Consider the following 108657-nt stretch of genomic DNA (forward strand, 5'->3'; position numbering starts at 1 on the left):
CTAGATTGTCATAGACACTTTCAGGGACAAAGTTGGCAGCGAGAGCTGCATGACGAGCACTCTTATAGTTACGAACTCTGGCACGGTAGTTTTGAACCTTAACATTTGTCTGCAAAGTCTTAGCATAAGTGTGTTGGTATTGTTCATAAGTAGCGTAGAGGGCTTCATAAGCTCCACGACGTACCTCACGGTTCTTAGATTCTACCAAACGCATATAAACGCCATGTGACAATTGAACTTCGTTGCCATCTTCATCTTTAACAAATGGAAAAACAATATCCGCATTGTCTAAGATAGCGAAAGTTTCACTAGCAGCTCCAAAGATTTCACCAGCACCTGCTAATAACTCTTCTTCACGTTGTGAAAGAACATGGTCTTTCTTTTGCAAGAGCTTGTCAAAAAAGTGTTTGTATACTTGGAGCTTCGGTTGAGCTTCTAGGAAGGCTGCATACTGCTCTTGACTAATCTCCATAAACTCAGGTTCGTAGAATGAAAAGGCCTGTTCTAACTGACTGTAGAGGGTCATAGCCTTGGCATAGTACTCCTGATACTTGGCTTCACGTGTGTCTTGGTCATTTTTCATATGAGCGTAGACATAGAGTTTTTCAAGACGACGGCTCAAATCCAAATAACGCTCTGTAATGGTAAGAAGACTTTCTGCACTATCCAAAAGATGGCCCTCAAGAGAAGCTGCTTGTTTTGTCTCTTCGGTCAAAAGAGCTAGTTCTTCTTCCCATTTTTGGTCTGTTTTAAAGACTGTTGATAGATCCCATGTATCTTTTTCATTGATTTCATTTCGTTGTAATACCATAAATTTCCTCCATCCTTTCTATTTTACCATATTTTTCGAGAAATAATGCTGATAAAAGGCAGGTGGATAGAGCTTTTGTTGCTGTTTTTTAGGATACCGTTCATAATAGGCCCGAAAGTTACGATAATAATCATTTAGATTTTGACTTATTTGACAAAAATGACCATTTTCTATCGGCCTTACTTGGGGATACCAGTCCTGAGGCTTCGAATTTAATAAGTTCTTTCCTCTTAAGTAAGCTTGGGCTTGCTTCTTCATCCAATAGGGATTTTGATAATAGAGTTGTTTTTGAATGTAATGACAAATCTTCCTGTCCTGCTCAACTGAAAAAGTGATAAGGGCTTGTTGCTGATAAGGACTCCGTAAAATTTCAAGTAGATTTCCTTTGCCATAAGAAAATTCCTTGAGCTGATAATGGAGTTTTCCTTTCAAATCTTGGTGAAGGAGGTACTTGAGCCTCAAAACTTGTCTTTTATGGTCTAACTCCCAAAGATAAAATCCCATATTATGACTAAAATAAAGAAAATCTCTTTGAAGTTTAGTTAGTCGCTCTTTTAGCCAGAGCTTTTCACCGAGCAACCATAATACTTGAATTCCTGAATTTCTATAACCATTACTTCTCTCCTGCAACAGTTTTGAAGACAAGGGGCTGCATTGAACCTCAATGGCTAATTGCTTATTGATAAGGATATCTGCAATTTGCTTCAGTTCCTGTATCGGATATTCCATTTCTACCAAGGCATCATTCTGAGCCCAATTAAAAAGCGCTACCTTATTTTCTAGATGCTCTAGACTCTCATTTTCATAATAGTAGTCACACTGTTTGATGGATGTATGCGCAAAATGAGTACGGACATTTTTCCCTTTTCTCAAGCGAACACTTGTTCCGCAAGCTGGACAATAATAGTCTTGCTTTTTTGGCTCTTTCTCTAGAGCATTAATGTGCTTACCCTTCTCATCACTGGCTATAAACATATATACCCCTCTTTTCTATTTCATTCGAAAAGGATAAGAAAAAGGCCGATAAAATTAGCCTTTCTTCACTATAAAATCTGGTATCACTTCCGTTTGTTCTTCAAATATTTCTGTAACATGGGAATGAGATTTGATATCTGATCCTGTTTAATGATGGAAACACCATATTCTTGACAACGATTGCTAAAAACAGGGCTAATCCTACCAGAACATACAATCAATTTTAAACAATTATCTCCTGCAAAATGATTGGCATAAACCTCCAGTTCGTTAATAGCTTCAACTGCTAGATCCGTCATTTTACAAGAAATAAAAACTACAGAGTGATCTTTACGAAGAACTACATCAATTTCATTTTGGACATTGTCAGCCTCAGGGAAAATCCCATTCCAGTCAATTTCAGTACCAATCATACATTCATCAAAATACTCCGACTCGAGGGCTAGTAAATAGATATACAATTCTAAAATATGCCCTTTAGTTCGACATAACAGATGTGCTTCTGGTGTTGGGAATGTATAAGAAACAGTATCTGTTGTTTCCTCTTCTACTTTCAATAAATTAGCTTTTGTGAACAAAGGAATCAAGCTACTGGGGTAAGAATATATTTTTCCATTACTCTCCAAAACTTTTGCTGTTTCAGCATGAAAATCATTTGTTTTTGCCAGTGCAAAGAATTGGGTAATCTGATACCATTTTTCAGGATTTTCGATAGCATATTTGGCCAATTTTTTAATAGCTAGCACTTGCTTATTAGAATGCTGAGATCTTCTTGATTTAAGGACTTTTCCACCACGTAAGGCAATCAACTGCTCAATGGATAAACTGGGAATAGTTAAATTATTGGCCTTCCATTTTTTCTTGCCCCATGTATACTGCTTCCCTTTTTCAACATCCATAGAGACTATCTGGAATTGTTTCTCTAAACCATATTGAAACAAAATAATAGCTAATAGGGAATCTCCTCCAAAAACATCAATCGTAACTGAACTGAATTTATCAATGAATAGGTCTAGTTCTTTCCAAACATGATCAAGGTTAAACTGTCTAAAATGCACCCGTTTTATGTTGGGAACTTGGTCCATTATAAACTGTTTCAAGGACAGTCTTTCTTCTTCAGAAATTTTTTTCAAAGACAGAAACAAAATCTCGTCACAATTACTGACAAAAGCCTGATAGACATTTTTCTCAATGGTATGACGGTCGTATAGTTCAATTAAAAGACTAGTCATCTTAAGACCTCCTAGACAAAAAAGTCTGAAAGAATAGTGGTCGATCAGAATCGTTTTAAAGCTATCACAATTCTGTTTAATTTCATCGACTTCTCCTACTTCTAGTATAGCATAAATTGAGATTTCCCTTTCTTATGAGGATAACAAATAAGGAATAGAAAACGGCCGCTCTCTATTCCTTTTATTCATTTATTTTACTTTTTTAGCCAACATGGTCGCAAATCGTAGTTGAATGCGATTGCCATTTTCATCACGACGGTGCAGATGTCCTGGATTTTCATTGTACTTGACCAACTCCCACTCCTTGTAGTAGTCAGCCAATTCCCCTTCTTTAAAGGTGAATGGGAAGTTAACCGAGCAAGGATAATCCTCCGTGTTCATGGCACAGACGATAAGGTTGTAGCCCCCAACACTAGTTTGCTCCTGCATATTTTGGATGATAGCTGGAATACGGTCCGCTTGAAGAAACATGAGAACAACTGTTGAAACGATGAAATCATAGACTTGGCTAATGCTGGCTGAATTGATATCATAAAGTCCAACAGGCATGTCTAGATCCTCTTGCTCTACGATGTTTTGCAAGATTTCAAGAGATAGTTCATTTTGATCGACAGCTGTCACATCAAAACCTTGCTGGGCTAAGAAGAGAGAGTTACGGCCTTGACCACAACCCAAATCCAAGGCTCTTCCTGGTTTTACCGTCTGCAAAGCTTCTAAAACTTCCGAATGAACTGGATTAGTATTGTATTTCTTAGAGAAATAATCCTCCGGTTTACAATAGAATTCCAAGTACCATTCCACATCGTCTGTGGCAGCTTCTACTCTGTGCCAAGCTTGAGGTTGCGCCATAGGATTCTCAGCACCAGCTTTAAAGAGATGTTCAGCTATAACTTCTCCCTCTTCGGTCAACTCAATAAACTTAAGAATCCCTTTTAATACAGTAATCTTGCCCCATGTTCCAACCTTTGTATTGTGTTTCTTTTGAACAGCTTCTGGCATGGTGTCTTTATTCCAGACTGGCATGCGTTTGTATGCAACTAATTTTTCCATTTTATAACCCTTCTATCGATGGTTGACAGCTTTCATGACACGCGCAATATCACGATCTTGCTCACGACGTTTAATTGACTCCCGTTTGTCATAATCGTGTTTCCCTTTTGCAACTCCTAAGAGTAACTTGGCGTAGCCATCTTTTATGTAGACTTTAAGGGGAACCAGGGTCATTCCTGTACCTTTTGTTTCTTGCTCTAATTTTTGGATCTGCTTTTTATGAAGGAGGAGTTTACGACGACGTTCGGGTTCTTGGTTCCAGATATTGCCCTCCTCATAAGGAGCAATATGCACATTACTCAGCCAAACCTCCCCATTTTTCACTTGGGCAAATCCATCCTTGAGGTTGATACGAGCAGCTCGAACACTCTTGATTTCTGTACCAGTTAGAACCATACCAGCTTCAATGGTGTCAACAATTGTATAATCGTGTCTTGCTTTCTTATTTTGCGCGACGACCTTTCCCTCGCCCTTTGCCATGCTTAACTCCTTTCTTTGCTACTTCCTTATAAAAAGGTTTCTTGCTCTTTTTCTTCTTGTCCTTTGAAGAATGCTTGCGCTTATCACCTAAGCGACCAGATTTTCTCTTATTTTCTTTCTTTTCTGAACGACGACTTCTATCCTTTCGACCAGACTGTTTCAAACCTTTGTCAATAACATCAAATTCACTTGGAATAAAGGAGAAATCAATCTCACCAGTCATCTTATCCGCTCTTTCGACACGAATACGGATCTGCTGTCCTACACGGAAAGTAATTCCTGATTTTTCCCCACGAAGCGTCAAATCTCTCTCATTGAAATGATAAAATTCAGGCAAATTAGTGATGTGGATTAAACCTTCAACTGTATTTGGCAATTCGACAAAGAGACCGAATTTGACAATACTTGATACGACAGCATCATACTCTTCACCGACATACTCTTCCATGTACTCAGCCTTTTTCATGGCCTCGACTTCACGCTCTGCCTCGATAGCACGGCGCTCACGGTTGGAAGACTGGGTTGCAATCTCAGGAATGACCTGTTCAAAATGCTCCGCTACTTCTTTAGAACGTCCATAGTCTCGAATCATCCGGTGAACAAGAAGATCAGGATAACGACGAATTGGGCTGGTAAAGTGAGTGTAGTAGTCTGCAGCTAATCCATAGTGACCGTGATTATGCTCAGAATATCGAGCCTGCTGCATGGAACGCAGAAGCATCATGGATAATACATCTGCATATGGCTCACCTTCAACGGCACGCATGATGTCTTGAAGTGCTTCTTGACGAATCTCACTGGCGGTTCCATAGATACGCAATCCAAAACTTGAAGCGTAATCAATAAATTTCTGAACTTTTTCAGCTTTAGGTTCCTCATGGATACGATAGATAAAAGGTAGATCCAGCTTGCTAAAGTGTTCTGCAACTGTTTCATTGGCAATCAACATAAAGGACTCAATCATCCGTTCTGCTGTCCCACGATGACGAAGGACAATATCAACTGGTTTGCCTTTTTTATCTACTAAAATTTTAGCTTCATTGGTATCAAAATTTAAAGCACCACGCTTAATTCGCATACTTTCCAAAGTCTCATGGAGCTTGGCCATAAGTTCGATACTAGGAACGATTTTCTTATAGTCTTGTCTCTTCTCCTCATCACCTGCTAGGATATCATTTACATCACTATAGGTCATACGGAAACTTGTCTTGATAACAGTCTGAGTAATCGTGTAATTACGAACACGACCTTGTTTGTCAATCTCCATAATAGCTGACTGAGTCAAGCGGTCTACTTGAGGATTGAGGGAACAGATGCCATTTGACAGTCGTTCTGGCAACATTGGCACCACTCGGTCTGTCACATAGACAGACGTCGCGCGGTTAAGGGCTTCCTTGTCAAGGGCAGAACCCTCAGTGACGTAGTAAGAAACATCTGCGATGTGAACACCTAGTTCGATATTGCCATTCTTCAGGGGTTTGATGTGAACAGCATCGTCCAAATCTTTTGCGTCAGCTCCATCAATCGTAAAGGTAATTTCATCTCTTAAGTCCAGACGGCCTTCCATATCCTTCTCAGATGGTGCATCAGGAACCTTTTCTGCTTCTTTAAGAACAGCCTCTGGAAACTCGGAAACAATGTCCATTGACTCCAATACCTCAAGAACATCAATCCCTGCATCTGTTGAATGTCCAACCACATCTAGGACACTGGCGACAAAAAAATCGTGTTTCTTACTTGGGTATTTGTCGATAACGACCTTGAGAACCTCTGTCCCTTCCAACTTGATAGCTGGTTTCTTCACATAGATGGGTTGGCTGATTTTCTGATTTTTTGAACGGATGTAGCCCGCATACTTGGGCTTTTCCTGATCCAGAACGATTTGACCAACAACTGTCGTCAAACTGTGGTCTAAAATATCAATTATCTTAGCTTCAGCTGCTGTTCCTTTTTGACGATCTGCAACCTTTTTGATCACAATCTCAACAGTATCGCCATCAATAGCATAGTTAACATCATTTTTTCCTACAAAAAGGTCATCTTCTTCCCCCTCTAGGCTAACGAAACCAAATCCATTTTTATGGGCATGAAACGTTCCTTTAAGAGTAATCTCATGCTTTTTCTTCTGGCCTAAGGTTAGACTACCATCATCTTCAAAACGGATCTGGTGTTTTCTTTCCATCAGGGACAAGTTTTTTATCAACTCACGAAAATCCTTAGAACCATCCTTTCCGAGAGCCTGAGCCAATTCATTTACAGTGACTCGTCCCTTTTCTTGTAAATAATCTTTTATTCTATCTTTCATATTTTCTTTCTAGATTTTTTAATTTTCTTTTACTGTAAGACCTTCTCAAACATCATTTAATACTCAATAAAAATCAAAGAGCAAACTATAAAGCTAGGCGCAGGTTGCTCAAAGCACTGCTTTGAGGTTGTAGATAAGACTGATGAAGTCAGTCACATATATAGTACAAGCCGACGCTGACGTGGTTTGAAGAGATTTTTGAAGAGTATAAAAATAAAAATAGGCAAAGACCTAGTCCCGCCCATTATTTTCTTATCTACTTGATAATACCGTCAATGCTAAGGCAATGGCTAGCCAGAAAAAGACTAAGATTCCTGTCAAACGTTGCATTACGGCTTCAAAACCACGCGCTTTGCTGCGTTCAAACAAATCACCTGAGCTGGCATCAAATACATTGCTCGATTGATTTTTAGTTGGTTGCATAAAAATTGCAATCACAATCACAACAGATAATACTAATAAAATGGTTAATAATAGGTTATACATATCAAACTCCTTAAAATCCCTATTATTTTACCATAAATTCTACTTAGATTCAAGATGTAGAGTCACTTTTCTTTCTTTCGGACAATACTTTAAGACTTCAATCTTATCTGGATGGGTTTTAGAGTTCTTGCTGGTTAAATAATTCATGCTACCACAAGAGGAGCATTTGAGATTGATTTTTACACGCACTAGATTTTTGTATTTGATACTATTTTAATCTAAGATGACTTGAATAAACAATACCAAAATTCTCCTTCCTAACAAAGTTATTCAAAGACGCATTTCTTCAAGTAAATGAACTACTTGAGTTATCAGTTGCTTCTGATTTCCATTATTATCTAGACTATGACCCGCTAGAACCATTTTTCTTTCTAGAGGCCATTGGGAGTTTAACCGGGATTCGGCTGCTTCTTTTGAAATTTGGTCCCGTTTCATCAATCGATCCAATTGAACATCGCGATTTACATAGACTAACCAAGTTTCGTTAAACCATGAAGCATAGTTTTGTTCAAAAAGCAAGGGAATATCCATAAAAAAGAGTGCTTCTGTCTGATCCAACTGATTTCGTAATGCCGCCAACTCCTCTCGAATAATCTCTCCTTGGGTTCTCTCAGACCATTCTTGCTCTTTGGGATTTGAAAAAATAAGGCTAGCAAGTAAGGGACGATTCAATTCACCACTTTCAAGAAGAACCTTGTCCCCAAAATGCTCCACTATGATTTGATAAAGTCGTCCACCGGGTTTTTGCAGTTGGTGAACCACTGCATCCGCATCCACTACTTCAAATCCATTTTGCCTTAGAAATTCTGTAACGGTTGACTTCCCAGAAGCAATGCCACCAGTAATTCCAATTATTTTAGCCATTACTTTCTCCTTTGACACTTTGGACAAAAGTGAGTTCCACGACCACCAAGCTGAATCTTTTCGATGATGGTTCCACAACGCGAACAAGATTGACCTGCCTTGTCATATACTTGATGCGATTCCTGCATGGTCCCATCTTCTCCAAATGCATTGGTATAAGTGCGAATGGTTGAACCACCTTTTTCAATAGCCTGCCCTAAAACATTGATCGTTTCATCATGGACTTTTCTGGCCTCTTGCGCTGTTAAACTATTAGAGGTTCTAGAAGGATAAACTTTTGCTCTCCAAAGAACTTCATCAACATAGATATTTCCCAATCCTGCAACGAGAGTCTGGTCCAGCAAATGAGATTTGATGGGCTTTTTTGATTTTTTCAAGGCTAGTTTAAAACTTCCTAAATCAAAATCCTTCTCAGTGGGTTCCGGACCAAGTTTCTTGGACAAAAAGTAAGCTTCTAAAAGTTCAGGAGTAAGCAACTCCATCGTCCCAAATTTACGGACATCCTCATAAACTAAAGTCCCACCATCTTCAAAATGAATCAACACATGAGCATGTTTCCGTTCTGGCACTTGATCTGGGTAATAAAAATACTTCCCTTCCATTCTCAAATGAGAGATTAGAACTTTGTCGGATAAATAGAAAAGCAGATACTTGCCACGACGTCCCATTGTTTGAATAACCTGACCAGGCAATTCCCTCCGAAATTCATCCAAATCAGTTTTAATCATCTTGGGGTAAAGAATGTCAATGGTTGTAATCGTCTTCCCCAGAATTAATTTTTCCAGACCACGCCGAACTGTTTCAACCTCAGGTAACTCAGGCATAGCTCCTCCTTCTCTAAAAACAAGAAGCAGGCTACAGCCCACCTCTTCTTAATATTCTTTTTTGTTATAGCCAAAGTCAGCCAAATCCAGCTTTTTATCTCGCCAGTTTTTCTTGACCTTGACCCATGTTTCTAGGAAGACCTTGTCTCCTAGCATAAGTTCGATATCTTTACGAGCCATAGTTCCAATTTTTTTGAGCATAGCACCACCTTTGCCGATGATGATTCCCTTTTGGCTGTCACGTTCAACCATGATGGTTGCTCGGATATGAACCTTGTCTGTCTCCTCATCACGTTTCATAGAGTCTACCACTACCGCAACTGAGTGGGGAATTTCTTCACGAATTAAGTGTAAAACTTTCTCACGAATCATCTCTGAGACCAAGAAACGCTCTGGGTGATCTGTGATTTGATCGGCTGGGAAGTATTGGAAACCTTCTTCTAAGTTTTCGCTCAAAATATCAATCAAACGCGAAACATTATTTCCTTGCAGGGCTGAAATCGGTACAATTTCTTTGAAGTCCATTTGACTACGGAAGTCATCGATTTGGGCCAAGAGTTGGTCTGGATGAACCTTATCAATCTTATTTACGACGAGAATGACAGGGACCTTTGCAGCTTTCAGGCGTTCGATAATCATATCATCCCCCTTCCCACGCGGTTCATCTGCTGGCACCATAAAGAGAACCGTATCGACTTCTCGAAGGGTACTGTAGGCAGACTCTACCATGAAGTCCCCAAGGGCTGTCTTTGGCTTGTGAATCCCTGGTGTATCGATAAAGACGATTTGTTCCTTATCGGTCGTGTAGATTCCCATAATCTTGTTGCGCGTTGTCTGCGCCTTGTCACTCATGATAGCAATTTTTTGCCCCATGACGTGATTCAAAAATGTTGACTTCCCAACATTGGGACGCCCTAAAATAGCTACAAAGCCTGATTTAAATGTCATAGTTACCTCTATTAAAGTTTAAAATAGCAAATCCCAAATCCTAGGGATGAAAATGATAAGTCCAGTCACTGTAGCAAATAAAGACACAACAAGAACTGCACCAGCAGCCATGTCTTTAGCTTTCTTTGCCAACATAGAGAAATGATAATGGCTAGCTAAATCAACTACGTTTTCAATAGCAGAATTCAAAATCTCAAAAGCAATGACTAGGAAAATGCTTAATAAGAGAAAGAGCCATTCAATTCTGGAAACTTGAAAAACAAAGCCTGCAAGAACAACCAAGAGAGAGGTCACTGCATGCTTTCTCATATTACGCTCTTCTTTTATGGCAGTAAAAATACCTGTCAGGGCAAAATCTAAACTTGAAAGCAAGTCACGATTTTTCCATTTTCGTTTATTGTCTTGTGAGTCCATAGGCTATTAAAATTTCTTCTTGTAAACCGAACATCTCCGCTTCTTCTTCCGGAGTGTAGTGATCATAACCGTTGATATGTAAAAAACCGTGAACTGCTAAGAAGCCCATTTCACGTTCAAAACTATGACCGTAGTCTTCAGCTTGCTCATGGGCCTTATCAATTGAAATGAATAGCTCACCGATATAAGAATCAAATTCTGACATCATTTCTGCTAAGTCAGGATCTTCTGCCAAATCTTCTTCATCAAAGGTAATCTCTAATTCAGGCTTATACTCAAGGCTGATAACATCTGTTGGACGGTCAGTATCACGAAACTCTAGATTGAGTTCATGACTCCGTTCATTGGTCACAAAAGTGACTGCCATCTCCTTGTCTTCTTTTCCAATCTTTTTCGCAGCAAATTCCAAAATTTCTTGTGTTTGCTTTAAAATTTCTTTAGAAACCTGATTAGTTTCATCTACCATTTCAATATACATGCGTTTCTCGATTCTCTTTACTTGCCTTTATTATACCATATTTCTATGATTTTATTCTACCTTTTTGATATAATACTATGGAATACATTCAAGAGGAGAAAACAATGTCATTTGATGGATTTTTTTTACACCACATGGTTGAGGAATTACGGACAGAACTGCTAAATGGCCGTATCCAAAAGATTAATCAACCTTTTGACCAAGAATTGGTCCTACAAATCCGTAGCAACCGTCAAAGTCATCGCTTGCTCCTTTCTGCGCATCCTGTTTTTGGGCGCATCCAGTTGACAGACACGACCTTTGAAAATCCCGCTCAACCTTCTACCTTTATCATGGTCTTGAGGAAATATTTACAGGGTGCGGTCATCGAATCTATTGAGCAGATTGAAAATGATAGAATCGTTGAAATCACTGTTTCTAACAAGAACGAGATTGGTGATGATATTCAGGCAACACTTATCATTGAGATTATGGGAAAACATAGTAATATTCTTCTCGTAGACAAATCTAGCAACAAAATTCTTGAGGTGATTAAACATATTGGTTTCTCTCAAAATAGTTACCGAACCCTTTTGCCTGGTGCTGCTTACATCGCCCCACCAAAAACAGAGGCTCTCAATCCTTTTACCATTAAGGATGAAAAATTGTTTGAAATCCTACAAACACAAGAGTTAACTGCTAAAAACCTCCAAAGCCTCTTTCAAGGTTTAGGTCGAGACACGGCAACCGAGTTAGAAAGACAACTACTCAGTGATAAACTAGCCAATTTCCGAAGCTTTTTTAAGCAAGAAACCGACCCTTGCTTAACGGATAAATTATTTTCTTGTGTGCCATTTTCGAATAAATTAGACGTAGATTTTTCAAGTCTTTCTCAACTACTCGATGTCTATTACAAAGACAAAGCTGAACGTGATCGGGTGAAGCAACAGGCTAGCGAACTCATTCGCCGAGTTGAAAATGAACTGCAAAAAAATCGTCAAAAGCTTAAGAAGCAAGAAAAAGAACTGCTTGCGACTGAAAATGCTGAGGAATTCCGACAAAAAGGTGAATTACTGACGACTTTTCTTCATCAAGTTCCAAATGACCAAGACCAAGTCGTCTTAGACAATTATTACACCAATCAGCCAATTACAATCGCACTTGATAAAGCCTTAACACCTAGCCAAAATGCACAAAAATACTTTAAACGATATCAGAAGTTAAAAGAGGCCGTTAAATATCTGACAGAATTAATCGAAGAAACAAAATCTACTATTCTGTATCTGGAAAGCGTGGAGACAGTTCTTAAGCAAGCAGGACTCGATGAAATTGCTGAAATACGTGAAGAATTAATTCAAACTGGCTTCATTAGAAGACGGCAGCGAGAGAAAATTCAAAAACGTAAAAAGCCAGAGAAATATCTGGCTAGTGATGGTAAAACCATTATTCTCGTTGGACGAAACAATCTTCAAAACGAAGAATTGACTTTTAAGATTGCACGGAAAGATGAACTTTGGTTCCACGCTAAGGACATCCCAGGAAGCCACGTTGTCATCTCAGGGAATCTGAATCCTTCTGATGAAGTCAAGACGGATGCAGCGGAACTTGCTGCCTACTTTTCGAAAGGGCGCCTATCGAATCTCGTTCAAGTAGATATGATTGAGGTGAAAAAACTCAACAAACCAACTGGTGGAAAACCTGGTTTTGTCACCTATACAGGACAAAAAACCTTACGTGTCACACCAGATTCCGAGAAAATTCAATCTATGAAAATCTGATTTTAGCACTATTCTAAAACTCTTACTAGTTCACTTTTATACAAAAATAGGAGGGGGAGCTCAATGCTACGGCATATTAAATCAACTATCACTATTATATTCGGAGCTGCTATCTTTGCCTTTGGACTTACTTATTTTGTTGTTCCACATCACTTGTTTGAGGGTGGAGCAACGGGGATAACCTTGATTACTTACTATCTCTTTAATATCCCTATCTCACTGATGAATATCTTGATAAATATCCCACTCTTCCTGCTAGCTTGGAGGATATTTGGTCTAAAATCACTATACTCCAGTCTACTTGGAACTATTTCCCTATCTGTCTGGTTAGCTATCTTTGAGAAAATTCCTCTTCAGTTTAACCTTGAGGGAGATCTCGTAGTGGTGTCTTTAGTATCTGGTGTCCTCCTAGGAGTTGGACTCGGTATTATTTTCAACGCAGGGGGAACAACTGGTGGAACTGATATTGTCGCTCGTATCCTTAATAAATACACCAATATTTCAGTCGGCAAATTGCTTTTTGGACTTGATTTTCTCATTCTGATGCTGATTTTAATCATCTTCCAAGACCTTCGCCTCGTAACCTATACTCTCTTATTTGACTTTATCGTTTCAAGAGTCATTGACCTAATCGGTGAGGGTGGATATGCCGGTAAAGGATTTATGATTATCACTCAAAAACCGATGGAATTAGCCGATAAAATTAACGAAGAACTTGGTCGCGGCGTTACCTTTATCTCAGGACAAGGCTACTACAGTCAAAGAGATTTAAAAATTGTCTACTGCATTGTCGCAAGAAATGAAATTGTGAAGATGAAAGAGATGATTCATACAATTGATCCGATGGCTTTTATCACTATAACGGAAGCTCACGAAATCCTTGGTGAAGGTTTTACCTACCCAGCAAAAGACTAAGTCTCTTAAATTTAAAACAAAAAAGTAACTTCAATCATTGAAGTTACTTTTTTTATTGTCATATCATCAATTATTTTTCTGCTGTAAGTGCAGCCATTGTGATGTAGTTGTATGGTTTATTGAAGTGTGGCAAGAAGAATAGGTCTGTCAATGCCAATTTATCAATTGTAACGTGTTCTTGAATAGCAAGTGAGAACATGTGAATTCCCATGCTAATTGCTGAATCACGAGATACCATTTGTGCACCAAGGATTTCACGGCTGTCTTTATCGAAGACAATCTTGATAGCTACTTCATAGTTGTCATGCTTCATAAATTCTGGTTTTTGAAGATCATTGAAGCCAGTTTCAGTTGCATTGTAACCTGCAGCTTTTGCTTTTTCGAGTGTCAAACCAGTTGAAACCATGTGAAGACCATAGATAGAAATACCATTTGATCCTTGAACACCGATTCCTTCAAGTTCATGTCCACAAGCGTTGAAAGCACCTACGATACCTGTACGTACAGCGTTTGAAGCAAGTGCGATATAGCTAGTGTCTTTACGTGCATTGTCATAAACAGTCGCACAGTCACCCACAGCGTATACACCTGGAATTGAAGTTTCTTGTTTCTTATCAACAAGGAAGGCACCATTACGGAAGAGTTCGACCTTACCGTCAGCAAGAGCAGTATTTGGACGGAAACCAACTGCAAGAACAACCATATCCACATCAAATGTTTCTTTGTCAGTTACCAAGCGTTCAACTTTACCGTTACCTTCGATAGCTTTTACTGTTTGACCAAGTGCCAAACGGATGTTGTTGTCTTCCAAGTTTTTAGCCATCATTTGAGTGAAGTCTTTATCGTAGTATCCGTTCAATACTGTGTCAACGATATCAACAAGCACAACTTCTTTTCCAAGACGTTCGAAAGCTTCAGCAAGTTCAACACCGATGTATCCACCACCGACAACAGCGATACGTTCAAGGTGTTTGCTCTTATCAGCAAGTTTGTTGATAACTTCTTCAGCATTTTGATACAATTTAACGAATTGTACGTTTTCAAGAGTTGCTTTAAACTCGCGGTTACCTTTGACAATTTCAACACCTTCGATTGGTGGCAAGATTGGAGTTGAACCAGTAGCGAAAATCAATTTGTCATATGATTCTTTGTGTTCTTTACCGTCAACTTCAGCAGTAACAACTTTATTGTCATAGTCAATTGAAAGAACTGGTGAGTTCATGTAAACTTTAGCACCTTTTGCTTCCAATTTTTCTTTATCAGAGTAGAACAATCCTTCAGGACCGTCGATTTGCTCACCAATCCAAAGAGCCATTCCACATCCAAGGAATGAAATGTTTGAGTTTTGGTCAAATACAACAATTTCGTTTTCGTTTCCAAAGTTGTCCAACATAGTGTTGATACATGCAGTTCCAGCGTGGTTAGCACCCACGACTACGATTTTACTCATAAGATAAATCCTACCTTTATTTTTTTATTTACCTTTCAAGTATACCATTATCTGTGAACGTTTTCAAGATTTTTGACCTGTTTGATGTTATTTAAGAAACTTTTTGAAATATATGTTAATTCGTTTTCAAAGCCTTATCATAGCTTTTTGGACTTTTTAAAATTCTTGCAAGCATATTTCTTGACTTTTTGTAAAAAATAATTTGTGAAAACGCTGACTTTATGATATTCTATTTATATGGAAATGAAATATAAATTCTTAAATTGTGATACATTCAAGATTTGTAGCTATTTCCGAGTGATTTGAAGGGAGTTGATTCTTTGTCTCTCAGTTCATCATCTGAGCGATTAATGGGAACTACGATTACTATTTCTTTAGTCCATGAACAAGCGGACAATCTTCTCCGTCAAGCTTTTGATTTGCTAAAGGAACTTGAATTTCGCTTCAGCGCTAACAGTTCTGAATCCGAATTAATGGAAATTAACTATCAGGCAAGTATTGCCCCAGTTAAAGTCCATCCTGATTTGTTTGAACTCATTTCATTAGGTCTGGAACACACTCTAGCACCTGGAAGTCATCTCAATATCAGTATCGGCCCCTTGGTTCAAACCTGGCGTATCGGATTTTCCGATGCAAAGGTGGCAAGCCCTGAAGAAATTGCTTCAGTCTTACCACTAATCAACCCCCATATGATTAAACTCGATTCAGTTGATTCAACTGTCTACCTTGAAAAAAAGGGAATGAAAATCGACTTGGGTTGTTTAGCAAAGGGTTATAGCGCGGATAAGGTTGCCACTTTCTTGAAAGAGAATGGCGTTACTTCTGCTCTTATCAATCTTGGAGGAAACATCCTCACAATTGGTAATAACCAGGCAAAAAGCGGTCAACCTTGGCAAATCGGTATTCAAGATCCAACTCACCCACGTGGTAATCACCTGATGACCTTATCCATTACTGGAAAATCAGTTGTTACTTCTGGAATTTATGAACGGCATCTTGAAATCAATGGCAAAGATTATCATCACATTTTCGATAGTGAAACGGGCTATCCAATCGAAACGGATTTAGCGAGTTTAACGATCATATCTGACCGCTCAGTTGACGGAGAGATATGGACCACACGATTATTTGGCGAACGTAGCGCTTCTATTATGTGGCAAGTCGAAAATATTGAAGGTATCGAAGCCATCATCATTGACAAAGATGGACACGTTTTTTGTTCATCTGGTATCCAACGGTAATTAATTAATAACGCAAAAGAGAAAGGAAAGCTCATGCTAAAACTTATTGCTATTGTAGGAACTAACTCTAAACGTTCCACAAACCGTCAACTGCTTCAATATATGCAGAAACACTTTGCTGATAAAGCAGAAATCGAATTGGTAGAAATTAAAGATCTACCTGTATTTAACAAACCAGCTGACAAACAAATCCCAGCTGAAGCTACGGAAATCGCTGCTAAAATCGAAGCTGCTGATGGAGTTATTATCGGTACTCCAGAATACGACCACTCAATCCCAGCTGTTCTTATGAGCGCTCTTGCTTGGATTTCATATGGTGTATTCCCGCTTTTGAACAAACCTGTCATGATTACAGGTGCTTCATATGGTACACTCGGTTCATCACGTGCTCAATTGCAACTTCGTCAAATTCTTAATGCTCCTGAAATCAAAGCAAATGTTCTCCCAGATGAATTCTTGCTTTCACATTCTCTTCAAGCATTTGATCAAAATGGTGACTTGGTAGATATTGATGTCATCAAGAAATTGGATGCCATCTTTGATGACTTCCGTATCTTTGTTAAAGTTACTGAGAAATTGCGTAACGCACAAGAACTTCTTCGCAAAGATGCTGAAGATTTTGATTGGGAAAATTTGTAAGATAGGAGATCGAAAGAATGAAATTTGTTGGACTTGTTGGATCAAACTACGATCAATCATATAACCGCAAACTCTTGGAGTTCATCCGCCGTCAGTTTAAAATTAAATTTGAACTAGAAGTTTTGGAAATCGATGAAGTTCCAATGTTTAACCAAGACGAAAAATGGGACGAGAGCTTCCAGTTGCGCCTTCTTTACAATAAAATTACTCGTGCTGATGGTGTCATTATTGCTACTCCTGAGCATAACCACACTATTTCTGCTTCACTCAAGTCTGTTCTTGAATGGCTTTCATACGAAGTTCATCCATTTGAAAACAAACCTGTCATGATTGTGGGTGCTTCATACTATGATCAAGGAACTTCACGTGCTCAAGTTCACCTTCGTAAAATTCTTGATGCACCAGGAGTAAATGCCTACACATTACCAGGTAATGAGTTCCTTCTTGGAAAAGCCAAAGAAGCTTTTGATGCAAAAGGAAATATTATTAACGAAGGAACTGTTAAATTCCTTGAAACTTGCTTAGATAACTTTGTCAAATACGTAGGAGTCGTATCTAATTTGAAAAAACCAAAACCAATTGAACCAGAAGACTTGGATTGTGGAAAACCAATTGCCACAACTATTACAGAAGTTGACCCTGATGATCCAGAATGGGTAGAAAAAGTTGCAGAAATCACAGGAGCTGTATCTGGTGATACATACGTTAAACTTGACCATGGTATCCTTACAGTTAACCAAATTGACATGTTCTTAAAAGCGATGCCTTTTGAATTGACATATGCTGATGACAACAACCAATTCCTCTACTACAACAACGCTCACCAAGATCCAGAAACAATGTTTGCGAAACGTGTACCACCTCAATCTGGTAGCCGTATGTCAACAGTTCACGGATCACTTCCACCTGCACGTATGAAAAACGTTGAGTGGGTTATTGGTACGCTTCGAAATGGCAACCAAGAGTACGTACGTACAATTGTTCCAGGTTCTCCTGCTGGTGTTATCAACACTCACAACTACCAAGCTATGTACTATCCTGATGGATCATATGCTGGTATCAATGAAATTGTCTTTAACTTCCAACCATGGCTTGACTGGTACTTGAAAGAAACTGGTCAACGTTTGGTAGGCGGTAGCGGACCTTTTGCTCCTGCTGCTGGAGGTCATGGTGATGCAGATGCTACTTCTGGTGCTTCTGACTCAGCCGATGGAGGCCACGGTGATGCAGACGCTACTTCTGGTGCAAGTAACTAATACGTAACAAAAAGGAACCAATCATGGTTCCTTTTTAATAAAACGAAACCTCGATTAGCATTCACTAACCGAGGTTTTGTTTTATTTATGAATTTGGATCATCTAGACTACGACCATGCAAGCCTTTTTCACGTTGTACTTGGCGAAGTTTTTCAGGAGTTACGTCATTTCCTTCCTCATCTACGATTTTAATACCTTCAACATGGTGACGAACTGAACGACGATAGCCTTCGATATACTCTTCACGAAGCTTGGCTTGTTCTACTTTTTCTTCTGCAGTCAAACCTTCTGTTTTTTTCTTTTTCGCAAGCTCATTAATACGAGCGATTTTTTCTGGTGTCATGTTTGAACCTCCAATTTAATTTCTATTTTGTATTAAGAAGATTAAAAGCAGCGATTGTTTTTGCTTTATTCACAAGTTCGACAAGAATAGCCAAACGATTATTCTTAACATCAACATCCTCTGCCATAACCATGGTATTGTCAAAGAATGCATCAATAACTGGACTAAGAGCAAATAATTGTGCTAATTTATCGCTAGCTGAACCTTTCAATTCAAGATTTTCTATCGCTTGAGCTAGTTCTTTTTCTTGTTCATTTTCAAAGAGACTGGCATCAACTTTAACGGAACCTTCTGCCTTTTCTGCTAGGTTGAAGGCACGAGATAGAGACTCAACTGATGATTTGTAATCTTCACTTTTCGTGGCTTCCGTTAGAGATTCTGCAACTTCAATCATATCAGAAACAACAAAGTTTGAACTTGCCAGAACAGCTTCTTTAATATCTTTTGCAGTAGAGCCCATCATCTTATCAACACGAGCTTTGATGAAGTTCAGTACTTCTTCTTGGTTATCGTAGGTTAAACTATCAAAAGATAAAGCATAAAGGCTCGCAATCAACTCGTCCATTGGAATATTCCAACCAAATTCTTCTAAAATACGAACAATCCCTTGTGTTGCACGACGGAGGGCATAAGGGTCGTTTGAACCAGATGGAATCAATCCAACAGAGAAGAAAGATAAGAGAGTATCTAATTTATCAGCTAGTGCAAGAATAGCACCCACTTTAGATTCAGGAAGAGCTCCTTCAGCTGAATCTGGAAGATAGTGCTCACGAATAGCTTGCGCCACTGTAGCATTTTCGCCTGCAAGAAGAGCGTACTTCTCACCCATGATTCCTTGAAGCTCATCAAACTCACCAACCATACCAGTTAAGAGGTCAAATTTATAGATGGCTGCAGCACGAGCAAGGTCAATTGTTTCATCAACTGATAAACCAGCTTTTTCTGCTAGCAGGATAGCAATCTGCCCTGTACGAATCATGTGTTCACGAAGAGAACCAATCTTTTCATGGAAGGTAACGTTTGAAAGTTTAGCAACTAAATCTTCAATCTTGAGTTTTTGGTCTTCACGCCAGAAGAATTCTCCATCTTCCAAACGAGCAACCAAGACTTTCTCATTTCCTCGAATGACATTTTCCAAGTGTTCAGCATTTCCGTTACGAACTGAAATGAAGTTTGGTCTTAGGTTTCCATCAAGATCACGGACAACAAAATAACGTTGATGAGTTTCCATTGAAGTAACCAAAACTTCTTCTGGAACTTCAAGGTATTTAGGATCAAAATTACCAATAAAGGCTGTTGGGTATTCAACCAGATTTAAAACTTCATTCAGAAGACCTTCATCAATCTGTACTTGAACGCCTTGTTCCACTCCGATAGCCTTGATTTGTTCACGAATCATATTTTCGCGTTCAATGCTATCAGCAATGACATAGACTTTTCGTAAGTCTTCTTCATAACTATCAGCATGACGGATTTCAATTTCATGTCCAAGGAAGCGATGTCCACGACTGACTCTGCCTGAATGGATATCAAGGAAATCCATATCAAGTGCTTTATCATCCAAAAGGATAGTCAAAGTATGGACTGGACGGATGTATTCAAAGGTATTATTTGCCCAGTGCATGCTGACAGGAAAACTTAAACCAGCTAAAACTTCTGGAATTCCAGCTAAAACTTCCTCGGCCGGTTTTCCAGCTTCATGTTTGGTTACGTAGACATATTCTTCACCTTTAATTTCACGGAATTCAATATCATCAACCGTCAAGCCTTTTCCACGGACAAATCCTTGGGCAGCTTTAGAGAAATTTCCTTCTGCATCCAAGGCAATTTTCTTAGAAGGTCCTTTAAAATCTTCAGTCAAGTCTGTTTGTTGGTCTGCTAGACCAAGAACGCGAACAGCCAAACGACGTGGAGTCGAGAAGGTTTGAATTCCTTCGTATGAAAGGCGGTTCTCATTCAAGAAGGCTGCCATTTTTTCACCTAGTTGTTTTTCACTTGGTGTGACAACGTAGGCTGGTAACTCTTCAAGTCCTAGTTCTACTAATAAGTTTTTTGTCATGTTTTTTCCTTTACAAAATTAATTTTCTTCAACAAGACCTTTAGTAGTGGGGGACGCAAGCAAACCTTCGGTTTCATTGCTAACTGCCAAGCCTTAAGTCTCGTCAGTTCCCCAGTCGGATAAGAAACTTCTTATCCGACTTTCACTACAGCGGTCTTGTTTTATTTAGCGACCTACGGTCGACTTTCAGTCATTTATTCCTGTAATTCTGTCTATTCTTCCTCTTCTGCTAGGAGTTGAGCACGGGTTGCTTCGTCTAGCAGTGGGTATCCGAGTTTTTTGCGTTCTGCAACGAAAGTTTTAGCTACTACACGGGCCAAGTTACGGATGCGAGCAATGTAACCGGCACGTTCTGTAACGGATACAGCTCCACGAGCGTCGAGTAAGTTAAAGGTGTGTGAACATTTTAGTACATAGTCATAGGCAGGGTGAACAAGGCCTAACTCTAACGCACGTTCTGCCTCTTTTTCGAATTTTTCGAAGTTAGAAAGAAGCATATCTTGGTCTGAAACTTCAAAGCTGTATTTTGAGTGCTCGTATTCTGGTTGAAGGAAGATTTCTCCGTATTTAACTCCTGGAGCCCATTCGATATCATAAACTGAGTCTACTTCTTGGATATAAGAAGCTAAGCGTTCCAATCCGTAGGTAACCTCAGCAGTAACAGGACCTGTTGCTAAACCACCGACTTGTTGGAAATATGTGAACTGCGTGATCTCCATACCGTCAAGCCAAACTTCCCAACCAAGACCTGCAGATCCAGTTGATGGGTTTTCCCAGTTATCTTCAACGAAGCGAATATCGTGTTCCAATGGGTTAATGCCCAATTTTTCCAATGACTCAAGGTAGAGTTCTTGGATATTTGAAGGTGATGGTTTCATAACCACTTGGAATTGGTGGTGTTGGTAGAGACGATTTGGATTTTCTCCGTAACGACCGTCAGCTGGACGACGTGATGGCTCTACATAAGCCGCATTCCATGGCTCCGGACCAATGGCACGAAGGAAGGTGTAAGGACTCATCGTACCCGCACCTTTTTCATTATCATAAGCCTGCATGAGCATACAACCCTGGTCATTCCAGTATTGTTGCAAAGTCAAAATAATTTCTTGGAAGGTTAGTTTATTGGACATATTTTACTCCTTTATTTTATATTATCTTTTTAGGTTTATTTATCAAGCAACCAAGAAAAAGCTGGATCCTGAAAAATATGACGTTTGGGAATAGTTTGTAAATTCTGATCGCATTCATCTATTGTACCTAATTTCAAAGCACAGACTTCTGGTATATTTTCTTGAACAGTGAAAATTTGACTATGACAGTTCTGGCAGTAATAACGCTGTTTTCCTGGAGAAGAACTATACGTAAGAAGCTTTTCTTTTCCATGCAATACTAGATTTTTACTGCTAACTTTAGCATTAACTGTATAAGCAGACGCAGTTGCTTTCCGACAGAATGAACAGTGGCAAAAAACTAATTCAGATAATTCCTCATCTAGAGTGTAAGTCACTGCTTTACATAAACAAGATCCTTTAAGCATTGTACTCCTTTCTACTTAGGCATTAGACGAATTCAAAAAGAACCGAATTTCAACACCCAAGCCTTGCGACTAGGGGCGTCAAAAACGCGGTTCCACCCTAATTTATTACTTCATTATCTTTATTAAAATACCAAAAGCGCCACACTTATCACTCAATCACCTGACTCTCACTATCTCAGGCTCGCTTAGGATTTACCTATAAGATATTCTTTCTTGGGTCTATTATAACAAAATGAAATTCAAAAGTAAATTATTTTCATAAGGAATCTTTTCTAAATCATCTAAACTAGACATACCAATTTAACATCGTTGTCCCTTTTTTGCCCCTTTTTGAACAAAAAGAAAAACCGCTACTCCTAAGAATAGCGGTTTAATCATGTTTTTAAGCTACAAATGTAGTCGCTCTATTATTTAAGAGTAACTGAAGCTCCAGCTTCTTCCAATTTAGCTTTGATTTCTTCAGCTTCTGCAGTTGCAACGCCTTCTTTAACAAGTGCTGGTGCACCGTCAACAAGTTCTTTAGCTTCTTTAAGTCCAAGACCAGTGATTTCACGTACAACTTTGATAACGCCAACTTTTTTGTCACCAGCAGCTGTCAATTCAACGTCAAATGAGTCTTTAGCAGCACCTGCGTCAGCAGCACCTGCTGCAGCAACAGCTACAGGAGCAGCTGCAGTTACACCAAATTCTTCTTCGATAGCTTTTACAAGGTCGTTCAATTCAAGGATTGAAGCTTCTTTAATTTCAGCAATAATGTTTTCAATGTTCAATGCCATTGTTATTTCCTCCAAATAAGTTTAAATTTAATTTTGTTATTTTTTTGTAGCTAGGCTACGCTGCGTAGCTTATAATTAAGCTGCGTCTTCTTTGTTGTCTGCAACCGCTTTGACTGCAAGAGCAACGTTGCGCACTGGCGCTTGAAGTACAGAAAGGAGCATAGAAAGAAGTCCTTCGCGGTTTGGAAGAGTTGCAAGAGCAACGATTTCTTCTTTTGATGCGACAGCGCCTTCGATTGCACCACCCTTGATTTCAAGTGCTTCAGCGTTTTTAGCAAAGTCGTTCAAGATTTTCGCTGGTGCGATAACATCTTCGTTAGAAAATGCTACTGCAGATGGTCCAACAAAAACAGATGCAAGATCTTCAAGACCAGCTTTTTCAGCTGCACGACGTAAGATTGAGTTTTTAATAACTTTATACTCAACTTCGCTTCCACGAAGCTCACGACGAAGAACTGTATCTTGTTCAACTGTCAAACCACGAGCGTCAACAACGACGATTGATGCAGCAGCTTTCATTTTCTCAGCTACTACGTCAACTAGTTCCGCTTTCTTAGCAATAATTGCTTCACTCATTAGTGTGTTCACCTCCGTAATTATTTTGCTTGGGGAATTTTTCCAAAAGAAAAACGCGCCCAAACCTAGACACGAAAGTACAATACGCTTCTTTTTACATGATACGTTTTGTCCTCGGTAGGATATTTATGAGTCTTGCTCCCCTACTGTCTTAGGCAGTTTTTTCAAACCGTTTATTAGTTTAACATACTTGAGAATATAAAGCAAGAGTTTTCTCCTCCTTTTTTTTAAAAAATTTCTTTTTTATTTTAGATTGTAATGTACATGTGACAAGAGTTTTTATACTTGACATGTCTGTTTATTTATTGTACTATACAACTGTATATACAGATAAAAAGGAGTTATTATGAATACACAAAAGAAAACCCAATTCATGACTTTAACCGCATTGCTAACCGCTATCGCTATTTTGATTCCCTTGGTGATGCCCTTCAAGATTGTTATTCCACCCGCTTCTTACACTCTAGGAAGTCACGTAGCCATTTTTATTGCTATGTTCCTTTCTCCTTGGATGGCAATCTTTGTCATTATAGCTTCCAGCCTAGGATTCCTCATGGCTGGTTATCCAATTGTCATTGTACTTCGAGCTTTCTCCCATATCTTTTTCGGCACTTTGGGAGCCTTCTATCTTCAAAAACATCCTCAAACCTTAGATAATCCTAAATCCTCTTTGATTTTTAACTTTATCCTAGGTTTGGTTCATGCCATCGCAGAAGTTTTTGCTTGTATTATCTTTTATGCGGGAACTGGAACAAATGTAGAAAATATGTTCTATGTCTTATTTGTCCTGGTTGGTATTGGTACAATTATCCATAGTATGGTAGACTATTACTTAGCATTAGCTGTTTATAAAGCACTAAAAAAACGCCATTAAGAAAGAGACTATGACAAAAAATAGAAAAGAAGCCCTCTTACAACTTTTAAAGGAATCACAAAAACCTCTAAACGGCCAAAGTTTAGCAGAACATTTTCATGTCACTCGCCAGATTATTGTTCAGGACATTGCTGTTCTTCGTGCAGATGGCGCTCCTATATTATCAACCAATCGTGGATATATCTATAAGGAAAGTAAATCAAATCCTTATGTACATAAACTTTTTAAAGTTAAACACGGAGAAGAAGATATAGAACAAGAACTCCTTGCCATTGTTGATAATGGTGGACGAGTTCAAAATATCCAGATAGATCATCCTGTTTACGGAGAAATCGAAACCCTCCTCAAACTAAGTTGCCGTAGGGATGTCGAGCATTTCTTAAATCAAGTCAAGACTTCAGATTTTCGACCTTTATCTGAATTAACAGATGGCGTCCATTATCATTTGATTGAAGCAGAAAATAAACAAGACCTTCTCTATATCGAGCAGGCCTTAGACAAGTTAGGTTATTTAGTAAAGGATTAGAATATTTTCTTTTCCCATCCATCTTCTGTACGATGACGATAGAAAAATTCTGACTTATCTGGAGCTTCCATCATCTCCATCAAAGGTAACATATCATAGGCCAGATCCAAATTTGGAATCTGGTCTTTTTGTACCCAGGAAACTTCTCCTTCATCTGAGGAACGAAGGGTACCAGAGAACTCAGTAGCCTTGTAACAAAAGACAATATAACGCTCACCTGTATCTAACGGCCAATTTTTAATGCCGACAAGTTGAGGATTTTGGATTGTCAGACCTGTTTCTTCATAGATTTCACGAATAACAGACTCTGCAAAGGCCTCTCCATCTTCAATATGACCTCCTGGAAAAGCATAACCAGACCAGTGGTTGGTTTCGGGCGAACGATACTGCATAACCACGCGCTTCTTTTCAAGATCTTCAATCAGACAAATATTTGTTAAAATCGTTAATTGTGCTCGAGACATAGGATTCACTTTCTAGGATTTAATTTTCTATCTTGTACTTAACATTAGACTTCATAATCAAAGGATTAACCAAGTCGTGATATTCATGAGTTTCATGGAGCAAGGATCCTCGGATAATTCTAATTTCATTTTTTTCCTTATTCACATAGTAGTCTAAATTAATAGGCATGGATGAGTCTGGAACCATAGATAAAATAAAGAAAATTACAAACCAGATTAGGAGAGCAAAGAATCCACTGAGAGCTTGAAAAATCAGATGATGCCATTGAAAGATTCTCGTTTTATAGAAGACAGTCCATGGCTGAATAAATAAAGTTAAGCAAAGACCAAAGAACCAGATATTCCACAAGACTGGGGTAAAAGCTAAGCCAAACAATCCTAAGATAAAATGAATCGGGGCGAATACCAGGAACAGAAGGTAAATTACCCTAAATACAGTCAGATGTTTCAGCATGATTAACTCCTTTTCTTTTCAATATATTTCATTACTAGAGTTATAATAGATGCCAAACTGAAAATGATCAGATAAGTTGCAATAGGAAACCAGATGTAGCGGTGGTCTAGAGTTAGCAAGGTAGGAATAGTCTTTCTATTTCGACCCATTATTCCAAAAAATAAGTGAAACAACAAACCTAATCCATTTAGGTACAAGAATGGGTCTGCAAAATCTTGTACTGTCAGCATTCCATCAAAATTATCTCTAAAAACACTTTGATAAAGCATGTTCACTAAGAATATAAGATTCAGAAAGAGCGGGAAGAGATAATTGAAGTTTTGATAGGATTTTGGAATAAGAGTTGTTCCAAACAACAAATAGATTATCCCAAAAGCTGAGAAGAAAAATATACTACTATCTATTAGAAAAGCTATTTTTGAATGTTGTAGCAACCACAATTTTACTTTATCTAGTCAGCTCATTTTTAGATTTGGCTTTTGGTACTTTTTTGATTTTTTCTGACTCTTATTTTCTTGTTTCATGATAGTTTTTTAACTTCTTCTGCTACTTTTTGGAGATGCTCTTCACGCATACTTGCTGTATTCACATCCCGGCCGACTTCTCCCAAAATACAGACACGTTTGGTTTTGATCCCACAATGGTTTAAGACGGCATTTTTTAAGACAGAAATGCCGTAACTATCAGGAATGTTGATAGGACCCGAAAAGATTTTGTACCACCAAGTGGGCGCCATGGAGGTTGCGTAAATACTGGCTGTTTTCCCTTTTAATAACTTTTTAAACTGCTTGCCTCTAAGATAATTCCAGATAAAGCCGCCCTGATTATTGGCCGAGTAGGCAATCCCCGGTGTAAAAACCCGATCAATCCAGCCTTTCAGAAGACTAGGCATACTACTCCACCAGATGGGATAAACAAAGATGAAATGATCTGCCCATTGGATTAACTCCTGAGAGCGAAGGATAAACGAATCTTCCTCCATACGTTTTCGATAGCCGTAGCGAAGGACAGGATCAAAGTCCTCTTCATTGAGATTGATCACTTCAAACTCATGATGCGTTGAGTCAATATTGTTTACAATGGTTTGAAAAATAGCTTGGCAGTAACTTTCCTTATCTGGATGTCCATTGATAACTAGAATTTTCATAAGTTCTCTCCTTCATCTCTTTGCTTCATTCTATCTCTTTCACTCTTTATACTCGATTAATTGATAATAGTTCAAATATTGATAGATACGTCTTTAGGAATCTTTATTTGAAGAACACACCATCCGCAATTCCTTAACAGGTTTTCCAAGTTCAAGTATTTTTTCTTGGCCATCAACAGTAAAACCCATTTTTTGATAGAAAGCAATGGCTCGCTTATTATCTTTCAATACCCATAAATAAATTTCAGAAAAATGATCAAGAGTCCTCAAAGCTTCCTTCATTAACTTCTGAGCAATACCTTTTCCATAATAGTCTTTTAAAACATATAAGGCAATAATTTCGCCAGCCTGAATAGTCTCATCACGAAAGTTTCCATAACTGATAAAACCAACTACCTTCATGCCATCCATCGCGATCAATGTATTTTCTGGATATTTTTGACTAAAGAATCGACATCTTTCTAATGTCATCGTCTCCTGAAACTCTGCAGGTAAAAGGTCATCATAAGCCTCTCTCCACGTTTGCCAGTGAACGAGAGATTTTCCTTCTATCTCTTCAGTAGTTTCCATTGTTTTAATGATAATCTTCATTCGCTTTATCCTATCTAATCCAAAGCCTTGACTTCCAACATCATATCACGAATCTGGGCAGCCAGTTCAAAGTCAAGCACTTCGACAGCCTCTTGCATTTGCTTTTCCAGTTTCTTAACAAGCTCCTTGCGTTCTTGTTTGTTAAGGCTATTGATATCGACTTCCTTGTCTTCTTCCTTAGCCACAGCTTTTGTGACAGAAATCAGGTCACGGATTTCTTTCTTAATCGTTTGTGGGACAATGCCGTGTTCTTCATTATAGGCCATCTGGATTTTCCGACGACGAGCTGTTTCATCGATGGCTTTTTGCATAGATTGAGTCATAGTATCAGCATACATGATGACATGCCCTTCGCTATTACGGGCAGCACGACCAATGGTCTGAATAAGTCCACGCTCATTACGAAGGAAACCTTCCTTGTCGGCATCGAGAATAGCAACTAGACTCACCTCTGGAACGTCAATCCCTTCACGAAGGAGGTTAATCCCAACTAAGACATCAAAGACTCCTAAACGCAGGTCACGGATAATCTCCGTTCGCTCCAAGGTTTTGATATCCGAGTGCATGTACTTGACTTTGATGCCCATTTCTTTGAAGTAGTCGGTCAAGTCCTCTGCCATTTTCTTGGTCAAGGTTGTAATAAAGGTACGTTCGTTCTTTTCAACACGGGCATTGATTTCACCTAAGAGATCATCAATCTGTCCCATAGTTGGACGGACTTCAACTTCTGGATCCAAAAGACCTGTTGGACGAATGATCTGCTCAATCACAGTATCCGTTTGTTCCATTTCATAATCACCAGGTGTCGCTGAAACGTAGATAATCTGATGGACATGACTTTCAAACTCTTCACGACGAAGGGGACGATTGTCTAGGGCAGACGGCAGACGGAAACCATAATTCACCAACATTTCCTTACGAGAACGGTCACCATTATACATCCCCTTGATCTGTCCCATGGTCATGTGGCTCTCATCAATCATAATCAGGAAATCATCTGGGAAGAAGTCTAGAAGAGTATAAGGAGGCTCTCCTTCACTTCGACCATCCATATGACGTGAGTAGTTTTCAACGCCGTTTGTATAGCCCATCTCACGGAGCATCTCAATATCGTATTCTGTTCGTTGTTTCAAGCGTTGAGCCTCCAGCAGTTTGCCTTCCTTCTCAAAGATAGCTAGCTGCTCCTCCAACTCAGCTTCAATCTTGGCAATAGCTACTTCCATGTGGTCATCATTGGTCACAAAGTGAGTCGCTGGGAAAATCGCCAAATGATCCACTTCTCCGAGAACCTGACCTGTTAGAGCTTCAACTTCTCGGATACGGTCAATTTCATCTCCGAAGAACTCAACACGAAAGGCATGCTCATCACGAGAGGCTGGAAAAATCTCCACTACATCCCCACGTACACGGAATCTTCCCCGTTGGAAATCAATATCATTGCGTTCGAACTGAATGTCCACCAAGTCATTGAGCAGTTTATCACGAGAAATCTCAAGACCCGGACGCAAACTTACCACGCTATCAGCATATTCCTTCGGAGAACCCAATCCATAAATACAAGAAACAGACGCAACGATTATAACATCATTACGCTCCAACAAAGCTGATGTCGCTGAGTGGCGAAGCTTGTCAATCTCATCATTGACCGAACTATCTTTTTCGATATAGGTATCGCTTGATGGAACATAGGCTTCAGGTTGGTAGTAATCATAGTAAGACACAAAGTACTCAACCGCATTTTCTGGGAAAAATTCTTTGAACTCCCCATAGAGCTGGCCTGCCAGAGTCTTATTGTGGGCGATGACTAGGGTCGGCTTATTGACCTGGGCAATGACCTGGCTCATGGTATAGGTCTTCCCCGTACCAGTCGCCCCCATCAGGATTTGTGCCTTTTCTCCACCCTCGATATTATCCACCAACTGCTCAATGGCCTGCGGTTGGTCACCAGAGGGCTGGTATTTGGATACCAGTTTAAATTTGTTGTCTGTTATTCGATTAATCATAAAAGCCTCATACACATTTTCTATCCTTCTATTTTACCATAAAAAGAAGATACTTTCTGATTCTCAATTTTAGCAATTTATTCAGTTGATGTTATATCTTCTAACATAAAAATATAAAATATTTGCCGAATTTAATTTTTTCTGCTATAATTTGAAAATAACCTGAAAGGAGACATCACATGAAGAAAAAAATCCTAGCATGTTTGCTAATTTTATTTCCCATTTTCTCGTTAGGGCTCGTAAAAGCTGATACTGAGAAAACCAAGTATGTTATCGCCAGCGACTCATCTTTTGCACCTTTTGTTTTCCAGGACTCAAGCAACCAGTACACTGGTATCGATATGGATCTCATCAAGGCTATTGCCAAGGACCAAGGTTTCGAGATTGAAATTACCAATCCTGGGTTTGATGCAGCTATTAACGCTGTTCAAGCTGGACAGGCTGATGGTATCATCGCTGGAATGTCTGTTACGGATGCTCGTAAAGCAACGTTTGACTTTTCAGATTCCTACTACACTGCCAATACCATTCTAGGTGTAAAAGAATCCAGTACTATCGCTTCTTATGAAGACCTCAAGGATAAGACAATTGGTGTAAAAAACGGAACGGCTTCACAAACCTTCCTAACAGAGAACCAAAGCAAATATGGCTACAAGATTAAAACATTTTCTGATGGAGCATCTATGTATGACAGCCTCAATACTGGGGCTATCGATGCCGTGATGGATGATGAGCCTGTTCTCAAATACTCTATCAGCCAAGGTCAAAAATTAAAAACGCCGATCGCTGGAACTCCAATCGGCGAAACAGCCTTTGCCGTCAAAAAAGGAAGCAATCCAGAATTGCTAGAGAAGTTCAATAAGGGACTAGCAAACCTTAAGGCGAATGGAGAATTCCAAAAGATTCTGGATAAATACCTAGCAAGCGACTCTACTACCGCAACCTCAACTGCTGATGAAACGACTATTTGGGGCTTGTTGAAAAACAACTATAAACAACTCCTCAGCGGACTTGGAATTACTCTCTCATTAGCACTTATCTCATTTGCAATTGCGATTGTGATTGGAATTATCTTTGGGATGTTTAGTGTCAGCCCATACAAATCTCTCCGTCTTATCTCTGAGATTTTTGTTGATGTGATTCGTGGTATTCCATTGATGATTCTTGCTGCTTTCATTTTCTGGGGTATTCCAAACTTCATCGAATCAATTACAGGCCAACAAAGCCCAATTAACGACTTCGTAGCTGGTACTATTGCCCTCTCACTCAATGCAGCGGCTTATATCGCTGAAATCGTTCGTGGTGGGATTCAAGCTGTTCCAGTTGGGCAAATGGAAGCCAGTCGCAGTCTTGGTATCTCTTATGGAAAAACCATGCGGAAGATTATCTTGCCACAAGCAACTAAATTGATGTTGCCAAACTTTGTCAACCAATTCGTTATCGCTCTTAAAGATACAACTATCGTATCTGCTATCGGTTTGGTTGAACTATTCCAAACTGGTAAGATTATCATCGCCCGTAACTACCAAAGTTTCAAGATGTATGCTATCCTTGCTATCTTCTATCTTGTAATTATCACGCTTTTGACTAGACTAGCGAAACGCTTAGAAAAGAGGATTCGTTAATGGCAAAACTAAAAATTGATGTAAATGATTTGCATAAGTATTATGGAAAAAATGAGGTTTTAAAAGGAATTACAACTAAATTCTATGAAGGAGATGTTGTTTGTATCATTGGTCCTTCTGGTTCTGGTAAATCCACTTTCCTCCGTAGCCTTAACCTTCTTGAGGAGGTAACGAGCGGTCACATCACTGTGAATGGTTATGATTTGACGGATAAAGCAACGAACGTGGATCATGTTCGTGAAAATATCGGAATGGTGTTTCAACACTTTAATCTCTTCCCACATATGACTGTTTTGGAAAATATCACTTTTGCTCCTATTGAACACAAACGGATGACCAAAGAAGAAGCTGAGAAATTAGGGATGGAGTTGCTAGAAAAAGTTGGACTTGCTGATAAAGCTAATGCAAATCCTGAAAGCTTATCCGGTGGTCAAAAACAACGTGTGGCTATCGCTCGCGGTTTAGCCATGAATCCTGATATTATGCTCTTTGACGAACCAACTTCTGCCCTTGACCCTGAGATGGTCGGTGATGTTCTCAACGTTATGAAAGAGTTGGCTGAACAAGGCATGACCATGATCATCGTAACTCATGAGATGGGATTTGCACGTCAGGTAGCCAATCGTGTTATCTTCACAGCGGATGGAGAATTTCTAGAAGATGGTACACCTGATCAAATCTTTGATAACCCACAACACCCTCGTCTAAAAGAATTTTTAGACAAGGTTCTAAACGCCTAGAAAAGCTGCAAGGTTACACTTGCAGCTTTTTTGTTGCTTATATTGGATTTTTGGATTTTTTAGAAAATTATGATAAAATAGAGGGTATGAAAATGAGGGATTCCTCATGCCTAGTTTGACTAGGAAACAAAATAGAAATTAGGTAGCTGGATGTCATCAAAAGTTATTATTACAATTTTCGGTGCTAGTGGAGATTTAGCTAAACGCAAGCTCTACCCTTCACTTTTTAGACTTTACAAATCAGGTAATTTGTCTGATCATTTTGCTGTTATTGGAACTGCACGTAGACCTTGGAGTAAGGAATATTTTGAGTCTGTTGTAGTCGAATCCATTTTAGACTTGGCAGATAGCGCTGAAGAGGCTCAAGCGTTTGCTAGTCATTTTTACTATCAAAGTCACGACGTTAATGATACCGAACACTATATCGAATTACGCAAGCTTCAAGCTGAGTTAAATGAAAAATATCAAGCTGACCACAACAAGCTCTTCTTCCTCTCAATGGCACCACAATTTTTTGGTACCATCGCTAAACACCTCAAGTCAGAGCAAATCGTTGATGGTAAAGGCTTTGAACGTTTGATTGTTGAAAAACCTTTCGGTACAGACTATGCTACTGCAAGCAAACTAAACGAAGAACTCCTAGCAACATTTGACGAAGAACAAATTTTCCGTATCGACCATTATCTTGGCAAGGAAATGATTCAAAGCATCTTTGCTATTCGCTTTGCCAATATGATTTTTGAAAATGTTTGGAATCGTGAGCATATCGATAATGTTCAGATCACCTTTGCAGAACGTCTAGGTGTTGAAGAGCGTGGTGGCTACTATGATGAATCAGGTGCTCTTCGTGACATGGTTCAAAACCATACCCTCCAACTTCTGTCGCTCCTTGCTATGGACAAGCCAGCAAGCTTTACAAAGGATGACATTCGTGCGGAGAAAATCAAGGTCTTCAAGAACCTTTACCATCCTTCAGATGAAGAACTTAAAGAGCAGTTTATCCGTGGTCAATATCGTTCTGGTAAAGTTGATGGTATGAAATACATTTCTTACCGCAGCGAACCAAATGTAAACCCTGAATCTATGACAGAAACCTTTGCTTCAGGTGCCTTCTTTGTAGATACTGACCGCTTCCGTGATGTACCTTTCTTCTTCCGTACAGGTAAACGTCTAACTGAAAAAGGTACTCACGTGAACATTGTCTTCAAACAAATGGATTCCATTTTTGGAGAACCCCTAGCACCGAATATCTTGACAATCTACATCCAACCAACAGAAGGTTTTTCACTTAGTCTTAATGGGAAAGAAGTTGGAGAAGAGTTCAAACTTGCACCTAATTCACTTGATTACAGAACAGATGCAACTGCAACAGGTGCTTCACCAGATCCATATGAAAAGCTCATCTACGACGTTTTAAATAACAACTCAACTAACTTTAGCCATTGGGAAGAAGTTAGCGCTTCTTGGGAGTTGATTGACCGCATTGAAAAACTTTGGGCTGAAAATGGTGCTCCCCTTCATGACTACAAGGCAGGTAGCATGGGACCACAAGCTAGCTTTGATTTACTTGAAAAATACGGTGCTAAATGGACATGGCAACCTGATCTACCGCTAGCTGACCGACAGTGAAAACCATTATTACCAATACGATATAGAAAACTAACTCGTCCGAGCCGAGATCAAAAAGCCCGCCTGCAACACCGAGATTTGGACCTACGCCTACGACCCGTTCGGACGAAGACTGAGTAAGGAAAGAAAAGACAAACTTGCCTGGAGGAGTTGACGAACATTTATATTCTAATCAAGGGCATAGAGGTCGCTGGACCAATTTGGGGCGCGGTAGGTTAATTGATAGGCGATCAATGTTGCAACAACTTAAAAAATGCACAAGATAGGAGTATATTATTATGTTTAGTTTGAAAACAGCAGTTAAAAATTTTTCTAATATTTATGGTCAACTTTCTCGTAAGGAGATCGATTTTGGGGAAATTATAATTGACGAAAAAATATTACAAGATAATGCGTCTATCATTAACTATTTTTTCAATTTGATAACATTAAATCCTCAAATTCATATAGGTCAGCCATTTAATTTAATTTTTGCATCATCTGAAAATCAAGAAGGCTTAGTAGGATGGCAAGAAGCCATAAACATAGAGAATTATCTCTATATAGCTAATCAAAATGACGAACCTATATTAATTTCAAAGGAAACCCTTGAAATCTTTTCTTTACGATTAGGATCAAAAGAACCTAAAAAAATAGCTTCTTCTTTAGGAGATTTTATACAAACATTGTCTGAAATAATGGCATTGTCGGAAAAATTCTTTTCGAAAAATATTAATAATGATGATTATTTTATTCTAGAGGACGATGAATTTATTGCTGAACTTAATGTTTTTTTTCAGTCAACTAAACTAAGTATTGAAGTAAAAAACTTCTATAATTTTTTCTTTGAATAATTGGGAATAACAAGCAAACCGTAGCCTGCATAAATTTTCAAATTTATAGGTAGCAAGCTTTAGCCCGCATGAAACCTCCAATCCCGAAGCTGTGTGGGCAATTGCTGCCGATATTGCCAAATCTAATGGAGGAACAACATTAGAAATGTTAATTGAAGCTAGAAAAATTATCATGCCTACGTGGGATCAAAATAACCAGGCAAGCATTAAAGCATGGGAAGATATTTCATCAGAGTATACAACATGCGCTTCTGGTACTGTAACAGGTGTTATTGGCAAAGATCTGCGACCAGGAAATATATGGGAAAATAGAGGATTACCCGCTTTGAAGAACAATCCTAATATAACAAAAACAGTAATAATAGATCCTAAAACAAAGATTTCAACTGTTATATTTCAAAGGTGATTACTATGGATGATTTCGTAATTGAAAAAATTTCAAGAGGTATGTTAATTGTTTCTTTAAATGGACATGAAATTTCATTTGAAGGAGAAATGTTCTTTCCAAATAATGAGTTTCATTTTTCCCTATATGCGAAAACAGCAAAATTTACTAAGACCAACCAAATTTTAAGCAAGGAAGAGTTAGATAATATTTTAGAACATTTAAAAAAAGAATTTATTTTAAAAAATAGAGTATTAGACATAATTTTCTAAATTTAATTATCAACTGTAAAGTAGCCCAAGCAAGCAGTAGACCACATGAAACTTCCAATCCCGACGTAAGGTGTGAGGTATGCACACACACGGGTTCTGCCTTTCAGACGCCCCCACCCCCAACAGCAAGCAAGCCGTAGCCCGCATGAAACCTCCAATCCTGACGTAGGGCATTACAGTACACACGAACCCTTGGCACAAGTCCGCGACTTGACAACCGCAGAAGGCGAAAGCCAACAACAAATCCACTACTTCCACTGCGACCAAATCGTCATCCCGCGCGAGATGACCGATAAGAACTGCAACCTCTTATGGTACGGCGAATACACTGCCTGGGGTCGTCTGAAAAAGGGTGAGCGTGTTTATCAGAACGCACATCAGCCGTTCAGATTGCAAAATCAGTATTATGATGAAGAGACCGGGCTGCATTACAACCTGATGCGGTATTACGAGCCTGAGGCCGGGCGGTTTGTGAATCAGGACCCGATTGGGTTGCTGGGCGGGGAGAATCTTTATTGGTTTGCTCCTAATGTACAGGCTTGGGTTGATCCATTAGGATTAAAATGTAGTAAAAGTCATTGGAGTGGTAATAGAGGAAGGGCAAAAGCAGAGCATGATTTGAAAAATAATGGTTTCGAGATCATCGTAGAAGAAGTAACAATGGTTGTTAATAAGAAACGTACTCGAGCTGATTTTGTAGCGAGGGATGGGCATGGTAACATTCACATATTTGAAGTGAAACACGGAAATAGTAGATTAACTAAAAATCAGGCGGCGTCTGGTGTATTTAATCCATCTAGCCCATCGAATACAGTTCATGGTATTGGTGGTGGTGTTATTCGGACATCTCAGGGGACTGCTGGCTCACTTAGAGTTGCTACTGGTTCAGCAAGAGGGGCTCCTTTAGGAGGTAAAGGAGCAACACATAATGCCACTTTTCACTTGTTAAAATATTAATTAATGAAGGATAAATTATGGATTTTGAAGAATTAAGATATCATTTTGAAATTGTGTTAACTGAAAAATTAAAATTTCTGGCAAAGGAATATGGGTTTCGTTCTGGGAAATTAGCTCTGAAAAAGAAAAGTTTGGATAAAAGCGTAGAACTATCTTTAATTTACTCTAAAAAAGGATTAGGATATTACATATCCTCAACAGCTTTTGATAATGAATTAAATACATTTCTTATTGAAAGTGAAATCCCGTACAAATCTAATAATGTGGCAGATACATATCAACTTTTTATCACGACATTATCAGAGAAAAAACCTTCATATCCAATTTCAAGTCAGGGTAATTTGATTAAATTGCCACAGCTATCACAAATGGAGGATGTAATAAATGGTACTGTTAAATTATTACAGCAAGAGTATTTTCCTTTGTTAATAAATTTTTTTGAAATGAAGAAAGAATTGATTGGAGACATTATTTCTAGACCGTCTATATTTAATTATCCTCTTCCTACTTTAATTTTTTGTTGTATTAAGAATAATGTTAATAAATTGGATAAAAATCTGATTTTAAATAAAAATTTAATTAAAAATAAAGAATTTGATTTAGGTTTGCTTGAGAAGGCTGGAATTGTACTTGAATAATGTGAATTACTAACCAACTTGTAATTCTGAAATGTTTTTGAATTTATGATCTGAGTATCTGAGCAAGCTGCAGCCAGCATGAAACTTCTAATCTCAAAGCAAGCCGTAGCTAGCAGTAGCCCGCATTAAACCTCCAATCCTGACGTAGTGTGCGTGCGGTACGCACGCATGCGGTTTCTGTTTTTCAGACGACCTTCATCTTATTTCGTCAAAAATGTGCGCACGAAAGGGTTTTCATATCATACTGCTGCCTTTGAAATAGAATAAAAGGCGTATATAAAATCATGTAGGAAGGATGATTTCGGAAACCAAACGGCAGAAATTTATTTCTAGGAAACAGGCAACAATATTTCGTATAATTATTGGTAAATGTTCCTAATTTTATTAATGTAAATATATTGGAAAGGGTTAATATGAACTACTTGATTAAGCCATATGAATCAATTGGTGATTTTGTATTTGGTACTTCTCTTGAGGAAGTACAAGAAAAATATGGAAAACCAGCAAGAATGGTTGAAGATAATATTATGAATAATAAGGTGGAATATAGAAATGCTTGTGAGTTAGTTTATGAAAACGATAAACTGGTTTATGGATATTGCTTAAAAGATTCTAGTCCCATATTAGGAGATATTGATATATTCAAAAATTCAATCGAAGATCTTAAAGCCATCGATTCAGAATTTATCGAAGGAAAAAAATATATCCTTTTTAAGAATCTCGGAATTTGTATAGGAGGTATGACAGGGAAAAAAATTCCTGAAGGCAAGTTATTAATTGCATTCGATAAAAATCACTTTGATTTTTTTGAATGTTTTATCGAGGTGTAATCGAATTGTAGCCAATGAAACTTCCAATTCCGATGTAGAGTAAGCCGCAGCCTACACAAAACCTTCAGTCCTGACGCAGGGAATGTGCGGTACGTACGCGGTTTCGCCTATCAAAACTACATCAACGAAGACGGATAAAACCGCCAAGAAACCCACTACTTCCACTGCGACCAAATCGGTATCCCAAGAGAGATGACCGACATCCATGGCAATCTGTTTTGGTACGGCGAATACACCGCCTGTGATCGTCTGAAATAAGAAGAAAATCGGAAAAACATGTCCATAACCTTTAACTGGAGTAAACATTATGAGCACAAGAATGCAAACTTTAATAGAAAAAATGGGTGGAGTTGTAAGGGTCGGAGCAAAGCCTTTCGCTCCTTTATCACGAGAAATAATGTCAAAATTTCTAGATATTGATAGAAAAGAATTTTCTGATTATTTAGATTATTTGACGTGTTTTGGAGGAGAGACATATCTAAATGAAGTATTTTATAAATTAACCATGTATGACAATGGGCTACCAAGCTATTGTTATCCCCCTGATTCACCGATAGAAAATGTTGTAATAAAGAAAGGGGAATTTGGTTGTTTCTATGGAGAAGGAGAATCGTATCAAACTGACTATTCATTGAGTGATGCTATAAAAAAAATGGAGAATAGGATTCCTACAAATTTTTTACCTATTGCTGAGAATAACTGCGGAGATAGGATATGTCTTTGTATAAAAGGGGGAAAAATAGGACAAATTTTTTATTGGTATCATGAAAACGAATGGGATGAAGAAGATTATTTTGATGATTTTGGAAAAACTATGCCTGAAGAAGTAAAGATGCAAAATATGTATTTAGTCGGAGAAGATTTGTATGACTGTTTTAATCGTATGGTCTTAGAAGAAGAATAATTGTTTGAAATATTATGTACCTAAAGATATATGTAATTTGTAAACTGAATTATATATTTCTAGCTTTGATTAGCAAATCGTAGACCGGAGAAAACCTTCAGTCCTGACGTAGGATATGTGCGGTACGTACGCGGTTTCGCCTATCAAAACCACATCAACGAAGACGGCGAAAACCGCCAACAAACCCACTACTTCCACTGCGACCAAATCGACATACCGCATGAGATGACTGACATCTACTGCAATCTCTTATGGTACGGCGAATACATCGTCTGGGGTTATCTGAAAAAGGATGAGTGGGTATACAAGAACGTGCACCAGCCGTTCAGACTGCAAAACCAATATGTCGACCGTGAGACTTGGCTGCATTACAACTTCCTCAGGTATTACGATCCTGAGGCCGAGAGGTTTGTGAATCAGGATCCGATTGGGTTGTGGGGTGGGGAGAATCTGTATCAGTTTGCGTTGAATGCCCAAAGATGGGTTGACACTTTAGGATTATCTCCAAGTCGTATTTTAGATAGAGCCCTTGGAGGGAAAAAGGGAGATAGGCTTTCTGCACACAATCTAATTCCTGTAGAAATTTGGGCAGAAAAGAAAGATTTCTTAGATAGAATTGGGCTTCAGGGGCATCGGGATCGGGCTAGTAATGGTTTATTAATACCTGGCAGCAGAGCTGCTTATTTGGATGGAGTAGGAAAAGGTATGAGAGTCTATCATAGTTCTAGTCATCCAAATTATAGCGATATGGTAAGACAGCGGTTAGATGCCATAGAGCAATCACAGATGTCTGATAAAGAGAAGAAAAAAGCTGTTCGCAAGCTTCAAATTGAATTAAGAAGGCGGATTTGGGCAGGAAATGTCCCGCAGGTTACTACATGCAATAGTCAGAAAAATAGAATGAATTAATTTTGGTTATTATGTAATAAAGATTTAAAGATTTAAAGGAGTCATTTCTTATGGATAATTTTTATGCAATGCTAGTAGATTATGAAAGTAAAAGTTGCCCAGGAAAGATGCTTGGTTTATTTTCTACTGACATGATGAATCCTAAAAGTGAATCATTTCATTCAGTAGATATGAGCAAAGAGATTTTTCAAATTAATCAAGAAAAAATATATCTGAACTTATGGAAAAAACGAAAATTAAATTTTGATTATTACTTTGAATCGGCTCATCTTTTTTCACAAGAATGTTGGAGTCTACTTAATAAATACAGAATTGCTCCTCATATTTCCATTCCTGTAATTGTTGCAATTTCTAGTCAAAGCGTAGCTGAAGAAAAAGCTTATAAGCTTGTTGCATTCGAAAACAAGCAATTTTTTGATAACCGAACTTCTGTTTTCCAAATAGGAGAGATGGGAACCATTTTACCTTCTAAAATAAATTTCACTGATATGGAATATGATTTATTTCAGTTAAATGACACTATATTGCATAATATATTAATAGTAAGTGCCAATCTCATGAATGTTTTAAAAAATGCTAACCTCGATGGTTACAAATTCGTCCCTTTGGATGATTTATTAGATACATTCATGAATGACCATAATTTAAGTATAAATGACTTTATTAAGCCCAAACGAGGGAAGCTACCATAGCAAAGCTTATTTCACAGGTGGGATGTTTATCTTCGGGTATGCACAAGATGGTATTCGCCATACAGGTCCAGCCAGTGTGATACGCAATAAACGATCTAATAAGAAATGTTGATTGTTTGACGAAGTTATAACAGAAAGGAATAATGAAAATGAAAATTAAGAGTTTGGTTGAAAAAATGGGTGGAGTTCAAAGGTTTACATTTGAACCACTGATTCCTACATCTAGAAAATCGATGTCTAAATTTTTAGATATTACTAAAGAAGAATTTTCTGATTATTTGGATTATCTTGAATTATTTGGTGGAGAGACAGGATTTATAAAAGAATTTAAGTTAACACCATATAGTAATTTTCCTGAATATTGTTATCCGGATGATGATGTTCCTGTGGGTGGTAATATTGAATGGAGTGGAGGCGATTTAGGTTTCTTTTATGGTGAAAATATAAACTACCAAAAAAACTCCCTAATTAGTGAGAGGCTTGAAAAATATAAAAATAGAATACCAGATAATTTTCTACCGATATCAAGTAATGAATTTGGTGATTTGATTTGTCTATGTACTCAAGGAAAAAGAATTGGGCAAATTTTCTATTGGGATCATGAAAATGAATGGGATGAAGAAGATTATTTTGATGAATTTGGTGTGCCAATGCCTGAAAAAGTGAAATTTCAAAATATCTATTTAATTGGTAAAAATCTATATGATTGCTTTAGCAGAATGATTCCAGTTTAATAATTGAAGCAAGCCGTAGCCTACACAAAACCTTTAGTTCTGACATAGAGTGTGTGGCACAAATGTAAGCGATTACTCCTATCAAAGCCACATCAACGAAGACAGCGAAAACCGCCAACAAACCCACTACTTCCACTGCGACCAAATCGGCATCCCAAGAGAGATAACCGATAAGGACGACAATCTGGTTTGATTCGTGTAATTCCCATAGTTGTTGGGGTTGTTTCTAAAGTAATATCAAAAGTTGCTTCAAAGCTAAAATGTGGCAAATGTGTAAAAAATACTTCTCATGTACATCCATTACGCCAAGCATATATTAAAGAAGTGAATGGTTTGAAGGCGTTAGGAGAAAAAATGGCTCGTAAGGGTATCGATAAGGAAATTATTGTACGAACGTTGCATTCGAAAAGACGTGAGCTAGGAGTAAAGTATAAAAACTTAACCCCACCTGATAAATTAAAAGAAATATATGCTAGAAATGTGGAAAAATATGGTGATAAACAAGGTCCATCTATAGATTGGTTGCGTAAAAAAGGAAAATCTTGGGATGATATTATTGAGTCTGCATCACGAACAGGCGGGAAGGATTTAGGATTATGATCAATGAGTCTATTGTTATTGGCAATGAATATGATGAAAAACTTATTAAATCATTATTTTTAACTTTGCAAGAGATAGGTGCGGTTAAAAAGGATGAATCTTCAGCATTAGTAGGTTCTCAGGATTACTATTTGGCAAGATACGAAGTAAATAATTTAATTTTAACTGTCGAAATTGAAACATACATAGGAGTAACATTAAGTGGTCCTTCTAATGTAGTAAGAGAGATTAGTAATAAATTAAAAAGGAAATAAAGTGTGATAAGCAAGCCGTAGCCCGAACAAAACCTTCAAATTCTGATGTTAGTTTCTGTTCCGTTTCCGCTTTTCAGACGGCCTCGAATGAGAAACAGGGTTGCATTACTACTTCTTCAGGTATTATAAGCCTGAAGCGGGTCGGTTTGTAAACCAGGACTCGATCGGGTTGGATGGTGGAGATAATCTTTATTGGTTTGCTCCGAGTGTACAGGCTTGGGTTGACCCGTTAGGATTAGCTACTCGACCTAATAATGGGAAATACCATATTTTCTTTGACCATAAGTTAGATTCAGGAATTAGATATTCAAGTGATGCTGTGCAATTTAATGATGCAAATAAGGCATTTATTAAAAAAATGGAATCTAACCCATCATTTAAACGGGATATGCTTAATCGTTATCCTGAATTAAAAGAATGGATGAAATCTGGAGATATGAGTTCAAGTCCCAATTGGGGAAAAGGTAAAAATAAACAGGGACTAACATGGCATCATCATGAGGATACAAAAAGGTTGGTACTGGTTGATTATAATGACCATAGAAGAAATCATGGTCTATATCACCCACAAAGAAAAGGCGGAAGAAGTATATGGGGAGGTGGTAGACCAGGTCGGCGAGGAAAATTAAACGGTCGCACTGGTAAACCATTAGGTAAATGTTAATTTAACCACAGAAGGAACAAAAAATGAATTTAGATAATTTTTTTAGAAGAAAAATTAGCATATCAGAAATTATTGATTGTGCTAGATTATTTAATGATGAAGATACTGATAAATTTGCAAAATTTCCATACATATATATTTCCTCTGATGAAGATGAGAGTATCCTTGATTTAGAGACGGTTTGTTATTTGGATAACGGTCCAAAAATAGTGGATGGAAAAGAAGTTTTTCCTGATTTTGTAAATGAGAATGGATTGGATATTTTATGTAGTGGGGATGTATTTATGGATATTTACGATGACTTAGATGAACGGTATCCAAATTTTACAAAAGATCAATTTATTGATGCTCTAAATTATTACATGGATAATGATGATTACATTGAATTTTAAATCTATAATTCAGCTAGCAGTAGCCCGCATGAAACCTCCAATCCCGACGTAGGGTGTGTGCAGAACGCACGCACGCGGTTTCTGTTTTTCAGACGGCCTCACTATCTTCTTTGAGGTCGTCTGAACTATTTGTTCTTTAACAAACTCATCTAAAACTAGCTATGAATTGGCGAAAGTTGATGGAAATGGCAAGCATCCATATTTTGCAGAAGATAGAAAAGCATTTGGTAAAGATAGAAGGCAATATCGGAAAGATAGAGCAAAAGCAGAAAAAAGGCAAAGAAGGAAAGTTGGGGGATGTTAATGTTAATTTACCCATATTTACAAAAGAGAGGTTTGTTATGTTAGATGATGATTTTAAGGAGTATCTTAATGATGAATTTGGTAGAATATTCCCAGAAAGTCAGGAGGAATATCGTAAATTATTCAAAGGGTTAGGTTTTGGGGAGGTAAATCATGACTTCATTGAATTTTGGGCAACATATAGTGATGAAATTTATGGGAAAATTGGATATTTAGTTGATTTAGCAATGGATTTAGAGGATTTTTCAAGTAGCCAAACAGAAATTTTGAGAAAAAATATTGGCTTACCTGATAATTATTTTTCCCTGTTGAATAATGAGTTGGATGATTATATCCTGTATGATAAAAATACCGATGAAGTTTTTTTTGTAGAGGCTCCCACTATTCAAAAATTTATAGAAAATAAACAATTTAGCAAACATTGGGATAACTTTGAATATTTTATTAAAGATTATCTAAATTATAATACTTAAGATGTTTGAGCAGCCGTAGCCCGCACAAAACCTTTAGTCCTGACATAGAGTGTGCGGCACAAATGTAAGCGATTACTCCTATCAAAGCCACATCAACGAAGACAGCGAAAACCGCCAACAAACCCACTACTCCCACTGTGACCAAATTGGCATCCCAAGAGAGATAACCAGTGACGAAGATAACCTGGTTTGGTTTGGGAATTATTATGGTTGCGGTAAACCGAAGAGTGAAACCAACATATCCGGAACTGCTCACCCACCCTTCCACCTGCAAAACCAGTACGCTGATCGTGAAACAGGGTTGCACTACTACTTCTTCAGGTATTACGAGCCTGAGTCGGGGCAGTTTGTGAATCAGGACCCGATTGGGTTTCCTGGTGGACAAATACAAAAATATATTAATGACTTAGAAAGTTTAATAAGACAATGAATCATGAGCAATTTATAAAAAAGATTAATATAGTTTTAGTCGAAATTGATAAAATGATTAATAATTGTGATGAATATAGTTATACAAATAAACAGCAGTTAGTTTCTATAAAAAATGAACTATCTGACATGATTAATTATCTAAATTCAGAAACTATTTTTCAACAAAAAAAAGGAAAAGAATTTTTATTGTCTCGGATAGTAATTGATTCTTGGCCATTTAATAATGAGGTTGGTAAACTCCTTGTAGAATTAGAAGAAGATTTCAATTCTTTGACTATAAAAATGCCTAAGTTAAAAATTTTGAATGAAACTCCTTTAGACTTTCAAGAAAATTTTTTGTTTGACGAATGGGAAGTCAGTTATCTTGATTTGATGGAAGTAAATCAAGGTTCTCCCTTAGTTGGAAGTCTATCCATTAACGGTCAAGTTATTATTAAAGAACAGGGGTTTGGAGGGCCTTTGTTGTATTCCAATAGAAAAATATATATTCCTATTTTCATTAGACGATTTTGTCTAGTTGGATTTAGGCTTGCAATATTAAATTTAGATGATTTATCCATTGAGTATATTGGTGGTATCGAAGACTTGGTTTATCTGAAAGAGATAAAAGATAATAGAATTTATTTCTATACAGATATATATAAAAGCACAGAAAAGAATTTAACTTTATATGAACAAATATAACTCAAGAAAATGCTGTAAACATCATAGCCAAAGGACTTCTATGTTAATTAAATTTAAAGAATTTATTCAAAAGTATTGGATAAGTATTTTAATTTCTTGGTTTTTCATTTGGTTATGGATGGCCTATTATGGAGATAACACGATAGTTAAGTTGGTCGTGTTTCCGATCATCTCTTTCTTTCTAGTTATTTTATTTCATTTAGAATTAGAAAGAAAAAATATTAAATATCTATCCATAATTCAAATGTTAATTGGGATGTTGCTGGGATTAGCTATACAAATCAAAAGTGAGAGTTTTATGCTCTTTGAAGGATTGATATTCGGAGGAATTTGGGGATTAACAACACCCTTTTGGGTAAAAATATTTTTATTTTTAAGAAAAAAGATAGGAAATTATGTATAACAAGGCATAAGTTAGGGTAGTTACCAACAAACAACCTAAAGGTCGTCTGAAAAACGAAGAAGTTTCATACGGCCTCGAAGATGCCACCAGATTCGTTTGGGATGGCAAGTATACCTATATCTACACCCACGGATTCCTACGAGTCTTTAGCACAAATTCGATACTGGAGCAACGATTAGAAAGATTGGCTACCATTGCTAAAAATAAAAAATGGAATAAAAAGAAAATCTCAGAAAAAATATTAAAAATGCAAAACGAATTAGGAGAAGCTTTTAGAACTGGCAAATATATTTGTGCTGCACCAATTTCTAAAAGTAATAGTAAGAAAGGAAAAAATGATGACTCTTTATCAAATATACTCTGCTATTGATAATGAAGAAGCGTATGTGGACTTAAAACAGGATGATAGAAAAATTGTAGAATTTATTAATTACAATAAAGGTAATTATACAGATGAAGCAGTTTTTATAGCTCAGAGTGGATATACCTCCAAAAATATTTCTAATACAGATTATATTCAAACAATTCCTAAGATGTTATTGTTCTCTGAAACTTTCATTAATAAATTGGCTGATAAATTAAAAGATGAATTAGATTTTTTTCCGGCTAAACTTAGAATCAAGAATGATGAATTTAAATTTTTCCTTGGAAAGATTAAATTAACTGCTAGATTAGTAGATATGGAAAAATCAAATTTTTATGAAATAGATGGAGAGAAGTTTATTGATTATCCACCTGTATTTTTAGGAAATATATCTGGTTTTGAGTTTTGTGCAAAAGATATAAATGATGATTTAATTTGGGCTTTTTCTGATAAATTCAAAGAATTAGTTATTAGTAATAATTTGAAGATGGAATTTCTTCCTCTAACATGAAATACTCTGTAAGTAAGTTATAGCAAGCCGTAACCTGCATGAAACCTCCAATCCCGACGTAGGGTACGTGCGGTACGCACGTACGCGGTTTTGCCTGTCTAAACCACATCAACGATGACGGAGAAGTCGACAACAATCCCACTACTTCCACTGCGACCAAATCGGTATACCTCGCTAGAAGACCGACATCCACGGCAATCTCTTGTGGTACGGCGAATATACCGCCTGGGGTCGTTTGAAAAAGGATAATCGAGTTTATAATGATGCGGCACTAAATCTAGATGGAACTATTCACGATAAACATCGAGGAATCCCCCCATTCTCCAAAGATGATAGAGATTTCTTATTTTGCCAAGGATGGAAAACATAATGGAATACTTAAAACTATTAACAAAGTTAGCAAAAACTGAAAAATCATATCAGTATGATGAAATTATTAAATTACTTAAGCATCCTGTTGAATTTGAGGAAATTCCTTTGATTACTAGAACTGGAAGAGAAAAACCATTTTTGAAAATGCTATCCCCAAAACAGTTGAATTTGTTCTTTTTAAATACTGCAATATTTTACATTAATAATATAAATTTAATGGCAAAAGATATTTTGATAGATAACGATTTATCAATATGTATAACATACCCGGATATAAGTTCTGAATTACATAATCTATATAGTTTTTATATACCCAACATATGTATTTATAGGTCGAAATATGAAAATACATTTAAAAATTATCCAGTCTTAAATTTAGAAAATTTCTCATGGTTACATGAATATTCATCTGATTTTAATTATAAAGACATTTTTAACATTGTTTACTCTAAATTTGATGACGGTTTTGGCCATGAAATTTTTAGGGTATTTATATTAAAAAAGGAGGATATTTAAAACAAGCGTAAATAGAATTAGCCCCCTCCTAACGCATACATTAAGGTTGTCTGAAACCCTAAACCCTCACTCACCCAGCTTTCAGACGACCCATCCCCAACAGGAGAAAGCCACCAACAAACCCACTACTTCCACTACGACCAAATCGGGATGCCGCGCACCCACCCTTCCGATTGCAAAATATCCTTGTCCACACTTGCATGTAGCTACTGCCAGGATGGATGGAAATCTTGGTCAAAAAAGAAATAATGGGAATGGTACATTTTCTTGGAAGTACTACAAAGATAATGTAACCGAACAACATAGGAAATGGTATCATGACAACTTTAGAAAATAAGATCTTTACTTTAAAACAGAATCATTTAATGAAAAGAATGAAAGAAATTCATTTTTTAAATAATTTAATTTCAGATTCTGAAAAAATTATTCCATATCCACTCTCATGTGACATAATAAATCGTACTTTTACCCCCTATAGAAATATAGAATTATCAAAAGAAAATTTTAGTTTATCGATAAAAAATGAATTATTAAATTTTTTTGCACCAGTGGAAAATGATATTGCTTATGTATACTTTTATGGAGGAATAAATGATTCGGCTGAAATACCAATAGAATTATTCCCCTTGTTTATTATCAAAATAAAAAATATTAGCAATTGGCTAGAATTAATAAACAAACCTAATTTTTATTGTTTAAAATTATTTAGTCATAAAATAGATAAAGTTATCGATATATCTCTACTCGACAATGAGGAAGATGTGTTATCTATTTCTATTGGACTGAACGCTTAACTTTAAAAATAAATAAACTATTCCAGAAGAAGCAGGCTTTGTATAACTGAAAGGTATTTAGCATGAAAGAATTATTAAAAAAACTTGAAAATAATAGTTTTATTTATAAGGTCAGAATGGATCTTGAATTCGATGTAAAGGATTACCAAGAATTATAAAAATTTTATATGAATACTATTTTTAAACTAAATGAAAAATTGGAAAACTCACCCTCTATTTTAAGTATTGAGGATGAATTATTTTTTATTGATAGATTGCAAACATTACCTATTGATGAAATTAGGGAAAATAAAGAAATATTTAAGAGAATTATCTCAGCTATCCAAGAATCTCACCAAGACAACGGGATATTTGAAATAACAGATGAAAATATTAAGATTTTCTTTGAATTTGTTATCTGGATTAGAAATTTAAAAAAACTATATCACCTTGATTTTGAGAAATATATAGATGGGTTAGATACAAATTTTGATGGTTCACAACAAATTTGATCCTCAAATGAAAAAATTATACAGCAAGCCGTAGTCTGCATACATATAGTGTGCATATCTCAAGGCACACACGGCCTCTTGTTCCAATGACTTATCAAGTCGTCTGAAAGAGGAAACCAAGGTAACGAATAGCTCTTACCAAACCTTCCGCCTGCAAAACCAGTATTGCGACCTTGAGACGGGGCTGCATTACAACTTCTTCAGGTATTACGACCTGATGCAGGACGGTTTGTGAATCAGGATCCGATTGGGTTGTTTGGTGGAGATAATCTATATCAGTTTGCGCCGAATTCCATTGGGTGGATTGATACTTTAGATTTAGCACGTTGAGGAACTTACAGAGGAGAGAGAGGGAGCCATAAAGGATGAGAAACTAATCACTCTCCAGCTTGGGGAACATATAAAGATTTACCAAATAGACCATCTTATGGTTCTGCACCTGCGTATCATATGGATAAATCAGATCATAGAGGCATGTCAAGTACAGGGAGTTCAACTACTGCTCGTCGTTGGAGAGCGCAACAAAGACAATTTATCCTTCAAGGTCGATGGGATTTGGCTATGGATATGGATATTGTTGAGACTAAGAGGAAATTTATAGATAAATATGATAAGAGATTGAGAAGGATGGTGCGAGAAGCTGTTAGACAGAAATTAATCACTAAATATCAAGCATCTAAACTAAGAAAGGTCATTGGAAAATGCAAGTGAATGAAGTTAAAATTATTCCTTTTAAAGGCATAGATTTAGGTAATCGTTTTTTTCAGCTTGGAAATACGATGGAGCAAATTATTGCTAAATATGGAGAGGCAGCAAAGGTTATAGAAGATAGCATTCTTAAAATTACTTCTGAATATAGAGATGCCTGCACATTAGAATATAAAAATAATAAATTAGTTAGCATTATTTGTAGTAAACATCTGAATCCAATATTTGATAATTTAAATCTTTTTGAGCCTGAAAATATTAAAAAATTAAAAGAAGAATATGATTGCATTGATGGAAAAGCATATATTACATTTCCCACTTTAGGTATTTCCATAGGTGGCATGTCCAAAAAAAGGATACCTGAAGGTAAAGTTGTTATAGTCTTCGTAAAAGAGGAGATAGATACTTATGAATTTTTTGCTAATGAGGATTGAGAAGCTGTTGCTCGCGTAAATCCAAGCCGTAGCCTGCATAAACTCTTAAGTCCTGACGTAGAGGGTGTGCGGTATGCACGCACACGGTTTTGCCTATCTACACCACATCATCGAAGACGGAGAAAGCGGCCAACAAGCCCACTACTTCCACTGCGACCAAATCGGCATCCCAAGAGAGATGACCGATAAGGACGGCAATTTGTTGTGGTTCGGCAACTACACCGGCTGGGGTCGTCTAAAAGAGGAAATCAAGGTAACAGATAGCGCATACCGTCCTTCTGCTTGCAAAACCAATATGCCGATGCTGACTACAACTTCTTCAGGTATTACGAGCCGGAGGCGGGTCGGTTTGTGAACCAGGACCCGATCGGGTTGGATAGCTGTGATAACCTTTATTGGTTTGCACCGAATGTGGCTATGTGGCTTGAACCTTGGGGATTAGCAAAACTTGGTTCTGGAAAGTGTTAAGAAACAATATGATAAGGAATTATTTATGGAAATTATTTCAAAAAACACGTATTACAAGATAGAAGATGGTATTCTTACCATTGCTTTTGCAGATAGTAAAAAACCTAATCCTAATAATTACTTAATCTTGCAAAGAGAAGTTGACAACTTAGAATACTATTATTATGAAATAAACAGTCAGCAATATTCAGGAATAGGTGGCTTCAAAAAGGTAGAGATTTATTCTGATAAATTAGTTATTTATTTTCAAGAAAAACAAAAAATTTATCAAAATAGTATTGAAAATCTAATTATTACTTATCAACCTGATAAAAGATTAAATGAATATATTGAGTATATTTTTGGAGAATCCGATTGTGAGGTTATAGTTTGCTAATTAAAAATAAATCTATGTGGAACCCAGTAGAAATTTCATTTGATGAGTCCGATGATGAAGGTTTGTCATATATCTACTTTGATTTGGGAAATTTTCATTATTTCACCCTAACCTTCAATCAAGATGAAGATGATCAAATATATCTTGAATTCAATGAACAAACGTTTTCAATTGAAAATAATAACGTTACTTATGATTTAAAAGGTAATATCTTATCATTCGATTTTGGCGAAGATATTCAGAAATCTTTGAAAATCGAGAAACATATTGATATTGAAATAAATATAGACACTAATATGGTTTCATTTAGGAAAACACTAGAAAATATTTTTTTAGCAAAAAACAGAATATAACTTGTATAGGTAAGCAAGCTGTAGCCTGAACAAAAACTTTCAGTCCTAAGGAGTATTTTATGAAAATCAAAGAATTAATTGAAAAATTAGAACAAAAAAGTAGCCATCAATTTTTGAAAGCAGTATCAAAACCAGAATTTGCTTTTCCTTTGCCAAAAGATTTAGAATTCTTTTATGAAAATTATGAATATGCTATTCTCAATATTGATACTTCTTGTGAGATAAGAATCAGTTCACTTTCAGAATTGCAACCAACAAACCAAATTCTATATCCAGTTGATGATGTTATTTGGGAGGAGTTGACAGATGATATCAGTAATGATTGGTTCATGATTGCATCTTCTCAAGAGCTTTGTCAATTTATCAGTATAGACTTAAACAAAAAAAGATTTGGTTTTTGTTATGATAGTTTTATAGAAACTCATGCTACACCTGATGAGTCTCCCATTATTGCTAAGTCATTTACAGAACTACTGGAGAAATTGGTTTCCAATGAAAAAGAATGGTTTTGGTTAGATTCCTCTTTTCAAAGCTATGGTGATGCTTATGAAAATGAATGAGTAGGTTGTAGCCGGTATGAAACCTCCAATCCCGACGTAAGTGTGCGCGGTACGCACGCGGTTTCTGTTTTCAGACGGCCTCTGTAATGAAATAAATTTAAAATTAAATTTTCAATAATTGAGAAAGGACGATTAAAATGCTTGATTCAGATACAAAAAATATGATTTCTGTATGGATAGGAACATCAAATAAGACATTAGATGAATTTAATAAATACACTGAAGGAATGGAAGATTCAGATTCTCAATGTCCAGCATTTGCAGATTTTGGGGTTTCATTTATTGATTCAGACTTTTTTGTAGCTTTTCGTACCAAAAACGGAGAGATTGTTCCAATTGAAATTTTAGCTGAAGAAATTGGTACGCATTCGAAAAAAGCCACAGAAGAAATTATAAGAGCTTCTAAAGAAAAAGGTGTGAATGAAGGGAATTCTTTGTATTATTATGCAAACGCTACTTTTAAACCCGATAATCCAGAAAAACTTTATAATGACTTAAAATTTATAGGAACGTTTAAAGATCCTAGAAAAAAGTTTCGTTAAATTGGTTGCCTAGCAAGCCGTAGCCTGCATCAAATTTTTAAGTAGAAAGGATTTAAATAATGGGCCTGCCAAAACAAGCAATTGATTCAATTGTTAAATTATCAGCTAAAGAAAGATTGGATTATTCTATTAAAACTATATCCGGTACTGAAACTTTATACCTACTTGATGGAAAGGATGACTGGATATGTTTGCAAGATGATGAAGGAAAAGAATATCTAATGATCTTTCCAGAATCTGAGTTTGCGGAGTTAGCTCTCCAATGGAACCCTCAAGCATTGAGAATAGATGAAATGGAACTAAAGAACTTCTTAGAAGATACCGTTCCTTTAATGTCTGAAAGTAATATTAGATTAGCTATTTTTCCTATAGATGAAAAAACAGAAACTATTATTTTTGATCCAATTGAATTTGCTAAGATGATCAATGATTATTTTTATGAGTGGTATGGGGAAGAATTTGATTTACCTTATTTATTAGGAGGTTAACAATGGGTTTACATAAAAAAGCAATAAATGCAATTCTTAATTTGTCCAGTCAAGAACGTTATGAGCATACTTTAAAAAGGATAACTGACTCTGGAGTTTTATATGTTTTAGCAGACAAAGACGGAGATTGGATATTATGGGGAGATGAGAAAAATTCATCTTTAGCCATATGGCCTGAATTAGAATTCGCGAGAATTATGGCAAATTCTGAGGATAAGAATTCTGATATTTATGAAATTGAGATAGAAGAATTTTTAGAGGATGGGATACCATGGTTAATAGAAAATAATATAGGTATAGCTGTCTTTCCGATTCCTAATAATCCTGAAACTATTGATATGAAGGCTATTCAGTTTGCTGCCTCAGTCAATAAAATCTTAGATGAAAGTTATGATGAGGCCTTAGATTTGCCTTATCTTTAAACGAATGATCAGTTCAAAATCCAACCAAACCGTAAGGTCGCCTGAAAAAGGATGAGCGGGTTTACAAGGATGCGAATCAGCCCTTCCGCCTGCAAAACCAGTTTGCCGACCGTGAGACGGGGTACACTACAACTTCTCCAGGTGTTAAGAACCTGATGCGGGTCGGTTTGTGAATCAGGATTCAATCGGATTACTTGGTGAAGAGAATTTATATAGATTTGCACCTAATACAACGAAATGGAATAATCCATTAGGACTAATGAACAAATGTGATAATTGTTCAAAAACTGTAGTAGACATAAACCTTGTACAAAGGGAAACCAGTAACATTAGTTGCTTGTCAAACAGGGAAAAGGGGACAATTCATTTGCTCAAAAATTGGCTAATGAATTAACAACACCTGTACGTGGTGCGACAGAAAATGTTAGTGCAGTTATAGGAGAAGGATTAAATGGAGGTAAATATGTTACAATTAAGCCATGAAATCCTTAAATTTATTTTTTAAGTATTTTTCTAACGTCTTATAATAACTCATACAGTAAGGATAGAGACATGAAATCTAATGCCAACATTTCAATAAATGACAGTATGTATATTTCTAAAACTGATCTGGAAAAGTTAAAAATTGATGCTTCCTCTGGCAATAGTCAAGCAGCATCAAAATTAGCTAATTATTTTGCTTTTTATGAATTTAACAATGATAAATTTATATTTTGGTTAATTCGATCAGCCGAATTAGGTAATACTCAAGCACAATATGATTTGGCCTATATATTCTTTGATCATTACCAAGACAGTAAAGACAAAAACAAATTAGACGAAGCGGAAAAATGGGCTCTACTTGCTCAAAAAAATGGGATGTCTATTACTAACCTACTCACTGATATACATCGAGAGATTGATATCGCTCAAGGAGGATTATGAAAAACATGAACTCCTAAAGCTCAAAGAAAACGTTTAAGAAAAGAAGCCAAGAAATTTCTTAGAAAATTGAAAAAAGCAGGTAAGAAATGCCCTTAAATTTTTAGGAGAATTTAAATGAAAAAAAATGGATACGTTAATTTTAACTTTTTAGATAGTAAACCCAATATAAATAATATATTAGTTGGGCTAGATTTAGATTATTCAAATAAAGTGATAGCGCCAGATGGTCATGAGTTAGCACTGATTGCTTTTATGCCAATTGAAAATTTATTGACTATTGCACCTCAATTTAAAACAGATTTTCAGGATAAGGAATATAAAGATAAAGTAATTTACGTTTTTTCTTATTATGATAAAGAAGATTATTTTCTTGACTACATTACTGAAATTGACGATGCTATTCAAGGATATACGAAAGTTATCATCGGAGATAAAAATCAGTTCAAGTTTAACCTAGATAAATTTTATCCAATTAATCCTATTGAGAATTCAGATCAAATGAGTTTTTTAGGAGGACAACCTGAATATTTACAACAAGAGAGTTATGATTTTCTAGAAAAATATATTTTCATAGGTCAAATCTTAGGAATGGATCTACCTGAAAAAGTAAATGAAATTTTTTATCTAACTGAGAACATAGGATATATTTTTATAGATCGAGATCTATCTGGTGGATTATTCTTCGTACAAACGACTTAAACAAAACTAAAAAGGATTGAATTATGAATGAAAGTATTGAAACAGTATTAAATAGTTTTCTGATGGAAATGTATAAATGGGAAGACAATGCTAATAAGCATATTGATGCAGGCACAGATATTCCTGATGAGATATTGAAACAAACACTAAAGGAAATATACGATAAATACCTAACAGATAAACCAAGAAAAATGGGAAAGTTAGAATGTATGACTGTTAACTACCCTCCAACATTCAATCCAGATAACGAGAAAATCATTGAAATAGAAGAAAAAGGTAGCTCTATAACTGTAAAAAATGATGTTCTTTACGCTGGAATGGAAGTACAAAGACTTTATAAATTCAAAAAACAGGCAGGTCTCTGGAAACTAGATAATGTAAAAGAATTTGATAGTTATGATGGGAAATGGTATTCTATACATATCTAAATTAAAGTAATTAGCAAACTGTAGCCAGTATGAAACCTCCAGTCCTGACGTGAGGCGTGTACGGTGCGCGCGAACCCTTGGCACATTTGACCCCAAGACTGGCAAACAATTGAAAGACTCCATTAAAAACTGAAGGATAGAACCATGAAAAAAATCATAAGATTTATATCAAAATTTGAAAAAAATGAAGAAAAATTTATTGAGGTTATAAATTTTAAGAATGAACCATCTCTTAATTTTCTACAAAAAATTTTTCATGAAACTGGTCCGATGTATGAAGAATATTTGATATCAAATGAAGTTGTAAAAATAATTGAACCTTATGTATGTGAGAAGTTAGACATAAATAATTATGACTATTTCTTGTCTTGCGAAGAGGATATTATTTAACTAAAAATGTAATAATTATATTCACGGATAGCGCATACCAACCCTTCCGCCTGCAAAACCAATATGCTGACCGTGAGTCCGGGCTACACCACAACTTCTTCAGGTATTACGAGCCTGATGCGGGTCGGTTTGTGGATCAGGATCCGATTGGGTTGTGGGGTGGTAGTAACCTTTATCGGTTTGCACCTAATGCGCCAGGATGGACTGATCCCTCTAGTTTTATAGCTATGGCATTAGTTTTCTTACCAGAAATAGATGCTGTTTTAACTGCTTTAGGGCAAGCTGCACTAACAGCAATTGGTATTGGAGCAGTTTTAAGTCTAAGTGGTGATACTTCAAAAGAGAAAAGTCAGGCTAAAGCACAGTCAAGGGTAGCGGTAAAGGCAGGCTCTTGTCATGGAAACTGTAAAAGTTCAAAAAAGCCTCAGCACGGATATAAAATTTACGATAAAAGAACGGGACAAATAATGGAATATGGTATCAGCGGAGCAACTAGAACAAAGGCAGATTCCTTTAAAACAGAAAATAATTCGCCGAGGATCCGAAGCAAATTGAGGGTTAAGTATGGTGGCGATCCTAATTATGCAGGCTCGGTAATGATTGATGGACTGCCAAATAGAGAAGCAGCTTTAGCGTGGAAAGAGGCACAGGTACGATTACATAAACTAAAATATGGCTCCCAGCCTCCAAGGCAAAAACGACCTATAGTTGATTAGGAGAAATTTATGATTAAAGTTATAGACTTACAAAGTGAATATAATATAAATCCAATATTTGCGGATTTTAGTAGACAAGCCTACGCCATTCCAACGCTATATGCTAAATCTCTGCCTAAATTTGAATCAAAACAGATTCATACCTGTTTGATTGTTTTGTATCCTCATGATGATTTCCCAGAAAAACCGAATATAAAAGGATTTGCAGATTTCTATCTGTATTTTAATTTTGATAAATATTTTGTGTCTTCTGATGCTGAGAAAAAAATGATGCAATTAGAAGCAGTCCATCAAGGAATGTTGGGAATTGCAGTCGAACAGGGGTGGAATACAGAACCATTTGAAATAGCATATCAAGCATGCTTAGATGCTAATCTCATCTTAAGTACTCAAATTAAAAAACGCAAAATGAGTCCGAATAGAAAACAGTATTTGTCCATATTTGCATATTGTGATCTCTATCATTTTAAAATTAATTGGGTAGTATCTGATAAGAAAGGGGCAATCCTTCACGAAGGATCTCTATTTTCAGAAGAACCTTCTTTCTTGGCTATGGGCTATCGGTTGAATTTCCGTTGGATAGATGACGAACATTTTATTGTTGAGTCCAATTACAAAGGATTGATTTCAGATACTTGGGAAGTTGATATTTCGAATGGTGCAGTCCTAGCAACTTGCTGGTTTTAGCCTGTGTGAAACTTCCAATTTTGACGTGGCGTGTGTAGCAAGCCGTAGCCCGCACAAAACCTTCAGTCCTGACGTAGGGTGTGTGCGGAATGAACGCACGCGGTTTCGCCTGTCTAAATCACATCAACGAAGACGGAGAAAGCCACCAACAAATCCACTACTTCCACTACGATCAAATCGGCATGCCTCGCGAGATGACAGATAAAGACGGCAATTTGCTATAGTTCGGCAACTACACCGGCTGGGGTCGTCTGAAAGAAGAAACCAAGGTAACAGATAGCGCATACCAGCCCTTCCGCCTGCAAAACCAGTATGCCGACCGTGAAACGGGGCTGCATTACAATTTCTTTAGGTATTATGAACCTGATGCGGGGCGGTTTGTGAATCAGGATCCGATTGGGTTGGAAGGTGGAGATAATTTTTATTTCTTTGCCCCTAACTCCAGTATGTGGTTAGATGTCCTTGGATTAGCAACATGCAAAGAGAAAGCTATTTGTAAAAAAATACGAAAACGTTTACAGAAAATTGCAAACGAACAAAATGCAAAATTATCAAAGAGACCTTTCCGAGGATTAACTCCACGACAGGTGACGAATGTCAAAAAATCACACTTTGCCTATTTTATGCATTATGGAACTCAATTGGATACACAAGTCAAAAACGTAGTAAGAAATGATAAAATACTCAAAGAATTAGGTTTAAAAGTAACTCCAGGGGGAGGCAAAAAAATTCCTGATTTTACTGGTCCTAATAGTGCATGTAAGTGGTTTGACTTAACAACTAAAAAAGCTTGGGCGAAGCATATGAAGGATTACCAAAATATTTTTGGCGCCGGAAAGCTTATAAAATACACTCGCCCACCTCGAAATTTTTAATAAGGAAAATGTGGATGACCATTTCTAGAAAACTCAAAAACCGTTGGGACGTTTATCCCACCTTGAAGGAAGTTCTTTCCTCTACCTATAATTTAAGCACATCTCCATTTGGTATAACAGAAACAGGGTTGCAGGATTTTCGTGGCATCAAATTAATTGGTGATAAGGATGAATCTGTTTTTCTATCAGTTTCGTTAAAAGACTCCGATTTCTCTGGTTCATTATGGAATAGTTTCCAAATATCAGAACAGGAAGATAGTCAAGTAACTATTGAAAATGTAAAGTTTGATGGGAGTACATTCAAAAACGAGTATTTTTGTGATGAGATGTTTGGAAAGGGGGCGCATTTTATTTCATGCAGTTTTGCAAACTGTGTGTATAAAGGTGTTGATTTTGTTGGTGCTAAATTACAAGGATGCGATTTTTCTAATATAAAAAAAAATATACGATTAAATTTTATTTACTGTACGCTTATTGAAAACTGCAGATTCCAAGGAGAAATACATAAAGCTATGTTTGGAATATCTCCATTGAAAGACTGTTCTTTTAAAGGCAAACTGTACGATTGCATTTTCTATGGCGTTGATAAAACACCGAATAATGGTGGGATAGTCCCCCCAGAGGAAGTTGATAACCGAATGGATACTATAGACTTTTCACAAGCAGAAGTAATCTCATGTTCATTCCGAGATTTTTGCTATTTAGACAAAGTCAAACCTTCACCACAGAATTGTCTTGTAAAAATTACTAATGAATTTTATCTAAAGCTGAAGGAACTCATAGAACAGGAACCCTTAGCAAAAGATAGGGAAAAATTGTTTCAATATACTTCACTTTTCTGTCAGCCTTCGCCCTCAATACCATACAACATTTATCATCCAGAATATTTTGAAAGTGATTCAGAATTAGGTCATAAATGGTATAACTTTATATGTCACTCAGCCGAAGAAACAAACTGTCGTATTAAATAATAAGCTATATAGCATAGCTAGAATTTCGGCCCAACCAAACATCAAGGTCATCTGAAATCAATTTTCAGACGACCTTGCCTGTACGCCGCCCTTAACTGCCCCGACTACAACGAAAATAGCCAACTCATAGCCCAGTACCAATGGAAAGTGCCATCTAAAAAGGAGAATGCCCAAAATGGCTTGTCCGAAAACAGACAGATCAACTGCCTGTATTACGGCAGCAGTCACCTGAACCAAATCTGCTTCGACACTCACAAATTTTTTGCCAAAAAAAGCTAACAAATATTATTTTTATAATTACGAAAGCATAGGAATTGTTAAATGAAAAAGGTGAGCCATAAAATTAATGTAATAAAGCAAATAGAAAACACTGTTGATATAGTTGGTAATCATCCCAACCAAAATCCTGATAGAGTGTTTTTATATATTAATTATGATATACAAAGTTTTGAAGATTCATTTGATGAAATTTTTAGTATTCCTGAATTGGAATCGGAAGATTTTTGTTTGATTTCATCCAACTGTGAAATCACTTTACCTAATGGAGAAAAATTTTGTGGAATATCTTTCAAAAGTAACTCAAATAAAGAATTGATTCTTCAAAAGATTAAAAACCATTTTGAGAAAAAAGGATATCAATATGGGGTTATTAGAAACAATAATTTAATATTAAGTACAAAGAATGTAATTAATTTAGATGATTGTTCCGCTATCCTTTATGACTATGATTAATACTCAATGAACTTAGATAGCAAGCCGTAGCCGCATGAATCCTCTAATCCCGACGTAGGACCTGTGCGGTACGCGCGAATCCTTGGCACAGGTACACAACTGGATCAACGAAGAAGGCGAAAACCGACAACACCCCCACTACTTCCACTGCGACAAAATCAGCATCCCAAGAGAGATAACCTATGGCGAAGGCAATCTGGTTTGGAGATTACTACGGTTAGGGCAAACTGAAGAGTGAAATCAAGGTAACGGAAAACGCATACCAGCCCTTCCGCCTGCAAAACCAGTATGCCGACCGTGAGACGGGGCTGCATTACAACTTCTTCAGGTATTATGAACCTGATGCGGGTCGGTTTATCAACCAAGACCCGATTGGGTTGTGGGGCGGCTTTAACGTTTATCAGTTTGTACCGAACGTTCAAGGTTGGCTTGACATATTAGGATTAAAAAATAAATTTGCATTTGACCATCCTAATTGTATTGCTAGACGTAAAAAGATTAGCAATATAGAAAATGATATTATTAAAAGAAATCAAGAAATCAAAGCCAATCCTGGAAATTTACCATATAAGCACAAACCTGGTATGAAGCCTAGAGATTCAGTTGAAGGACATATTCAACTAGTTGAACAACTTAAAGAAACTTTGAAAAAACATAAACAATGGTTAAATGATAATTGCGATGATTTACCTCCACCATCCCCTGGTAGATGTACCTCACCTTCTTCAGTGCCTAATAGTCAAACCCAAGAAAATTTGAAAACTGTGGGGAAAGCAGCGGGAACTGCCGCTGCAATCTACATAGAGTATAAAATTGTAAGAGCTGTTGCTATATCATTTGTTGCCACCCCCGTAGCAGGAGCTGGTAGTTTAGATTGCCATAATTTTAAAATATAAAGTCTATGAAAATGAACTATAAAATAATTAATACAATGAGCAAACTAGAAATAATTAAGTATTTATTCTCATTAGAAAATAAAAAGGATTTACAAGATGCTTTGGAATATATTTCTCTAAACTTAGATAGCACAATATTTCAACCTACTATTGATAACGACACATTCTTTTTTATATATCACCTCCTCAGTAATAAAAAAATAATCCAAAATAGGGGGCTTTGGGAATTTATTATTACCCTAGAAAGTTCAGATCTTGACTTTTCCCAAATAACTAAAGCTAAAAGGTTTAAATTAATAAATAAAATTACTTCAGCGTCTGAGCTTTATGAAAGTTCAGTGGCTTGCGAAATAGGAAGATTTATTATTCGATATTTATTAATTAATAAACCTGAAAGACTAAAATATATCTTAGATATTAAAAAAGAGTTAGATAAAAAAATAGCCAAGTGTAATTATTTAGATATGTTATATTTTATGCTTTTAGACTATCAAGATAATTCTGAAATTAATCAAAGCGAAAAAGAAAATATTACTAAACTATTAGAAAAAAATTAGGAAATCTTAGTTTTTCTTACAAACGTTGTTCCCTTTTTAAAACTAAGTTGCTCCGCATCATTAGAAATAACGATAGCAAGCCGCAATTCGCAGGAAAAATAATATGGCAAATAACAGAATTTCAAGTTTTGACGCTTTTTTAGAATGTAAAGATCTATCAATCAATGACTTATTGGAGAAAATACTACATTCTAATACTATTATTCAATATGAAGCAGCAAAAAGATTACAATTTTTTCAGTATAAAGAGATTATTGATATAATCAAAAATATTCTCTTAACAAGTCGATATAGTCAACATAGAGAAATTGCAAATTTTATCTTGGGACAAATGCAAGAAAAACTTAGCACCACAGAATTGAAAGAGATTTTCTCCATATTAATTCACTCTATTCAAAATGACAAAAGTATTAAAGTAAAATCATCTGCAATATCTTCCTTAGGACATCTATTTAGAAAATATAATCTAGGAGAAGAAGAATTTCGTACTGTGGAAAATAATATTAGTTCTATTTGGAATATGAATAGATATTCTATAATTATTTCTATTGCATTTAGTTCCGCATATTTCCCAAAAAGAAATTATATAAAAGAATATCTAATAAAAAATTTAAACAGCAAGCATCACAAAATTATCTCATGGGTATTGTATGGGTTGAAAGGAAAACATTATAAATCAGAATCAATTGAAAATTTACTAATACATAAACTAAGCCAATTTAATGAAAAATCTTATATTTACAATGAAATTATTGCATTTTTAATTTCAATTAATTCTAAAAAAGTTATCCCTTATGTTAAAAAGACACTATTCACTCAAAGTAAAATTGATGATGAAATTTATACTGAACTTAAAAATAATCTGTCGGATGAATTTGCGGAATTGAGAAAAAAATTATTAGAAAAATTTAAATAGTTTTTTGACGTCCGCCTCAACCGCAAGCCTGCCTTCGTCTTCAAAGCCAGTAAGACTAACCGCACCACCGTCAACAAACCCGTTACTTCCACTGCGATCAAATCGGCATACCGCGAGAGATGACAGACAAAGACGGTAATTTACTGTGGTTCGGCAACTATACCGGCTGGGGTTTCCTGAAAGAAGAAACCAAGGTAACAGATATCTCAAATCACCCTTTCCGCCTGCAAAACCAGTATGCCGACCGGGAGACGAGCTGCACTACAACTTCTTCAGGTATTGTGAGCCTGAAGCGGGTCGGTTTGTGAATCAGGAGCCGATTGGCTTATAGGGTGGGGAGAATCTGTATTGGTTTGCGCCTAATGTACAAATTTGGGTAGACTTTCTAGGATTAGCAAATGGAGCTGCGAATCCCGTTGTTAAAGCAACAATTGAAGTTGGGAAAAGAGCTCATAAAAATTACTATTTTACATTAGGTGGTGGATATGACTTTGAAAGTAGTTTTAGAACAAAGTCAGGGAAATTATACCGATTTGATGCAATTAACTATAAAAATTGTATTGTGCGTGAATTAAAGCCTGATACAAAATCAGGAAGATGTAAGGGAAATAAACAATTAAATAACTATGTGAGGGTCCTTAATAGTGAAGGCCCTAATTCTTGCAAAGGGAAATGGAAAGGTATACTTGATCTTTATAAACCATAAACCTAAATTTTCCTAAAATTTAAAGTGTAATAAGGAGAAATTCAACATGAATGCTGATTTTGAGAAAAAATTTTTTAAAGAGTTAAGAGCTATTTTAAAAAAAAATGATTTTTTAAAATTGAATACCTCGAATTATTTCTATAATAATAGTCATATTCAATGTATGTTTAATATTCAAAAAAGTAAATACTCTAAGCAATATTACTTTAATCTTTATGCAAAAAAAACTTCTCCTAATATTTCGCCAAAAGAAATTTCTTGGGGAGCGGATCTTATTTTAAGATTAGAGAATCTATTTCCTAAGTACTCATTTTTAATTAAAGGGATAAATTTTGATGAAAATAAAGATAAACAAAATTATTTCGATTTTCTTGATTTATTAGATACCTATTTTTTAATCGAAATAAAAAAACTAACAAATATAGAAACATTCGAAAACTACATTAATATGCAACAGGTATAATAAATTTAATTTTAAAAATTTATTATATATTGTATTTAACCTCTACAACTTGGCAACGTCGTCTGAAAGAAGAAACCAAGGTAACAGATAGCTCATATCACCCTTTCCGCCTGCAAAACCAGTATGCTGACGGTAAGACGAGCTGTACTACAACTTCTTCAGGTATTATGAATCTGACTGCGGAAGATTTATCATTCAGGATCCGATTGGGTTGTTTTGTGGGGAGAATCTATATCAATTTGCCTCTAACTCTCAAATGTGGATTGATCCACTTGGATTGAATCCATTCAATCGAATCACGGGACAGACTGTACAACGTGCAACTGACCTGTCGACTCTCCGCCCAGGAATGCAAGGATGGAAAGATGCACTAACAGCAATTGGCAATGGAGCAGTTTTAAGTCTAGGTGGTGATACTTCAGTCAGGCTAAAGCACAGGCAAGGGAGGTGGCAAAGGCAGGTGCTTGTCTTGGAAACTGTAAAAGTGCAAAAAAGCCTCATCACGGATATAGAATTACGATAAAAGAACGGGGCAAATAATGGAATATGGTATCAGCGGAGCAACTAGAACAAAGGCAGATTATTTTAAAATAAAAAATAATTCGCCGAGGATTCGAAGTAAATTGAGGGTTAAGTATGGTAGCAATCCTAATTATGCAGGCTTAGTAATGTTTGATGGACTACCAAATAGAGAAGCAGCTTTAGCGTAGTAAGGGCTTATAAAGCTACTCATAATGGGCTTCCTCCTCCTATGCAACGATTGCCTAAATGATAATTAACAAAATTATCTTGCCTCGCAAAGATTACATAAAATATAAAACATTAGCCAAGGATGTTTGCTATATCAGAATTTTATTTGGAATCCTTACTAAATCTCCTATGTAAAGAAGGCTTAAACGATGATTAAAGAAATTCGCTTACCGCTCAAAGATTACGCAAAATATAAAAACATTAGCAAAGGAATGTTTGCTATATCAGAACTATATTTGGTATCTCTACCAAAATTTGATTCAAAAAAAGTTTTTAAATGTAATATTTTCTTGTGTGAGGACCGACAATTTCCAACCAAAGCGAAAATACTGGGTTTTGCTATATCGTACCAATTTTTTGATTTTAAAAAATATCTTTCTTTAAATGAGGAAGATAGAAAGTTCATGGTATTACAAGTTATTCATCAGGGAATGCTAGATATTGCTGATGATTACAATTGGGATACGGAACCGTTGGAAGAAGCTTACCAAAGTTGCTTAACCTCCGTTCTAACCTTTAAAAGACAAATCAAAAAGCGCAAGCTAAGTCCGAACAGAAAACAATATTTGTCTTTATGGGCATATTGCGATCAACACTACTTTAAAATTACTTGGACAACATCTGATAAAAAAGGGGAAATAGTTAAGCAGGGTACATTACTGACAGAACAGCCATCTTATATCGATATATGGTATAGCTTGAATTTTCATTGGATAGACGACGAACATTTTATTGTTGAGTCCAATTACAAAGGGTTGATTTCAGATACTTGGGAAGTTGATATCTCGAATGGTGCTGTCCTCGCAACTAACAGGTTTTAGCCTGCGTGAAACTTCCAATTTTGACGTGGCGTGTGTAGCAAGCCGTAGCCAGCACAAAACCTTCAGTTTTGACGTAGGGTATGTGCAGTACACACGTACGCGGTTTCCCCTATCACTCCCCCATCAACGAAGATGGAGAAATCGACCAACACCCCTACTACTTCCACTGCGACCAAATCGGCATCCAAAGAGAGATGAGACTCCGACAGAATGGGGAATAATTCATTCATCCCCAAAAGAAGCTCTTATTGTTCCTGCATTGCCTGATATAACATAAATTCTATATTTTATTGGAGAAATTAATTATGATAAAACAAGAAATTATTTTAAGTATGCAAAGGGCTTTTCTTGGAGCAATTTGTAACAAAGTCAGACTTATTGCATTTGATATGACCGAAGAATTATTTGCTCTTTATGTATATATTGACTCACCACTGACAGATAATGAGTATGAAGCAATAGATAGTGCAGTTACAGATGTATTGGCTGACTTTCCAAATTTTCTATATGAAAAAATATATATTATTGAAAATAATGATAATATTCTTTCATTAAATATGTACAAAGGATGTTTTTTTATGAGATTTGAAAATCAATCTGATTAAATAAGGCGTTGTAAAAACAGATTCTTTGGGAACTCCATTTGCACAAAATGCCACTGCGTCAGATGCAGACTTGTTAATTAAGGGAAGTGATCCTGCAAATGTTGCCATACCTTATAATGTAGAAAGTAAGACATGAAAAAAAACAATCTAATTTTATTAATTAAAAATCAAATGTCAGATAACCAAAAAAATGAAAATGCTTTACATTTAAATACACTTTTACTAAGCTCGATAGAAAATCCAAGTATAGATAATGATTGTTTTATAGAATTATTTAGCTATTATTCTAACATATCCCAAGGAGAAGTAAGTGAACTATTTAATTTACTACAATCTTTAACCAAGAATGAAATCAATATCATTTATGATTTTTTAGAATACATTTCCAAGTTTATCAAAGACTTAGGACTATATTGTGAATTTGAAAAATTTCTTATAGAGGTAAAATATATACAAGAAAGAAATTATCTAGAGGAAAAAATTGGGTCTACTTTTCCAGTTTTCAAGGTTGATAAAAATAACATCATAAGTTTTGATGATAGTGATAACTCTTATATATATTCTATAATGCAACTATCTACTAAAACTTGGATTGAGATAACATACGATGATTTTCTCTCAATACTTGAATCACTAGAGTGGCAAGCCTTTACTAATAAGGCTATATTATATTTTACTCCTTGCTGTTTAAAATATATTTTTTCTAATTTATCTAAATTTCATTTATATGGTTATGTTGTTGACTTTTTATATATTGCCCTAAGAAACCAAAGTACGATATTTAACACTAGTCAAATCAACTTAATTATTGATTTTTTAAAATTAATCCAAAATTTTAACCAAGAAATTAGTGTTGAAACACAAAAAAGAATAACAAGTACTATTCAACTTTATTTATAACTTCCGAGTCGCAAGGCCATACTTTCCCCACCGCCACCAATCCTGGAGCTAAAACTTGAAATTTTGTAGGAGAACACCAACCTAATACTGGCTTGCTACGAGGAAATGAGTCTCAAGATCTGTATCCTCAATGTTTAAAATGTAGTCAAATACAAGGAGGGGTAGTGGGGAAAATTAAGCGGCAAGCTAAAAAGCTAGGTATCCATCCTAGAGGTCACTACTTATCTTTATTAAAAAAGCACAAGAAGAAGCAGCAAACTCTGAACCTCCAAGTGTATGTTGATTGCTGCCTTTTAATATCAACTATAGTTTTTTCTTGAAGTAACTTTAGTTAGCTAAAATTTAGATTTTTTATACAGAAAGGTTTTGCAATGAATTTTTTTAAAACACATAATATTGACACTTATGGTGGTCCATTAGTTATGTTACCAAAATCGGATGCCAATATATGGCAGGGCTGTGTAGATTTAAAACCAAAAGAGCATTATTCTTTAGCTTGCTCTCAGCATAACTATTTATCTGTTTTAGCTGTAGAAGGCGTACAAACTATTATTTTAGGAGACGAACCTTTACCAACTTTTGCAGTACACAAACTAGATGCTAGTGAAATTTTTATATTCAGAGCTTATTGGATTAATGATGAATCACACATTGACACTCATATAAAAAATATAGTGGATGGTCATCATAAATATCAGCCATTAGAAGAAACATCAATTTTCATTAATGATGTTGAATGGGTTATATTTGATAGTGCTTTCACTTTTAAAGATAAAGAAGATAGTATAGAAGTAAAATTTACTCATAAAAATTGCTTGTATAAAATCCAAACGTATTTGTACGAAGCATCTGATATTTCTTTTTTAATTCACTCATTTAAATACTATAACGAACTATAGCCTAAAACACTCATTTTATAGATAAGGTGTAGTGCTGATTGTATGCGTTTCACCTTTTTAGCAAACTGCAGCCTGTATAACATGCCGGTTTAATATGTATGGTACGTTCCAGCAGCACGCACGCGTTTTTATCTATTATTATTTCAGCATAGATTCTCCATGGCATTCAAAAAAATCGCCCGTAAAAGCAGTGACTTCAAGGTCGTCTTTACCGTACCCGATTTCTGCTGGTCGCCTCCGCCCGCTTCCCCTTCCGGGCCGTAAAGGGGTAAAGAGCCGTACCGCCACCAAACCGGCCTGGCCGATGCGCCATTCTTCCTCGGTTAAAATCCGCAAACGCTATATCGTGCGCACCGGCGATATGTTCCATTTGAACGACAAGTTCAGTAAAAGACTCCCCTGTCGAATCTGACCAAGATCCGATTAGGTCGCTAGGGAGCTTTAGCCTTTATCAACTTACATCGAATACGCATTGAACATTCTACAAAATTAAGAGAAACACAAGCTTCAAATGATGAAATTCTTAAAGCGGATTTAGAGTTTTATTTAAAACAATCGAGTTTAAAAATTGTATTCAACCTACTTTTAAAGTAAAATATTCTTATATACGACGACAATGATGAAATAGTTTTAGAGTTATTTATAAATCGAGAGATTTCAAAAGGAATGGTTGACATATCTGACTCAAGAGGATATTCTTTTTTCAAAGACATAGAAATAAATATTTGCCATGAAACTATTCGTTATTTGGAAGAATGAATGTATGATTCTATAAAGGATATTACTAACGTTTAACTGAAGAAAGTGCGAATTGTTACATTAAGATCCTACAGTAGTTAGCAAGGTTATTTAAGGTAATTAAAATGAAAAAGCTTTTTTTAAATTTAGAAGTAATTGATGGTTATCCTCCAGTATCTATGGAAAGCGTTTGGGCAGAAGTGACTGAGGAAGGCAATTTTAAAATAAATAATATTCCTTTTTATAGCAAAGAAATCTCTTTTGGTGATATTGTTAGCGTCATACAAACGGAAGAAAATTACTTATTATATGATAAAACCATCATTCATAGTAAAAATAGTACATTGCGGATTGTTTTCTTTAATGAAAATCAGAAATTTAAAGATAAAATATTAACGAAACTAAAGGATCTTGGATGTGAGTCTGAAGCATTTAATGTCAATTTCTATGCAATAAACATACCCATTCAAGTAGATATAGAAGAAATCTATATTTTCTTAGATGAGTTTGTGGAAACTGATGATTTAGATTATGACACAGGGTATTTGGCACAATAATTTGTATAAGCTATAACTTGCGTAATAGAAATTTTAAGACTATGTGAAGGCAGACATCTATTACAGGAGACCCAATATGAAAAAAACTGATTATTTTTGATTTAAAGAATGTCCTATATGTGATGGACAAGGAAGATTAATTATTAAAAAAACATTAACTTTAATAAGTTATTTTTCTGTTGCGATGAGTGTATGAGTTGTTGGAAAAATGAAAATGTCTGGTTGGGTTACTCCTGCTTCGTTAGCTAAGAAAATTAATAAATTAAATGGTAAATAAATTATGAAATCAATTTTAAGTTCAATTTTATCTCTAATAGTATCCTCTTCTTCTAATTTACCTTATGTTTCACATTACTCTTATGATTTTCAACATGGCTGGTTAAATATAGTTGTATCAGAATATAATAGTCAAAAAACTTGCGGAGATATAAGGATCAGTAATAATGAGTTACAATATAAGCTTTTTTGTGGGAAAGAAAATGGAAAAGGAATGATCCCGTTAAGTAAAATAAAATTCAAATATGAGAAAGATATTTTTTCTGCCCAAAGTATTATAAGTGGAAAAATATTTTTTTCAGTTAAATGTACACAAGAGCAATACAGATATATAGAAAAGTATCTTATTTTGTAATATGACCGCACGCTTTCACTAATTTTAATGGAGATTACAATATGAATAGCTTAAAAATTTTAGGGTGGGACAAAAAACCTAAAACTTTGTATAGATATATTAAAGAAGGAGATATTTTTGCATTCCAAATAAAAATAGACCTATTTGGTTTTGGCCGTATTTTAGCAAAAAATCCATTAGGTGTATCTGCAGAGATATTTGATATCTTTCAACCCCATCCGGATGATTTATTTAAAAATTATGATTATGATAAACCATCTATACTGTTTATAACAATATTAGATGCACATTCTTTATTCCAAGAAAAATTAGATACTGAATGGCGCATCATTGCTAAAGATACTGATTATGATAATCCTTATACTGATATTTATACATCTGTTAACCCTATCATGAAAATTATGCATAATCCTGATTTTTCTAAAAAGATAGAAATTACAAAAGAAGAGGCAGTTTCTACAATAAAACAATTCCCTTGGAAAGATGAGTTTCCACGTCATCATTACCATATATTAGAGTTACTTATTAAGTGTAAACCTGAATTATTCACATTTCCTTTATTAAACTTTATGGGATTTGAAAAGTTTATTTCAGATACTCTTTCTAAATCTAAAAAATAATAAAGTTAGTAGCCTTAAATTAGCTCAAGACATAACAAAATAATTAAGGTCGTCTAAAATACATTTTCATAAGGCCTTTCCCATATGCATTATTTTTTATTAATTCGACTACAACGCCAACAGCCAACTCATCGCCAATCATCAATGGGAAGTGCCGAACGCACGAACCTTTGGCACAAGTACGCAACTGGACCAACGAAGAGGACCATTAATCCAAACATCTCAAGTACAAGCCATATTCAATTAAGTTGGTCAATTAGTTTCAATTCGGGGGAAATTTAAATGAATAAAAAGTATAAAGTCAGTCCTAAATATATCAGACTTTTTCTTGGACTATTACACGAAGGTATAGATAGCAAGCTTAAAGACTTATCAGGTCTGAATTTGGTTAATCGAGATAGTGTAAAGAGATTAGTCAAAGAATATCTGTACCCCGAGTATCAAAATTTTACAATATCAACCCAATTCAGAATTAAAGAAAGTTTGAGATTTGGATTAAATTTCTGGACAGAAGAACGACTACATGATCAATTTCCTAGTACCGACGCAGCCTTTGAAATACCTCAACAAATGACCGCAAAAGAACTTTATAAGCAAATTTGGGATGATATGTTTAATAATGAAGATATCACTATTTCTGATATAACAAAATATCAGGAATCGAACCAAAATTAGCAATCCGTAGCCCGTACGAAACCTCCAATCCTGACGTGGGGCGTGTGCGGTACGCACGCAGGCGGTTTCGCCTGTCTAAACCACATCAGCGAAGACAGCGAAAGCTGACGACAAAACCGCTACTTCCACTGTTACCAAATCGGCATCCCGTGCGAGATGACCGATAAGGACGGCAATTTGTTGTAGTTCGGCAACTACACCGACTGGGAAAATCACTACAAATGTAAAAGTTATCTAACATAATGGTAATCAAAAAGGTAAAGTGTAGGAAATGACAGTGTCAGACAGGATTTTTGAAATTGCCGTAGAGAATATTGGAAATATAGATCCAGAAAAGAGTTAAGACGTAGAGACCTAAAAGCAGGTAAGTCTTATTAGTTTAATAAGGAGTATTTATGTTAAACAAATTTGTTTTAGAGCAGTTAATTGCTTTCTTTCAAAAAAATCCAGTCGCTCAAGGAAAGCCAACAACTGATGATGAGGTCCTCAATGTAGAGAAATCACTTAATGTTAAGTTAGATGAGGATTTTAAAGAATTTACAATGAGATTTGGTGGGTGTGTCGTTAGGGATGCTCAAATATATGGAATACATAATTCCGAATTTCTTGGGGAAGATACAATTATTGATTTAAATAAAGAATTTTCCGATTATCTTAAAGATGGCAAAAGTAATTTAATAATTGGCACCGATGGCTGGGGAAATCCTATTTATATTTCCCCATCTAAAACGGTAATGATTTACAATCAAGACACTGATGAATTGCTAACTTTAGCAGCTAATTTTTCAGATTATTTAGAGAAAATTCTTAAAAAACAAATTTAGCAAACTATTTAAATTCAAACCATTTCAGACGGTCTCTATACCTCTTTGAGGTAGTTGAAAACCAGTATGCCGACCGTGAAACGGGGCTGCATTACAACTTCTTCAGGTATTATGAGCCTGATGCGGGTAGGTTTGTGAATCAGGACCCGATCAAGCTTTTGGGCGGGGATAATCTTTATTTTTTTGCACCGAAGCCCCTAAATTGGTTGGACGAATTAGGTCTAAGAAGCCGATAGCTTCGCAATATGCTAAAAAATAAAGATAAACAATTAGCCCAGTATATGGTAGATCCGTTTATCAAGACGATAGAATTATTGATTGGGCAAAATCAGACATATGCAAAATGTATAAAGATGGAGCTGCTGCTCAAGGTACTGATGGGAAAAGTATACAGTTGCATCATGTGGAAGGAAAAGAACCTGGCCCCATGTTAGAAATATTAGCCTCTATACATTTAAGCTTTAAAAAACAAAGCAATGAAAAAAGTATATATAACCTACTACACCCTTATGTTAAACCAGGGCATCAATCGTTTCGTAGAAATCCAAATTTAAATGCTAGTTATGAGAACTTTTGCAAAGAACACTGGAAGAAACGTGCATAAGAAGAATCTGGATAATTTCTATTATTTTTTACTAAAGGAGACTATATTATGAAAGAAATCTTTAAACAATATAAACTGCCAACATCTTATTTAGAATTCCTTGATAAATATAAAGATGGGCTTTCTCAAATATTATATAATTCAGAGGATGATATAAATTTTGATGAAGCATTGTTTTATGACTTATGGAGTAAAGAAACTCTTTTTGAATGTACATTTTCAGATGGCCCAAATTATCAAATTCCATTAAATATTATTAATGAAATAATTATAGACTTTAAAGAACCAGATTATTTTAATGAAAAGATAGTTAAAAATATGTTTGCAATAGGTCTACAAGATTCAGGATTTTTATGTTTTAATCCAGAGGATAACTCTCTTTGTGTTTTATATCCTGATGGATTTATAACGACAATTGCTTCGTCATTTGATTTCTTTATCAATAATATCAAGGAATAATTAACAAGCAAGCCGCGCAGTCCGTACAAAACCTCCAATCCCGACGTAAAGTGTGTGCGGTACGCACGAATCCTTGGCACAGGTACACAACTGGACCAACGAAGAAGGCGAAAGCGGCCAATAAATCCACTACTTCCACTGCGGCAAAATCGGCATCCCAAGAGAGATAACCGATAAAGACGGCATCCTCTTGTGGTTCGGCGAATACACCGCATGGAAAAATCACTATACATGTAAAAGTTATCTAACATAATGGAGATAAATATGCCCTTCCTGAAAATCCCCTACAGAGATTACCCTAAAGAAGGATTGTTCAAAAAACTTTATCGAGAAAACATCTATAAAATAGAGGAATTTAAAGATGAATTTAAGTATTACGAATATACCCCAATAGAGAAAATTATTATTGATGAACATAATTTAGTACCATTCATCTTTTTTTCACCAGAAGGAATAAATTATTTAATGCCTAAAATTTTTGATAGCATCAGTAATGGCATTAGAAATGATGATATCCCAGTAAATATAGAAGAATTTATTATAAATATACCTACAGCAGAAAACATCACTCATGCTTTAAGTCTCTTAAAAAAAGATGAGCTTATAATTCTAAAAAAGTATTTAGAAAAAATATTATTTGGGGACTCATCAAATTTGATACAGCAAATAGGTGAACATTATTTATTCAGAAGTATTGAATATCTCGAAAAATTAATAAATAATTCCTAAATCTACTTATTATTTTGTTAATCGAATACATAAGCTAAGGTTTCTAAAAAAATAGGCGTAGATTGGTTAAAAATCTAACAATCTTGCAAGGTCGTCTAAAAGAGGAAACCAAGGTAACGGATAGCGCATACCAACCCTTCCGCTTACAGAACCAGTATGCTGATTGCGAGACGGGGTTGCATTACAACTTCTTCAGGTATTATGAGCCTGATGCGGGGCGGTTTGTTAATCAGGATCCGATTGGGTTGTCGGGTGGGGAGAATTTTTATCAGTTTGCACCTAATGTTCAAGGATGGATTGACCCATTGGGGTTAGCAAAAAATAGAGGAAGCGTTCAGGCACAAGGAACACATTTAGAAGAATCTGTTTCTTGGGATACAGATAAGCCTGTTACTGTAAAAGATGTTCAAGATAAACTCGAAGAACTAAAAAGAAAACTCTCAAAGAGAGATCTAAAAGATAGAGAAGATGCTTTTAAGAAAGCCAAAAATTTTATAGAAAATGGAAACAGTTGCAATGGATTAGATGCCCCTATATCAAAAACTTTCATGGTAAAAAGAACTAAACATGAACGTGTTAATATTGAAATTATTTCAGAAAGAATTGACCCAAATTCTTAAATATTTGGAAAGTTTAAACATGATGAATAAATATGAAAAATGGTATGAGAATGTTGATGAATATAGTAAATTAGAACAGTATATTGAAAATATATTTGTAAAATTACTTAATATAAATTCAATCAATAGAGAAAAATGGATTTTTCCATACTTCAAAACTACGTATTCTGATGGCACGTCATTTATGGATGGGAATCCCATTTTTTCAGCACGAGCTCCCAATGAAAAAAAAATTATAAAAATCATTGTAGATGATAATTATGATGCTATATATGATTTTAATAGTTCATTTGATAAAAATTTACTGTATACAGTGATAGTTCCTATTAAATTAATTGATAATATAGAAGTTTTAATAACAAGTTTTCTACTATCAGAATAGCAAGCCGTAGCCCGCACAAACCTTCAGCCCTCCGGACACAGGGTAAACTCGCCAGCCGCTAGGAACTCGGTCCTTTGAGGCCGTCTAAAAGAGGAAACCAAGGTAACGGATAGCGCTCACCAACCCTTCCGCCTGAAAACCAATATGCCGATTGTGAAACAGGGCTGCATTACAACTTCTTCTGGTATTATGAGCCTGATGCGGGTCGGTTTGTGAATCAGGATCCGATTGGGTTGTTGAGGGACTAAAGAAGACCTTAACTCTAATATAGTTGGTGGATTAGGCTCCATCAGCAATCCTACAACTCTTAAAGAATCTATCATAAAAGCTAATGGAGGAGTAGCAAATGCAACAACTGCTTTGCCTAGAAAAAGATGAAATTGATATTAATGACATTTTGAATTTTAAAATTACTACTACTGAGGCTCAAGAAAACAGAGAAGCTCATTTGACAGGTTTACTTGGTAATAGTGCAATGGGAATATCAAGTATGGAAACTACTATTTACAATGACAATGAATTAAATATTATTTTATTTCAGAAACTAGCAGGATCAAAATATTCTGGGAAATTAGACAAAAGTATTATTATTGGCAAAAATATTAGCAAAGTTACTTTTGGCTCTATAAGGAGAATTATATGGTATAACTAGCCTAGACGGAATCAAACTCCAATAAACCTTGTAAAATGTAAAAGGGTTATCTGAAATACATTTTTAGATAACCTTATCCCCAAAATAGGGAGCACCCCATGACCGTCAATAAAATCGCCCGTAAAAGCAGTGACTTCAATGTTGTCTTTACCGTACCCGACTTCTGTTGGCGCCACCACCCGCTCCGCCTGCAAAACCAGTACACCGACCGTGAGACAGGGCTGCACTACAACTTCTTCAGGTATTACGAGCCAGAGGTTGGGCGGGGAGAATCTTTATTGGTTTGCTCAAAGTGCAAGCAATTGGATAGATCCATTAGGCTGGATTTATTGGAAGAAAGGCACCCCTAAGTCCGCTAACTGGCGTTTACCAAAAGATGGAACATGGACAGGTAGCTCTATTGGACATGCATTAAGTGATATTCCAGATAATGCAAAAATTAAATTTGAAATAGTTTAGATTATAGAAAGGTAGAAATCATGTTTTCTGATTTATTAAAATTGAAGAATTTATCCAAAGAACAGCAAACAAAAGCTATATCTTTAAGTAAGAAATTTAGCTCAACGAATAAAACTGACTTGGAAAAAGCAAATAATTTATTATTTAGCTTATTCTGCTCAGATCGGCGTGAAGGGGTGGATATATGCTTAAAAGTCCTAACTGGTTTAAAATTTAATGGTAATTTTAATTTGTGGGCATTTATTCAGCCGAGCTATTGTCTTAAGTATTATTTAACAACCGATGAAAGTGATAAAGAAGAAATTACTAGGATGTTACGCGAAGATGTTAAATCTAAGTGGCATGATGATGATGAGCATCAAGAATTTATACAAAAAATTCTTGATGGTGAACTTGTACAGTCCGCACAAGAAGAACTTGATAGATATATAGATGATGGAATTAAAGAGGAATATATTTGGCGTGTAAATTTACTTATAGAATATTTATATGTGTTGGCTTTGGGTGCAACGGGGTCATTGAATAAGTCTGCTGTTATGGACGAAATTAAGAAGAATCTAGTTAGATTAAGAGAAATTAACAAGCAGTAGCCCGCATGAAACTTTCAATATTAAAGTGGGTGTGTGTGCGTTACGCAAGCGGTTTCGCCTGTCTAAACCACATCAACGAAGACGACGAACACCGTCATTAAACCCACTACTTCCACTGCGACCAAATCAGCATCCCGTGCAAGATGACCGATAAGGACGGCAACCTTTTGTGGTTAGGCGAATACACCGCATGGGGTCGTCTGAAAAAGGTCGGGCGGTTTCTGAATCAGGATCCGATTGGGCTGTTGGGTAGAACAAACCTTTATCAATTTGCACCAAATGTGCAGACTTGGGTTGATCTATGGGGTTTAGTTAAACTTGGGGGGTGTTGCTCCCTATGGTTCAAAAAGACATGTAGAGGACAATCTTGATGCTCATGAAATATTAAGAAATGCCTTTCTTAATGATAGCCATTTAACGACAATAAGGAACTAAAGGCAATCCGGCAATGGGGCTTACAAAAGATCTACATAGAGCGGTTCATGATGCAAAAGTTCGGCTAAGGGCTACAAAAAGAATGGGAAGGAAGGAAGGAAGGAAGGAAGGACTATTTAAAACGTGGTAAAGACGAAATTAGAATTATGTATAGATCAATGCAGGAGGTCTTAGTTGAAAATAAAAAAGATATTACACAAAATCAACTAAGACAAATGCGCAAACAGGCAATAAAATTTGCTAAAAAAATAAATGCTATTGAGGAAATTTAAATGTCAAAATTACTTTTTACTTCTTCTAAAACGCCACATAGTATTGGTTATATTGGAGGAGGAGCCGAACATATTCCGTTAGAATTATGGCCTAAAGTTCCAAATTCTGATGCCTATCAAACGCATCTGTTTACTCTTTATTCTGACTTTTTACCTGAAAATGTATTCCCTCGTAGAAATTATTATATCTCTGTTTTTATTTCCATAGAGGAGCATGCACTGGGAGGAGTAAAAGACTCTATTTCATCCAAATATACTGTTAATTGTCAGGGTGATTTAATTTTACTAAATGATGGTTTTAGTTGTGCTGTCCTTTATGAAAGGGAACAAGATATCAATAAGCAAGATTTAGGAAGTATTTCTTTGGAAAGAAAATTTTTTGAAAGACTTGATGAAGTTGATAAAGAAGCAGATGCGAAATACAATGACAATGAACATTTATTCTTTGAAGATAATGGGATGGGATTGGATGTATCCAAAATTTTTGGCAATCCTTATTTTGAGCAAGATATAATATATCCTTCTCCTAAGTTTAATTTTTGCTTGCAATTATTAGAAGAAGATATAGATAAAAAGTTACATATTTTTCAGAATGGTATTGGTTATTTTTATTATGACCAAAATGTTAAGAAAAAACTTCTATCTGGAAGTCAAGCAGGCATTTTCTTTATTCAAAATACTTAATAATTAACATAAAACCTTCTGTTTCAACTTAGCAAGCCGTAGCCTGTATGAAACGTTGGGTGGAGCGAATCTGTGTGCGTTTGCGCTTAATACAAATAAGTGGCTTGATGTCCTAGGTTTAAATAAAAATCTGCCAGCACCATATTGGCCTCCTAATAGAGGCGTTTTAGGTGAAGTGAGGAGCATTACACTTCCGGTTGGCACTCTTGTTGATAGGTATGGTTATTCAGGAGGAACTTTTGTGTCTCCAGTAGGAACACCATACCCTATGAGAGCCTTACCTCCTGGTTCTAATCAAAAGATTTATACCATATATCTAGGGTACTGAAACCAATTAATAATGTAGCTGCATGTAAAGTTATTCCGTGGTTCGGAGAGATTGAATTAGGGACACAGTATGAATTGTCAAAATCTGTTAAATCATATATAGAAGCTGGGCATCTAGAAGAGGTGAAAATAGGAAAATGCTAAAAATTAATGAATTGAATTCATATCTTAAAAGTAAAGGAGTACCAGAAGATAGTTACTCGATCAATGAAGTAAATGATGAATCATTATGTATTATTGAAGAAAATAAAAAATGGCATATATTCTATTCTGAAAGAGGATTGAGAACCGAAGAATATTGTTGCCAAGATGAACATTTGGCAATTCTATATTATATAAATCGGTTATCAAAAATGTTAAAAGTTTCTTTTGAATGAAAAAAAATAAACCGTCAACAAACCCACTACTTCCACTGCGACCAAACCGGCATCCCAAGAGAGATGACCGATAAAGACGGAAACCTCTTGCGGTTCGGCAACTACACCGGCTGGAGGTCGTCTGAAATAGGAAACCAACATAACGCAAACCACGCACCAACCATTCAGGTTGCAAAACCAGTATGCCGACCGTGAGACAGAATTCCACTACAACTTCTTCAGGTGTTAAGAACTCGATTTCCTAGGTCATCTGAAAAAGCAAATCACCACCCTCAACGACCTGGTGGAAGGTGGCAAAGGTAAAAACATACTAATCAGAAAATAATATGAATACTATTTTTAAACTAAATGAAAAATTGGAAAACTTACCCTCTATTTTAAGTATTGAGGATGAATTATTTTTTATAGATAGATTACAAACGTTACCTATTGATGAGATTAGAAAAAATAAAGAAATATTTAAGAGAATTATCTCAGCTATCCAAGAATCTCACCAAGATAACGGGATATTTGAAATAACAGATGAAAATATTAAGATTTTCTTTGAATTTGTTATCTGGATTAGAAATTTAAAAAAACTATATAATCTTGATTTTGAGAAATATATAGATGGGTTAGATACAAATTTTGATGGTTAACAACAAATTTGATCCTCAAATGAAAAAAATATACAGCAAGCCGTAATGTGTAAAACTCGTGGAGAAAATAAAGGATTTACATTAAGAGAATTAAATCCACCGGGGCGAAAGTTTGTGTGTATTAACAAAGGAGTAGATACAGAGAGATAGCATCAATCTTCGTTTTAAATATAGGGAGTTAAGAAACAAAATGCTACAGATAGTTATTGATAATTTGGAAGCTTTAAAATTAGACCATTCTCGTTTTAGTGTACAAAAGAATTATTTTAATAGTGAGATGATTTCTATTACTTTAATATATTCTTTACCCGATAAGATTGGAGAGTTTACCATTTGGAATGATTTGAGTATGGTGAAGGAGTGGATTGATTATGAGACAGAAAAGATAATTTGTTTAGAAAGAAAGGAATTTGATACTTTAGAAAATTTAATAAATGATTTATATCTATTTATTGAGGAATACTGTTAAACGAACTAGATCTACCACTTCACTCAAATTGGCAAATAAGTTAACATAGAAGTCGTCTGAAAGAGGAAACCAACATATCCGGAACTGCTCACTAGCCCTTCCGATTTCAAAACCAGTACGCCGGCCGTGAAACGGGGCTACACTACAACTTCTTCAGGTATTATGAGTCTGATGCGGGTCGGTTTGTGAATCAGAACCCGATTGGGTTGTTGGGTGGGGGAGAATCTATATGCGTTTGCGCCAAATACTCAAACTTGGGTTGACTTTTTAGGGCTTGAAAAAATAATAACGAAAGGAGTTATTTATCGATCAAGTTCAAATAGTAATATCAATTTAACTCCTCGCCCTGGTAAAGATACTACTACTGGTTTATCTGCATCTTTAGATAAACAACCTAGTAAATGTCAAGCTATTTATGTACGTAAACTTCAAGGAAGTGGGCTTGAGGCAGTCAATGATCATGGACGACACGTTTCCATTCGTCCTACGATCCCAATAAATCAAAGCTTGTTGAATGGGCTAATACTCGTGAAAATGCTTCTACAAATCCATCTATCTATACTCAGAAACTACAACAAGCAATCCCACAGAATAATACTAGTTCCAGATCATATCGGTTGGTATCTCGTGGGAGTGGCAGAATGGGGTGTGTAACTTGCAAGCAAAGTCCAACTCATCGATTCACTATAAATAATCTATATCAGTAAACTGGATACAAAACTATGGAAGATTTAAATAAAAATGTTTTAGATTTAATGAATAATTACTCACAAATACTAAGTCGAAGAAATGAAGTTTACAAAGCATCATTTTTTCAATTAAATAATCAGCCAAATAAAAATCATGAGCTAGGCATTTCTATTTTATTAAAAGAAGAACTACTAAATGAAAAAGACATTGATTTATTTAATATCATATTAAAATATGAAGAAAAAGAACCTATAAACATCTATATTCATGAAGTTAGTATTTGTACATCTGATGGAATCATATATTTAGAATTTTCTAATATGATGCTTTTAAAGAAAGATTTTATTCGTTTCCTTAGATTATTTTTAGATGAATCCATAAGACTATATAAAAAAATGTAATTTTGTATCTTACCTCCTAGTAAAACTTAGATTAGATAAGTATTCAACAAAGCATTAAGATGTATAAATAAACTATCAGACGACCCTATTGGACAACAACTTGCTAATGAATTAAATACTACAGTTAAAGCGCCAAATGAATATCTTTGATTTTCAAGTAACGGGAAATCAACACCTTAAATATCATGTAAACAACATCCAGAAAGGAATGAGAAAATGACTAATTGCATATCAACAGGTAGTATTTATTGGATTTCAGATGAAGAAATTCATATTTTCGAAGAGAAGGCCACTAATGGAGATAAAAACTCAGCATTTAAATTGTATCAATATCATATGTTTGTATCTTTAGATCAAGATTTGGAATTTAAATGGCTAGAGATCGCGGCAAAAAATGGACATCCAATTGCCCAATTCAATTTAGCTGATTTATTTTTCACACAAGGCAATAAAGAAAAAGCCATATTTTGGGCTAATAAGGCACATAGAAATGGTGCCAAACTACCAGAAGAATTAAAAATACTAATAAATATCAGTTAATTAATAAGTTTGAGCAGATTATCGTTACGAACCTATAACTTCTGGATGAGGATCAAGTAAGTCGTCTATAATCCCGACGTAGGGTGTCCGATAACGATAGCCCTACAGTTCAAGACAATAGTCTTAAAGAATATAACGGCAGCAGCTATTCCTACGACCACTTCTGCAACTACATCGGCTGGGGTCATCTGAAAGAAGAAACCAAGGTAATGGATAGCGCATACTAGCCCTTCCGCCTGCAAAACCAGTATGCCGACCATGAGACGGGGCTACACTGCAACTTCTTCAGGTATTAAGAGCCTGATGTGGGTCAGTTTGTGAATCAGGATTCGATTGGATTGTGGGTTTGGTAGAATCTGTATCAGTTTGTGCTGAATACGCAGGCGTGGATAGATGTTTTGGGACTTGCTAAAAAAGAGCCTTTAGGCAATGGTAATTTCGTCAGATTTTAAGAAACTATAATATTGATATTAATGATCCTGCCAATAGGATTGCTGCAGGTCATCCTCGCCCTCATAATGAAATGCATAATAGAAAATTTCATGAAAAGGTATGAGATAAATTAAAAAATGTAGTAGAAACTATGAAGAATAGAGGACGTAGAAAAAAGCAATTAGACGTGCTTTGAGACGTGCCCTAAGTCAGATTGGTAAAAAATGTAATACTTAAGGATTTAGCAAGATGAATTATTCTAATGATATATTTGAAAACTTAGTTGCTACAATCGAAGAAGCAACATGTCAGGCGGCTATAGATTTGTTCAATTCGACAAATGAAACTTTTTACTTCTTCGTGTTAAGTACCACAGGAGAGGCACTGGCTCCTTTTGTGAGTGCTTGGTCATATGAAGCGCTAAAACAACAAAGCATTGCTCAAAATTGGGATGCTTACGATATTGCAGATTTTAAATGGTCTTCGATAGATAGTCCTTACTTAGAATTTGGCTCACAATATTTTCATCAAGTAAACCAAGCTTTCTTAGATCGTATTGATATTTACTCATTAAAAACAGAAGAAGAATATGAAAAAGAATTTAATTTCCGGATTAATGCGATGGAGGAAGCACTTCATCGGTGTGACATAAAGGGAATATTCTCCTTAAATCAAGCTCGTTCAGAAATTATGATTAATGTTGAAATATTACCACCTGATTATACAAATACTATTCGTGCGAAAAAATTAAATCCTATTGAATCAATCCAAATTTGGTTAAAAGAAGCTGCTGAAACTGTAGAATAATTAACTTTTTTTGATAGTAAGCAAACCGTAGCTCCGCATAAACCTTCAATTCTGATGTTAGGTGTGCGCGGTTTTGCCTACCGCAACCATATCATAATCGAACACAGCCAACCCGACGGCGTGTACGAGATTTACAAGAAAGCTTAAAAAAACGTTTGAGTAAGTCCATATCTGTTGGAAGATGTACTTCTACCAACTCGCCCAAACGATTAGATTAGGAGGATATTATGAAAAAATTACTAGTATGGGGATATGCCCTACAAAGCATGGATAAAGCAGCAAAAATGGGGTTACCACGTGTAAGTAGTGGTGTTCTAGGTATATCAGAGGAATTCAACCCTAAAAAAACACATCCTGATTTTGACTTTCCATGGAGTTGGTTCGTAAAGGGACAAGAAATTCCTCCAATGCCTGAAAAGGTTTATGTCTGCTTAAAGAAAGCAAGAGGTGTTACTTTTGATTTTCTTCCATATAATGATTTCTTTATCATGTCAGCGCGTTTTTTGGAATTTATTAAAAAATACGGGTTTGATCATGATTTTGGAATGAGTAAAGCAATTATTGTCAATACAAAAGGGGAGTTATTGACGAACGAAGTCTATTATTTAGTAAGAATAGTTGATTGGGAAATTCAGGATGAAATTGTTTACCCAGATTTAGCATTAGATGAAGATAATTTTTCACTGGAGGCATATATTAATTCAGATAAAGATATTTTATTGTCTACCAATTATAATTATTCAGGAGCATTTATGGTGTCAGAAAATTTAAAAGAAAAAATATTGGAAAACTTTTCTTTGCCTTTTCTTTATTCTTTGGAAGACTGGAAGGAATTAAATAATTCAGACTTTTTTTAGGATTAATATAAATCAAAGAAGTGTTGGATAAACTTTTTCCATCCCAACATCTACTCCCTCTCCCGTTGGAGAAGGCTGATAAGAGGGTAACAAGATGGATGAAATGACGTCTAATGAACAAAGCTCAAGCAGATAGATATATGAGCAAGCAATTAACTAGAATTGGTGGTAAGTTTTTTGGAAAATACGGGTCACGTAGAAAATATTAATAGAGAATGATTGATGTCAAAATTTCTATGAAAGGAAAATCAAAATGAATATTTTAAGTAATTCTATAATTCAAGATTTAATTCAAAATGTATATAAAGGAGTTACAGATACATTTAACTATGTATTAGAGAGATATAATTCTAATGATGTTTTTGCTTACTCATTATATATTGATGACTATTGTTCATATCTGGGGTGGGCTGCTAACACTATTTCTCATTACAAAGAATTAAAGAAGAATCTGCCAGTTGAAGAACATTCTTTTGTAAAATGGTATTATTCAGAATTTGAAATAGGCACAGGTGAAGTCCCCGAAGAAATTGATAAAATATTTAACCAAAATATTCAAGAAATTTTAGATAATATTCAAAAATTATTAGATGAAGATTTTGAAGTTGTTCAAGCAAATGTATATGATGCTATTATCGAAGGATTTAAATTAGCATTAACTGAGATGGATAAAAATAAGATAAAAAATATAATATTTTTTGTGTCTATTGCAGATAGTGATAATACTGAAATTATGGAAAATTATTCTGCTGAGCAATTAAATTCATATGAAAAGTTCATTACGTTCAAAAACAGATTTCAAAATTAAATTTTATTATTTTTGAAATAAGAACTCAAGAAATGGCTATCTAAAAATTCTTAAATATATTAAACGAAGAGGAAAATTACCCCCTGGTAATAAATGTAAACACTAACAAAAGGAAAGAATATGTTATTTGCAACCTGTGATTATCCATCATGGACAAAAGTAGATAAAATTTGTGATGAGTTTTATGGAGTAGAACCAATTATTAAAAAATATCCTATACCATTTTCTATTGGGTTTTGTTTTAGATGCTTGGAGAAGGATAGTGGTTGGAAATCAAAGTCTAGATTTTCTAAAAAGGATAATGATTTAGGATTTGATATTGTCGTATATGAGGAGGATTTTATTCCTATTAAGAAAGATATTAATGCTCAAAAAATAATTATTGGAACTGAATTCAAAGATTGCTTTTTTAATACAATGAAAAAATATGAAAAAAAGTTCCCAGAATTAAAGGAAGTTAATCCTAAGTTTCTTTTAGAAATGGAAAAATGGCTCATCGAAAATCAATGGATTGAACCTATTGAACAAGCGTAAGTTGGTTTGAAGCCAACCAAAATTTAAGGTCATCTGAAAAAGGAAACCAAGGTAACGTATGTCGCACACCAACCTTTCCGTCTGCAGAACCAGTATGCTGACCATGAGACAGAGTTCCACTACAACTTCTTCAGGTACTATGAGCCTGATACGGGGCGATTTGTGAATCAGGATCCGATTGGGTTGTTGGGTGGGGAGAATCTATATCAGTTTGCGCCGAACGTGCAGGGATGGGTTGATATTTTTGGTCTATATAATGCTCAGAAATGTGCATCAATTGCAGCTAGAATAGAAAATCTTAAATACGAAATATACGTAAAACGTATTCACGCACTTGAGAGTAATCCAAATAATTTACCGTGGCGAATTGGTCCAGGAGAAGCTCTTAGAGATACTGTCCGAGGTCATGTAGAGCTACTGAATGCTGCGTATAGTAAACTAGCTAAAGCCGAAAAAGAGTGGGTTGATAATGGTTGCGACAAACCACTTCCTCCTTCTTCTCCCGTAACAAAATGCACTAATTGCTCCACTGAAGAGAAACCATCTACTAATAATGATGCTTTAACAGCAATCGCCCTTGTTGGAACTGTTGTGCTAGTTAGTGTTTATATATATTCAACGGTGGGAGTATGTGGTGCTTTTGTGGTAGGAGGAAGTCTCGTAGGAGCAATGTGAAGTTTAATATTGATATAGGAGCATGATAGTTATGAGCAATAGTGATTTTTATATACAAAATATGATTGAAGCTTCTTTAGAACAAGAAGATTTCAGCCAAATAATTATACTACTAGATTCACTACCATCTAAAAATATACGTAGAGCATTGTATTTATTATCAGAAATATTCCCAAATAAAATAGAAATTACTGAGAATGAATTTAAATTTATTAAATATATATTATCCAATAATAAATTTATAGTAGTTCAAAGCATCTCTGATTTTCTGAGAGCAATATCTATACTCAACTTTAATGACCTACAAAAACAGGAAATTGCTGATTTGATTTTTCAAAATCTAAATATTTTAAGCAAAAATTGTGATTTTGAGTTAAATGTACTAATAACAAAATTAATAGAACCCAATAAATTTTTTATGCAAGTTGAGAAAATTAAAAATAATTTAGATGATTATTCAAGAAAATATTTATTAGATTTTATTTTTTATGAGAAAGAATATCTTGAAAATGGCTTTAATGAAGATGAAATAAATGATTTCATAAAATTTTTGAGCAATCCTAGATAAAATAGCAAGTCGTAGCCTGCATGAAACCTCCAATTCCGCCTTAGCGTGAGTGCGGTACGCACGAATGCGGTTTAGCTGTCTAAACTACACCAACGAAGACGGAGAAAGCCACCAACAAACCTACTGCTTCCACTGCGACCAAATCGGCATCCCGCGCGAGATGACCGATATCCATGGTAATCTCTTATGGTACGGCGAATATACCGCCTGGGGTCATCTGAAAAAAGATGAGAGGGTTTATAAGGATACGCATCCCAAGAGGCCCTTATAAAAAATTCGTCTCAAGAATAACTATAACATCCATCTAATACAAAAATCGCCTTATATTCTTCTTGTTATTGAGGATATTGATGCCTTTAAAACTGGAGCTATTAACCTCTTTCATGACTTACTTGATCCTGATAAAAAGTATCTGATTTATCGTGATTTTATCAAAACATATCGCAATATGACTCCGATTGAAAAAATTGAATTTTTCAAAAAGAAGACCGTCAAGGAAATCGTAGCAAAAAAATAAGCTGTGGTATATATTTAGTGATGAGACAACGCTATGAGAAAAACACTTTTTGGCTGGATGCTTGCATTTTCTGCATTACGCTTTCTTGACCGCTCAGTACGTCAGTCAACTAAAGCACTACGACGTCTATTGAAATAACTTCGTTCTGTTATCAAACAGAACTTTTTTTCTTGATTAAAATCTATATCTCGTATATAATTAATCTATAACGTATAGATTGGAGATATATCATGGCTATAACTTTATCGAAACAATACAATTTTAAACTGAATGAAACCACTATGGAACAAGCTCGAAGTATTATCAAGGAAAAGGGAATGACAATGACAGATGCTATTTCTTTATTTGTGGAGCAAATAGTCCTGGAGCAAGATTTGCCTATTAAGACGGCCGAAGATCTACATAGAGAACAGTTGATTGAAGAATTACAAGCCCAATCTGAACGTGTCTTGAGAGAATACGAGGCAGGCGAAGGAACTTCGCTAGACGATATGAGGATACGTTATGGCTTATAAAGTGATTGCTTCAAAAGAGGTCGAGGAGGCTATCGATAATATACACAACTATATAGCTACGGTACTTCTATCCCCTCAATCCGCCAAAAATACTGTGGCTAAAATCTTAGACAGCTTAAAAAGTTTAGAGATTTTTCCTGAAGCAGGCTTTGACGCTGATGAGAGAATCGGAGTAAAGATCAACAGCAAGTATCCCTCACGAGGAAAAATTATAGACCAATATGTTTTGCTTTACTTCATTGACCAAAAACGAAACACTATTTTTTTATCTCACCTATTCCATACTAAAAGTGACTACGTCACTTTGTTACAAAAAGACAATAAAAAAAGCCCAAATACTTGAGACAACTTTCTTAATGTTATAAGCTCTGAAACATTAATTGTTGGTGATGTTTTGGTTTAAAAATACGATAAATATAATTTTTTACAACTATATTTCCTTTAGAAATGTTGATTTAATAAAGATTTAAACACTATAGAGTATGTCTTTGTAAAATACGGTTTAAAATTGGAGCAAGTAAAATGAAAAAATTACTGATTGGAATGATTGGAACTATTTTACTTTTGACAGGAGCTTTAAAAATGTCACAACCACTTAAAAAAAATACTCAATATAATGATTTGACTGTTAGATACTTTTTAGGAATAACTTTTCCTAAGTATAACCATCCTGCAAAATTGTATGATGAAATCAATTTAGATAAGGTAGACAATATCAGAAAAAGCAAAGAGACTATATCTTATTACATTGGGTTTTTTAAAGATGGAAAATTAATTAAATTTGAGAAATATAGTAATGATAATAAAATAATGGATTTTGTTTATGAATATGATGAGATGGGAAATCTGATCAAAATTTATAAAAATAACATTGAGGTAAGAAAACCGCTCCAAAAGTGAAGGGAGAAGAAAAAAACTGTTGCTTGTTAAATTGTTAAAGGAGGTTGTTATGCTTAGTTTTTATGATTGCGATAAAAATTTATCTGAAAATGATTTCAATGAGATTGAAAAAAATTTAGAAGTATCTTTTCCAGCTTCATTCAAGTCACATTACTTCAAATGGAATGGAGGTACTCCCAATCTTTCATGTTTTGTCAATGATAATATCGATTATGACTATATTGAAATTCGCGACTTCATTCCAATGAAATATTCTAAGCAGTTTGAGGATGATCCAGATTTTACATTGGAAGGAAGAGCTATAAATGAATGGACAGTTAATGAGTTACCTATAAATCTGATTCCTTTTGCTTTTGATTGGGGAGGAAATTACATCTGTTTAGAAAAAAATAGTTGGCAAATTATTTATTATGTAAGGGATGTATGGAGTGAAAATATATCAAGAGAAGCTAATTTTAAAAAAAATTCAATTATTATTGCGAAATCATTTGAGGAGTTTTTAAATTATTTAGAAGAAAATCCTGATGATTGATAAACTGGCGTAGCGTCGTATATATAGTAGGTGTAATAAGCCATAGCTCGCATGAAGCCTTCAATCTTGAAGAAGGATGTGTGCAGCTAGCCATAGCCCACTACTTCCACTGCGACCAAATCGGCATCCCAAGAGAGATGACCGACAAGGACGGCAATTTGTTGTGGTTCGGCAACTACACCGGCTGGGGTTGTCTGAAATATTTCTTCCCTAACAATCTAAGCCAAAACCGCCTACGAATACGGCCAAGACAGTCATACTCAAAAAATACAGGAACGTAAAAACAGATTAAACAACCTAAAAAAGAGCATAAAGAAAATTGCGTCACGAGTATTAAATAAAATTCAGATATTGAATTTATCAACTTAGAACTATAGGTATTGTTAATGAAAAAAGAATTATTATGTATTTTAAAAAAATATGAAACGCATCCTGATTTTTTGGGTGACACTATTGAAGATGTAAATCAAGTAGGTGGTATGGATGATACAGTTTTACATATTGCAGCCAGAAATAATTCTTTAAATGATGCTCTTGTATTTCTTCAAAATGGGGCATTGATCGATCTTAAAGGGGACTTAGGATATACTCCCCTACATTATGCATGCATGTTTGGAAATATAGAAATGGTGAAATTACTCCTTGACAATGGTTCTGATAAAAATATACAAAATGAATTTGGGGAAAATGCCCTTAGAATAGCAATTAACTCATCCAATGAAAATAAAGAGAAGATAGTTAAACTATTAAATAATTTTAAAAAACGTAAATAAAAAATAAATTATAAATCAATCTTGGTGGGCTATAGCATGCATGAACCCCCTAATCTTAACAATATGGTATTGAAGGAAATATGCTTCTATCAAAAAATTTATGGAGGATACTTTTGTGTTCAAATTAAAATTATTTCCCGAGGATTTTTTTAATCTATGTATTAAGCGTAAAGTAGAAATTAAAAAGTTAGATAAACTTCCTAAACTGGATAACAACTATTTGTTATTTATTGCTAACTATCAGGATGTAGAGATAATACCTGATATTTCTCTTTTTAATTATGAAGAAGCTTTAAATGAAAATAGATACTTAGAGTGTCATTATCCCGAAATATCAAGGTCTTTTTGGAGTATTGGACAAGCGGGGCAGGGAGATGGATGGTTTTTAAATAAAATAGATAATACCATTTTGCATTATAATCATGATAGTGGAGAATATACCAAATCTGGATTTACAAATTTAGGGATAGATTTCTCACAATTTATCCATTTGGCTCTCTTATACCGAGATTTAGAACACCTATTAGATGAAGGAGATACACTAACGGATAATATAAAAACTGAGTTTATATATTCAGTAAATAGTATAAGCAATAATTTGTTTAATGTTTATCCATTTAAGTATTTTTAATTGGAATATTCAATAAATTTATTAAGCAAGCCGTAGCCCACACAAAACTTTCAGTCCTGACGTATCATGTAAGTGGAGAACTGAAAGGGAGATACCCTCATGGCGTGCCCTTTAATATGTTTGGATTACCTGATTTTAGTCGTTATTCAGTGAAAAATGTTATTATTGGTAAGTCTATTAGTGAATATAAAGATTTTAAGAAAGCAAATATATTGGCTTTTGGAAAAAATAATCCTTTTCGTTCAAAAGCTCCTCCAGGTTTTGTTTGGCATCATGATACAGGAGGGGTGATGAGACTACTTCCTAAAGATATACATAAGTCTGTGAAACATACAGGCAGTGCGGTCCAACATCAAACAAGGAAGGGAAAAGGGAAAAGGGAAAAGGGAAAAGGGAAAAGGAAAACGTAAAGGAAAGTGTTAAATAACTTAGTAAAATTAGTATTAGGAGTAATTTAAAAATGAATATTAAATTTAAGAAATTTGGTTTGAGCCCAGATGACATACAACAGATGAAAAATTATGGAATTTTGCCAGATAAGAGGACTTTAAGAAGTTTAAGTAAAGCATATAATTCAATCAACCCTAGTATTGAAGATATTATTAAATTTCAAGATAAATTAGGTTTTAAGATTGATACGGATTATGTTGATTTTTTGCTTAAAAATAATGGAGGAGTTCCATCCAAGATTAGAATAAAAGGCAATAAGATGGTCATTGATCATTTTTTGTCTTTTAAGTCTGATTATAAACTTAACTCTATCATTGATATATATCCCGATTTTCAACAATATGGATTGCCTATTGCAAATACTCCTTCAGGTGATAGTATCATTTTATCTTCAGATGGAAAAATTCGTTTTTTTAATCATAATATCGACTCTATTGATGAAGAGATCGGAGTGATTGCAGATAATTTTTTAGAATTGCTTGAAAAATTATATTAGTAATCTATATTCTGTATAAAGCAAGCCGTAGCCCACACAAAACCTTAAGTCCTGACGTAGGGTATGTGCAGTACGCACGCACGCGGTTTCTGCTTTTCAGACGACCTCGAAGAGGAAATCGTATTCGTTTGGGACGGCAGATATACCCATATCTACACCGTTCCCGACAGCTACGATCCCTTTGCGCAAGTCCACGACTGGACAACCGAAGACGGCGAAAGCTGACAACAAACCCACTACTTCCACTGCTACCAAATCGGTGTACAGAGAGAAATGACCGATGGTGAAGGCAACCTGGTTTGGTTCGGGGATTATTATGGTTGGGGTAAACTGAAGAGCGAAACGAACGTAACGGGAACGGCGCACCAACCCTTCCGATTGCAAAACCAATATGCCGACCTCGAGACGGGGTTGCATTACAACTTCTTCAGTTATTACGAGCCTGAGGCGGGTCGGCTTGTTAATGAAGAGACCATATTCTCAAAAATGGTTGTAAAAATCTTCCAATAATTTAACATTCTATGCTACAGAAAAGGAAAAGTATTATGAAAATCTTTAATTGGGAAAAAAACAGAACTTTATATAGATATCTTAAGAATGGTGATTTATTTTGTTTTAAAATAGCTGATAAATTATTCGGTTACGGTAGAATAATCGCTAAAAATAAGCTTGGTGCCACTGTAGGAATTTTTGATTTGTTTACTTCAAGCCCAGTTGAGCTATTCGATTATAAAAATGCTGGAAATTACCCAATTTTATTCAAAACCGTTTTAGACTGTCATACCTTATTTGAATCAAAGCTAGAGTCAGACTGGCGGATAATTGCTCAAGATCCCGATTACCAAGATCCAACCCCAAGTGAAATTACTTCCATTAATCCTGCTTTAGGAGTGGCTCACAATGCAGATTTTTCCATTGCACAAAAAATAGATGAAGAGGAAGGTAAACAAAGAATATTCGAGAGAATTGAATTACGTGAAACACCAAGAAGTCATTATCATATCCTAAGTTTGCTTATTCGTTATAAACCAGAAATTTTTAATTTACCTATTGAATCATTTGCAGAATTTGGAGATTTTATTTCGGATGAGTTTCAAAAAATTCACCACCGGAATTTAAAAGCGTGAAAAGCAAGCCGTAGCCCACACAAAACCTTAAGTCCTGATGTGGAGTGTGTGCGGTACGCACGCACGCGGTTTTTGCTGTTTAGATGACCTCAATCTTCTCTTTGGGATCGTCTGAAAAAGGGCGAGAGGATTTATAAGGATGTATATCAGCCGTTCAGATTGCAAAATCAGTATTCTGATGAAGAAACCGGGCTGCATTACAACTTCTTCAGGTATTACAAGCCTGATACAGGTCGGTTTGTGAATCAGGACCTGATTGGGTTGTGGGGTGGGGAGAATTTGTATACTTTTTCTCCTAATACACAATCTTGGGTAGATTTTTTAGGTCTTCGCGGTGTTTATTTTTTTACAGACATGACCCAATCATATATTGGTAAAGGTCCTTTATCACGAATGAGACGATCAATTAGGTATAGAACTGGGCCTAAACAATCAAATCCAATGTCTAAACCTACTGCTTGTGTCCATGTTAAATTAAAAAGCGGTAAAATGGCACTTATGGTAGAAGCCTGATTAATGGCGATTCATAATGCAAAATTAAATCCATCATTTATGAACAAAATACTCTCAAATGGTGTAAAACTATATGCTGATAAAAATACTACTGCTAGAGAAAGAAATATAGCCGATCGTTATGCAAAAGTTACTCGAAAGGGAATTTCTTGGGATAGCAAACAAAGAAATGCACCTTGTTCAAGATGTTAACCAAGTGTTGACGGTGCTGGCGGTGTATATGATTAATGAAAGGATAAATTATGAATATAGAATTGCATATTGAAAAAGTACAATCTCTTTTAGATCAAATGGATCTACAAAAGAAATGTAAATTTTCAGCTTGGTGCTGTAATACACTACTTCTTGAGAAAAAGATAAAAGAAAATATGACTAAAATAACTAATTCAAACGAGAACTACCAACTCTGTGATGCTATTATTAAAGCTGGTTGGTATGATTTCTCCCAAATAAATATTGGAATCTCTCAAAAAGCTATAGAAGATATAAATTGGGATGATGATGACCCATTAAATGATATGGTAGAAACACAAGGAACTATAGAATTATTAGCTTCGATTCGAAATATGTTACTAGGTATACAACAAAAATCATCTGATAGTTATTACTTTGCTGCATGTGCTGAAAACGTAATTAACTGGAAAGATGCTTTAGCGAATTTCCCATACTCCGAAGATGGCAAAATAGAGGAGGAAAATTTAAAACGTGAATATGAAATTCAATTGTTATTTTTAGATGATTTAAGTAATAATCTAATTACTTTACAGGATCTTAAAAAATATAGATAAACAGATATAAGTCTAAGCAGCCTAAAATCGTTTAGTAAGCCGTAGCCTACACAAATACCTTCAATTCTGACGTAGGGTATGTGCAGTACGCACACAGTTTCTGTTTTTCAGACGACCTCGAAAATCAAACCCGCTTCGCTTGGGACGGGAGCCACCTCTTGCAAGAAATTAATTCGGCCAGCAGGTATACCTATATCTACACCAATCCTGACAGCTACGAACCTTTGGCACAGATACACAACCGGACCAACGAAGACGGAGAAAGCCATCAACAAACCCATTACTTCCACTGCGACCAAATCAGCATTCCGAGAGAAATAACCGATAAGGACGGAAATCTGGTTTGGTTTGGTGACTATACCGGCTTGTGCCACCTGAAAGGGGAGACGAACGTAACGGGAACGGCGCACCAGCCGTTGAGGTTGCAGAATCAGTATTACGATGAAGAGACCAGACTGCATTATAACTTGTTGCGTTATTACGAACCTGAGGCCGGGCGGCTTGTGAATCAGGATTCTATCTTACTATTAGGTGGGAGCAATTTGTATAGTTTTACTTCTAATACAAATACATGGTGGAATCTAACTCCTATGAAACACCCCCATGCTGGAACTATACACGGTACTGGGTCTGCTCTACGAACACATTTTCCATATAGCACCCCAACAGGAATAATTAACCAAATTGTTCCTAGATAATAGATATAAAAATTGAATGAAGGATATTAATTTATGGATAATTTCAAAAAAATTCTTGTAGATATACAAGATTTAATCAAATCTAGTAATGGAAACTTAATTAATTATGGAAAATCAAATTTTATTTTTAAAAAAAGATATGATGTTTCTTTAGATGAGATAAATGATTTTGAAAAAAAATATAAAGTCAAATTCCCTAAAATATATAGAGAATTTCTTCTAACAGTAGGATCTTGTACTTTGTTTCAAGATGAGTTACTACCTGGATTCGATTTTTTAGCTCCTAACGAGCTTTATGATTTTACACAACAAGTTTTTGAAGGAACTGATTGTAATTTATTCCCTAATATCTTAATTACTATTTCCATTCCAAGAACTGGCGAGCAAGCTGGTTTCCTTCTTACAAAAGAAAATGAAAATTTTGGTGTTTTTTTTCCTGATATTCCTCCTGAAGAGTGGGAAGAGGATACTGAATTTGAAAAATTTGAAGACTGGCTGGAAAACTTGATGAAAGAAAAACTAGAGGAAATTTAAAAAATTTTGAATAACCAATTGAAAAAAATATTTATTATTTAGAAAATCTAACAAAAATAATACCATGCCGTCTGAAAACACTATCCTAAACCTTTTCAGACGGTCTCGAAACCCCAACCCACTTCATTTGGGACGGCAGCCATTTGCTACAGGAAGTACACCTGAACAGCAGGTATACCTATATCTACACCAATCCTGACAGCTACGAACCCCTGGCACAGGTACATAACTCGACCAACGAAGACGGAGAAAGCCACCAACAAACACACTACTTCCAGTGCGACCAAATCAGCATCCTGAGGGAGATAACGGACATCCACGGCAATCTCTTATGGTACGGCGAATACACCACCTGGGGGCGTCTGAAAGAAGAAACCAAGGTAACGGATAGTGCTTACCAGCCCTTCCGCCTGCAAAACCAGTATGCCGACCGTGAGACAGAGCTCCACTACAAATTCTTCAGGTGCTATGAGCCTGACTACGGAAGATTCACCAATCAGGATCCGATTGGGTTGTGGAGTGGATTAAACTTTTACCGATTTGCGCCGAATACTCAAAGTTGGATAGATCCAAGTGTAAATATAACTTTTATACCGATTCTAATTGCGATGGGAGTGGTTACACTCCAGGTGCTGCAACGGATGCAAGTATGCAAGTCGCTTCTAATGTAATTAATGGTAAAGAATGGAATGATATTGATTATGGAAGTGTGGCACTTGGATCTGGTATCGGTGCGATAACATATCCTGTTTTAGACAAAGCTGCAAAATTATGTGTTGGCAAGTGTCAAGCAAAAAGTTTCTTTAAAGGGACAAGATACACAGAAAAAGTTAAAAACAGGCTTCATCAGGAGATTATCATAGTTGCCCTAAGGTTGTTGATAGTTTTTCAAGATATGGTAAAGTATCAAAAATTAAAGGTGATGATGGAATAACACGACAAAAACTAGAAATACCTGGAAGATATAAAGGAAAAGAAGGGGTTTTTGAATATATAAAAGAGTCAAATGGCAACATTAATCACCGTTTATTTAAACCTAATAAATAACAACTGGAGTATATTTATGAATAAATTAATTAGCATTTATATTAATAATGGAGTCAGTTTATTTGAACAAGGAGAAAATACTGTAATTATACCTATAGAATTATCTAATGATATTATAGATATTTTAGAATATTTAAATTTTTTTATTTTAGGAGGAGATTTATATAAAAAAAATAATAATAAATTTGAACATACTTATGATAATTGGTATTATGAAGGAAATATTCAAAGTGACAGTATTATAAAAACCAGAAAATATCTAGATAACTTTAAAAATAATCAAAATTTATATGTATCATTTGTTTTCAAATAAAACAATCAGCAAGCAGAGATTGAGTTAAGATCCTGGTTAAAGTGTCTGAAACAAAACCAACCGTACCAACGGCGACAAACTAGTCATGCCCAGCCACAAAAGCATACTTCCCCACACTGCCACCAAACCAGCCAGATCGCTGATACATTCCTCCTCGGCAAGTATGGAGCCGCAGCTTTTATTCCGACTAATACGGGATAGGCTGGCTCGGCGAATACTGGAGCGTGCTGGGTTGCTCGCACATCATCCGCAATGTGGCCGGATTGGTATCGGAAAAAGACGTAACATAGAAAGGTGCTAATATGGAAAAATATGAGGAAAAAGTAAAAAAGGAATTAGACAATTTAACAAATACACAAAGATTACTTTTTGGAGCATGTTGCATCGATAGAATTTTACATTTTATAGAAGATTTTGATAAGTTTTTAGAAGAAAATCATATTAAAAGAGTAACTAAAGAACCATATTTTTCCTTATGTACTGAGTTGCTAGATAGAATGTTTTTATATATTAGTATAAACAAAGAAATTTCTCCTGATAAGATTAAAAAAACGTTGAATATATTAAATGAAATTATTCCTGACACAGAGGATTTTTCAGATAACGTGGCTATATTTACACAAAATTCTATGATAGGATTATCATATCTATATGATTTCGTAAATAATAATGAATTAATTTTTATTATAAATTGTAGTGATAAAGTAATTGAAACAATTGATATTATGTATTACGAAACAGATTATGAACAGCTTGATATGTATTATGAAGAAGATTATAAAATACAATTTAATTGTATTGAAATGATAAAAACAGGGAAAGATATAGCCAAATTACGTAAATATAATCAATTAACTAGAGTAAATAACAAGCCGTAACCTGCGTACTGGGTGCGAAAGGTATGCATGCGTTTTTTTGTTCCAATAACCTCTCAGGCCGTCTGATTCCCAACCAATTGCAGCCAACTTTTAGACGGTCTTTCTCATTCTTGAACAATTCAACTTCTCACTAACGTTTACGACCACGACGGTAACCTGATATCGCCTATCGTAAGGGGATGGTCGATTGGAATAATCAAAAACAATCCTGCAAGAATTCTTGCAGGATTTTCTTTTATAGCAGACCTTCTAGAAGGCCCTTCATAAAGTTTTCAGAATTGAATTCACCGATATCATCGATTTTTTCACCAAAACCAATCAGCTTAACAGGGATATTGAGTTCCTCACGGATAGCAAGAACAACCCCACCTCGAGCAGTTCCATCAATTTTGGTTAAGACAATCCCTGTAACAGGAGTAATTTTTGAGAATTCTTTAGCTTGTACAAGAGCGTTTTGCCCAGTTGACGCATCAAGAGCTAGGAAGGTTTCATGAGGGGCTTCTGGTACAACACGTTTGATGATACGACCAATCTTTTCCAATTCTGCCATTAAGTTTTCTTTGTTTTGCAAACGACCAGCTGTATCAATCATCAAAATATCAATACCTTCTGCTACTGCTCGCTCCATCCCATCAAAGACAACGCTGGCTGGATCTGCTTTCTCAGGACCTGTTACAACAGGAACATCTACTCGTCGACCCCATTCTGCTAACTGAGCAACCGCACCAGCACGGAAGGTATCTGCTGCAACCAGCATGACTTTCTTGCCAGCTTGTTTGTATCGGTGTGCCAATTTCCCGATAGAAGTTGTTTTCCCGACTCCGTTGACACCTACAAAGAGCATGACTGTCAAACCATCTTGGAAGTTGATGCTTTCATTGTATTGTCCATCTTTCTCGTAAAGCTCCACCAATTTTTCAATGATGACACGACGAAGAGTATCCGGTTTCTTAGCATTTTCAAGCTTAGCTTCATAACGCAATTCTTCAGTAAGATTTGAAGCCACCTGCACGCCAACGTCACTCATGATAAGTAGCTCTTCTAGTTCCTCAAAGAAATCTTCATCTACAGAGCGGAAGTTGGCAAAGAAGGCATTCAAGCGTGCCCCGAATCCCGTACGCGTTTTCTTGAGACTGCGGTCATACTTTTCCTGTACAGTCTCTTGGACTTGAGGAGTTTCTTCGATTGCTTGGTTTGCTTCCTCTTCTACAAAAAACTCTGTTTCTGCTTCGTCAGATTGAGGCTGAACAATTTCTTCCTCGTCACTATCATTTGAAGGAATCTCTTCAACATGAGTCGATTCCTCTTGAGGACTATCTGCTTCTTGGACTTGATTTAACTCTTCTTGAGAAAGCTTCACTTCGTCAACTGGCTCAATGATAGGTTCTTCTAGAACCTCTGTTTCAAATAAGTCTTCATCATTTTCTTCGGCTAAGACAGTCCCATCTTGCTCTTTGACTTCGATATTTTCAGATTCTAGCGCCTCAGTTTGCTCGCTATCATCCGATAAATCAATGTTTTCTAGAGCCTCTTTGACAACATCTTCAATCTTAGGTTCTTCTATTTTTCCAAATAAACGGTCAAACAATCCCATTCTTTAGTTCTCCTTCAGTACGTATTTTTCAATTGCCCAGGCAACAGCTTCCTCGTCATTGGTCATTGGCGTTACCACATTGGCCACTGCCTTAACTGCTGGAACTGCATTTTGCATGGCTACACCGAGGCCTGCCCACTCAATCATAGAAAGGTCATTGGCCTCATCTCCACAGGCCATCACCTGACTTCGATCAATCCCTAGGTGCTCAATCAGTTTGGCTAAACCAGTCGCCTTATGGACATTCTTTGGTGACCATTCTAGCAAGAGTTCACGAGATTTAAAAATCTCATACTGGTCGTATAATTCTGGTGAAATCTTTTGAATAGCCGCATCCAAAGGCTCCTGAGGAAAGGCCGTCACACACTTATTGTATGTTACCTGACTAGACAAGTCTTCAAAAGCAATTGGAAGAAAGGTTAGAGCCGGGTTAAACTGGGCATATAAACTTTCTTGGTCGGATTGGATCTGGTAAACTGTTCCTTCTGAAATGGCATCTAAGGGGATTCCTAGTTTTTCAGTTTCTTCATAAATACGTGTCACATCATCAATTGAAAAGACTGTCTTATCAAGAATCTCACCCGTATTTTTTTGGACTAAGCCTCCATTAAATGTAATGGTATATTCATCCGCATGACCATCTGTACCAAGCTCTTTCAGGAAGAAATCCATGGCCTTGAGGGGACGTCCAGTTGTCAGTACTACTTTGACACCTTGTTCACGCGCAGCTTTCAAAGTTGCCTTGGTACGATCCGTCAATTTCTTGTCTGTCGTCAGCAAGGTTCCATCTAAGTCTAGGGCAATTAATTTAATATCTACCATTACAATCCCTCCATATAAGCGATAACTGATTGGTCCTTATGATGACCGATAACTGTTTCAGCTAGTTCCAAAATCTCTGGGCGAGCATTTTCAGGCGCAACTGGATGACCTACGACCTGCATCATGTGAAGGTCATTGAGATTATCACCAAAGGCCATCACTTGGTCCATATCCAAATTTAACTTCTTAGCTAATTCGACAATCGCAACTCCCTTGTCCACATAATCAAGGACAATGTCAATAGATTCAAACCCTGTCGTCATAGCCTTAACACTAGGCACATGTTCATTGACCCAAGCTTCACCTAGATCAACTGTCTCTTCTGTAAAGTTAGTTGTGAATTTGAAAATCTCATCTGTAATATCTTCTATGCTAGCTACTTTTTGAATATTCTCATTGTAATGATGACTAAACATGAGATAGGTTTCATCTACCGTATCTAGGACATAGCAAGCTTTCTTACCAGTCAAGAGCATCTTCTTCTCATCAAAATAAGGTGAAGTTTTTAATCTTTCAAAAGTTGATAGGTAAAAATCTCTCGGCATGGTCGCTTCATAGAGGTCTTGTCCATGAAAACAAACCAGACTACCATTTTCAGCGATAAAAATAATCTCATCTTTAACATCCGCAAAATGCTTCTCTAAAGACAAAAGACCTCGGCCAGAAGCTACAGCAAAGTAAATCCCTTTTTCTTTATATGAATGGAGCAGTTTTTTTAAACGCTCCATATCAAATTGGCCAGCTTCATCCAGAAAAGTCCCGTCCATATCCGTTGCGACTAGTTTAATCATAAATACTCATATTCTCCAGTTATAAATCTATCTTCTATTATACCATAGAAAAAGTAAAAAAAGACGTGCTGAATTAACACGTCCTTGTATTCTATAAATCAATCTGTAGGGCTATTTTAAGGTCAGGCTGATTTGCTTATACTCTTTAGTTAATCAGCGATTGCGGAAAATTATCAATCTTTGGCTGAGACATATTTGTCACAATCATAAATAGCATATAGTTCTTGACATATAGACTTGTATATGAAAAAATACTTGTTGGAGGCTGATAATATGACTGAAAAAATCAAAAACTGGGTTAATATTTGCGTTTTGAAAAATCAAGAAATTTTATTACTTAATAGACTGCACGATAATTTTTCTGGCTGGATTCCACCAGGGGGAAAAGTAGAATTCCCTGAAAGTTTTTTTGAAGCTGCATTACGGGAACTTAAGGAAGAGACTGGACTCACTGCATTAAATCTTGAATTAAAGGGAATTTCAGGCTTTACTAATTCAATTGGTAATGAGAGATTTGTCTTCTATGACTTTTTATGTACTCAGTTTACTGGTGAACTAAGCACATCCGATGAAGGTGAGCCAAAATGGTGGAATCTAAAAGAAATTGATAGAATACCAATGCAAGATGAAATAAGAAAAAGGCTACCCCTTTATTTAAGAAAAGGAAGCTTTGAAAGTATTAACTATTGGGATGATAACAAGAAATGCATTAGTGAAAACAAAACAATTCTATTTGACTAATATTCTATACGGTATAATAAAATGCAAAAATCTCAATCCATTAATAATTTTTGTATTCTTTAGTATCCAACACAATCTGTCTTTAATAACACATAGTTTAATATTTTACAAAACAAGGGTATCTAATAAAATCATCTACTCTAATCTAACAACTTTTTCCTTGTATCTATAGATAGCTAAAAAGCCTTGGAATCATTCCAAGGCTTTCTCTATATTCTATTGTATCTATAGAGCCAGTCCTTATTAAAAATATAAGCCTCTCTCCACACTTTCCTGAATCAAATCTTCTGTCAGTTTCCATAATTCTTCCGATTCAGCTTTTATGAACTTTTTCTTTTCTAATACCATATCTGTACTGATATTATCAGGATTATAATTGAATTCTGATACTTCCAAGTGATTTATCAGCGGTACTAATGCGTCGATAACTCTTGCAAATCTTGCCTCAGAACTCTGCCCTTTTTCAAATTCCAACCAAGAATATTTCATTTGTAAATATTTTTCTTCTGGAAGGATGCTCATAGTTTTTTCTATAGATTCTAGCTCTCTACCATGAGAATGAACTTTATTTTTATCATCAAACACCCAAGTATCTCCGGCATAAATCTCACCTAGATCATGAATCAATAACATAGAAATAACCTTTTCCATATCCAATTTTTCAGGATAATAATCTTGAAGAACCATCGCAGCTATGGCACCCTGCCAAGAATGCTCGGCACTATTTTCAAATCTTCCATCAAGAGTTCTATTAAATCTTGTTACTGCCTTTAATTTCTCTATTTCTTTAATAAAATCGACTGAATTCTTTAAATTACTCATTGTTGCTCCTATCTTATTTTAAATTTTAGATATAATACCAAAAAATAGTAATTTCATCAAATATTTCCCGTATTTGCAAAAAATAAAATAGCGCCTAATCCACACGAGATTAAACGCTGATAAAATGACTATTTTAACTTTATTTACGAGTTTGGAATCAAACTTTCAGTCATACATCAATTCAAGGTTCTCTTATCCATATTTGGCAAAGAGAGCTTGAATTTAATAATACAAAGTCGAATCACAAAGCCAACTATTGAGAGGATGATAAAGGCGGTGATTCTTGGAAAGTGAAGAACAAAGGCCAGCCAATAATAAATCACTCCAATTACGAAAGATAGAAGAGCATAGATATCTTCTTTTAGAACACTTGGAACTTCATTGATCAAAAGATCTCGGATAATACCGCCACCAGCACCTGTTAAACAGGCCAAAATCCCTGCAGACATTAAATTCAATTTACTATCAGCTAAGGCTGTAGCCCCGATTAGAGAGAAGATAATCAATCCAATCGAATCAAAGATGAGATAGGCTTCTCTCAGCCATTTATAGAATTTTTTATCTTGACTTGCATTGGCTTGTTTTGAAGTCACAAAGACATACATGATAACCGCTACAAGGATAGAGACATAAATCGGGCTAGGTTCAGCAAGGGATGAGGGGAAACGACTGATAATAGAATCTCTCAAAATCCCTCCGCCTACTGCTGTTACAATGGCCAATAAACTAATGCCGAAAATATCTAATCGTTTATCAAAACCTTTGATGGCTCCTGACGCCGCAAAAGCTATTGTCCCAATATAATTACAAATCATTAAGAATAGGTCAAAATCCATGTAAGCTCCTCAATTTATTTTTGTAACCTTTCCGACTTCTTGAAGGTCATTCTACATGCTCTAGTTTGAAATGTTATATTGAAAACAAACTAAGCATCCATATTCTCTAAATCTTTTAGTTTAACAGAGACAATCTTAGAAACGCCAGATTCTTGCATGGTTACCCCATAAATAGAATCTGCGGCTGCCATGGTTCCCTTACGGTGGGTAACAACGATAAACTGGCTATCCTTGTCAAATCGGTTGAGATAATCTCCAAAGCGTTTAACGTTAGCTTCATCGAGTGCAGCCTCTACTTCATCCAAAATAACAAATGGAATGGTCTTGACACGAATGATTGAGAAAAGAAGAGCCAAAGCTGATAGAGCTTTCTCTCCACCACTCATGAGGTTGAGAGATTGGATTTTCTTACCCGGAGGTTGGACAGAGATTTCAACACCCGCCGTCAATAAATCTCCCTCAGTCAGGATTAGATCCGCTTGACCACCGCCAAACATCTGCTTAAAGGTCACTTTGAAGGATTCACGAATGGCTTCAAAGGTTGATTTGAAGCGTTCCTTCACTTCATCGTTCATCTCTGTAATAGTTTCAAGAAGAAGATTTTTAGCCGAAAGAATATCATCACGCTGACTATTCAAGAATTCCAAGCGTTCATGAACTTCGTCAAACTGCTCAATGGCATCCAGATTGACTGGACCAAGTGAACGGATCGTTTTTTCCAAATCCTTGACCTCTTGTTCAGCCATAGCTAAATCTTCTAACTGGTTGGCTTGCTCCAAAGCTTCTGTATAGCTCATCTGATATTCTTCAGTCAGTTGGCCTTGAAGATAACGAAGGCGTTCCGTAATTTTCTCTTTAGTCGCTTCCGCTCGAGTTTGCTTACGAATCCATTCTTCATTTTGCTGACGCGCTTGTTCTAAATGACTAGCGATATCATCCAACTGACCTTCGATATCATCTAGTTCAAACTGCTTACGAATGAGTCCTTGTTGAATGTCTTCCTTCTGACTCTTGGCTTCTGTTTCCTGCTTTGTCAAAAGTTCCGTATCAACTTTTTCAAGATTATCTACTTTTTCTTGCAAAAGACGCTCAATCTCTTCTTGCTCCATATCAAGGTATTCAAGCTCTTTATTGATCCGCTCAATATCCGCAACTTCATAACGTTTTCGCCCTAACATTTCTGTTTTGTGGAGACGTTCTTGAGAAAGTTTTTCCTGCAAGCTTTGATAACGTTCCTGAATAACATTTTTATTGGACTTGATTTCTTCGATTTCTGATTCTAGCTTTTGCTTTTCAGTTGCGATGATTGAAAGACGTTCTTGGCATTTTTCTTTTTCAGCTTGCCAATCTCCACCTCTTAGATTGTTTAATTCTTTTTCTTGAAGATCTAAAAGTGTTTCGAGTTCTTCAACTTGCTGGCAAGTTTGTTGATAAGCCAGATACAAGCCTTGCTCTTCTATACGAGCTTGCTCTCCTTGAGACTTAATGGTTTCCAAAGTTTGAGCAAGGTTAGCTAACTTTTCTTGGAGTGATTTCAGATTTTCTTCTTCCTGACTAAGAAGCTTTTCTTCTTGAGCAATTTCTTTTTGCAACTGCTCCAATTCAGGCTTGATAAAAATACTGTTGTTTTGACGATTGGCACCACCAGCATACGAACCACCAGTGCGCAATTCTGTGCCATCGAGGGTTACCATCCGAACTTGATAACGCACCTTACGAGCTGCATCACGCGCATGCTCCACCGTATCAAAGATAGCTGTTGTAGCAAGCAAGTTTTTAAAAATAGCTTCATGCTTTGCATCAAAAGTAACCAATTCATCTGCCATGCCAAGAAAACCTGGACTTGAGGCAATCACATCTTGGTTCTGACTAGAAATGCTACGAGCCTTGATGGTTGTTAAAGGTAGGAAAGTCGCACGACCAGCTCGGTTTCGCTTAAGGAAGTCGATAGCCTTAGTCGCTGCCTGTTCATCTTCAACGATGATATGTTGGCTACTTGCACCGAGGGCAATTTCGAGGGCTGTCTGATAACGAACATCAAAGGTTAAATGTTCACTGACCGCTCCGACAATACCACCTAGGCGATTTTTTTCTTGTAGAACACTCTTAACACCCGCATAGAAATTACTATGGTTTTTAAGAATGTTTTCCAGACTTTGCGCCTTAGCCTGCTTGTTTTTCAGACTATCCAAACGGTCAAAGAGTTGATTTTGCTGACTTTGATAAGCCTGTTTTTGTTCTTCTTCCTGTTTAGCATGTGCCTGATAGTCAGCAAGTAAGGTTTGTACTTTTTCTTTCGCTGTTTTTAGGGCAAGCTCTTGCTCAGCAGCCTTAGACTTGGCAGAAGCCAATTGTTCCTTCAAGGACGCTAATTGTTCTTCTTGCTTTTGAGTCTGTTGGCGACTATTCTCAAGGTCATTTTCAATCCGTGTCAGCTGGTTAGAGACATCTGCTTCTTCCTGCAGGAAAGCAACAAATCGCTCACGCAGTTGCTCAATCATCTGGTCAGGATTATCAGAAAATGCTGCTAACTCAGCTTCTAAACGATTGAGCTCCTTGGTATTGGCAGCTAGATTTGCTTCTAACTGAGCCAGATTTGCTTCTTTTTCTTCCTTCTCTTGAATGAGAGCAGTTCTCTTTTCGTCCAAACCAGCTAAACGAGCTTGAGCCTCTTGTTGATTGAGAGCAATCTGCTCAGTCTCTAGTTTAGATAAGGCCAATTTACGTTCCAAATCACTAATCAAAGCGGTCAAATCCATCAAACTAGTTTGATCTTTAGCCATCTCTGCTTGTAAATCTTGACGTTTCTTTTTGAGAGTTTGATTTTCTTCTTCTAACTCTTGACGCTTTTGGTAATAACTAGTGAGAAGTTCTTGAACTTGGTTTAACTCTTCTTCTGTGATGTCCAATTCAGCCTTATTGGCTTGAATTTGTGCAACCAAAACATCTAAGTAGATGGCCTTACGTTGACCGTCTAGTTCTATAAATTTACGGGCTGTTGCTGCTTGCTTTTCTAATGGTTTGATTTGATTATCTAACTCATAGATGATGTCTTCCAAGCGGTCTAAGTTGTCTTGAGTTTGTTGCAGTTTACTTTCTGTCTCTTTGCGACGAGTTTTATATTTTAAAACTCCGGCAGCTTCTTCAAAGATCGCGCGACGTTCTTCAGGCTTAGAGTTGAAAATTTCTTCGACCTTCCCTTGGGAAATGATAGAGAAAGAATCACGTCCAAGACCGGTATCTAAGAAGAGGTCATGAATATCACGAAGACGGACTTTTTTCCCGTCAATCTTGTATTCACTGTCTCCTGTACGGTAGATATGACGCTCCACCTTGATTTCCTGTCCAGCATCCTTAATAAAGCCATCCTGGTTATCTAGAGTAACTACTACAGAAGCATAGTTTAAAGGTTTTCTACTTTCAGTCCCTGCAAAGATAACATCAGGCATCTTCCCACCACGAAGACTTTTGACACTTGATTCACCCAGAGCCCAGCGTAAACTCTCTGTTATGTTAGATTTTCCAGAACCATTTGGTCCTACAACCGCTGTAACTCCCTGGTCAAAAACAACCTTGGTCTTATCAGCAAAGGACTTAAACCCCTGAATCTCAATTTCCTTTAAATACATGAATCCAGCCCTTTCTCAACTGCATTTTTAGCGGCTTCCTGTTCGGCCAATTTTTTAGAACGTCCTTGACCAGTACCTAAACTTTTCCCCTCAACAAGGACTTCGACCTTAAACATCTTATCATGGGCAGGTCCAATTTCTGAAATCACATGATAGCGGATATCAACATCACCATTGACTTGGAGTAATTCTTGGAGGTGAGTCTTGTAGTCTTTAATCATCTCAAAATCACCTGCTTCCACCTTGGGAATCATGACCTGATAGATAAACTCTTTTACCGTAAGTAGATCCTTATCTAAAAGCAGGGCACCCAAAAAGGCTTCGAAAGCATCTCCCAAGATGGTATCTCGATTACGGCCTCCAGATTTTTCCTCTCCCTTACCTAGCTTGATAAACTGGTCAAACTGGCAGTCACGGGCAAAACCAGCTAAACTCTCTTCACGTACAATCATGGCACGGAGTTTAGACAGGTCACCTTCTGGTTTTTTAGGATACTTTTTGTACAGATATTCTGAAATCAATAATTGCAGAACAGCGTCTCCTAAAAATTCCAAGCGTTCATTGTGTGAAATTTTTAAGAGGCGGTGCTCATTAGCGTAACTAGTGTGAGTAAAAGCTGTTTCAAGTAACTGTTTATCTGAAAAAACAAGCCCAAAACGTTGCTCTAACACGGTTTCTAATTTTTTCATAAGAACCTCTTTCTAAAACATTATAATACACTCCATTATACCAAAAAAAGGTTTCTTAGTCAGAAAATAACAGTTAAAATCCCTTTTTCTCACTTATGTCTAAAATCAATCCATTACTAGCAGTTCAGGATTTTTTTTGGTATAATAAATCTTATGGAAATTGAAAAAACCAATCGAATGAATGCTCTGTTTGAATTTTATGCAGCCCTTTTGACTGATAAGCAGATGAACTATATCGAGCTCTACTATGCAGACGACTATAGCTTAGCTGAAATTGCGGAAGAATTCGGCGTCAGTCGCCAGGCTGTTTATGACAATATCAAACGAACTGAAAAGATTCTGGAAGACTATGAGATGAAGCTTCATATGTACTCTGACTACATTGTCCGCAGTCAGATTTTTGACCAGATCCTAGAGCGTTACCCAGAAGATGCTTTTCTACAAGAGCAAGTTGAGATTTTGACCAGTATTGATAATAGGGAGTAATCATGGATAATCTTGTTGTCTATAAAGGAATACCTTGTAAACTATTAGCTGCAGAGCCCCCCTTCCCTACAATACTACAAATTCTCTCACCTGATTCTATCCCCCAAGCCCTTAAAGAAGGTTTTAGCTGTTGGGGATATCCAAATGAAATCATGAAAGAGGTCACACCCGAAGAACTAGAGTGTTTGCAACATTTCGGACGATTTCCACTGAATTGAATAAATAGGAGAAAAATATGGTATTTGAAAATTTAACAGAACGTTTGCAGAACGTCTTTAAAAATCTACGTAAAAAAGAAAAAATCACAGAGAGTGATATCCAAGAAGCAACCAAGGAAATTCGTTTGGCTCTTTTAGAAGCCGACGTTGCTTTGCCTGTAGTTAAGGATTTTATCAAAAAAATTCGTGAACGCGCGGTCGGGCATGAAGTCATTGATACCCTCAATCCCGCTCAACAAATCATCAAGATTGTTAATGAGGAATTGACAGAAGTCCTTGGTTCAGACACAGCTGAGATTATCAAGTCTCCTAAGATTCCTACAATCATCATGATGGTTGGTTTGCAGGGTGCTGGTAAAACAACCTTTGCTGGAAAATTAGCTAACAAACTTAAAAAGGAAGAGGATGCTCGTCCTTTGATGATTGCGGCTGACATTTATCGTCCTGCGGCTATCGACCAGCTCAAAACACTGGGACAACAAATTGATGTTCCTGTCTTTGCTCTTGGCACTGAAGTTCCTGCGGTTGAGATTGTTCGCCAAGGTTTGGAGCAAGCTAAAGCCAACCATAACGACTATGTTTTGATTGATACGGCCGGTCGTTTGCAAATTGACGAACTTCTCATGAATGAGCTCCGTGATGTTAAAGCTCTAGCTCAACCAAATGAAATTCTTCTTGTCATCGATGCCATGATCGGTCAAGAAGCTGCTAACGTTGCGCGTGAATTTAACGCACAATTAGAAGTTACTGGTGTCATCCTTACTAAGATTGACGGGGATACTCGTGGTGGTGCAGCCCTTTCTGTTCGTCACATCACTGGAAAACCAATCAAATTCACCGGTACTGGTGAAAAGATTACTGACATTGAAACTTTCCACCCTGATCGTATGGCTAGTCGTATTCTCGGTATGGGAGATATGCTGACTCTGATTGAGAAAGCTTCCCAAGAATACGATGAGCAAAAAGCCCTTGAAATGGCTGAAAAGATGCGAGAAAACACCTTTGATTTCAACGATTTCATCGATCAGTTGGATCAGGTGCAAAATATGGGGCCAATGGAAGATTTGCTCAAGATGATTCCTGGCATGGCCAACAATCCTGCCCTTCAAAATATGAAGGTGGATGAAAAACAAATTGCTCGCAAACGTGCCATTGTCTCATCTATGACTCCTGAAGAACGTGAAAATCCAGATTTGCTCACTCCAAGCCGTCGTCGTCGTATTGCAGCTGGTTCTGGTAATACCTTTATCGATGTCAACAAGTTTATCAAAGACTTTAACCAAGCCAAACAACTCATGCAAGGTGTCATGTCTGGCGACATGAACAAGATGATGAAGCAAATGGGCATCAACCCTAACAACCTTCCTAAAAATATGCCTGGTGGCATGGATATATCAGCCCTTGAAGGAATGATGGGACAAGGTGGTATGCCGGATATGTCTGCTTTTGGAGGAGCTGGAATGCCTGATATGAGCCAGATGCTCGGTGGGGGCCTCAAGGGTAAAATCGGTGAATTTGCCATGAAGCAATCTATGAAACGCATGGCCAACAAAATGAAAAAAGCTAAGAAAAAACGCAAATAAAAAGGACACGATTGAGTCCTTTTTTATTTTTTTCGAAGTTTCTCCAAAGTCTCTTTGAAGATAGCTGGAATATCAGAAGTAAATTCCATAGTTTCGCCTGTTCTTGGATGGGTAAATCCTAACGTCTTGGCATGGAGAAATTGTCCATGACCTTTCAAGGTTTTACGAGGGCCATAGACCTCATCCCCAGCAACAGGATGCCCAATATAAGCCATGTGTACACGGATTTGGTGAGTTCTTCCTGTTTCTAGTTGCAATTCTAATAAAGAATAGTCACCAAAACGTTCTAATACTTGGAAGCGTGTCACTGCTGGTTTCCCTTTAGCAGTCACAGCTTGTTTCTTGCGGTCTTTTTCGCTACGTCCAATTGGTGCCTCAATGACTCCACGGTCGTTGGGAAGATTCCCATGAACAATAGCCCAATATTTACGAAGAGATTTTTTGTCTTTCAATTCTTGGGCGAGCGCCATGTGAGCATCATCATTTTTGGCAATCATCAAGAGACCTGATGTATCCTTATCGATACGGTGGACAATCCCTGGACGCAATACACCATTAATACCAGATAGATCTTTGATGTGATACATCAGGGCATTAACCAAGGTACCACTGGTGTGACCAGCACTTGGATGAACAACCATACCCTGAGGTTTGTTAACTACTGCTACATCCTCATCTTGGTAAATGATTTCTAACGGAATATCTTCAGCCACATACTCCAGAACCTCTGGTTCGGGAACTTGATAAGTGACAACATCCCCTTCTTGGACCGTATACTTGGCTTTTTTTACCTGGCCGTTAACCAGGACTTGACCTGACTTGATTTGTTCGTTGGCGAGAGTACGTGACAGTTCTGTCAGATCTGACAAGGCCTTATCTAAACGTACCCCGCCTCGTTCAATTTTAATTTCCATTCATTTCCTCTTTTAGCATTGCAATCATTAGTACGATAACACCAACTGTCAGATAACTATCGGCTACATTGAATATGGCAAAATTGACAAAGTCTAAGTGGAACATATCCACGACAAATCCTTGGCTAATACGATCAATGAAGTTTCCCAGACCACCTGCAATAATCAGAACCAATCCAAAGACTGTCCAGAGGGAATCTTCTATATGCTTGTGCAAATACCAAATAGCCCCTGCCATAACTACTAGTGTAATCACTGTAAAAAACCACTGTTGATCTTGAAGCATAGAAAAGGCAGCCCCTCTATTTTGCAGATAGGTTAAACTAACTAGATTTGGGATCCATGATTTAACTTCACCTAGAGCAATATTCTGAACGACATAAGCTTTTACCAGTTGATCTAAGACGATTAAGGCCGCTATAATCCCTGCTACTATTCCTCTTTTTTTCATGCCTTCCTCTTCTGATCAAAATACTCTTGCATAACCTCTACGAATAAAGTTCCTGCTTGACTCAATTCAACCTCTTCACGCTTGACATAAACCATGCGATTATTGAGATTATCATTTAGTGGAATAACAGTAATTCCATTAACACTATCGCTA

At 36.1% G+C, this 108657-nt stretch carries 158 protein-coding genes, 4 pseudogenes and 1 other annotated feature (2 of these 163 cut by a window edge); of the genes and pseudogenes, 125 read left to right on the forward strand and 37 right to left on the reverse strand.

Annotated features, from left to right (window positions below; translation table 11 throughout):
* The 13 genes from pepF to ybeY all read right to left on the reverse strand — a co-directional run.
* A protein-coding gene (gene pepF / locus NGI26_RS04465; protein WP_251936586.1) for an oligoendopeptidase F crosses the window boundary here: on the reverse strand, positions 1–811 show its start. The gene continues 992 nt to the left of window position 1, outside the view; only the first 811 of its 1803 coding nucleotides appear in the window; its start codon is at positions 809–811; its stop codon lies beyond the left edge, outside the window.
* Positions 812–829: 18 nt separating this feature from the next.
* Complete coding sequence (locus NGI26_RS04470) at positions 830–1786, reverse strand: competence protein CoiA (RefSeq protein ID WP_251936589.1); 957 nt, start codon at positions 1784–1786, stop codon at positions 830–832.
* Positions 1787–1869: 83 nt separating this feature from the next.
* A complete protein-coding gene (locus tag NGI26_RS04475; RefSeq protein ID WP_251936593.1) occupies positions 1870–3018 on the reverse strand; it encodes a Card1-like endonuclease domain-containing protein in 1149 nt (382 codons plus the stop codon).
* Positions 3019–3207: 189 nt separating this feature from the next.
* Positions 3208–4068: an SAM-dependent methyltransferase TehB gene (tehB, locus tag NGI26_RS04480; protein ID WP_251936596.1), complete on the reverse strand. Its 861-nt coding sequence runs from the start codon at positions 4066–4068 to the stop codon at positions 3208–3210.
* A 12-nt stretch (positions 4069–4080) separates the two neighbouring features.
* Positions 4081–4548: an SsrA-binding protein SmpB gene (gene smpB, locus NGI26_RS04485; protein WP_251936599.1), complete on the reverse strand. Its 468-nt coding sequence runs from the start codon at positions 4546–4548 to the stop codon at positions 4081–4083.
* Positions 4511–6853, reverse strand: coding sequence for a ribonuclease R (gene rnr, locus NGI26_RS04490; protein ID WP_251936601.1), 2343 nt, complete (start codon positions 6851–6853; stop codon positions 4511–4513). Before rnr ends, smpB begins: the two co-directional genes overlap by 38 nt.
* 252 nt (positions 6854–7105) lie before the next feature.
* Complete coding sequence (gene secG, locus NGI26_RS04495) at positions 7106–7339, reverse strand: preprotein translocase subunit SecG (RefSeq protein ID WP_000282517.1); 234 nt, start codon at positions 7337–7339, stop codon at positions 7106–7108.
* 39 nt (positions 7340–7378) lie between these two features.
* Entirely contained in the window at positions 7379–7528 is a 150-nt protein-coding gene (rpmG, locus tag NGI26_RS04500; protein WP_007519517.1) for a 50S ribosomal protein L33, read from the reverse strand.
* Between the two features lie 81 nt (positions 7529–7609).
* Entirely contained in the window at positions 7610–8203 is a 594-nt protein-coding gene (coaE, locus tag NGI26_RS04505; protein ID WP_251936604.1) for a dephospho-CoA kinase, read from the reverse strand.
* Complete coding sequence (gene mutM / locus NGI26_RS04510) at positions 8203–9027, reverse strand: DNA-formamidopyrimidine glycosylase (RefSeq protein ID WP_251936607.1); 825 nt, start codon at positions 9025–9027, stop codon at positions 8203–8205. Before mutM ends, coaE begins: the two co-directional genes overlap by 1 nt.
* Positions 9028–9075: 48 nt before the next feature.
* Complete coding sequence (gene era / locus NGI26_RS04515; RefSeq protein WP_251936609.1) at positions 9076–9975, reverse strand: GTPase Era; 900 nt, start codon at positions 9973–9975, stop codon at positions 9076–9078.
* A gap of 18 nt (positions 9976–9993) precedes the next feature.
* Entirely contained in the window at positions 9994–10389 is a 396-nt protein-coding gene (locus NGI26_RS04520; RefSeq protein WP_251936611.1) for a diacylglycerol kinase family protein, read from the reverse strand.
* The gene (ybeY, locus tag NGI26_RS04525; RefSeq protein WP_251936613.1) at positions 10370–10867 is read right to left on the reverse strand and encodes an rRNA maturation RNase YbeY; all 498 of its coding nucleotides are present in this window, start codon (positions 10865–10867) and stop codon (positions 10370–10372) included. The genes NGI26_RS04520 and ybeY overlap by 20 nt, the downstream gene beginning before the upstream one ends.
* A 104-nt stretch (positions 10868–10971) precedes the next feature.
* On the opposite strand from ybeY, the gene NGI26_RS04530 reads away from it, so the two are divergent.
* Positions 10972–12624, forward strand: a complete 1653-nt coding sequence (locus tag NGI26_RS04530) for an Rqc2 family fibronectin-binding protein (protein WP_251936615.1) — start codon at positions 10972–10974, stop codon at positions 12622–12624.
* A gap of 63 nt (positions 12625–12687) precedes the next feature.
* Positions 12688–13539: a YitT family protein gene (locus tag NGI26_RS04535; protein ID WP_251936618.1), complete on the forward strand. Its 852-nt coding sequence runs from the start codon at positions 12688–12690 to the stop codon at positions 13537–13539.
* Positions 13540–13609: 70 nt separating this feature from the next.
* Here the strand turns inward: NGI26_RS04535 and nox are convergent, their stop codons facing one another.
* Positions 13610–14989 (reverse strand): H2O-forming NADH oxidase, encoded by a 1380-nt coding sequence (gene nox / locus NGI26_RS04540; RefSeq protein ID WP_251936620.1) that lies wholly within the window; start codon positions 14987–14989, stop codon positions 13610–13612.
* 320 nt (positions 14990–15309) lie between these two features.
* Here nox and NGI26_RS04545 point away from each other — a divergent pair, with 320 nt between their 5' ends.
* Genes NGI26_RS04545 through NGI26_RS04555 form a run of 3 tightly spaced genes read left to right on the forward strand, consistent with a single transcriptional unit; the run spans position 15310 to position 18125 of the window.
* Positions 15310–16230, forward strand: a complete 921-nt coding sequence (locus NGI26_RS04545; protein ID WP_251936623.1) for an FAD:protein FMN transferase — start codon at positions 15310–15312, stop codon at positions 16228–16230.
* 33 nt (positions 16231–16263) lie between these two features.
* Complete coding sequence (locus tag NGI26_RS04550) at positions 16264–16869, forward strand: NADPH-dependent FMN reductase (protein ID WP_251936626.1); 606 nt, start codon at positions 16264–16266, stop codon at positions 16867–16869.
* A 17-nt stretch (positions 16870–16886) separates the two neighbouring features.
* On the forward strand, positions 16887–18125 hold the full coding sequence (locus NGI26_RS04555) for an NAD(P)H-dependent oxidoreductase (RefSeq protein WP_251936629.1): 1239 nt from the start codon (positions 16887–16889) through the stop codon (positions 18123–18125).
* Between the two features lie 85 nt (positions 18126–18210).
* Here the strand turns inward: NGI26_RS04555 and NGI26_RS04560 are convergent, their stop codons facing one another.
* From NGI26_RS04560 to rplJ, 6 genes are all read right to left on the reverse strand, one after another.
* Entirely contained in the window at positions 18211–18468 is a 258-nt protein-coding gene (locus NGI26_RS04560; RefSeq protein ID WP_036754683.1) for a DUF896 family protein, read from the reverse strand.
* A gap of 22 nt (positions 18469–18490) precedes the next feature.
* Positions 18491–20527 (reverse strand): glycine--tRNA ligase subunit beta, encoded by a 2037-nt coding sequence (gene glyS / locus NGI26_RS04565; protein WP_251936632.1) that lies wholly within the window; start codon positions 20525–20527, stop codon positions 18491–18493.
* 212 nt (positions 20528–20739) lie between these two features.
* Positions 20740–21657, reverse strand: a complete 918-nt coding sequence (glyQ, locus tag NGI26_RS04570) for a glycine--tRNA ligase subunit alpha (RefSeq protein ID WP_251936636.1) — start codon at positions 21655–21657, stop codon at positions 20740–20742.
* Between the two features lie 35 nt (positions 21658–21692).
* Positions 21693–22064, reverse strand: coding sequence for a GFA family protein (locus NGI26_RS04575; protein ID WP_251936656.1), 372 nt, complete (start codon positions 22062–22064; stop codon positions 21693–21695).
* Between the two features lie 407 nt (positions 22065–22471).
* Entirely contained in the window at positions 22472–22840 is a 369-nt protein-coding gene (rplL, locus tag NGI26_RS04580) for a 50S ribosomal protein L7/L12 (RefSeq protein WP_001196963.1), read from the reverse strand.
* A 75-nt stretch (positions 22841–22915) separates the two neighbouring features.
* Complete coding sequence (rplJ, locus tag NGI26_RS04585; RefSeq protein ID WP_001287274.1) at positions 22916–23416, reverse strand: 50S ribosomal protein L10; 501 nt, start codon at positions 23414–23416, stop codon at positions 22916–22918.
* 38 nt (positions 23417–23454) lie between these two features.
* Positions 23455–23590, reverse strand: a sequence feature (ribosomal protein L10 leader region).
* Positions 23591–23762: 172 nt separating this feature from the next.
* Here rplJ and NGI26_RS04590 point away from each other — a divergent pair.
* Together NGI26_RS04590 and NGI26_RS04595 are read left to right on the forward strand one after the other, a co-directional pair.
* Positions 23763–24290 (forward strand): ECF transporter S component, encoded by a 528-nt coding sequence (locus NGI26_RS04590; RefSeq protein WP_001095970.1) that lies wholly within the window; start codon positions 23763–23765, stop codon positions 24288–24290.
* A gap of 10 nt (positions 24291–24300) precedes the next feature.
* Complete coding sequence (locus NGI26_RS04595; protein ID WP_251936659.1) at positions 24301–24816, forward strand: transcription repressor NadR; 516 nt, start codon at positions 24301–24303, stop codon at positions 24814–24816.
* Here the strand turns inward: NGI26_RS04595 and NGI26_RS04600 are convergent.
* The 5 genes from NGI26_RS04600 to uvrB all read right to left on the reverse strand — a co-directional run bounded on the left by NGI26_RS04600 (position 24813) and on the right by uvrB (position 29475).
* Positions 24813–25280, reverse strand: coding sequence for an 8-oxo-dGTP diphosphatase (locus tag NGI26_RS04600; protein WP_251936664.1), 468 nt, complete (start codon positions 25278–25280; stop codon positions 24813–24815). The two genes, NGI26_RS04595 and NGI26_RS04600, sit on opposite strands and share 4 nt — an antisense overlap.
* A gap of 19 nt (positions 25281–25299) precedes the next feature.
* A complete protein-coding gene (locus NGI26_RS04605) occupies positions 25300–25734 on the reverse strand; it encodes a hypothetical protein (RefSeq protein WP_251936670.1) in 435 nt (144 codons plus the stop codon).
* 520 nt (positions 25735–26254) lie between these two features.
* Positions 26255–26881, reverse strand: coding sequence for an NAD(P)H-dependent oxidoreductase (locus tag NGI26_RS04610; RefSeq protein ID WP_251936672.1), 627 nt, complete (start codon positions 26879–26881; stop codon positions 26255–26257).
* Positions 26882–26974: 93 nt separating this feature from the next.
* Complete coding sequence (locus tag NGI26_RS04615) at positions 26975–27472, reverse strand: GNAT family N-acetyltransferase (protein ID WP_251936688.1); 498 nt, start codon at positions 27470–27472, stop codon at positions 26975–26977.
* A gap of 14 nt (positions 27473–27486) precedes the next feature.
* Complete coding sequence (uvrB, locus tag NGI26_RS04620; protein WP_251936703.1) at positions 27487–29475, reverse strand: excinuclease ABC subunit UvrB; 1989 nt, start codon at positions 29473–29475, stop codon at positions 27487–27489.
* A 179-nt stretch (positions 29476–29654) separates the two neighbouring features.
* On the opposite strand from uvrB, the gene NGI26_RS04625 reads away from it, so the two are divergent.
* From NGI26_RS04625 to NGI26_RS04665, 9 genes are all read left to right on the forward strand, one after another.
* Entirely contained in the window at positions 29655–31100 is a 1446-nt protein-coding gene (locus NGI26_RS04625; protein ID WP_251936705.1) for an amino acid ABC transporter substrate-binding protein/permease, read from the forward strand.
* Positions 31100–31840, forward strand: coding sequence for an amino acid ABC transporter ATP-binding protein (locus NGI26_RS04630; RefSeq protein WP_251936707.1), 741 nt, complete (start codon positions 31100–31102; stop codon positions 31838–31840). The genes NGI26_RS04625 and NGI26_RS04630 overlap by 1 nt, the downstream gene beginning before the upstream one ends.
* A 150-nt stretch (positions 31841–31990) precedes the next feature.
* Positions 31991–33469 (forward strand): glucose-6-phosphate dehydrogenase, encoded by a 1479-nt coding sequence (gene zwf / locus NGI26_RS04635; RefSeq protein WP_251936711.1) that lies wholly within the window; start codon positions 31991–31993, stop codon positions 33467–33469.
* A 278-nt stretch (positions 33470–33747) separates the two neighbouring features.
* Positions 33748–34302, forward strand: a complete 555-nt coding sequence (locus NGI26_RS04640) for a hypothetical protein (RefSeq protein WP_049228865.1) — start codon at positions 33748–33750, stop codon at positions 34300–34302.
* A 91-nt stretch (positions 34303–34393) separates the two neighbouring features.
* Positions 34394–34708: a hypothetical protein gene (locus tag NGI26_RS04645; protein ID WP_251936714.1), complete on the forward strand. Its 315-nt coding sequence runs from the start codon at positions 34394–34396 to the stop codon at positions 34706–34708.
* Positions 34709–34713: 5 nt separating this feature from the next.
* Positions 34714–34959 carry a hypothetical protein gene (locus NGI26_RS04650; RefSeq protein ID WP_004694811.1) on the forward strand — a complete coding sequence of 82 codons (246 nt, stop codon included), beginning with the start codon at positions 34714–34716 and terminating at the stop codon, positions 34957–34959.
* 192 nt (positions 34960–35151) lie between these two features.
* Positions 35152–35916, forward strand: a complete 765-nt coding sequence (locus NGI26_RS09195) for an RHS repeat-associated core domain-containing protein (protein WP_286009839.1) — start codon at positions 35152–35154, stop codon at positions 35914–35916.
* 17 nt (positions 35917–35933) lie between these two features.
* Entirely contained in the window at positions 35934–36554 is a 621-nt protein-coding gene (locus tag NGI26_RS04660; protein WP_251936716.1) for a hypothetical protein, read from the forward strand.
* A gap of 413 nt (positions 36555–36967) precedes the next feature.
* On the forward strand, positions 36968–37384 hold the full coding sequence (locus tag NGI26_RS04665) for a CTP synthase (protein WP_251936719.1): 417 nt from the start codon (positions 36968–36970) through the stop codon (positions 37382–37384).
* Positions 37385–37435: 51 nt separating this feature from the next.
* Here the strand turns inward: NGI26_RS04665 and NGI26_RS09310 are convergent, their stop codons facing one another.
* Positions 37436–37690: a hypothetical protein gene (locus NGI26_RS09310; RefSeq protein ID WP_502961301.1), complete on the reverse strand. Its 255-nt coding sequence runs from the start codon at positions 37688–37690 to the stop codon at positions 37436–37438.
* A 1-nt stretch (position 37691) separates the two neighbouring features.
* On the opposite strand from NGI26_RS09310, the gene NGI26_RS04675 reads away from it, so the two are divergent.
* The 77 genes and pseudogenes from NGI26_RS04675 (at position 37692) to NGI26_RS05045 (ending at position 79535) form a co-directional block, all read left to right on the forward strand.
* The gene (locus NGI26_RS04675) at positions 37692–38288 is read left to right on the forward strand and encodes an SMI1/KNR4 family protein (protein ID WP_251936722.1); all 597 of its coding nucleotides are present in this window, start codon (positions 37692–37694) and stop codon (positions 38286–38288) included.
* Between the two features lie 225 nt (positions 38289–38513).
* On the forward strand, positions 38514–39197 hold the full coding sequence (locus NGI26_RS04680; RefSeq protein ID WP_251936724.1) for an RHS repeat-associated core domain-containing protein: 684 nt from the start codon (positions 38514–38516) through the stop codon (positions 39195–39197).
* A gap of 50 nt (positions 39198–39247) precedes the next feature.
* Positions 39248–39889: an Imm43 family immunity protein gene (locus NGI26_RS04685; RefSeq protein WP_251936727.1), complete on the forward strand. Its 642-nt coding sequence runs from the start codon at positions 39248–39250 to the stop codon at positions 39887–39889.
* A gap of 149 nt (positions 39890–40038) precedes the next feature.
* Positions 40039–40623: an SMI1/KNR4 family protein gene (locus tag NGI26_RS04690; protein WP_251936730.1), complete on the forward strand. Its 585-nt coding sequence runs from the start codon at positions 40039–40041 to the stop codon at positions 40621–40623.
* Positions 40624–40812: 189 nt separating this feature from the next.
* Positions 40813–41223 (forward strand): hypothetical protein, encoded by a 411-nt coding sequence (locus NGI26_RS04695; RefSeq protein WP_251936733.1) that lies wholly within the window; start codon positions 40813–40815, stop codon positions 41221–41223.
* Positions 41220–41477 carry a hypothetical protein gene (locus tag NGI26_RS04700; protein ID WP_251936737.1) on the forward strand — a complete coding sequence of 86 codons (258 nt, stop codon included), beginning with the start codon at positions 41220–41222 and terminating at the stop codon, positions 41475–41477. The genes NGI26_RS04695 and NGI26_RS04700 overlap by 4 nt, the downstream gene beginning before the upstream one ends.
* A 100-nt stretch (positions 41478–41577) precedes the next feature.
* Entirely contained in the window at positions 41578–42141 is a 564-nt protein-coding gene (locus NGI26_RS04705) for an RHS repeat-associated core domain-containing protein (protein ID WP_251936740.1), read from the forward strand.
* Positions 42142–42164: 23 nt separating this feature from the next.
* Entirely contained in the window at positions 42165–42533 is a 369-nt protein-coding gene (locus NGI26_RS04710) for a DUF7716 domain-containing protein (protein ID WP_070515436.1), read from the forward strand.
* 161 nt (positions 42534–42694) lie between these two features.
* Complete coding sequence (locus NGI26_RS04715) at positions 42695–43309, forward strand: hypothetical protein (RefSeq protein ID WP_251936760.1); 615 nt, start codon at positions 42695–42697, stop codon at positions 43307–43309.
* Between the two features lie 49 nt (positions 43310–43358).
* Complete coding sequence (locus NGI26_RS04720; protein WP_251936764.1) at positions 43359–43739, forward strand: RHS repeat domain-containing protein; 381 nt, start codon at positions 43359–43361, stop codon at positions 43737–43739.
* Positions 43736–44425, forward strand: a complete 690-nt coding sequence (locus NGI26_RS04725) for a hypothetical protein (protein ID WP_251936767.1) — start codon at positions 43736–43738, stop codon at positions 44423–44425. Before NGI26_RS04720 ends, NGI26_RS04725 begins: the two co-directional genes overlap by 4 nt.
* Positions 44426–44465: 40 nt before the next feature.
* On the forward strand, positions 44466–44828 hold the full coding sequence (locus NGI26_RS04730) for a cytochrome C biogenesis protein (protein WP_251936770.1): 363 nt from the start codon (positions 44466–44468) through the stop codon (positions 44826–44828).
* A 184-nt stretch (positions 44829–45012) separates the two neighbouring features.
* Positions 45013–45198 (forward strand): hypothetical protein, encoded by a 186-nt coding sequence (locus tag NGI26_RS04735; RefSeq protein ID WP_251936774.1) that lies wholly within the window; start codon positions 45013–45015, stop codon positions 45196–45198.
* On the forward strand, positions 45167–45703 hold the full coding sequence (locus NGI26_RS04740) for a hypothetical protein (RefSeq protein WP_251936777.1): 537 nt from the start codon (positions 45167–45169) through the stop codon (positions 45701–45703). The genes NGI26_RS04735 and NGI26_RS04740 overlap by 32 nt, the downstream gene beginning before the upstream one ends.
* A gap of 369 nt (positions 45704–46072) precedes the next feature.
* Positions 46073–46591, forward strand: coding sequence for an Imm15 family immunity protein (locus NGI26_RS04745; protein ID WP_251936780.1), 519 nt, complete (start codon positions 46073–46075; stop codon positions 46589–46591).
* 317 nt (positions 46592–46908) lie between these two features.
* Positions 46909–47385 (forward strand): hypothetical protein, encoded by a 477-nt coding sequence (locus NGI26_RS04750; RefSeq protein WP_251936783.1) that lies wholly within the window; start codon positions 46909–46911, stop codon positions 47383–47385.
* Positions 47386–47552: 167 nt separating this feature from the next.
* The gene (locus NGI26_RS04755; protein ID WP_006148361.1) at positions 47553–47876 is read left to right on the forward strand and encodes a hypothetical protein; all 324 of its coding nucleotides are present in this window, start codon (positions 47553–47555) and stop codon (positions 47874–47876) included.
* 450 nt (positions 47877–48326) lie between these two features.
* Entirely contained in the window at positions 48327–48587 is a 261-nt protein-coding gene (locus NGI26_RS04760) for a hypothetical protein (protein ID WP_251936786.1), read from the forward strand.
* Positions 48584–49018 carry a CTP synthase gene (locus NGI26_RS04765; protein WP_251936789.1) on the forward strand — a complete coding sequence of 145 codons (435 nt, stop codon included), beginning with the start codon at positions 48584–48586 and terminating at the stop codon, positions 49016–49018. The genes NGI26_RS04760 and NGI26_RS04765 overlap by 4 nt, the downstream gene beginning before the upstream one ends.
* Before the next feature lie 73 nt (positions 49019–49091).
* Positions 49092–49373, forward strand: a complete 282-nt coding sequence (locus tag NGI26_RS04770) for an RHS domain-containing protein (protein ID WP_251936792.1) — start codon at positions 49092–49094, stop codon at positions 49371–49373.
* Entirely contained in the window at positions 49370–49486 is a 117-nt protein-coding gene (locus NGI26_RS04775; RefSeq protein WP_251936795.1) for a hypothetical protein, read from the forward strand. Before NGI26_RS04770 ends, NGI26_RS04775 begins: the two co-directional genes overlap by 4 nt.
* 25 nt (positions 49487–49511) lie before the next feature.
* Positions 49512–49862 (forward strand): hypothetical protein, encoded by a 351-nt coding sequence (locus NGI26_RS04780; protein WP_251936798.1) that lies wholly within the window; start codon positions 49512–49514, stop codon positions 49860–49862.
* Between the two features lie 14 nt (positions 49863–49876).
* On the forward strand, positions 49877–50215 hold the full coding sequence (locus NGI26_RS04785; protein WP_251936802.1) for a hypothetical protein: 339 nt from the start codon (positions 49877–49879) through the stop codon (positions 50213–50215).
* Between the two features lie 59 nt (positions 50216–50274).
* Positions 50275–50775 carry an SMI1/KNR4 family protein gene (locus NGI26_RS04790; RefSeq protein WP_251936805.1) on the forward strand — a complete coding sequence of 167 codons (501 nt, stop codon included), beginning with the start codon at positions 50275–50277 and terminating at the stop codon, positions 50773–50775.
* A 137-nt stretch (positions 50776–50912) separates the two neighbouring features.
* The gene (locus NGI26_RS04795) at positions 50913–51317 is read left to right on the forward strand and encodes an immunity 22 family protein (RefSeq protein ID WP_247912218.1); all 405 of its coding nucleotides are present in this window, start codon (positions 50913–50915) and stop codon (positions 51315–51317) included.
* A gap of 59 nt (positions 51318–51376) precedes the next feature.
* On the forward strand, positions 51377–51805 hold the full coding sequence (locus tag NGI26_RS04800; RefSeq protein ID WP_251936808.1) for a DUF2750 domain-containing protein: 429 nt from the start codon (positions 51377–51379) through the stop codon (positions 51803–51805).
* Positions 51806–51807: 2 nt separating this feature from the next.
* Positions 51808–52227 carry a DUF2750 domain-containing protein gene (locus tag NGI26_RS04805; protein ID WP_251936810.1) on the forward strand — a complete coding sequence of 140 codons (420 nt, stop codon included), beginning with the start codon at positions 51808–51810 and terminating at the stop codon, positions 52225–52227.
* A 333-nt stretch (positions 52228–52560) separates the two neighbouring features.
* On the forward strand, positions 52561–52710 hold the full coding sequence (locus NGI26_RS04810) for a hypothetical protein (RefSeq protein ID WP_251936812.1): 150 nt from the start codon (positions 52561–52563) through the stop codon (positions 52708–52710).
* Positions 52711–52779: 69 nt separating this feature from the next.
* The gene (locus tag NGI26_RS04815; protein ID WP_251936814.1) at positions 52780–53151 is read left to right on the forward strand and encodes an SEL1-like repeat protein; all 372 of its coding nucleotides are present in this window, start codon (positions 52780–52782) and stop codon (positions 53149–53151) included.
* A gap of 114 nt (positions 53152–53265) precedes the next feature.
* Positions 53266–53850, forward strand: a complete 585-nt coding sequence (locus NGI26_RS04820; protein WP_251936816.1) for a hypothetical protein — start codon at positions 53266–53268, stop codon at positions 53848–53850.
* Positions 53851–53873: 23 nt separating this feature from the next.
* Positions 53874–54278, forward strand: coding sequence for an NTF2 fold immunity protein (locus NGI26_RS04825; RefSeq protein ID WP_251936818.1), 405 nt, complete (start codon positions 53874–53876; stop codon positions 54276–54278).
* Positions 54279–54422: 144 nt separating this feature from the next.
* Positions 54423–54668 carry a DUF7683 domain-containing protein gene (locus NGI26_RS04830; RefSeq protein ID WP_251936820.1) on the forward strand — a complete coding sequence of 82 codons (246 nt, stop codon included), beginning with the start codon at positions 54423–54425 and terminating at the stop codon, positions 54666–54668.
* Positions 54647–55384, forward strand: a complete 738-nt coding sequence (locus NGI26_RS09200; protein WP_286009840.1) for an RHS repeat-associated core domain-containing protein — start codon at positions 54647–54649, stop codon at positions 55382–55384. Before NGI26_RS04830 ends, NGI26_RS09200 begins: the two co-directional genes overlap by 22 nt.
* Positions 55385–55393: 9 nt before the next feature.
* Positions 55394–56071: a hypothetical protein gene (locus tag NGI26_RS04845; RefSeq protein WP_049514522.1), complete on the forward strand. Its 678-nt coding sequence runs from the start codon at positions 55394–55396 to the stop codon at positions 56069–56071.
* 89 nt (positions 56072–56160) lie between these two features.
* Entirely contained in the window at positions 56161–56295 is a 135-nt protein-coding gene (locus NGI26_RS04850; protein WP_251936822.1) for an RHS domain-containing protein, read from the forward strand.
* Positions 56296–56322: 27 nt separating this feature from the next.
* The gene (locus NGI26_RS04855; protein WP_251937213.1) at positions 56323–56946 is read left to right on the forward strand and encodes an RHS repeat-associated core domain-containing protein; all 624 of its coding nucleotides are present in this window, start codon (positions 56323–56325) and stop codon (positions 56944–56946) included.
* Positions 56947–56960: 14 nt separating this feature from the next.
* Positions 56961–57917 (forward strand): pentapeptide repeat-containing protein, encoded by a 957-nt coding sequence (locus NGI26_RS04860; protein ID WP_251936825.1) that lies wholly within the window; start codon positions 56961–56963, stop codon positions 57915–57917.
* Between the two features lie 321 nt (positions 57918–58238).
* A complete protein-coding gene (locus tag NGI26_RS04865; protein WP_049230542.1) occupies positions 58239–58649 on the forward strand; it encodes a hypothetical protein in 411 nt (136 codons plus the stop codon).
* A 275-nt stretch (positions 58650–58924) separates the two neighbouring features.
* Positions 58925–59545 carry an RHS repeat-associated core domain-containing protein gene (locus NGI26_RS09205; RefSeq protein ID WP_286009843.1) on the forward strand — a complete coding sequence of 207 codons (621 nt, stop codon included), beginning with the start codon at positions 58925–58927 and terminating at the stop codon, positions 59543–59545.
* Positions 59546–59580: 35 nt separating this feature from the next.
* Complete coding sequence (locus NGI26_RS04875; protein ID WP_251936828.1) at positions 59581–60102, forward strand: hypothetical protein; 522 nt, start codon at positions 59581–59583, stop codon at positions 60100–60102.
* Positions 60103–60205: 103 nt separating this feature from the next.
* Positions 60206–61018 carry a hypothetical protein gene (locus tag NGI26_RS04880; RefSeq protein WP_251936831.1) on the forward strand — a complete coding sequence of 271 codons (813 nt, stop codon included), beginning with the start codon at positions 60206–60208 and terminating at the stop codon, positions 61016–61018.
* 119 nt (positions 61019–61137) lie between these two features.
* A complete protein-coding gene (locus NGI26_RS04885; RefSeq protein WP_251936834.1) occupies positions 61138–61326 on the forward strand; it encodes a hypothetical protein in 189 nt (62 codons plus the stop codon).
* Positions 61323–61724: pseudogene (locus tag NGI26_RS09250) on the forward strand (hypothetical protein). Before NGI26_RS04885 ends, NGI26_RS09250 begins: the two are co-directional and overlap by 4 nt.
* Before the next feature lie 46 nt (positions 61725–61770).
* The gene (locus NGI26_RS04890; RefSeq protein ID WP_251936837.1) at positions 61771–62187 is read left to right on the forward strand and encodes a DUF4304 domain-containing protein; all 417 of its coding nucleotides are present in this window, start codon (positions 61771–61773) and stop codon (positions 62185–62187) included.
* 193 nt (positions 62188–62380) lie between these two features.
* Positions 62381–62710: an RHS repeat-associated core domain-containing protein gene (locus tag NGI26_RS04895; RefSeq protein WP_251937216.1), complete on the forward strand. Its 330-nt coding sequence runs from the start codon at positions 62381–62383 to the stop codon at positions 62708–62710.
* 376 nt (positions 62711–63086) lie between these two features.
* A complete protein-coding gene (locus tag NGI26_RS04900) occupies positions 63087–63758 on the forward strand; it encodes a hypothetical protein (RefSeq protein WP_251936842.1) in 672 nt (223 codons plus the stop codon).
* 80 nt (positions 63759–63838) lie between these two features.
* A complete protein-coding gene (locus NGI26_RS04905; protein WP_251936845.1) occupies positions 63839–63979 on the forward strand; it encodes a hypothetical protein in 141 nt (46 codons plus the stop codon).
* 84 nt (positions 63980–64063) lie between these two features.
* A complete protein-coding gene (locus tag NGI26_RS04910; RefSeq protein ID WP_251936847.1) occupies positions 64064–64363 on the forward strand; it encodes a MafI2 family immunity protein in 300 nt (99 codons plus the stop codon).
* A 132-nt stretch (positions 64364–64495) separates the two neighbouring features.
* A complete protein-coding gene (locus NGI26_RS04915; protein ID WP_251936850.1) occupies positions 64496–65263 on the forward strand; it encodes a hypothetical protein in 768 nt (255 codons plus the stop codon).
* A 371-nt stretch (positions 65264–65634) separates the two neighbouring features.
* Entirely contained in the window at positions 65635–66162 is a 528-nt protein-coding gene (locus NGI26_RS04920; protein ID WP_251936854.1) for an Imm21 family immunity protein, read from the forward strand.
* Positions 66163–67025: 863 nt separating this feature from the next.
* Positions 67026–67457: a DUF4265 domain-containing protein gene (locus NGI26_RS04925; protein WP_251936857.1), complete on the forward strand. Its 432-nt coding sequence runs from the start codon at positions 67026–67028 to the stop codon at positions 67455–67457.
* A gap of 280 nt (positions 67458–67737) precedes the next feature.
* Positions 67738–68088: a hypothetical protein gene (locus tag NGI26_RS04930; RefSeq protein ID WP_251936860.1), complete on the forward strand. Its 351-nt coding sequence runs from the start codon at positions 67738–67740 to the stop codon at positions 68086–68088.
* A 41-nt stretch (positions 68089–68129) separates the two neighbouring features.
* Positions 68130–68708: an Imm26 family immunity protein gene (locus tag NGI26_RS04935; RefSeq protein WP_251936863.1), complete on the forward strand. Its 579-nt coding sequence runs from the start codon at positions 68130–68132 to the stop codon at positions 68706–68708.
* Positions 68709–68990: 282 nt separating this feature from the next.
* Positions 68991–69383, forward strand: a complete 393-nt coding sequence (locus NGI26_RS04940) for a hypothetical protein (protein ID WP_251936866.1) — start codon at positions 68991–68993, stop codon at positions 69381–69383.
* A 395-nt stretch (positions 69384–69778) separates the two neighbouring features.
* Entirely contained in the window at positions 69779–70207 is a 429-nt protein-coding gene (locus tag NGI26_RS04945; protein ID WP_049512641.1) for an SMI1/KNR4 family protein, read from the forward strand.
* Between the two features lie 71 nt (positions 70208–70278).
* Positions 70279–70443: pseudogene (locus tag NGI26_RS04950) on the forward strand (RHS repeat-associated core domain-containing protein); the annotation flags it as partial.
* A 107-nt stretch (positions 70444–70550) separates the two neighbouring features.
* Entirely contained in the window at positions 70551–70811 is a 261-nt protein-coding gene (locus NGI26_RS04955) for an HNH/ENDO VII family nuclease (protein ID WP_251936869.1), read from the forward strand.
* Positions 70812–70859: 48 nt separating this feature from the next.
* Positions 70860–71270 carry a hypothetical protein gene (locus tag NGI26_RS04960; protein WP_251936872.1) on the forward strand — a complete coding sequence of 137 codons (411 nt, stop codon included), beginning with the start codon at positions 70860–70862 and terminating at the stop codon, positions 71268–71270.
* A gap of 166 nt (positions 71271–71436) precedes the next feature.
* On the forward strand, positions 71437–71523 hold the full coding sequence (locus NGI26_RS04965; protein WP_251937221.1) for a hypothetical protein: 87 nt from the start codon (positions 71437–71439) through the stop codon (positions 71521–71523).
* Positions 71524–71534: 11 nt separating this feature from the next.
* Entirely contained in the window at positions 71535–71999 is a 465-nt protein-coding gene (locus NGI26_RS04970) for a hypothetical protein (protein WP_251936876.1), read from the forward strand.
* Between the two features lie 62 nt (positions 72000–72061).
* Positions 72062–72619 carry an RHS repeat-associated core domain-containing protein gene (locus tag NGI26_RS04975; RefSeq protein WP_251936879.1) on the forward strand — a complete coding sequence of 186 codons (558 nt, stop codon included), beginning with the start codon at positions 72062–72064 and terminating at the stop codon, positions 72617–72619.
* A gap of 19 nt (positions 72620–72638) precedes the next feature.
* The gene (locus NGI26_RS04980) at positions 72639–73001 is read left to right on the forward strand and encodes a hypothetical protein (RefSeq protein ID WP_251936882.1); all 363 of its coding nucleotides are present in this window, start codon (positions 72639–72641) and stop codon (positions 72999–73001) included.
* Between the two features lie 164 nt (positions 73002–73165).
* Positions 73166–73249, forward strand: a complete 84-nt coding sequence (locus tag NGI26_RS04985) for a hypothetical protein (protein ID WP_251937224.1) — start codon at positions 73166–73168, stop codon at positions 73247–73249.
* Between the two features lie 98 nt (positions 73250–73347).
* Entirely contained in the window at positions 73348–73653 is a 306-nt protein-coding gene (locus NGI26_RS04990) for a hypothetical protein (protein WP_251936887.1), read from the forward strand.
* 479 nt (positions 73654–74132) lie between these two features.
* Positions 74133–74702 carry a DUF6707 family protein gene (locus NGI26_RS04995; RefSeq protein ID WP_251936890.1) on the forward strand — a complete coding sequence of 190 codons (570 nt, stop codon included), beginning with the start codon at positions 74133–74135 and terminating at the stop codon, positions 74700–74702.
* A 116-nt stretch (positions 74703–74818) separates the two neighbouring features.
* Positions 74819–75073: pseudogene (locus NGI26_RS05000) on the forward strand (RHS repeat domain-containing protein); the annotation flags it as partial.
* Positions 75074–75409: 336 nt separating this feature from the next.
* Entirely contained in the window at positions 75410–76093 is a 684-nt protein-coding gene (locus tag NGI26_RS05005) for a hypothetical protein (protein WP_251936913.1), read from the forward strand.
* Positions 76094–76268: 175 nt separating this feature from the next.
* Positions 76269–76421, forward strand: a complete 153-nt coding sequence (locus NGI26_RS09255; protein WP_353505218.1) for a TNT domain-containing protein — start codon at positions 76269–76271, stop codon at positions 76419–76421.
* On the forward strand, positions 76406–76564 hold the full coding sequence (locus NGI26_RS09260; protein WP_353505221.1) for a glycohydrolase toxin TNT-related protein: 159 nt from the start codon (positions 76406–76408) through the stop codon (positions 76562–76564). Before NGI26_RS09255 ends, NGI26_RS09260 begins: the two co-directional genes overlap by 16 nt.
* Positions 76558–76797 carry a hypothetical protein gene (locus tag NGI26_RS05010; RefSeq protein ID WP_251936916.1) on the forward strand — a complete coding sequence of 80 codons (240 nt, stop codon included), beginning with the start codon at positions 76558–76560 and terminating at the stop codon, positions 76795–76797. The genes NGI26_RS09260 and NGI26_RS05010 overlap by 7 nt, the downstream gene beginning before the upstream one ends.
* 63 nt (positions 76798–76860) lie before the next feature.
* On the forward strand, positions 76861–76992 hold the full coding sequence (locus tag NGI26_RS05015) for a hypothetical protein (RefSeq protein ID WP_251936919.1): 132 nt from the start codon (positions 76861–76863) through the stop codon (positions 76990–76992).
* A gap of 131 nt (positions 76993–77123) precedes the next feature.
* Entirely contained in the window at positions 77124–77435 is a 312-nt protein-coding gene (locus NGI26_RS05020; RefSeq protein ID WP_251936922.1) for a hypothetical protein, read from the forward strand.
* A 190-nt stretch (positions 77436–77625) separates the two neighbouring features.
* Positions 77626–77904: an immunity protein TriTu family protein gene (locus tag NGI26_RS05025; RefSeq protein ID WP_251936925.1), complete on the forward strand. Its 279-nt coding sequence runs from the start codon at positions 77626–77628 to the stop codon at positions 77902–77904.
* A 152-nt stretch (positions 77905–78056) separates the two neighbouring features.
* A pseudogene (locus NGI26_RS05030) lies at positions 78057–78167 on the forward strand (hypothetical protein); the annotation flags it as partial.
* Positions 78118–78558: a hypothetical protein gene (locus NGI26_RS05035; RefSeq protein WP_251936929.1), complete on the forward strand. Its 441-nt coding sequence runs from the start codon at positions 78118–78120 to the stop codon at positions 78556–78558. The pseudogene NGI26_RS05030 and the gene NGI26_RS05035, both read left to right, overlap by 50 nt.
* A 68-nt stretch (positions 78559–78626) precedes the next feature.
* Positions 78627–78995 carry a hypothetical protein gene (locus NGI26_RS05040; RefSeq protein WP_251936932.1) on the forward strand — a complete coding sequence of 123 codons (369 nt, stop codon included), beginning with the start codon at positions 78627–78629 and terminating at the stop codon, positions 78993–78995.
* Positions 78996–79211: 216 nt separating this feature from the next.
* Positions 79212–79535, forward strand: a complete 324-nt coding sequence (locus NGI26_RS05045; protein ID WP_251936934.1) for a tetratricopeptide repeat protein — start codon at positions 79212–79214, stop codon at positions 79533–79535.
* 65 nt (positions 79536–79600) lie between these two features.
* Here the strand turns inward: NGI26_RS05045 and NGI26_RS05050 are convergent, their stop codons facing one another.
* Positions 79601–79795: a hypothetical protein gene (locus NGI26_RS05050; protein WP_251936936.1), complete on the reverse strand. Its 195-nt coding sequence runs from the start codon at positions 79793–79795 to the stop codon at positions 79601–79603.
* Positions 79796–79980: 185 nt separating this feature from the next.
* Between NGI26_RS05050 and NGI26_RS09315 the strand changes: the two genes are divergently transcribed.
* The 28 genes from NGI26_RS09315 (at position 79981) to NGI26_RS05185 (ending at position 94928) form a co-directional block, all read left to right on the forward strand.
* The gene (locus NGI26_RS09315) at positions 79981–80091 is read left to right on the forward strand and encodes a hypothetical protein (protein ID WP_502961304.1); all 111 of its coding nucleotides are present in this window, start codon (positions 79981–79983) and stop codon (positions 80089–80091) included.
* 125 nt (positions 80092–80216) lie between these two features.
* Positions 80217–80774: a DUF4303 domain-containing protein gene (locus tag NGI26_RS05055; protein ID WP_251936938.1), complete on the forward strand. Its 558-nt coding sequence runs from the start codon at positions 80217–80219 to the stop codon at positions 80772–80774.
* A 227-nt stretch (positions 80775–81001) separates the two neighbouring features.
* Positions 81002–81631, forward strand: coding sequence for an Imm43 family immunity protein (locus NGI26_RS05060; protein WP_251936941.1), 630 nt, complete (start codon positions 81002–81004; stop codon positions 81629–81631).
* Between the two features lie 253 nt (positions 81632–81884).
* Positions 81885–82439, forward strand: coding sequence for a DUF4303 domain-containing protein (locus tag NGI26_RS05065; protein ID WP_251936943.1), 555 nt, complete (start codon positions 81885–81887; stop codon positions 82437–82439).
* A gap of 120 nt (positions 82440–82559) precedes the next feature.
* A complete protein-coding gene (locus tag NGI26_RS05070) occupies positions 82560–82973 on the forward strand; it encodes an Imm44 family immunity protein (protein ID WP_251936945.1) in 414 nt (137 codons plus the stop codon).
* Positions 82974–83006: 33 nt separating this feature from the next.
* A complete protein-coding gene (locus NGI26_RS05075) occupies positions 83007–83648 on the forward strand; it encodes an RHS repeat-associated core domain-containing protein (protein ID WP_286009844.1) in 642 nt (213 codons plus the stop codon).
* Positions 83649–83679: 31 nt separating this feature from the next.
* Complete coding sequence (locus tag NGI26_RS05080; RefSeq protein WP_251936947.1) at positions 83680–84216, forward strand: hypothetical protein; 537 nt, start codon at positions 83680–83682, stop codon at positions 84214–84216.
* A 64-nt stretch (positions 84217–84280) separates the two neighbouring features.
* Positions 84281–84487: an RHS domain-containing protein gene (locus NGI26_RS09320; protein WP_502961302.1), complete on the forward strand. Its 207-nt coding sequence runs from the start codon at positions 84281–84283 to the stop codon at positions 84485–84487.
* A gap of 476 nt (positions 84488–84963) precedes the next feature.
* On the forward strand, positions 84964–85248 hold the full coding sequence (relB, locus tag NGI26_RS05090) for a type II toxin-antitoxin system RelB/ParD family antitoxin (RefSeq protein WP_251936950.1): 285 nt from the start codon (positions 84964–84966) through the stop codon (positions 85246–85248).
* On the forward strand, positions 85238–85591 hold the full coding sequence (locus NGI26_RS05095; protein ID WP_251936953.1) for a type II toxin-antitoxin system RelE/ParE family toxin: 354 nt from the start codon (positions 85238–85240) through the stop codon (positions 85589–85591). The genes relB and NGI26_RS05095 overlap by 11 nt, the downstream gene beginning before the upstream one ends.
* Before the next feature lie 179 nt (positions 85592–85770).
* Positions 85771–86148: a hypothetical protein gene (locus tag NGI26_RS05100; protein WP_251936955.1), complete on the forward strand. Its 378-nt coding sequence runs from the start codon at positions 85771–85773 to the stop codon at positions 86146–86148.
* A 49-nt stretch (positions 86149–86197) separates the two neighbouring features.
* Positions 86198–86680: an SMI1/KNR4 family protein gene (locus NGI26_RS05105; RefSeq protein WP_251936957.1), complete on the forward strand. Its 483-nt coding sequence runs from the start codon at positions 86198–86200 to the stop codon at positions 86678–86680.
* Positions 86681–86760: 80 nt separating this feature from the next.
* Positions 86761–86961 carry an RHS domain-containing protein gene (locus NGI26_RS05110; protein ID WP_286009841.1) on the forward strand — a complete coding sequence of 67 codons (201 nt, stop codon included), beginning with the start codon at positions 86761–86763 and terminating at the stop codon, positions 86959–86961.
* 105 nt (positions 86962–87066) lie between these two features.
* Positions 87067–87453 (forward strand): ankyrin repeat domain-containing protein, encoded by a 387-nt coding sequence (locus tag NGI26_RS05115; protein WP_251936959.1) that lies wholly within the window; start codon positions 87067–87069, stop codon positions 87451–87453.
* 115 nt (positions 87454–87568) lie between these two features.
* Entirely contained in the window at positions 87569–88084 is a 516-nt protein-coding gene (locus tag NGI26_RS05120) for an SMI1/KNR4 family protein (RefSeq protein ID WP_251936962.1), read from the forward strand.
* Between the two features lie 104 nt (positions 88085–88188).
* Positions 88189–88494, forward strand: coding sequence for an HNH endonuclease (locus tag NGI26_RS05125; RefSeq protein WP_251936964.1), 306 nt, complete (start codon positions 88189–88191; stop codon positions 88492–88494).
* A 50-nt stretch (positions 88495–88544) separates the two neighbouring features.
* Positions 88545–89030, forward strand: coding sequence for an SMI1/KNR4 family protein (locus NGI26_RS05130; protein ID WP_251936966.1), 486 nt, complete (start codon positions 88545–88547; stop codon positions 89028–89030).
* A 273-nt stretch (positions 89031–89303) separates the two neighbouring features.
* The gene (locus tag NGI26_RS05135) at positions 89304–89540 is read left to right on the forward strand and encodes an RHS repeat domain-containing protein (protein WP_251936968.1); all 237 of its coding nucleotides are present in this window, start codon (positions 89304–89306) and stop codon (positions 89538–89540) included.
* A gap of 35 nt (positions 89541–89575) precedes the next feature.
* Positions 89576–90157 carry an Imm26 family immunity protein gene (locus tag NGI26_RS05140; RefSeq protein ID WP_251936971.1) on the forward strand — a complete coding sequence of 194 codons (582 nt, stop codon included), beginning with the start codon at positions 89576–89578 and terminating at the stop codon, positions 90155–90157.
* Between the two features lie 129 nt (positions 90158–90286).
* On the forward strand, positions 90287–90670 hold the full coding sequence (locus NGI26_RS05145) for an RHS repeat-associated core domain-containing protein (RefSeq protein WP_286009845.1): 384 nt from the start codon (positions 90287–90289) through the stop codon (positions 90668–90670).
* Positions 90671–90673: 3 nt separating this feature from the next.
* Complete coding sequence (locus NGI26_RS05150) at positions 90674–90862, forward strand: hypothetical protein (RefSeq protein WP_251936978.1); 189 nt, start codon at positions 90674–90676, stop codon at positions 90860–90862.
* A gap of 50 nt (positions 90863–90912) precedes the next feature.
* Entirely contained in the window at positions 90913–91458 is a 546-nt protein-coding gene (locus NGI26_RS05155) for a cation:proton antiporter (RefSeq protein ID WP_251936982.1), read from the forward strand.
* Between the two features lie 158 nt (positions 91459–91616).
* Positions 91617–92156, forward strand: a complete 540-nt coding sequence (locus NGI26_RS05160; protein ID WP_251936986.1) for an RHS repeat-associated core domain-containing protein — start codon at positions 91617–91619, stop codon at positions 92154–92156.
* A gap of 33 nt (positions 92157–92189) precedes the next feature.
* A complete protein-coding gene (locus tag NGI26_RS05165) occupies positions 92190–92690 on the forward strand; it encodes an SMI1/KNR4 family protein (RefSeq protein ID WP_251936989.1) in 501 nt (166 codons plus the stop codon).
* Positions 92691–92833: 143 nt separating this feature from the next.
* The gene (locus tag NGI26_RS05170; protein WP_251936991.1) at positions 92834–93361 is read left to right on the forward strand and encodes an RHS repeat domain-containing protein; all 528 of its coding nucleotides are present in this window, start codon (positions 92834–92836) and stop codon (positions 93359–93361) included.
* Positions 93340–93624 (forward strand): hypothetical protein, encoded by a 285-nt coding sequence (locus NGI26_RS09210; protein ID WP_286009842.1) that lies wholly within the window; start codon positions 93340–93342, stop codon positions 93622–93624. The genes NGI26_RS05170 and NGI26_RS09210 overlap by 22 nt, the downstream gene beginning before the upstream one ends.
* Positions 93625–93753: 129 nt before the next feature.
* Complete coding sequence (gene imm40 / locus NGI26_RS05180) at positions 93754–94050, forward strand: Imm40 family immunity protein (RefSeq protein WP_251936993.1); 297 nt, start codon at positions 93754–93756, stop codon at positions 94048–94050.
* Positions 94051–94352: 302 nt separating this feature from the next.
* On the forward strand, positions 94353–94928 hold the full coding sequence (locus tag NGI26_RS05185) for a hypothetical protein (protein WP_251936996.1): 576 nt from the start codon (positions 94353–94355) through the stop codon (positions 94926–94928).
* A gap of 235 nt (positions 94929–95163) precedes the next feature.
* On the opposite strand, the gene ftsY is transcribed toward NGI26_RS05185, so the two are convergent.
* The 3 genes from ftsY to NGI26_RS05200 are packed head-to-tail and all read right to left on the reverse strand — an operon-like array spanning position 95164 to position 98135.
* A complete protein-coding gene (gene ftsY, locus NGI26_RS05190; RefSeq protein ID WP_251936998.1) occupies positions 95164–96522 on the reverse strand; it encodes a signal recognition particle-docking protein FtsY in 1359 nt (452 codons plus the stop codon).
* Positions 96523–96525: 3 nt separating this feature from the next.
* Positions 96526–97344 carry a Cof-type HAD-IIB family hydrolase gene (locus NGI26_RS05195; protein WP_251937001.1) on the reverse strand — a complete coding sequence of 273 codons (819 nt, stop codon included), beginning with the start codon at positions 97342–97344 and terminating at the stop codon, positions 96526–96528.
* Positions 97344–98135, reverse strand: coding sequence for a Cof-type HAD-IIB family hydrolase (locus tag NGI26_RS05200; protein WP_251937003.1), 792 nt, complete (start codon positions 98133–98135; stop codon positions 97344–97346). Before NGI26_RS05200 ends, NGI26_RS05195 begins: the two co-directional genes overlap by 1 nt.
* A 273-nt stretch (positions 98136–98408) precedes the next feature.
* On the opposite strand from NGI26_RS05200, the gene NGI26_RS05205 reads away from it, so the two are divergent.
* A complete protein-coding gene (locus NGI26_RS05205) occupies positions 98409–98876 on the forward strand; it encodes an 8-oxo-dGTP diphosphatase (RefSeq protein WP_251937005.1) in 468 nt (155 codons plus the stop codon).
* A 243-nt stretch (positions 98877–99119) separates the two neighbouring features.
* Here the strand turns inward: NGI26_RS05205 and NGI26_RS05210 are convergent, their stop codons facing one another.
* The 4 genes from NGI26_RS05210 to rnc form a co-directional block, all read right to left on the reverse strand.
* Positions 99120–99698: an HD domain-containing protein gene (locus NGI26_RS05210; RefSeq protein WP_251937008.1), complete on the reverse strand. Its 579-nt coding sequence runs from the start codon at positions 99696–99698 to the stop codon at positions 99120–99122.
* A 176-nt stretch (positions 99699–99874) separates the two neighbouring features.
* The gene (locus NGI26_RS05215) at positions 99875–100534 is read right to left on the reverse strand and encodes a trimeric intracellular cation channel family protein (RefSeq protein ID WP_251937011.1); all 660 of its coding nucleotides are present in this window, start codon (positions 100532–100534) and stop codon (positions 99875–99877) included.
* 89 nt (positions 100535–100623) lie between these two features.
* Positions 100624–104163: a chromosome segregation protein SMC gene (gene smc / locus NGI26_RS05220; protein ID WP_251937014.1), complete on the reverse strand. Its 3540-nt coding sequence runs from the start codon at positions 104161–104163 to the stop codon at positions 100624–100626.
* Positions 104154–104852 carry a ribonuclease III gene (rnc, locus tag NGI26_RS05225; protein WP_251937017.1) on the reverse strand — a complete coding sequence of 233 codons (699 nt, stop codon included), beginning with the start codon at positions 104850–104852 and terminating at the stop codon, positions 104154–104156. The genes smc and rnc overlap by 10 nt, the downstream gene beginning before the upstream one ends.
* Before the next feature lie 153 nt (positions 104853–105005).
* Between rnc and NGI26_RS05230 the strand changes: the two genes are divergently transcribed.
* Genes NGI26_RS05230 through ffh form a run of 3 tightly spaced genes read left to right on the forward strand, consistent with a single transcriptional unit; the run spans position 105006 to position 107139 of the window.
* Positions 105006–105338, forward strand: a complete 333-nt coding sequence (locus NGI26_RS05230) for a putative DNA-binding protein (RefSeq protein ID WP_125374075.1) — start codon at positions 105006–105008, stop codon at positions 105336–105338.
* Positions 105339–105340: 2 nt separating this feature from the next.
* Positions 105341–105556, forward strand: coding sequence for a 2-oxoglutarate:acceptor oxidoreductase (locus NGI26_RS05235; protein WP_251937021.1), 216 nt, complete (start codon positions 105341–105343; stop codon positions 105554–105556).
* Between the two features lie 17 nt (positions 105557–105573).
* Entirely contained in the window at positions 105574–107139 is a 1566-nt protein-coding gene (gene ffh / locus NGI26_RS05240; RefSeq protein WP_251937024.1) for a signal recognition particle protein, read from the forward strand.
* Positions 107140–107162: 23 nt separating this feature from the next.
* On the opposite strand, the gene NGI26_RS05245 is transcribed toward ffh, so the two are convergent.
* The 3 genes in view from NGI26_RS05245 to NGI26_RS05255 are tightly spaced (each overlapping or abutting the next) and all read right to left on the reverse strand, a layout consistent with a single transcriptional unit that may run on beyond the window.
* Complete coding sequence (locus NGI26_RS05245; RefSeq protein WP_251937027.1) at positions 107163–108053, reverse strand: RluA family pseudouridine synthase; 891 nt, start codon at positions 108051–108053, stop codon at positions 107163–107165.
* On the reverse strand, positions 108043–108504 hold the full coding sequence (gene lspA / locus NGI26_RS05250; RefSeq protein ID WP_251937032.1) for a signal peptidase II: 462 nt from the start codon (positions 108502–108504) through the stop codon (positions 108043–108045). The genes NGI26_RS05245 and lspA overlap by 11 nt, the downstream gene beginning before the upstream one ends.
* Positions 108501–108657: the final stretch of a LysR family transcriptional regulator gene (locus tag NGI26_RS05255; protein ID WP_251937034.1), read on the reverse strand. The gene runs 752 nt beyond the window's last position; only the last 157 of its 909 coding nucleotides appear in the window; its start codon lies beyond the right edge, outside the window; the stop codon is at positions 108501–108503. Before NGI26_RS05255 ends, lspA begins: the two co-directional genes overlap by 4 nt.

The sequence above is a fragment of the Streptococcus sp. Marseille-Q0941 genome, from assembly GCF_943736975.1.
Lineage (GTDB): Bacteria > Bacillota > Bacilli > Lactobacillales > Streptococcaceae > Streptococcus.

What these genes read in the sequence shown, in the direction of transcription:
- NGI26_RS04900 (WP_251936842.1), top strand. Translation starts at nt 63,087, where the DNA reads ATGATTAAAGAAATTCGCTTACCGCTCAAAGATTACGCAAAATATAAA.
- NGI26_RS04665 (WP_251936719.1), top strand. Translation starts at nt 36,968, where the DNA reads ATGAACTACTTGATTAAGCCATATGAATCAATTGGTGATTTTGTATTT.
- NGI26_RS09210 (WP_286009842.1), top strand. Translation starts at nt 93,340, where the DNA reads ATGCAAGTCGCTTCTAATGTAATTAATGGTAAAGAATGGAATGATATT.
- lspA (WP_251937032.1), bottom strand. Translation starts at nt 108,504, where the DNA reads ATGAAAAAAAGAGGAATAGTAGCAGGGATTATAGCGGCCTTAATCGTC.
- NGI26_RS04575 (WP_251936656.1), bottom strand. Translation starts at nt 22,064, where the DNA reads ATGCTTAAAGGATCTTGTTTATGTAAAGCAGTGACTTACACTCTAGAT.
- mutM (WP_251936607.1), bottom strand. Translation starts at nt 9,027, where the DNA reads ATGCCTGAGTTACCTGAGGTTGAAACAGTTCGGCGTGGTCTGGAAAAA.
- NGI26_RS04830 (WP_251936820.1), top strand. Translation starts at nt 54,423, where the DNA reads ATGAAAAAAATCATAAGATTTATATCAAAATTTGAAAAAAATGAAGAA.
- NGI26_RS05100 (WP_251936955.1), top strand. Translation starts at nt 85,771, where the DNA reads ATGAAAAAATTACTGATTGGAATGATTGGAACTATTTTACTTTTGACA.
- ftsY (WP_251936998.1), bottom strand. Translation starts at nt 96,522, where the DNA reads ATGGGATTGTTTGACCGTTTATTTGGAAAAATAGAAGAACCTAAGATT.
- NGI26_RS04760 (WP_251936786.1), top strand. Translation starts at nt 48,327, where the DNA reads ATGGATAAATCAGATCATAGAGGCATGTCAAGTACAGGGAGTTCAACT.
- ybeY (WP_251936613.1), bottom strand. Translation starts at nt 10,867, where the DNA reads ATGTATATTGAAATGGTAGATGAAACTAATCAGGTTTCTAAAGAAATT.
- NGI26_RS04875 (WP_251936828.1), top strand. Translation starts at nt 59,581, where the DNA reads ATGAGCAAACTAGAAATAATTAAGTATTTATTCTCATTAGAAAATAAA.
- NGI26_RS05050 (WP_251936936.1), bottom strand. Translation starts at nt 79,795, where the DNA reads ATGGTCGGCATACTGGTTTTGCAGGCGGAAGGGCTAGTATGCGCTATC.
- NGI26_RS05230 (WP_125374075.1), top strand. Translation starts at nt 105,006, where the DNA reads ATGGAAATTGAAAAAACCAATCGAATGAATGCTCTGTTTGAATTTTAT.
- ffh (WP_251937024.1), top strand. Translation starts at nt 105,574, where the DNA reads ATGGTATTTGAAAATTTAACAGAACGTTTGCAGAACGTCTTTAAAAAT.
- era (WP_251936609.1), bottom strand. Translation starts at nt 9,975, where the DNA reads ATGACATTTAAATCAGGCTTTGTAGCTATTTTAGGGCGTCCCAATGTT.
- NGI26_RS05005 (WP_251936913.1), top strand. Translation starts at nt 75,410, where the DNA reads ATGTCAAAATTACTTTTTACTTCTTCTAAAACGCCACATAGTATTGGT.
- NGI26_RS04675 (WP_251936722.1), top strand. Translation starts at nt 37,692, where the DNA reads ATGAGCACAAGAATGCAAACTTTAATAGAAAAAATGGGTGGAGTTGTA.
- NGI26_RS04940 (WP_251936866.1), top strand. Translation starts at nt 68,991, where the DNA reads ATGAATAAAAAGTATAAAGTCAGTCCTAAATATATCAGACTTTTTCTT.
- NGI26_RS05210 (WP_251937008.1), bottom strand. Translation starts at nt 99,698, where the DNA reads ATGAGTAATTTAAAGAATTCAGTCGATTTTATTAAAGAAATAGAGAAA.
- rnr (WP_251936601.1), bottom strand. Translation starts at nt 6,853, where the DNA reads ATGAAAGATAGAATAAAAGATTATTTACAAGAAAAGGGACGAGTCACT.
- coaE (WP_251936604.1), bottom strand. Translation starts at nt 8,203, where the DNA reads ATGGCTAAAATAATTGGAATTACTGGTGGCATTGCTTCTGGGAAGTCA.
- NGI26_RS09320 (WP_502961302.1), top strand. Translation starts at nt 84,281, where the DNA reads ATGCGGTTTAGCTGTCTAAACTACACCAACGAAGACGGAGAAAGCCAC.
- rplJ (WP_001287274.1), bottom strand. Translation starts at nt 23,416, where the DNA reads ATGAGTGAAGCAATTATTGCTAAGAAAGCGGAACTAGTTGACGTAGTA.
- glyS (WP_251936632.1), bottom strand. Translation starts at nt 20,527, where the DNA reads ATGACAAAAAACTTATTAGTAGAACTAGGACTTGAAGAGTTACCAGCC.
- rplL (WP_001196963.1), bottom strand. Translation starts at nt 22,840, where the DNA reads ATGGCATTGAACATTGAAAACATTATTGCTGAAATTAAAGAAGCTTCA.
- NGI26_RS05165 (WP_251936989.1), top strand. Translation starts at nt 92,190, where the DNA reads ATGGATAATTTCAAAAAAATTCTTGTAGATATACAAGATTTAATCAAA.
- NGI26_RS04785 (WP_251936802.1), top strand. Translation starts at nt 49,877, where the DNA reads ATGTGGAACCCAGTAGAAATTTCATTTGATGAGTCCGATGATGAAGGT.
- NGI26_RS05115 (WP_251936959.1), top strand. Translation starts at nt 87,067, where the DNA reads ATGAAAAAAGAATTATTATGTATTTTAAAAAAATATGAAACGCATCCT.
- NGI26_RS05065 (WP_251936943.1), top strand. Translation starts at nt 81,885, where the DNA reads ATGAATATTTTAAGTAATTCTATAATTCAAGATTTAATTCAAAATGTA.
- NGI26_RS04770 (WP_251936792.1), top strand. Translation starts at nt 49,092, where the DNA reads ATGCACGCACACGGTTTTGCCTATCTACACCACATCATCGAAGACGGA.
- NGI26_RS09310 (WP_502961301.1), bottom strand. Translation starts at nt 37,690, where the DNA reads ATGTTTACTCCAGTTAAAGGTTATGGACATGTTTTTCCGATTTTCTTC.
- NGI26_RS05245 (WP_251937027.1), bottom strand. Translation starts at nt 108,053, where the DNA reads ATGGAAATTAAAATTGAACGAGGCGGGGTACGTTTAGATAAGGCCTTG.
- NGI26_RS04520 (WP_251936611.1), bottom strand. Translation starts at nt 10,389, where the DNA reads ATGGACTCACAAGACAATAAACGAAAATGGAAAAATCGTGACTTGCTT.
- NGI26_RS05150 (WP_251936978.1), top strand. Translation starts at nt 90,674, where the DNA reads ATGGCGATTCATAATGCAAAATTAAATCCATCATTTATGAACAAAATA.
- NGI26_RS05130 (WP_251936966.1), top strand. Translation starts at nt 88,545, where the DNA reads ATGAATATTAAATTTAAGAAATTTGGTTTGAGCCCAGATGACATACAA.
- NGI26_RS04960 (WP_251936872.1), top strand. Translation starts at nt 70,860, where the DNA reads ATGAAAGAAATCTTTAAACAATATAAACTGCCAACATCTTATTTAGAA.
- NGI26_RS04935 (WP_251936863.1), top strand. Translation starts at nt 68,130, where the DNA reads ATGAATAGCTTAAAAATTTTAGGGTGGGACAAAAAACCTAAAACTTTG.
- NGI26_RS04955 (WP_251936869.1), top strand. Translation starts at nt 70,551, where the DNA reads ATGTATAAAGATGGAGCTGCTGCTCAAGGTACTGATGGGAAAAGTATA.
- NGI26_RS04820 (WP_251936816.1), top strand. Translation starts at nt 53,266, where the DNA reads ATGAAAAAAAATGGATACGTTAATTTTAACTTTTTAGATAGTAAACCC.
- NGI26_RS04625 (WP_251936705.1), top strand. Translation starts at nt 29,655, where the DNA reads ATGAAGAAAAAAATCCTAGCATGTTTGCTAATTTTATTTCCCATTTTC.
- NGI26_RS04550 (WP_251936626.1), top strand. Translation starts at nt 16,264, where the DNA reads ATGCTAAAACTTATTGCTATTGTAGGAACTAACTCTAAACGTTCCACA.
- NGI26_RS04725 (WP_251936767.1), top strand. Translation starts at nt 43,736, where the DNA reads ATGAATCATGAGCAATTTATAAAAAAGATTAATATAGTTTTAGTCGAA.
- NGI26_RS04640 (WP_049228865.1), top strand. Translation starts at nt 33,748, where the DNA reads ATGTTTAGTTTGAAAACAGCAGTTAAAAATTTTTCTAATATTTATGGT.
- NGI26_RS04715 (WP_251936760.1), top strand. Translation starts at nt 42,695, where the DNA reads ATGAATTGGCGAAAGTTGATGGAAATGGCAAGCATCCATATTTTGCAG.
- NGI26_RS04595 (WP_251936659.1), top strand. Translation starts at nt 24,301, where the DNA reads ATGACAAAAAATAGAAAAGAAGCCCTCTTACAACTTTTAAAGGAATCA.
- smc (WP_251937014.1), bottom strand. Translation starts at nt 104,163, where the DNA reads ATGTATTTAAAGGAAATTGAGATTCAGGGGTTTAAGTCCTTTGCTGAT.
- NGI26_RS04885 (WP_251936834.1), top strand. Translation starts at nt 61,138, where the DNA reads ATGACAGACAAAGACGGTAATTTACTGTGGTTCGGCAACTATACCGGC.
- NGI26_RS04700 (WP_251936737.1), top strand. Translation starts at nt 41,220, where the DNA reads ATGATCAATGAGTCTATTGTTATTGGCAATGAATATGATGAAAAACTT.
- NGI26_RS05080 (WP_251936947.1), top strand. Translation starts at nt 83,680, where the DNA reads ATGAGCAATAGTGATTTTTATATACAAAATATGATTGAAGCTTCTTTA.
- NGI26_RS04905 (WP_251936845.1), top strand. Translation starts at nt 63,839, where the DNA reads ATGTGCAGTACACACGTACGCGGTTTCCCCTATCACTCCCCCATCAAC.
- rnc (WP_251937017.1), bottom strand. Translation starts at nt 104,852, where the DNA reads ATGAAAAAATTAGAAACCGTGTTAGAGCAACGTTTTGGGCTTGTTTTT.
- NGI26_RS04730 (WP_251936770.1), top strand. Translation starts at nt 44,466, where the DNA reads ATGTTAATTAAATTTAAAGAATTTATTCAAAAGTATTGGATAAGTATT.
- NGI26_RS04710 (WP_070515436.1), top strand. Translation starts at nt 42,165, where the DNA reads ATGAATTTAGATAATTTTTTTAGAAGAAAAATTAGCATATCAGAAATT.
- NGI26_RS05070 (WP_251936945.1), top strand. Translation starts at nt 82,560, where the DNA reads ATGTTATTTGCAACCTGTGATTATCCATCATGGACAAAAGTAGATAAA.
- NGI26_RS05155 (WP_251936982.1), top strand. Translation starts at nt 90,913, where the DNA reads ATGAATATAGAATTGCATATTGAAAAAGTACAATCTCTTTTAGATCAA.
- NGI26_RS04945 (WP_049512641.1), top strand. Translation starts at nt 69,779, where the DNA reads ATGTTAAACAAATTTGTTTTAGAGCAGTTAATTGCTTTCTTTCAAAAA.
- NGI26_RS04740 (WP_251936777.1), top strand. Translation starts at nt 45,167, where the DNA reads ATGACTCTTTATCAAATATACTCTGCTATTGATAATGAAGAAGCGTAT.
- NGI26_RS05045 (WP_251936934.1), top strand. Translation starts at nt 79,212, where the DNA reads ATGACTAATTGCATATCAACAGGTAGTATTTATTGGATTTCAGATGAA.
- NGI26_RS04790 (WP_251936805.1), top strand. Translation starts at nt 50,275, where the DNA reads ATGAAAATCAAAGAATTAATTGAAAAATTAGAACAAAAAAGTAGCCAT.
- NGI26_RS04850 (WP_251936822.1), top strand. Translation starts at nt 56,161, where the DNA reads ATGAACGCACGCGGTTTCGCCTGTCTAAATCACATCAACGAAGACGGA.
- NGI26_RS04630 (WP_251936707.1), top strand. Translation starts at nt 31,100, where the DNA reads ATGGCAAAACTAAAAATTGATGTAAATGATTTGCATAAGTATTATGGA.
- NGI26_RS04535 (WP_251936618.1), top strand. Translation starts at nt 12,688, where the DNA reads ATGCTACGGCATATTAAATCAACTATCACTATTATATTCGGAGCTGCT.
- NGI26_RS04745 (WP_251936780.1), top strand. Translation starts at nt 46,073, where the DNA reads ATGGAATACTTAAAACTATTAACAAAGTTAGCAAAAACTGAAAAATCA.
- NGI26_RS05205 (WP_251937005.1), top strand. Translation starts at nt 98,409, where the DNA reads ATGACTGAAAAAATCAAAAACTGGGTTAATATTTGCGTTTTGAAAAAT.
- NGI26_RS04650 (WP_004694811.1), top strand. Translation starts at nt 34,714, where the DNA reads ATGGATGATTTCGTAATTGAAAAAATTTCAAGAGGTATGTTAATTGTT.
- NGI26_RS04795 (WP_247912218.1), top strand. Translation starts at nt 50,913, where the DNA reads ATGCTTGATTCAGATACAAAAAATATGATTTCTGTATGGATAGGAACA.
- NGI26_RS04815 (WP_251936814.1), top strand. Translation starts at nt 52,780, where the DNA reads ATGAAATCTAATGCCAACATTTCAATAAATGACAGTATGTATATTTCT.
- NGI26_RS04475 (WP_251936593.1), bottom strand. Translation starts at nt 3,018, where the DNA reads ATGACTAGTCTTTTAATTGAACTATACGACCGTCATACCATTGAGAAA.
- NGI26_RS05040 (WP_251936932.1), top strand. Translation starts at nt 78,627, where the DNA reads ATGGAAGATTTAAATAAAAATGTTTTAGATTTAATGAATAATTACTCA.
- NGI26_RS05235 (WP_251937021.1), top strand. Translation starts at nt 105,341, where the DNA reads ATGGATAATCTTGTTGTCTATAAAGGAATACCTTGTAAACTATTAGCT.
- zwf (WP_251936711.1), top strand. Translation starts at nt 31,991, where the DNA reads ATGTCATCAAAAGTTATTATTACAATTTTCGGTGCTAGTGGAGATTTA.
- NGI26_RS04660 (WP_251936716.1), top strand. Translation starts at nt 35,934, where the DNA reads ATGGATTTTGAAGAATTAAGATATCATTTTGAAATTGTGTTAACTGAA.
- NGI26_RS04915 (WP_251936850.1), top strand. Translation starts at nt 64,496, where the DNA reads ATGAAAAAAAACAATCTAATTTTATTAATTAAAAATCAAATGTCAGAT.
- NGI26_RS05025 (WP_251936925.1), top strand. Translation starts at nt 77,626, where the DNA reads ATGCTACAGATAGTTATTGATAATTTGGAAGCTTTAAAATTAGACCAT.
- NGI26_RS04685 (WP_251936727.1), top strand. Translation starts at nt 39,248, where the DNA reads ATGGATAATTTTTATGCAATGCTAGTAGATTATGAAAGTAAAAGTTGC.
- NGI26_RS04530 (WP_251936615.1), top strand. Translation starts at nt 10,972, where the DNA reads ATGTCATTTGATGGATTTTTTTTACACCACATGGTTGAGGAATTACGG.
- NGI26_RS04930 (WP_251936860.1), top strand. Translation starts at nt 67,738, where the DNA reads ATGAAATCAATTTTAAGTTCAATTTTATCTCTAATAGTATCCTCTTCT.
- NGI26_RS05140 (WP_251936971.1), top strand. Translation starts at nt 89,576, where the DNA reads ATGAAAATCTTTAATTGGGAAAAAAACAGAACTTTATATAGATATCTT.
- NGI26_RS04690 (WP_251936730.1), top strand. Translation starts at nt 40,039, where the DNA reads ATGAAAATTAAGAGTTTGGTTGAAAAAATGGGTGGAGTTCAAAGGTTT.
- NGI26_RS04755 (WP_006148361.1), top strand. Translation starts at nt 47,553, where the DNA reads ATGAATACTATTTTTAAACTAAATGAAAAATTGGAAAACTCACCCTCT.
- NGI26_RS05060 (WP_251936941.1), top strand. Translation starts at nt 81,002, where the DNA reads ATGAAAAAATTACTAGTATGGGGATATGCCCTACAAAGCATGGATAAA.
- secG (WP_000282517.1), bottom strand. Translation starts at nt 7,339, where the DNA reads ATGTATAACCTATTATTAACCATTTTATTAGTATTATCTGTTGTGATT.
- NGI26_RS04925 (WP_251936857.1), top strand. Translation starts at nt 67,026, where the DNA reads ATGAAAAAGCTTTTTTTAAATTTAGAAGTAATTGATGGTTATCCTCCA.
- NGI26_RS04825 (WP_251936818.1), top strand. Translation starts at nt 53,874, where the DNA reads ATGAATGAAAGTATTGAAACAGTATTAAATAGTTTTCTGATGGAAATG.
- NGI26_RS04805 (WP_251936810.1), top strand. Translation starts at nt 51,808, where the DNA reads ATGGGTTTACATAAAAAAGCAATAAATGCAATTCTTAATTTGTCCAGT.
- NGI26_RS05200 (WP_251937003.1), bottom strand. Translation starts at nt 98,135, where the DNA reads ATGATTAAACTAGTCGCAACGGATATGGACGGGACTTTTCTGGATGAA.
- NGI26_RS04845 (WP_049514522.1), top strand. Translation starts at nt 55,394, where the DNA reads ATGATTAAAGTTATAGACTTACAAAGTGAATATAATATAAATCCAATA.
- NGI26_RS04470 (WP_251936589.1), bottom strand. Translation starts at nt 1,786, where the DNA reads ATGTTTATAGCCAGTGATGAGAAGGGTAAGCACATTAATGCTCTAGAG.
- NGI26_RS04750 (WP_251936783.1), top strand. Translation starts at nt 46,909, where the DNA reads ATGACAACTTTAGAAAATAAGATCTTTACTTTAAAACAGAATCATTTA.
- NGI26_RS05055 (WP_251936938.1), top strand. Translation starts at nt 80,217, where the DNA reads ATGAATTATTCTAATGATATATTTGAAAACTTAGTTGCTACAATCGAA.
- NGI26_RS05105 (WP_251936957.1), top strand. Translation starts at nt 86,198, where the DNA reads ATGCTTAGTTTTTATGATTGCGATAAAAATTTATCTGAAAATGATTTC.
- NGI26_RS04890 (WP_251936837.1), top strand. Translation starts at nt 61,771, where the DNA reads ATGAATGCTGATTTTGAGAAAAAATTTTTTAAAGAGTTAAGAGCTATT.
- NGI26_RS04980 (WP_251936882.1), top strand. Translation starts at nt 72,639, where the DNA reads ATGATGAATAAATATGAAAAATGGTATGAGAATGTTGATGAATATAGT.
- NGI26_RS05020 (WP_251936922.1), top strand. Translation starts at nt 77,124, where the DNA reads ATGAATACTATTTTTAAACTAAATGAAAAATTGGAAAACTTACCCTCT.
- NGI26_RS04880 (WP_251936831.1), top strand. Translation starts at nt 60,206, where the DNA reads ATGGCAAATAACAGAATTTCAAGTTTTGACGCTTTTTTAGAATGTAAA.
- NGI26_RS04995 (WP_251936890.1), top strand. Translation starts at nt 74,133, where the DNA reads ATGTTTTCTGATTTATTAAAATTGAAGAATTTATCCAAAGAACAGCAA.
- NGI26_RS04800 (WP_251936808.1), top strand. Translation starts at nt 51,377, where the DNA reads ATGGGCCTGCCAAAACAAGCAATTGATTCAATTGTTAAATTATCAGCT.
- NGI26_RS04590 (WP_001095970.1), top strand. Translation starts at nt 23,763, where the DNA reads ATGAATACACAAAAGAAAACCCAATTCATGACTTTAACCGCATTGCTA.
- NGI26_RS04605 (WP_251936670.1), bottom strand. Translation starts at nt 25,734, where the DNA reads ATGCTGAAACATCTGACTGTATTTAGGGTAATTTACCTTCTGTTCCTG.
- NGI26_RS04990 (WP_251936887.1), top strand. Translation starts at nt 73,348, where the DNA reads ATGCAACAACTGCTTTGCCTAGAAAAAGATGAAATTGATATTAATGAC.
- NGI26_RS04920 (WP_251936854.1), top strand. Translation starts at nt 65,635, where the DNA reads ATGAATTTTTTTAAAACACATAATATTGACACTTATGGTGGTCCATTA.
- NGI26_RS05015 (WP_251936919.1), top strand. Translation starts at nt 76,861, where the DNA reads ATGACCGATAAAGACGGAAACCTCTTGCGGTTCGGCAACTACACCGGC.
- tehB (WP_251936596.1), bottom strand. Translation starts at nt 4,068, where the DNA reads ATGGAAAAATTAGTTGCATACAAACGCATGCCAGTCTGGAATAAAGAC.
- NGI26_RS05135 (WP_251936968.1), top strand. Translation starts at nt 89,304, where the DNA reads ATGACCGATGGTGAAGGCAACCTGGTTTGGTTCGGGGATTATTATGGT.
- NGI26_RS04555 (WP_251936629.1), top strand. Translation starts at nt 16,887, where the DNA reads ATGAAATTTGTTGGACTTGTTGGATCAAACTACGATCAATCATATAAC.
- NGI26_RS04910 (WP_251936847.1), top strand. Translation starts at nt 64,064, where the DNA reads ATGATAAAACAAGAAATTATTTTAAGTATGCAAAGGGCTTTTCTTGGA.
- nox (WP_251936620.1), bottom strand. Translation starts at nt 14,989, where the DNA reads ATGAGTAAAATCGTAGTCGTGGGTGCTAACCACGCTGGAACTGCATGT.
- NGI26_RS05195 (WP_251937001.1), bottom strand. Translation starts at nt 97,344, where the DNA reads ATGGTAGATATTAAATTAATTGCCCTAGACTTAGATGGAACCTTGCTG.
- glyQ (WP_251936636.1), bottom strand. Translation starts at nt 21,657, where the DNA reads ATGTCCAATAAACTAACCTTCCAAGAAATTATTTTGACTTTGCAACAA.
- NGI26_RS04560 (WP_036754683.1), bottom strand. Translation starts at nt 18,468, where the DNA reads ATGACACCAGAAAAAATCGCTCGTATTAATGAGCTTGCGAAAAAGAAA.
- NGI26_RS04780 (WP_251936798.1), top strand. Translation starts at nt 49,512, where the DNA reads ATGGAAATTATTTCAAAAAACACGTATTACAAGATAGAAGATGGTATT.
- smpB (WP_251936599.1), bottom strand. Translation starts at nt 4,548, where the DNA reads ATGGCAAAGGGCGAGGGAAAGGTCGTCGCGCAAAATAAGAAAGCAAGA.
- imm40 (WP_251936993.1), top strand. Translation starts at nt 93,754, where the DNA reads ATGAATAAATTAATTAGCATTTATATTAATAATGGAGTCAGTTTATTT.
- NGI26_RS05185 (WP_251936996.1), top strand. Translation starts at nt 94,353, where the DNA reads ATGGAAAAATATGAGGAAAAAGTAAAAAAGGAATTAGACAATTTAACA.
- NGI26_RS04680 (WP_251936724.1), top strand. Translation starts at nt 38,514, where the DNA reads ATGACTGACATCTACTGCAATCTCTTATGGTACGGCGAATACATCGTC.
- NGI26_RS04970 (WP_251936876.1), top strand. Translation starts at nt 71,535, where the DNA reads ATGCCCTTCCTGAAAATCCCCTACAGAGATTACCCTAAAGAAGGATTG.
- NGI26_RS04860 (WP_251936825.1), top strand. Translation starts at nt 56,961, where the DNA reads ATGACCATTTCTAGAAAACTCAAAAACCGTTGGGACGTTTATCCCACC.
- uvrB (WP_251936703.1), bottom strand. Translation starts at nt 29,475, where the DNA reads ATGATTAATCGAATAACAGACAACAAATTTAAACTGGTATCCAAATAC.
- NGI26_RS05095 (WP_251936953.1), top strand. Translation starts at nt 85,238, where the DNA reads ATGGCTTATAAAGTGATTGCTTCAAAAGAGGTCGAGGAGGCTATCGAT.
- NGI26_RS04610 (WP_251936672.1), bottom strand. Translation starts at nt 26,881, where the DNA reads ATGAAAATTCTAGTTATCAATGGACATCCAGATAAGGAAAGTTACTGC.
- NGI26_RS04615 (WP_251936688.1), bottom strand. Translation starts at nt 27,472, where the DNA reads ATGAAGATTATCATTAAAACAATGGAAACTACTGAAGAGATAGAAGGA.
- NGI26_RS04600 (WP_251936664.1), bottom strand. Translation starts at nt 25,280, where the DNA reads ATGTCTCGAGCACAATTAACGATTTTAACAAATATTTGTCTGATTGAA.
- NGI26_RS05010 (WP_251936916.1), top strand. Translation starts at nt 76,558, where the DNA reads ATGCTAAAAATTAATGAATTGAATTCATATCTTAAAAGTAAAGGAGTA.
- relB (WP_251936950.1), top strand. Translation starts at nt 84,964, where the DNA reads ATGGCTATAACTTTATCGAAACAATACAATTTTAAACTGAATGAAACC.
- NGI26_RS04865 (WP_049230542.1), top strand. Translation starts at nt 58,239, where the DNA reads ATGAAAAAGGTGAGCCATAAAATTAATGTAATAAAGCAAATAGAAAAC.
- NGI26_RS05215 (WP_251937011.1), bottom strand. Translation starts at nt 100,534, where the DNA reads ATGGATTTTGACCTATTCTTAATGATTTGTAATTATATTGGGACAATA.